At 67.4% G+C, this 111,568-nt stretch carries 112 protein-coding genes and 3 pseudogenes (1 of these 115 cut by a window edge); 56 read left to right on the forward strand and 59 right to left on the reverse strand.

What is annotated here, in order from left to right; all coding sequences use genetic code 11:
• Both DID99_RS37605 and DID99_RS20015 read right to left on the reverse strand, forming a co-directional pair.
• A pseudogene (locus tag DID99_RS37605) lies at positions 1-269 on the reverse strand (hypothetical protein); the annotation flags it as partial.
• A 65-nt stretch (positions 270-334) separates the two neighbouring features.
• A complete protein-coding gene (locus tag DID99_RS20015) occupies positions 335-862 on the reverse strand; it encodes an Lrp/AsnC family transcriptional regulator (RefSeq protein WP_124487053.1) in 528 nt (175 codons plus the stop codon).
• Positions 863-1,027: 165 nt separating this feature from the next.
• On the opposite strand from DID99_RS20015, the gene mdeB reads away from it, so the two are divergent.
• The 3 genes from mdeB to DID99_RS20030 all read left to right on the forward strand — a co-directional run bounded on the left by mdeB (position 1,028) and on the right by DID99_RS20030 (position 4,512).
• Entirely contained in the window at positions 1,028-3,760 is a 2,733-nt protein-coding gene (gene mdeB, locus DID99_RS20020; RefSeq protein ID WP_124487054.1) for an alpha-ketoglutarate dehydrogenase, read from the forward strand.
• Positions 3,761-3,889: 129 nt separating this feature from the next.
• Positions 3,890-4,312 carry a hypothetical protein gene (locus tag DID99_RS20025; RefSeq protein WP_124487055.1) on the forward strand — a complete coding sequence of 141 codons (423 nt, stop codon included), beginning with the start codon at positions 3,890-3,892 and terminating at the stop codon, positions 4,310-4,312.
• Positions 4,309-4,512, forward strand: coding sequence for a hypothetical protein (locus DID99_RS20030; RefSeq protein WP_124487056.1), 204 nt, complete (start codon positions 4,309-4,311; stop codon positions 4,510-4,512). Before DID99_RS20025 ends, DID99_RS20030 begins: the two co-directional genes overlap by 4 nt.
• A 174-nt stretch (positions 4,513-4,686) precedes the next feature.
• Here DID99_RS20030 and DID99_RS20035 read toward each other — a convergent pair whose 3' ends face one another.
• Complete coding sequence (locus DID99_RS20035) at positions 4,687-5,187, reverse strand: Lrp/AsnC family transcriptional regulator (protein ID WP_124487057.1); 501 nt, start codon at positions 5,185-5,187, stop codon at positions 4,687-4,689.
• Between the two features lie 191 nt (positions 5,188-5,378).
• Between DID99_RS20035 and DID99_RS20040 the strand changes: the two genes are divergently transcribed.
• The 4 genes from DID99_RS20040 (at position 5,379) to atsR (ending at position 10,261) form a co-directional block, all read left to right on the forward strand.
• A complete protein-coding gene (locus DID99_RS20040) occupies positions 5,379-6,395 on the forward strand; it encodes a 1-aminocyclopropane-1-carboxylate deaminase (protein WP_124487058.1) in 1,017 nt (338 codons plus the stop codon).
• 613 nt (positions 6,396-7,008) lie between these two features.
• The gene (locus tag DID99_RS20045; RefSeq protein WP_124487059.1) at positions 7,009-7,890 is read left to right on the forward strand and encodes a helix-turn-helix domain-containing protein; all 882 of its coding nucleotides are present in this window, start codon (positions 7,009-7,011) and stop codon (positions 7,888-7,890) included.
• A 49-nt stretch (positions 7,891-7,939) separates the two neighbouring features.
• Positions 7,940-8,440 (forward strand): molybdopterin-dependent oxidoreductase, encoded by a 501-nt coding sequence (locus DID99_RS20050; protein WP_124487060.1) that lies wholly within the window; start codon positions 7,940-7,942, stop codon positions 8,438-8,440.
• A 9-nt stretch (positions 8,441-8,449) separates the two neighbouring features.
• Positions 8,450-10,261, forward strand: a complete 1,812-nt coding sequence (gene atsR / locus DID99_RS20055; RefSeq protein ID WP_124487061.1) for a hybrid sensor histidine kinase/response regulator AtsR — start codon at positions 8,450-8,452, stop codon at positions 10,259-10,261.
• A gap of 58 nt (positions 10,262-10,319) precedes the next feature.
• Here atsR and DID99_RS20060 read toward each other — a convergent pair whose 3' ends face one another.
• Both DID99_RS20060 and DID99_RS20065 read right to left on the reverse strand, forming a co-directional pair.
• The gene (locus DID99_RS20060) at positions 10,320-10,739 is read right to left on the reverse strand and encodes a secondary thiamine-phosphate synthase enzyme YjbQ (protein WP_124487062.1); all 420 of its coding nucleotides are present in this window, start codon (positions 10,737-10,739) and stop codon (positions 10,320-10,322) included.
• Positions 10,740-10,749: 10 nt separating this feature from the next.
• On the reverse strand, positions 10,750-11,076 hold the full coding sequence (locus DID99_RS20065; protein WP_124487063.1) for a thioredoxin family protein: 327 nt from the start codon (positions 11,074-11,076) through the stop codon (positions 10,750-10,752).
• A 283-nt stretch (positions 11,077-11,359) separates the two neighbouring features.
• On the opposite strand from DID99_RS20065, the gene DID99_RS20070 reads away from it, so the two are divergent.
• The 3 genes from DID99_RS20070 to DID99_RS20080 all read left to right on the forward strand — a co-directional run bounded on the left by DID99_RS20070 (position 11,360) and on the right by DID99_RS20080 (position 14,586).
• The gene (locus tag DID99_RS20070; RefSeq protein WP_124487064.1) at positions 11,360-12,070 is read left to right on the forward strand and encodes a flavin reductase family protein; all 711 of its coding nucleotides are present in this window, start codon (positions 11,360-11,362) and stop codon (positions 12,068-12,070) included.
• A 53-nt stretch (positions 12,071-12,123) separates the two neighbouring features.
• Positions 12,124-12,456 (forward strand): DUF2322 family protein, encoded by a 333-nt coding sequence (locus DID99_RS20075; RefSeq protein WP_124487065.1) that lies wholly within the window; start codon positions 12,124-12,126, stop codon positions 12,454-12,456.
• Between the two features lie 744 nt (positions 12,457-13,200).
• Entirely contained in the window at positions 13,201-14,586 is a 1,386-nt protein-coding gene (locus DID99_RS20080) for an exopolysaccharide biosynthesis polyprenyl glycosylphosphotransferase (protein WP_260427291.1), read from the forward strand.
• 101 nt (positions 14,587-14,687) lie between these two features.
• On the opposite strand, the gene DID99_RS20085 is transcribed toward DID99_RS20080, so the two are convergent.
• Positions 14,688-15,146 (reverse strand): Lrp/AsnC family transcriptional regulator, encoded by a 459-nt coding sequence (locus DID99_RS20085; RefSeq protein ID WP_006486309.1) that lies wholly within the window; start codon positions 15,144-15,146, stop codon positions 14,688-14,690.
• 126 nt (positions 15,147-15,272) lie between these two features.
• Between DID99_RS20085 and DID99_RS20090 the strand changes: the two genes are divergently transcribed.
• The 3 genes from DID99_RS20090 (at position 15,273) to surE (ending at position 17,275) form a co-directional block, all read left to right on the forward strand.
• Complete coding sequence (locus tag DID99_RS20090; protein WP_124487066.1) at positions 15,273-16,010, forward strand: AzlC family ABC transporter permease; 738 nt, start codon at positions 15,273-15,275, stop codon at positions 16,008-16,010.
• Positions 16,000-16,302 (forward strand): AzlD family protein, encoded by a 303-nt coding sequence (locus DID99_RS20095; protein WP_162999222.1) that lies wholly within the window; start codon positions 16,000-16,002, stop codon positions 16,300-16,302. The genes DID99_RS20090 and DID99_RS20095 overlap by 11 nt, the downstream gene beginning before the upstream one ends.
• Positions 16,303-16,495: 193 nt before the next feature.
• Positions 16,496-17,275: a 5'/3'-nucleotidase SurE gene (gene surE, locus DID99_RS20100; RefSeq protein ID WP_124487067.1), complete on the forward strand. Its 780-nt coding sequence runs from the start codon at positions 16,496-16,498 to the stop codon at positions 17,273-17,275.
• 19 nt (positions 17,276-17,294) lie between these two features.
• Here the strand turns inward: surE and DID99_RS20105 are convergent, their stop codons facing one another.
• The 5 genes from DID99_RS20105 to DID99_RS20125 all read right to left on the reverse strand — a co-directional run bounded on the left by DID99_RS20105 (position 17,295) and on the right by DID99_RS20125 (position 21,564).
• Positions 17,295-18,116 (reverse strand): SDR family NAD(P)-dependent oxidoreductase, encoded by an 822-nt coding sequence (locus DID99_RS20105; protein ID WP_124487068.1) that lies wholly within the window; start codon positions 18,114-18,116, stop codon positions 17,295-17,297.
• Positions 18,117-18,185: 69 nt separating this feature from the next.
• On the reverse strand, positions 18,186-18,653 hold the full coding sequence (locus DID99_RS20110; RefSeq protein ID WP_044845430.1) for a cupin domain-containing protein: 468 nt from the start codon (positions 18,651-18,653) through the stop codon (positions 18,186-18,188).
• A 163-nt stretch (positions 18,654-18,816) separates the two neighbouring features.
• On the reverse strand, positions 18,817-20,169 hold the full coding sequence (locus tag DID99_RS20115; protein ID WP_124487069.1) for a pyridoxal-dependent decarboxylase: 1,353 nt from the start codon (positions 20,167-20,169) through the stop codon (positions 18,817-18,819).
• A 20-nt stretch (positions 20,170-20,189) separates the two neighbouring features.
• Positions 20,190-20,489, reverse strand: a complete 300-nt coding sequence (locus DID99_RS20120; protein WP_040139054.1) for a helix-turn-helix transcriptional regulator — start codon at positions 20,487-20,489, stop codon at positions 20,190-20,192.
• A 187-nt stretch (positions 20,490-20,676) separates the two neighbouring features.
• Positions 20,677-21,564, reverse strand: coding sequence for a LysR family transcriptional regulator (locus tag DID99_RS20125; protein WP_124487070.1), 888 nt, complete (start codon positions 21,562-21,564; stop codon positions 20,677-20,679).
• A gap of 128 nt (positions 21,565-21,692) precedes the next feature.
• Between DID99_RS20125 and DID99_RS20130 the strand changes: the two genes are divergently transcribed.
• Positions 21,693-22,730: an aldo/keto reductase gene (locus DID99_RS20130; protein WP_124487071.1), complete on the forward strand. Its 1,038-nt coding sequence runs from the start codon at positions 21,693-21,695 to the stop codon at positions 22,728-22,730.
• Between the two features lie 206 nt (positions 22,731-22,936).
• Here the strand turns inward: DID99_RS20130 and DID99_RS20140 are convergent, their stop codons facing one another.
• Complete coding sequence (locus DID99_RS20140) at positions 22,937-24,415, reverse strand: PLP-dependent aminotransferase family protein (RefSeq protein WP_124667379.1); 1,479 nt, start codon at positions 24,413-24,415, stop codon at positions 22,937-22,939.
• A 131-nt stretch (positions 24,416-24,546) separates the two neighbouring features.
• On the opposite strand from DID99_RS20140, the gene DID99_RS20145 reads away from it, so the two are divergent.
• The gene (locus DID99_RS20145; protein WP_124487073.1) at positions 24,547-25,023 is read left to right on the forward strand and encodes a GNAT family N-acetyltransferase; all 477 of its coding nucleotides are present in this window, start codon (positions 24,547-24,549) and stop codon (positions 25,021-25,023) included.
• A gap of 45 nt (positions 25,024-25,068) precedes the next feature.
• On the opposite strand, the gene DID99_RS20150 is transcribed toward DID99_RS20145, so the two are convergent.
• The gene (locus DID99_RS20150) at positions 25,069-25,794 is read right to left on the reverse strand and encodes a class I SAM-dependent methyltransferase (protein ID WP_124667380.1); all 726 of its coding nucleotides are present in this window, start codon (positions 25,792-25,794) and stop codon (positions 25,069-25,071) included.
• 218 nt (positions 25,795-26,012) lie between these two features.
• Between DID99_RS20150 and DID99_RS20155 the strand changes: the two genes are divergently transcribed.
• Both DID99_RS20155 and DID99_RS20160 read left to right on the forward strand, forming a co-directional pair.
• Positions 26,013-27,023, forward strand: a complete 1,011-nt coding sequence (locus tag DID99_RS20155; RefSeq protein ID WP_124667381.1) for a hypothetical protein — start codon at positions 26,013-26,015, stop codon at positions 27,021-27,023.
• Positions 27,024-27,251: 228 nt separating this feature from the next.
• Positions 27,252-28,061 (forward strand): TlpA disulfide reductase family protein, encoded by an 810-nt coding sequence (locus DID99_RS20160; RefSeq protein WP_124667382.1) that lies wholly within the window; start codon positions 27,252-27,254, stop codon positions 28,059-28,061.
• A 115-nt stretch (positions 28,062-28,176) separates the two neighbouring features.
• Here the strand turns inward: DID99_RS20160 and DID99_RS20165 are convergent, their stop codons facing one another.
• A complete protein-coding gene (locus DID99_RS20165) occupies positions 28,177-28,581 on the reverse strand; it encodes a peptide ABC transporter ATPase (protein WP_124667383.1) in 405 nt (134 codons plus the stop codon).
• A 425-nt stretch (positions 28,582-29,006) separates the two neighbouring features.
• Positions 29,007-29,270 (reverse strand): hypothetical protein, encoded by a 264-nt coding sequence (locus DID99_RS20170; protein ID WP_124667384.1) that lies wholly within the window; start codon positions 29,268-29,270, stop codon positions 29,007-29,009.
• Between DID99_RS20170 and DID99_RS20175 the strand changes: the two genes are divergently transcribed.
• From DID99_RS20175 to DID99_RS20185, 3 genes are all read left to right on the forward strand, one after another.
• Positions 29,269-29,658: a fucose-binding lectin II gene (locus DID99_RS20175; protein WP_124529316.1), complete on the forward strand. Its 390-nt coding sequence runs from the start codon at positions 29,269-29,271 to the stop codon at positions 29,656-29,658. The two genes, DID99_RS20170 and DID99_RS20175, sit on opposite strands and share 2 nt — an antisense overlap.
• A gap of 126 nt (positions 29,659-29,784) precedes the next feature.
• On the forward strand, positions 29,785-30,603 hold the full coding sequence (locus tag DID99_RS20180; RefSeq protein ID WP_124667385.1) for a fucose-binding lectin II: 819 nt from the start codon (positions 29,785-29,787) through the stop codon (positions 30,601-30,603).
• 202 nt (positions 30,604-30,805) lie between these two features.
• A complete protein-coding gene (locus tag DID99_RS20185) occupies positions 30,806-31,546 on the forward strand; it encodes a fucose-binding lectin II (protein WP_124520908.1) in 741 nt (246 codons plus the stop codon).
• Between the two features lie 185 nt (positions 31,547-31,731).
• Here DID99_RS20185 and DID99_RS20190 read toward each other — a convergent pair whose 3' ends face one another.
• On the reverse strand, positions 31,732-33,102 hold the full coding sequence (locus DID99_RS20190; RefSeq protein ID WP_124667386.1) for a M23 family metallopeptidase: 1,371 nt from the start codon (positions 33,100-33,102) through the stop codon (positions 31,732-31,734).
• Positions 33,103-33,426: 324 nt separating this feature from the next.
• On the opposite strand from DID99_RS20190, the gene DID99_RS20195 reads away from it, so the two are divergent.
• The gene (locus DID99_RS20195; protein ID WP_124667387.1) at positions 33,427-34,302 is read left to right on the forward strand and encodes a mechanosensitive ion channel family protein; all 876 of its coding nucleotides are present in this window, start codon (positions 33,427-33,429) and stop codon (positions 34,300-34,302) included.
• A gap of 54 nt (positions 34,303-34,356) precedes the next feature.
• On the opposite strand, the gene DID99_RS20200 is transcribed toward DID99_RS20195, so the two are convergent.
• Entirely contained in the window at positions 34,357-35,502 is a 1,146-nt protein-coding gene (locus DID99_RS20200) for a branched-chain amino acid ABC transporter substrate-binding protein (RefSeq protein ID WP_124667388.1), read from the reverse strand.
• Between the two features lie 70 nt (positions 35,503-35,572).
• Positions 35,573-36,610 carry a histone deacetylase family protein gene (locus tag DID99_RS20205; protein ID WP_124667389.1) on the reverse strand — a complete coding sequence of 346 codons (1,038 nt, stop codon included), beginning with the start codon at positions 36,608-36,610 and terminating at the stop codon, positions 35,573-35,575.
• A 125-nt stretch (positions 36,611-36,735) separates the two neighbouring features.
• Between DID99_RS20205 and DID99_RS20210 the strand changes: the two genes are divergently transcribed.
• The 5 genes from DID99_RS20210 to dbpA all read left to right on the forward strand — a co-directional run bounded on the left by DID99_RS20210 (position 36,736) and on the right by dbpA (position 41,819).
• On the forward strand, positions 36,736-37,224 hold the full coding sequence (locus tag DID99_RS20210) for an Lrp/AsnC family transcriptional regulator (protein ID WP_124667390.1): 489 nt from the start codon (positions 36,736-36,738) through the stop codon (positions 37,222-37,224).
• Positions 37,225-37,285: 61 nt separating this feature from the next.
• Positions 37,286-37,615, forward strand: coding sequence for a hypothetical protein (locus DID99_RS20215; RefSeq protein WP_124667391.1), 330 nt, complete (start codon positions 37,286-37,288; stop codon positions 37,613-37,615).
• A 537-nt stretch (positions 37,616-38,152) separates the two neighbouring features.
• Positions 38,153-39,796 (forward strand): malate dehydrogenase (quinone), encoded by a 1,644-nt coding sequence (mqo, locus tag DID99_RS20220; RefSeq protein WP_124667392.1) that lies wholly within the window; start codon positions 38,153-38,155, stop codon positions 39,794-39,796.
• Positions 39,797-40,227: 431 nt separating this feature from the next.
• Complete coding sequence (locus DID99_RS20225; protein ID WP_044845448.1) at positions 40,228-40,425, forward strand: hypothetical protein; 198 nt, start codon at positions 40,228-40,230, stop codon at positions 40,423-40,425.
• Positions 40,422-41,819: an ATP-dependent RNA helicase DbpA gene (gene dbpA / locus DID99_RS20230; protein ID WP_124520914.1), complete on the forward strand. Its 1,398-nt coding sequence runs from the start codon at positions 40,422-40,424 to the stop codon at positions 41,817-41,819. Before DID99_RS20225 ends, dbpA begins: the two co-directional genes overlap by 4 nt.
• Before the next feature lie 29 nt (positions 41,820-41,848).
• Here the strand turns inward: dbpA and DID99_RS20235 are convergent, their stop codons facing one another.
• Together DID99_RS20235 and DID99_RS37890 are read right to left on the reverse strand one after the other, a co-directional pair.
• Positions 41,849-42,460, reverse strand: a complete 612-nt coding sequence (locus DID99_RS20235) for a LysR family substrate-binding domain-containing protein (protein WP_260444620.1) — start codon at positions 42,458-42,460, stop codon at positions 41,849-41,851.
• A complete protein-coding gene (locus DID99_RS37890; RefSeq protein WP_260444621.1) occupies positions 42,400-42,726 on the reverse strand; it encodes a LysR family transcriptional regulator in 327 nt (108 codons plus the stop codon). Before DID99_RS37890 ends, DID99_RS20235 begins: the two co-directional genes overlap by 61 nt.
• A gap of 121 nt (positions 42,727-42,847) precedes the next feature.
• Here DID99_RS37890 and hndA point away from each other — a divergent pair, with 121 nt between their 5' ends.
• Complete coding sequence (hndA, locus tag DID99_RS20240; protein ID WP_124667393.1) at positions 42,848-43,798, forward strand: 2-hydroxy-1-naphthoic acid nonoxidative decarboxylase; 951 nt, start codon at positions 42,848-42,850, stop codon at positions 43,796-43,798.
• A gap of 84 nt (positions 43,799-43,882) precedes the next feature.
• On the opposite strand, the gene DID99_RS20245 is transcribed toward hndA, so the two are convergent.
• From DID99_RS20245 to DID99_RS20325, 17 genes are all read right to left on the reverse strand, one after another.
• Entirely contained in the window at positions 43,883-44,785 is a 903-nt protein-coding gene (locus tag DID99_RS20245; RefSeq protein WP_124667394.1) for a transporter, read from the reverse strand.
• 67 nt (positions 44,786-44,852) lie between these two features.
• Positions 44,853-45,674, reverse strand: a complete 822-nt coding sequence (locus DID99_RS20250) for an alpha/beta fold hydrolase (RefSeq protein WP_124667395.1) — start codon at positions 45,672-45,674, stop codon at positions 44,853-44,855.
• A gap of 37 nt (positions 45,675-45,711) precedes the next feature.
• A complete protein-coding gene (locus tag DID99_RS20255; RefSeq protein ID WP_082088541.1) occupies positions 45,712-45,921 on the reverse strand; it encodes a 2-hydroxymuconate tautomerase in 210 nt (69 codons plus the stop codon).
• 9 nt (positions 45,922-45,930) lie between these two features.
• Entirely contained in the window at positions 45,931-46,719 is a 789-nt protein-coding gene (gene dmpH, locus DID99_RS20260; RefSeq protein WP_124667396.1) for a 2-oxo-3-hexenedioate decarboxylase, read from the reverse strand.
• Positions 46,716-47,762, reverse strand: coding sequence for a 4-hydroxy-2-oxovalerate aldolase (dmpG, locus tag DID99_RS20265; RefSeq protein ID WP_044845455.1), 1,047 nt, complete (start codon positions 47,760-47,762; stop codon positions 46,716-46,718). The genes dmpH and dmpG overlap by 4 nt, the downstream gene beginning before the upstream one ends.
• A gap of 44 nt (positions 47,763-47,806) precedes the next feature.
• The gene (locus DID99_RS20270; RefSeq protein WP_124667397.1) at positions 47,807-48,727 is read right to left on the reverse strand and encodes an acetaldehyde dehydrogenase (acetylating); all 921 of its coding nucleotides are present in this window, start codon (positions 48,725-48,727) and stop codon (positions 47,807-47,809) included.
• A 41-nt stretch (positions 48,728-48,768) separates the two neighbouring features.
• Entirely contained in the window at positions 48,769-49,551 is a 783-nt protein-coding gene (dmpE, locus tag DID99_RS20275; protein WP_124667398.1) for a 2-oxopent-4-enoate hydratase, read from the reverse strand.
• A 28-nt stretch (positions 49,552-49,579) separates the two neighbouring features.
• Entirely contained in the window at positions 49,580-51,091 is a 1,512-nt protein-coding gene (locus DID99_RS20280; RefSeq protein WP_124667399.1) for a 2-hydroxymuconic semialdehyde dehydrogenase, read from the reverse strand.
• Positions 51,092-51,190: 99 nt separating this feature from the next.
• Entirely contained in the window at positions 51,191-51,640 is a 450-nt protein-coding gene (locus DID99_RS20285; RefSeq protein WP_124487095.1) for a heme-binding protein, read from the reverse strand.
• Between the two features lie 21 nt (positions 51,641-51,661).
• On the reverse strand, positions 51,662-52,606 hold the full coding sequence (locus DID99_RS20290; RefSeq protein WP_124520933.1) for a catechol 2,3-dioxygenase: 945 nt from the start codon (positions 52,604-52,606) through the stop codon (positions 51,662-51,664).
• 25 nt (positions 52,607-52,631) lie between these two features.
• On the reverse strand, positions 52,632-52,988 hold the full coding sequence (locus DID99_RS20295) for a 2Fe-2S iron-sulfur cluster-binding protein (protein ID WP_044845461.1): 357 nt from the start codon (positions 52,986-52,988) through the stop codon (positions 52,632-52,634).
• 1 nt (position 52,989) lies between these two features.
• Positions 52,990-54,054: an NADH:ubiquinone reductase (Na(+)-transporting) subunit F gene (locus DID99_RS20300; RefSeq protein WP_124667400.1), complete on the reverse strand. Its 1,065-nt coding sequence runs from the start codon at positions 54,052-54,054 to the stop codon at positions 52,990-52,992.
• Between the two features lie 25 nt (positions 54,055-54,079).
• Positions 54,080-54,436 (reverse strand): phenol hydroxylase subunit P4, encoded by a 357-nt coding sequence (locus DID99_RS20305; protein WP_124529340.1) that lies wholly within the window; start codon positions 54,434-54,436, stop codon positions 54,080-54,082.
• 74 nt (positions 54,437-54,510) lie between these two features.
• On the reverse strand, positions 54,511-56,061 hold the full coding sequence (locus tag DID99_RS20310; RefSeq protein ID WP_124667401.1) for an aromatic/alkene/methane monooxygenase hydroxylase/oxygenase subunit alpha: 1,551 nt from the start codon (positions 56,059-56,061) through the stop codon (positions 54,511-54,513).
• Between the two features lie 37 nt (positions 56,062-56,098).
• The gene (locus tag DID99_RS20315) at positions 56,099-56,368 is read right to left on the reverse strand and encodes an MmoB/DmpM family protein (protein WP_124667402.1); all 270 of its coding nucleotides are present in this window, start codon (positions 56,366-56,368) and stop codon (positions 56,099-56,101) included.
• Positions 56,369-56,405: 37 nt separating this feature from the next.
• Entirely contained in the window at positions 56,406-57,401 is a 996-nt protein-coding gene (locus DID99_RS20320) for a phenol hydroxylase (protein WP_124487101.1), read from the reverse strand.
• A gap of 16 nt (positions 57,402-57,417) precedes the next feature.
• Positions 57,418-57,630, reverse strand: a complete 213-nt coding sequence (locus DID99_RS20325; RefSeq protein WP_311766337.1) for a phenol hydroxylase subunit — start codon at positions 57,628-57,630, stop codon at positions 57,418-57,420.
• Here DID99_RS20325 and DID99_RS37340 point away from each other — a divergent pair.
• From DID99_RS37340 to DID99_RS20335, 3 genes are all read left to right on the forward strand, one after another.
• Positions 57,629-57,853 carry a hypothetical protein gene (locus tag DID99_RS37340; RefSeq protein ID WP_185500417.1) on the forward strand — a complete coding sequence of 75 codons (225 nt, stop codon included), beginning with the start codon at positions 57,629-57,631 and terminating at the stop codon, positions 57,851-57,853. The two genes, DID99_RS20325 and DID99_RS37340, sit on opposite strands and share 2 nt — an antisense overlap.
• A gap of 81 nt (positions 57,854-57,934) precedes the next feature.
• Entirely contained in the window at positions 57,935-59,623 is a 1,689-nt protein-coding gene (locus DID99_RS20330; protein WP_124667403.1) for a sigma-54-dependent Fis family transcriptional regulator, read from the forward strand.
• A 1-nt stretch (position 59,624) separates the two neighbouring features.
• A complete protein-coding gene (locus DID99_RS20335; protein ID WP_124520942.1) occupies positions 59,625-60,374 on the forward strand; it encodes a GntR family transcriptional regulator in 750 nt (249 codons plus the stop codon).
• 24 nt (positions 60,375-60,398) lie between these two features.
• Here DID99_RS20335 and DID99_RS20340 read toward each other — a convergent pair whose 3' ends face one another.
• Positions 60,399-61,223, reverse strand: a complete 825-nt coding sequence (locus DID99_RS20340) for a phosphate/phosphite/phosphonate ABC transporter substrate-binding protein (protein ID WP_044845470.1) — start codon at positions 61,221-61,223, stop codon at positions 60,399-60,401.
• 432 nt (positions 61,224-61,655) lie between these two features.
• Here DID99_RS20340 and DID99_RS20345 point away from each other — a divergent pair, with 432 nt between their 5' ends.
• Both DID99_RS20345 and DID99_RS20350 read left to right on the forward strand, forming a co-directional pair.
• Positions 61,656-62,681, forward strand: coding sequence for a fatty acid desaturase (locus tag DID99_RS20345; protein WP_124667404.1), 1,026 nt, complete (start codon positions 61,656-61,658; stop codon positions 62,679-62,681).
• 219 nt (positions 62,682-62,900) lie between these two features.
• Entirely contained in the window at positions 62,901-64,103 is a 1,203-nt protein-coding gene (locus tag DID99_RS20350; RefSeq protein ID WP_124487105.1) for a benzoate/H(+) symporter BenE family transporter, read from the forward strand.
• A gap of 27 nt (positions 64,104-64,130) precedes the next feature.
• Here the strand turns inward: DID99_RS20350 and DID99_RS20355 are convergent, their stop codons facing one another.
• Both DID99_RS20355 and DID99_RS20360 read right to left on the reverse strand, forming a co-directional pair.
• Positions 64,131-65,018, reverse strand: a complete 888-nt coding sequence (locus tag DID99_RS20355) for an NAD(P)H-binding protein (protein WP_124667432.1) — start codon at positions 65,016-65,018, stop codon at positions 64,131-64,133.
• Between the two features lie 295 nt (positions 65,019-65,313).
• On the reverse strand, positions 65,314-66,219 hold the full coding sequence (locus DID99_RS20360) for an AraC family transcriptional regulator (protein WP_124667405.1): 906 nt from the start codon (positions 66,217-66,219) through the stop codon (positions 65,314-65,316).
• A gap of 192 nt (positions 66,220-66,411) precedes the next feature.
• Here DID99_RS20360 and DID99_RS20365 point away from each other — a divergent pair, with 192 nt between their 5' ends.
• The gene (locus DID99_RS20365; protein ID WP_260444625.1) at positions 66,412-66,633 is read left to right on the forward strand and encodes a hypothetical protein; all 222 of its coding nucleotides are present in this window, start codon (positions 66,412-66,414) and stop codon (positions 66,631-66,633) included.
• 38 nt (positions 66,634-66,671) lie between these two features.
• Here the strand turns inward: DID99_RS20365 and DID99_RS20370 are convergent, their stop codons facing one another.
• Positions 66,672-67,625, reverse strand: coding sequence for a LysR family transcriptional regulator (locus DID99_RS20370; RefSeq protein WP_124487108.1), 954 nt, complete (start codon positions 67,623-67,625; stop codon positions 66,672-66,674).
• A gap of 100 nt (positions 67,626-67,725) precedes the next feature.
• Between DID99_RS20370 and DID99_RS20375 the strand changes: the two genes are divergently transcribed.
• The 3 genes and pseudogenes from DID99_RS20375 to DID99_RS20385 form a co-directional block, all read left to right on the forward strand.
• A complete protein-coding gene (locus DID99_RS20375) occupies positions 67,726-69,084 on the forward strand; it encodes an NAD(P)/FAD-dependent oxidoreductase (RefSeq protein WP_124667406.1) in 1,359 nt (452 codons plus the stop codon).
• Between the two features lie 323 nt (positions 69,085-69,407).
• Positions 69,408-69,842, forward strand: coding sequence for a hypothetical protein (locus DID99_RS20380; protein WP_044845476.1), 435 nt, complete (start codon positions 69,408-69,410; stop codon positions 69,840-69,842).
• Positions 69,843-69,991: 149 nt separating this feature from the next.
• Positions 69,992-70,202 (forward strand): annotated as a pseudogene (locus DID99_RS20385) (hypothetical protein); the annotation flags it as partial.
• On the opposite strand, the gene DID99_RS20390 reads toward DID99_RS20385, so the two are convergent.
• Both DID99_RS20390 and DID99_RS20395 read right to left on the reverse strand, forming a co-directional pair.
• Positions 70,187-70,438, reverse strand: a complete 252-nt coding sequence (locus tag DID99_RS20390) for an energy transducer TonB (RefSeq protein WP_124529356.1) — start codon at positions 70,436-70,438, stop codon at positions 70,187-70,189. The pseudogene DID99_RS20385 and the gene DID99_RS20390 overlap by 16 nt on opposite strands.
• A gap of 53 nt (positions 70,439-70,491) precedes the next feature.
• Entirely contained in the window at positions 70,492-70,770 is a 279-nt protein-coding gene (locus DID99_RS20395) for a transcriptional regulator (RefSeq protein ID WP_124667407.1), read from the reverse strand.
• A 30-nt stretch (positions 70,771-70,800) separates the two neighbouring features.
• On the opposite strand from DID99_RS20395, the gene DID99_RS20400 reads away from it, so the two are divergent.
• Together DID99_RS20400 and DID99_RS20405 are read left to right on the forward strand one after the other, a co-directional pair.
• Positions 70,801-70,998 (forward strand): hypothetical protein, encoded by a 198-nt coding sequence (locus tag DID99_RS20400; RefSeq protein ID WP_124667408.1) that lies wholly within the window; start codon positions 70,801-70,803, stop codon positions 70,996-70,998.
• Positions 70,999-71,166: 168 nt separating this feature from the next.
• The gene (locus DID99_RS20405; protein WP_124487113.1) at positions 71,167-71,466 is read left to right on the forward strand and encodes a hypothetical protein; all 300 of its coding nucleotides are present in this window, start codon (positions 71,167-71,169) and stop codon (positions 71,464-71,466) included.
• Positions 71,467-71,526: 60 nt separating this feature from the next.
• On the opposite strand, the gene DID99_RS20410 is transcribed toward DID99_RS20405, so the two are convergent.
• Positions 71,527-71,910, reverse strand: coding sequence for a hypothetical protein (locus tag DID99_RS20410; protein ID WP_124667409.1), 384 nt, complete (start codon positions 71,908-71,910; stop codon positions 71,527-71,529).
• Between the two features lie 23 nt (positions 71,911-71,933).
• On the opposite strand from DID99_RS20410, the gene DID99_RS20415 reads away from it, so the two are divergent.
• From DID99_RS20415 to DID99_RS20425, 3 genes are all read left to right on the forward strand, one after another.
• Positions 71,934-73,538 (forward strand): EAL domain-containing protein, encoded by a 1,605-nt coding sequence (locus tag DID99_RS20415; RefSeq protein WP_124520958.1) that lies wholly within the window; start codon positions 71,934-71,936, stop codon positions 73,536-73,538.
• A 251-nt stretch (positions 73,539-73,789) separates the two neighbouring features.
• Positions 73,790-76,156, forward strand: coding sequence for a DNA polymerase II (locus DID99_RS20420; RefSeq protein ID WP_124667410.1), 2,367 nt, complete (start codon positions 73,790-73,792; stop codon positions 76,154-76,156).
• 115 nt (positions 76,157-76,271) lie between these two features.
• Positions 76,272-77,399: a molecular chaperone DnaJ gene (locus DID99_RS20425; protein ID WP_124667411.1), complete on the forward strand. Its 1,128-nt coding sequence runs from the start codon at positions 76,272-76,274 to the stop codon at positions 77,397-77,399.
• Between the two features lie 45 nt (positions 77,400-77,444).
• Here the strand turns inward: DID99_RS20425 and DID99_RS20430 are convergent, their stop codons facing one another.
• The 6 genes from DID99_RS20430 to DID99_RS20455 form a co-directional block, all read right to left on the reverse strand.
• The gene (locus DID99_RS20430; RefSeq protein ID WP_124520962.1) at positions 77,445-78,350 is read right to left on the reverse strand and encodes a LysR family transcriptional regulator; all 906 of its coding nucleotides are present in this window, start codon (positions 78,348-78,350) and stop codon (positions 77,445-77,447) included.
• A gap of 79 nt (positions 78,351-78,429) precedes the next feature.
• Entirely contained in the window at positions 78,430-79,674 is a 1,245-nt protein-coding gene (locus DID99_RS20435) for an acyl-CoA dehydrogenase family protein (RefSeq protein WP_044848815.1), read from the reverse strand.
• A gap of 38 nt (positions 79,675-79,712) precedes the next feature.
• Entirely contained in the window at positions 79,713-80,471 is a 759-nt protein-coding gene (locus DID99_RS20440) for an SDR family NAD(P)-dependent oxidoreductase (protein WP_044848814.1), read from the reverse strand.
• Between the two features lie 7 nt (positions 80,472-80,478).
• Entirely contained in the window at positions 80,479-81,243 is a 765-nt protein-coding gene (locus tag DID99_RS20445; protein WP_044848813.1) for an SDR family oxidoreductase, read from the reverse strand.
• A gap of 58 nt (positions 81,244-81,301) precedes the next feature.
• Positions 81,302-82,333 (reverse strand): phosphotransferase, encoded by a 1,032-nt coding sequence (locus DID99_RS20450; RefSeq protein WP_124529371.1) that lies wholly within the window; start codon positions 82,331-82,333, stop codon positions 81,302-81,304.
• A 20-nt stretch (positions 82,334-82,353) separates the two neighbouring features.
• Positions 82,354-83,028 carry a histidine phosphatase family protein gene (locus DID99_RS20455; protein WP_124667412.1) on the reverse strand — a complete coding sequence of 225 codons (675 nt, stop codon included), beginning with the start codon at positions 83,026-83,028 and terminating at the stop codon, positions 82,354-82,356.
• A gap of 211 nt (positions 83,029-83,239) precedes the next feature.
• On the opposite strand from DID99_RS20455, the gene DID99_RS20460 reads away from it, so the two are divergent.
• A complete protein-coding gene (locus DID99_RS20460; protein WP_124520972.1) occupies positions 83,240-83,395 on the forward strand; it encodes a DUF3309 family protein in 156 nt (51 codons plus the stop codon).
• A gap of 110 nt (positions 83,396-83,505) precedes the next feature.
• Here the strand turns inward: DID99_RS20460 and DID99_RS20465 are convergent.
• A pseudogene (locus DID99_RS20465) lies at positions 83,506-83,814 on the reverse strand (hypothetical protein); the annotation flags it as partial.
• Positions 83,815-84,120: 306 nt separating this feature from the next.
• On the opposite strand from DID99_RS20465, the gene DID99_RS20470 reads away from it, so the two are divergent.
• Positions 84,121-85,404, forward strand: coding sequence for an MFS transporter (locus DID99_RS20470; RefSeq protein WP_124667413.1), 1,284 nt, complete (start codon positions 84,121-84,123; stop codon positions 85,402-85,404).
• 146 nt (positions 85,405-85,550) lie between these two features.
• Here the strand turns inward: DID99_RS20470 and DID99_RS20475 are convergent, their stop codons facing one another.
• Entirely contained in the window at positions 85,551-86,495 is a 945-nt protein-coding gene (locus tag DID99_RS20475; protein ID WP_124667414.1) for a LysR family transcriptional regulator, read from the reverse strand.
• Between the two features lie 155 nt (positions 86,496-86,650).
• Here DID99_RS20475 and DID99_RS20480 point away from each other — a divergent pair, with 155 nt between their 5' ends.
• From DID99_RS20480 to DID99_RS20515, 8 genes are all read left to right on the forward strand, one after another.
• Entirely contained in the window at positions 86,651-87,709 is a 1,059-nt protein-coding gene (locus DID99_RS20480; protein ID WP_124667415.1) for a 4-hydroxythreonine-4-phosphate dehydrogenase PdxA, read from the forward strand.
• 61 nt (positions 87,710-87,770) lie between these two features.
• The gene (locus tag DID99_RS20485) at positions 87,771-88,943 is read left to right on the forward strand and encodes an L-rhamnonate dehydratase (RefSeq protein WP_124487123.1); all 1,173 of its coding nucleotides are present in this window, start codon (positions 87,771-87,773) and stop codon (positions 88,941-88,943) included.
• 8 nt (positions 88,944-88,951) lie between these two features.
• Complete coding sequence (locus DID99_RS20490; protein ID WP_124667416.1) at positions 88,952-89,869, forward strand: dihydrodipicolinate synthase family protein; 918 nt, start codon at positions 88,952-88,954, stop codon at positions 89,867-89,869.
• Positions 89,870-89,967: 98 nt separating this feature from the next.
• The gene (locus DID99_RS20495; RefSeq protein WP_124667417.1) at positions 89,968-91,260 is read left to right on the forward strand and encodes an MFS transporter; all 1,293 of its coding nucleotides are present in this window, start codon (positions 89,968-89,970) and stop codon (positions 91,258-91,260) included.
• Between the two features lie 33 nt (positions 91,261-91,293).
• Positions 91,294-92,241 carry a YncE family protein gene (locus DID99_RS20500; RefSeq protein WP_044847506.1) on the forward strand — a complete coding sequence of 316 codons (948 nt, stop codon included), beginning with the start codon at positions 91,294-91,296 and terminating at the stop codon, positions 92,239-92,241.
• Complete coding sequence (locus tag DID99_RS20505) at positions 92,219-93,175, forward strand: amidohydrolase (RefSeq protein ID WP_124667418.1); 957 nt, start codon at positions 92,219-92,221, stop codon at positions 93,173-93,175. The genes DID99_RS20500 and DID99_RS20505 overlap by 23 nt, the downstream gene beginning before the upstream one ends.
• Positions 93,176-93,358: 183 nt before the next feature.
• A complete protein-coding gene (locus tag DID99_RS20510) occupies positions 93,359-94,258 on the forward strand; it encodes a hypothetical protein (protein WP_124667434.1) in 900 nt (299 codons plus the stop codon).
• Positions 94,259-94,325: 67 nt separating this feature from the next.
• Entirely contained in the window at positions 94,326-94,775 is a 450-nt protein-coding gene (locus DID99_RS20515) for an N-acetyltransferase (RefSeq protein WP_124667419.1), read from the forward strand.
• Positions 94,776-94,907: 132 nt separating this feature from the next.
• On the opposite strand, the gene DID99_RS20520 is transcribed toward DID99_RS20515, so the two are convergent.
• From DID99_RS20520 to DID99_RS20540, 4 genes are all read right to left on the reverse strand, one after another.
• The gene (locus tag DID99_RS20520) at positions 94,908-97,793 is read right to left on the reverse strand and encodes a bifunctional YncE family protein/alkaline phosphatase family protein (protein WP_124667420.1); all 2,886 of its coding nucleotides are present in this window, start codon (positions 97,791-97,793) and stop codon (positions 94,908-94,910) included.
• A 267-nt stretch (positions 97,794-98,060) separates the two neighbouring features.
• Positions 98,061-99,995 (reverse strand): SMP-30/gluconolactonase/LRE family protein, encoded by a 1,935-nt coding sequence (locus DID99_RS20525; RefSeq protein WP_124667421.1) that lies wholly within the window; start codon positions 99,993-99,995, stop codon positions 98,061-98,063.
• A gap of 456 nt (positions 99,996-100,451) precedes the next feature.
• Positions 100,452-101,759 carry a dicarboxylate/amino acid:cation symporter gene (locus DID99_RS20530; protein ID WP_124667422.1) on the reverse strand — a complete coding sequence of 436 codons (1,308 nt, stop codon included), beginning with the start codon at positions 101,757-101,759 and terminating at the stop codon, positions 100,452-100,454.
• A 370-nt stretch (positions 101,760-102,129) separates the two neighbouring features.
• Entirely contained in the window at positions 102,130-103,335 is a 1,206-nt protein-coding gene (locus DID99_RS20540) for an MFS transporter (RefSeq protein WP_044847510.1), read from the reverse strand.
• A 621-nt stretch (positions 103,336-103,956) separates the two neighbouring features.
• Here DID99_RS20540 and DID99_RS20545 point away from each other — a divergent pair.
• Positions 103,957-106,104 carry a TonB-dependent siderophore receptor gene (locus DID99_RS20545; protein ID WP_185733795.1) on the forward strand — a complete coding sequence of 716 codons (2,148 nt, stop codon included), beginning with the start codon at positions 103,957-103,959 and terminating at the stop codon, positions 106,102-106,104.
• A 275-nt stretch (positions 106,105-106,379) separates the two neighbouring features.
• Here DID99_RS20545 and DID99_RS20550 read toward each other — a convergent pair whose 3' ends face one another.
• The 3 genes from DID99_RS20550 to DID99_RS20560 are packed head-to-tail and all read right to left on the reverse strand — an operon-like array spanning position 106,380 to position 108,126.
• Positions 106,380-106,556 carry a DUF1289 domain-containing protein gene (locus tag DID99_RS20550; protein WP_185733793.1) on the reverse strand — a complete coding sequence of 59 codons (177 nt, stop codon included), beginning with the start codon at positions 106,554-106,556 and terminating at the stop codon, positions 106,380-106,382.
• Positions 106,557-106,558: 2 nt separating this feature from the next.
• A complete protein-coding gene (dmeF, locus tag DID99_RS20555) occupies positions 106,559-107,842 on the reverse strand; it encodes a CDF family Co(II)/Ni(II) efflux transporter DmeF (RefSeq protein ID WP_124667425.1) in 1,284 nt (427 codons plus the stop codon).
• An 11-nt stretch (positions 107,843-107,853) separates the two neighbouring features.
• Positions 107,854-108,126, reverse strand: coding sequence for a metal/formaldehyde-sensitive transcriptional repressor (locus DID99_RS20560; RefSeq protein ID WP_044847515.1), 273 nt, complete (start codon positions 108,124-108,126; stop codon positions 107,854-107,856).
• Between the two features lie 186 nt (positions 108,127-108,312).
• Here DID99_RS20560 and DID99_RS20565 point away from each other — a divergent pair, with 186 nt between their 5' ends.
• The 4 genes from DID99_RS20565 to DID99_RS20580 all read left to right on the forward strand — a co-directional run.
• Positions 108,313-109,290, forward strand: coding sequence for a chromate resistance protein ChrB domain-containing protein (locus tag DID99_RS20565; protein WP_185733794.1), 978 nt, complete (start codon positions 108,313-108,315; stop codon positions 109,288-109,290).
• Positions 109,287-110,465: a chromate transporter gene (locus DID99_RS20570; protein WP_124667427.1), complete on the forward strand. Its 1,179-nt coding sequence runs from the start codon at positions 109,287-109,289 to the stop codon at positions 110,463-110,465. Before DID99_RS20565 ends, DID99_RS20570 begins: the two co-directional genes overlap by 4 nt.
• A gap of 66 nt (positions 110,466-110,531) precedes the next feature.
• Positions 110,532-110,960 (forward strand): chromate resistance protein ChrB domain-containing protein, encoded by a 429-nt coding sequence (locus DID99_RS20575; RefSeq protein WP_044847518.1) that lies wholly within the window; start codon positions 110,532-110,534, stop codon positions 110,958-110,960.
• Positions 110,947-111,568, forward strand: partial view of an MFS transporter gene (locus DID99_RS20580; RefSeq protein ID WP_124667428.1) — the beginning only. 635 nt of this gene lie beyond the right edge of the window; the window shows 622 of its 1,257 coding nt (coding positions 1-622); its start codon is at positions 110,947-110,949; its stop codon lies beyond the right edge, outside the window. The genes DID99_RS20575 and DID99_RS20580 overlap by 14 nt, the downstream gene beginning before the upstream one ends.

Below are 111,568 nucleotides of genomic sequence, written 5' to 3' on the forward strand. Positions count from 1 at the left end.
GTCACGCCCCAGATGCGCTCGACGCCCGCTGCCGCCAGCGTCTTCGCCAGGTATTCCGCCATCGTCTGTCTAGCCATCATGCCCTCGCTCGTTGATCGGTCGTCACACGATTGAATCGGCTCCGGCAGCCGCCTTCGCCGCTGACCGAACGAGCATACGCGATCGTGCCGCGCGGCGTCGTGAAGACGCGGGCGCCCCGCGCGGCAAGGCGCAGCGACGCGCAGCGACCGGATCTGCGGCAGTCCGCCCCTTTCGACGGCGTCGGGCAATCGTCGGCGCGTTGTCGCCGTTTCGTCTGAAACCTGAAACCGGACGGGGCGCCGGCGCCCCGCGCTCAGCCCCAGTCGGACGCCGACTCGTCGGGATCGACGAGCGTCAGCCCGGCCGCCGGCAGCGGCAGCGCGGTCTTGTAGCGCACCTGCTTCAGCGCGAAGCTCGACCGGATGTTCGACACGCCGGGAATCGTTGTCAGCCGCTCGATGATGAAGCGCTCCAGCGTGCGCATGTCGGGCATCACGACGCGCAGCAGATAGTCGGCGTCGCCCGACATCAGGTAACACTCCATCACCTCGGGCCGCTGCGAGATCGCCTCCTCGAAACGCTGCAGCGCATCCTCGACCTGCTTCTCGAGGCTGACCTGGATGAACACGTTGATCCGCAGCCCGAGCGGCTCGGGATCGAGCAGCGTGACCTGCTGGCGGAACAACCCGAGCTTCTCCAGCGCGCGCACGCGATTGAAGCACGGCGTGGCGGACAGGTTCACCGCGCGCGCGAGCTCCGCGTTCGTGATGCGCGCGTTCTGCTGCAGCTGGTTCAGGATGCCGATGTCGATGCGGTCGAGCCGACGCGGGTTTGCGCTCATGGTCGAAATATTCCGGAAGAGTGGCCACAACCGGAATATTTACACTATCCGTGAGCGAAATCCCAATGAAATCAGACGCATATTTTGCGGATCGGCGGGTAGCATGATCCGACCGATTGCCACTGATTGCGCGCCGCTCCGAACCGGCGCGCGGGGAGACCTGCGATGACGGACCTGTCGAACGGAATCGACGCCACACGGCGCGCGGGCGCGGCTCACGCCGACGCCGACCCGGAAGAAACCGCCGAATGGCTGGAAGCGCTCGACGCCGTCGTCGCGCACGTCGGCAAGGAACGCGCGCAGTACCTGCTCGGCCGGCTCGCCGCGCATGCGCACACCCGCGGGCTCGCGGCGCCGCGCGGCCCCGTCACGCCGTACCTGAACACGATCGCCGCGCACGAACAGCCGCCGTATCCGGGCGACGCCGAGCTCGAGGAACGGCTGTCCGCCGCGCTGCGCTGGAACGCGCTCGCGATGGTCGTGCGCGCGAACCGCGCATACGGCGAACTCGGCGGCCACATCGCGAGCTACGCGTCGGCGTCGGACCTGTTCGAAGTCGGCTTCAACCATTTCTTCCGTGCGGCGCCGGTCGACGCAGGCCATGAAAGCGGCCCGGGCGGCGACCTCGTGTACTTCCAGCCGCATTCGTCGCCGGGCGTGTATGCGCGCGCGTATCTCGAAGGCTTCCTCACTGAAGATCACCTGAAGCACTACCGTCGTGAAATCGCCGGGCCCGGGCTGTGTTCGTATCCGCACCCGTGGCTGATGCCGGATTTCTGGCAGTTCCCGACCGGCTCGATGGGCATCGGTCCGATCAACGCGATCTACCAGGCGCGCTTCATGCGCTACCTGCAGCATCGCGGGCTCGCGAACACCGCCGGCCGCACCGTGTGGGGCTTCTTCGGCGACGGCGAGATGGACGAGCCCGAATCGCTCGGCGCGCTGTCGCTCGCCGCGCGCGAAGGGCTCGACAACCTCGTGTTCGTGATCAACTGCAACCTGCAGCGGCTCGACGGCCCGGTGCGCGGCAACGGCCGCGTGATCGACGAGCTCGAAGCGCTGTTCGCCGGCGCCGGCTGGAACACGATCAAGGTGCTGTGGGGCTCCGACTGGGATCCGCTGTTCGCGCGCGATCACGCGGGCGCCCTCGCGCGCGCGTTCGCCGACACCGTCGACGGCCAGTTCCAGACCTTCTCCGCGAACGACGGCGCGTACAACCGCGCGCGCTTCTTCAGCGGCGACCCGGCGCTCGAAGCGCTGGCCGCCCAGCTCACCGATGCGGAAATCGACCGCCTGCGCCGCGGCGGCCACGATGCGCGCAAGCTGCACGCCGCGTATGCGCGCGCGCTCGCCCATCGCGGCCAGCCGACCGTGATCCTCGCGAAGACGATGAAGGGTTATGGAATGGGCACGGCCGGCCAGGGGCGGATGACCACTCACCAGCAGAAGAAGCTCGACGTCGACGACCTGAAGGCGTTCCGCGACCGTTTCCGGTTGCCGCTGTCGGACGGCGACGTCGAGCAGTTGAAGTTTTACAAACCAGCGGAAGACAGCCCGGAAATGCGTTACCTGCATGCACGCCGGGCTGCCCTGGGAGGCTATCTGCCCAGAAGGCGGATGGCGGCATCGAAGGGGCTGACCGTCCCTTCGATGCCGGCCTGGGGTGCGTTCGCGCTGGAGGCGGCCGGCCGCGAGATGTCGACGACGATGGCGCTCGTGCGCATGCTCGCCGCGTTGATCAAGGATCGCGACATCGGTCCGCGCGTGGTGCCGATCGTGGCCGACGAGGCGCGCACGTTCGGCATGGCGAGCCTGTTCCGGCAGGTCGGCATCTACTCGCCGCTCGGACAGCGCTACGAACCGGAGGATCTCGGCTCGATGCTCTATTACCGCGAGGACACGCGCGGCCAGATTCTCGAGGAAGGGATTTCGGAAGCCGGCGCGGTGTCGTCGTGGATCGCCGCCGCGACCGCGTACAGCGTGCACGACCTGCCAATGCTGCCGTTCTACATCTACTACTCGATGTTCGGTTTCCAGCGCATCGGCGACCTGATCTGGGCCGCTGCCGACCAGCGCTCGCGCGGCTTCCTCGTCGGCGCGACGTCGGGCCGTACGACGCTCGGCGGCGAGGGCCTGCAGCACCAGGACGGCAGCAGCCATCTCACGGCGTCGACGATTCCGAACTGCCGCGCTTACGACCCGGCGTTCGCGTACGAAGTCGCAACGATCATCGATGCCGGCATGCGCGAGATGGTCGAACAGCAGCGTGACGTGTTCTATTACGTGACCGTCATGAACGAGAACTATGCGCAGCCGTCGATGCCCGACGACGATCCGGCCGCACGACGCGAAGGCATCCTGAAGGGCATGCATCGGCTGCCGTCCGCAGTGAACGCGACCGCGCGCGTGCAGTTGTTCGGCGCGGGCGCGATTCTCGGCGAAGTGCTCACCGCGCAGCGGATGCTGAAGGACGACTGGAATATCGATGCAGCCGTGTGGAGCGTCACGAGTTTCAGCGAGTTGCAGCGCGACGGGATGGAAGCCGAACGGCTGTCTCGGCTCGGCGACGGATCGGCATCGTCGTATGTCACGCGGATGCTTGATGGAACGCAGGGCCCGGTAATCGCCGCGACCGATTACGTGCGTGCGGTGCCCGAGCTGATCCGCGCGTACGTGCAGCGCCGCTACGTGACGCTCGGCACCGACGGGTTCGGCCGCAGCGACACGCGCGACGCGCTGCGCGCGTTCTTCGAAGTCGATCGCGCGAGCATCGTGCTCGCCGCGCTGAAGGCGCTGGCTAATGACGGGGAACTCGATGCGGCGGCGCTGGATACTGCGCGCGAACGGCTCGGCAAGACGGTGCGGCAGCAGCCGGGCGCGGCGCCGTGGCAACGCTGAGCGCGCCATGTAGCGCCCATTTTCGAGATGGCGGGCGAAGACGAATAGGTAGAATAAGTCCATTCGTCAGGAGAATTGCCCGTGCCAACACCGAGATGTTCGAGCTTTTCCGAAGCGTTTCAAGCAAACATGACCGCGCTGCATATGCCCGTTCCCACAACGCTGTTTGCGACCCTGCAAACCGCGGTGGCGAGTGTCAGCACGATGATGGGCGCGCTCAAGACACTAGGTCCGGATGCGACGGTCGCGGAATTGTTTGGCGCGACCACGAAACTCGAAGTAGCAACCGTCGTTGGGGTGATCCTCGGCAGCGTCTATCTGGGCGCGGTCATTGGTAGCCTGATGGTCGCGACAGATGCTGCGTCGGCATGCGGCATCGGCAAACGGGGAACCGACCTGTCCTTGGCGGTTGCGCAATGGGGCGCGCGCCATCGCCTTGCGGTTCATCCATTGATCATGGCGCAAATCCTGCGGCATCCTGAAGTTCTCGCGCCCGGCCCGCATAGTTATCTCGGGTTGAAGGCAAACACTGCAATCCGGAGTACACGATGAAGTGGATTGTGGATCATTTGCTCCTCATCGTCACGGCGCTGATTTGCACCGCCGTAGGATGGACCATCATCGCCGCGACCGGCGAATGGTTTCCCACCCTGATGATAGTGATCGCGTTCGCAACGTTGTGGGGCGATAACGCACGACTGCGAAAGCTACTCGAGCAAAACGGCATCGACCCCAGACAGCGCAAGCGATAGGAGTCGATTCGTTACGCCGGCAAGGAAAGCTATGCCTGCCCCTCTGTTTGATCACGTGAAGATTGGCCCTTGGTTATGCGGCGTCACCGGCGAGGTCCGCGTGCCGGTCGTACTCACTTCGCTTCTCCCGCTTGCCGCTAACGCAGCATGCGCGGCCATCCACATCCCGCTGCACTAAACCGGCAGCGCATGCGTCGACAAAATCTCCTTGAGCACCATGAACGAGCGCACCTGCCGCACGCCGGGCAGGTACAGCAGCTGTTCGGCGTGCAAGCGATTGAAGCTCTCGTTGTCGCGCGTGCGGACCAGCATGAAGTAGTCGAATTCGCCGGTCACCACGTGGCACTCGACGCACCCTGACACCTTCTGGGCAGCCTTCTCGAATTCGGCGAACGCCTCCGGCGTCGAACGATCGAGCACGAAGCCGATCACGACCAGCATCCCGGCACCGAGCGGCTTCGGATCGAGCAACGCGACGATGCCGCGGATCAACCCCATCTCCTTCAGCCGCTCGACGCGCCGCAGGCATGCCGGCGCGCTCAGCTTCACCTTCGCGGCGAGGCTCACGTTCGAGATCGACGCGTCCTGCTGCAGCTGCCGCAGGATCGCGCGGTCGATGCGATCGAGCGCCGGCGCGGCATCGGCGGGGGCGGCGCTGCTGCGATCTAATTTCATTGCGTCTCCGATTGATTCTGCGAACCAAAATTATCTGCCTCTGCTTTTCTACATCGATAACGTAGGCGTTCATCATTTATTTCGCAAGCTCATTTCCCGGCGTCCTGCCTATCATCTTTGCATCGGGACACGGCGCACCGGCCGCACGCGACCGATCCGATTTCCTGCCCACCGTCTTTCGGAGACTGTCGATGAACCTGCAACGTTTCCCCCGTTATCCGCTCACGTTCGGCCCGACGCCGATCCAGCCGCTCAAGCGCCTGAGCGCGCATCTCGGCGGCAAGGTCGAGCTGTACGCGAAGCGCGAGGACTGCAACAGCGGCCTCGCGTTCGGCGGCAACAAGACGCGCAAGCTCGAATACCTGATCCCCGACGCGCTTGCGCAAGGCGCCGACACGCTCGTGTCGATCGGCGGTGTGCAGTCGAACCAGACACGCCAGGTCGCGGCCGTCGCCGCGCATCTCGGGATGAAGTGCGTGCTCGTGCAGGAGCACTGGGTCAACTACGAGGATCCGGTGTACGACCGCGTCGGAAACATCCAGCTGTCGCGAATGATGGGCGCCGATGTGCGGCTCGTCGCCGACGGTTTCGACATCGGCATTCGCCGCAGCTGGGAAGAAGCGATGGAGAGCGTGCGGCAGGCGGGCGGCAAGCCGTATCCGATTCCGGCCGGGTGTTCCGAGCATCCGCTCGGCGGACTCGGGTTCGTCGGCTTCGCGGAAGAAGTGCGCGAGCAGGAAGCACAGCTTGGCTTCAAGTTCGATTACATCGTGGTCTGCTCGGTCACGGGCAGCACGCAGGCGGGGATGGTCGTCGGCTTCGCGGCCGACGGGCGCGCGGATCGCGTGATCGGCATCGACGCGTCGGCGAAGCCGGAGCAGACGCGCGAACAGATCACGCGCATCGCGCGGCATACGGCCGAACTGGTCGGCCTGGGGCGCGATATCGAAGAGAAGGACGTCGTGCTAGACACGCGCTATGCCGGGCCGGAATACGGACTGCCGAACGATGGCACGCTGGACGCGATTCGTCTGTGTGCGCGACTGGAAGGCGTGCTGACCGATCCCGTCTATGAAGGGAAATCGATGCACGGAATGATCGACAAGGTGCGGCGCGGGGAATTCGAGCCAGGGTCGAAGGTGCTGTATGCGCACCTTGGCGGGGTACCGGCGTTGAGCGCGTATAGCGGGATTTTTCGGGAAGGCTGATCTGGCGACGCAGCAGACCGGCGAGGCTTGCGTGAGGTCGGCACTGCCTCGCGGGTGGGCCGCCTCCTGTCGATTCCCACTGGAAAGCCGCCTCGATCCGAGCTGAATCGCGACCGACCGGTACGTGAAGGTCGACGACTGCGTCTGGTCCTTCACGTGGATCCACGACATCGTGCTGCCAATGACGGACGGCCCCTGCGCGCACGCGGCCGACAGCAGCAGCCGCGGCGCCGGCAAACGGCGAACCGTTTCCACTTTCCTCATGTTTTATTTGCGCCGCACTGCTTCGCGCTATCCCGCCCGCGCGGGCGCGTACCCGGCTTGCGCGCGGCGAGGCGAATACAATTCACCCACGCCGACGCGCAGTCCAAGGCTCTCTCAGGCTCTCTGTGGCTCTCTTCGAATCGTTCAGTCACGCGCTGGCTGCCGCGTTTCGCCGGGCCGAATGTGTCGACACCGGCCCCCAAACCTGACGCGGCAAACAATAGTGACGCGGTGAGCAATAATAATGGAGAAAAATGGCATGTCAAGGTGATTCGCATTTTCAAAGTTTGCGTATTGCGTCACTTTTGAATATGCTCTTCGTCGCTCAAACCCAGGAGACCCCATCGAGATGCCCAATAGCGAGCAGGCCAACGTCGATCTCATCACCGCCACCAAGGTGCACGATCTGTTGACGCGCAACGGCATTCCGCCGCGCAGTCACAACACCACGATCGCGAACGTGCTCGGCCTCAGTTTCTCGGTCGTCACGCGCAAGATGAAAGGCCTGATCCCGTGGAACCTGTCGCAGTTGCAGGACATCGCGACGCACTTCGGCGTGCCGCCCGCGATCCTGCTCGACGACAAGGGCACGCAACCGGCCGCCGCCGAGATGATCGATGCGACGCTCGTGATCGAGTCGCGCCGCTTTCGCTGCCGTGCGGCGATCTCGGCGAAGGCCAGCAGCCAGATCGACACGGATTTCGTCGCGCTGCAGTGGCAGGGAGAATGGATCGTCACCGAACGCCAGCACGCGCGCGAAGGCCGCCTCTATCCGGTCGACGTGATCGAACTGCGCTCGAGCCAGCCGACCGTCTACGCGGCGCGGATCGCGGTGGTCGACGATTCGCAGGACGTCGCCGAAACCGTATGCGAATACTTCCTCGAAAAAGGCGTGAACGCGATTCCGTACTACGACGGCGCGTCGTTCCGCAAGGCGCTGGAGCTCGAGGATTTCGACGCCTACATCCTCGACTGGATGCTCGGCGACGAGACCGCGGCCGAGCTCGTGCGCGGCATCCGGTCGAGCGAAAACGGCGGCGCGCCGATCTTCCTGCTGACCGGCAAGATCTCCACCGGCGAGGCGAGCGAGGACGAAATCGCGCACATCGTGTCGCACTACAACGCGCGCTGCGAGGAGAAGCCGGTGCGCCTGCCGATCCTGTTCGCCGAAGTCGCCCGCGAACTGAAGCTCACGCAGCCGGCGCCGGCCGCGGTCGCCGCCGCGAATTGAGAGCCCCCCGAAAACCCATCACCACGCGCACACGAACGAAGGGACCGACATGCGAATTTCGACCATCTGGATCAAGAGCCTGCTCACCGCCGGCCTGCTCGGCATCGCCGCCGCGAGCTGGGCCGCGTCGTTCACGTTCACCGTCGACGGCAAGATCGGCCGCAGCAACCAGCCCGGCAAGACGGTGTTCGTCTTTACCGAGCAGGCGCTGATGGCGCTGCCGCAGCACACGATCGTCACGTCGACGAGCTGGACGCCGAAGGCGACCTTCACCGGCCCGCGCCTGTCCGACGTGCTGAAGACCGTCGACGCGCACGGCACGCAGATCGAGTTCCGCTGCATCGACGAATACACGTTCACGATCCCCGTGTCCGATGCCGACAAGTACGGCGTGATCCTCGCGCGCACGATGAACGGCAAGGTGCTCGGCAACGACAACTACGGCCCGCTGTGGATCATGTATCCGCGCGACCAGTACCCCGACGAGCTGAAGACGCCGCTCGGCGAAGCCAAGTTCGCGTGGCAGATCATCGGCCTGACCGTGAAGTAAGCGCGCGGCATGATGCGCGGGCGGTGGAAGAACAGAAAAATCATCCTGGTCCTGGGATCGCTGTGGATCCTGGGATTCGCCGCGTGGGCATTCCTGCTGTGGGACCTGCTCGCGACGTCGGTCAACGAGGGTGTGCTCGAGGGGCCGCGCGAAGGCGTGTTCTGGACCGCCGCGCAATACCGGAACGCGTATGCGCGCTTCGACCGGCAACTGATCCTCTACTCGACGCACGTGGACGACGACTTCGACCACGTTCAAATGCAGCTCGACAGCCTGTCGGTGTCGTTCGGGTTCCTGCAGCGGCCGTCCGAAGTGTCCGAATACTGGCTGCGCATCCCGCGCGCGCGTGCCGAAATCGCGGTGCTCGGCGCATTCATGGCGCGCCTGAAGCACGACGTGCCGCTGCTGCGCGATGCGCGGAACGATGCGCCACACGTGATCGACGACGTCAACGCGTACTGGCCGAAGGTCAACGGCCTCGCGAACTACTTCCGCGCGATCGAGATGGCGCAGCGCGACTTCACGTTCCATCAGCTGAAGGAAAAGCAGCGGGCGATCCTGTCGCTCGGCATCATCCTCGGCGTGATCCTGTGCGCGCTGTTCCTGCTGCTGTTCTATACGATGCGCACGCGCGAAGACCTGCTCGAACGACAGGACGCGGCGCTCGATGCGGAGCGCAAGGCATCCGATCGCGCGTTCGAGATGATCGAGGCGAAGAACGCGTTCCTCGGGATGGTCAGCCATGAACTGCGCACCCCGCTGCAGGCGATCTGCGGATCGATCGAGATCCTGCTCGCGCGGCCGCAATCCGACGCGAACCTGAAGACGATCCGGCGGCTGCAGAATTCCGCGTCGTCGCTCGAAGCGCTGGTCAAGGACCTGACCGACTACATCAAGCTGCGCTCGACCAAGCGCCTCGCGGAAACCGAAACGGTCGACATGGCGTCGCTGCTCGCCGAGGTGCTCGATCCGCTGCGCGAGAAGATCGCGACCAAGCGGATCGCCGTCGCACAGCGCGTCGAGCCTCGCGACCTCGCGATCCGCTCCGATCGCAAGCTGTTGCGTCAGGTGTTGTCGAACCTGATCGAGAATTCGGTGAAATACACCGTCGACGGATCGATCGACGTATCGGTCATGCTCGTCGACGCACCGGCCGGCCGGCAGTTGAAACTCGTCGTGCGGGACACGGGCGCCGGCATCGCGAAGCAGCACCTGTCGAAGATCTTCGAGCCGTTCTACCGCGCGAATGACGCGGTCGGCCTGCATGTGGACGGCATCGGGATGGGGCTCGCCGTCGTGCGCGAGATCGTGACGACGCTGCGCGGCCACGTGGACGTGCGCAGCGTCGTCGGCGAGGGCAGCGAGTTCGTCGTGACGCTGCCTGCCGAGGTGCCGGATGCCGGCGAAACGGCCGGCGACGCGCCGGCGTGGCCGGCCGCCGCCACGCACCGCAACCGCCGCGCGCTCGTGGTCGACGACAACGACAACGCGCGCGAAACGCTCGGCGCGATGCTGTCGGCGCTCGGCCTCGACGCCGATCTGTGCGGCACCGGCCAGGAAGGCGTCGCCCGTTTCGGCGACACGCATTACGACCTCGTCGTGCTCGATCTCGAGTTGCCGGACCTGAGCGGCTTCGAAGTCGCGCACCGCATGCGGATGGTCGCGCAACCGGACGACGACGGAAAGTTTCCGTCCATTGTCGGTGTCAGCGCATATGAATCGGCCGCGCTGCGCGAGAACCAGCGGGTGTTCGACGAATTCCTGCCGAAGCCTGTTCACCTGCGCGAACTTGGCGCGCTCGTCGAGAAGCTGCTCGGCTGAGCGTGGCCGCGACGCGTGACGGGCGGACCCTCTGACCGCCCGTGGCGCGGTTCCGCGCCTACTCGCCGATCAGATGCAGCACGATATCGCGACGATGCGGGGCGCGACGATGCTCGAACAGATAGATGCCCTGCCACGTGCCGAGCACCATGCGTCCGTGCTCGACCGGGATCGACAGCTGCACCTGCGTGAGTGCCGTACGCAAATGGGCGGGCATGTCGTCGGCGCCTTCGGTGTCGTGCTCGTAACGCGTGTCGTCCTCGGGCGCGAGCGTCGCGAAGTAGCGTTCGAGATCGCGCTGCACCGACGGATCCGCGTTCTCCTGGATCAGCAGCGATGCGGACGTATGGCGGCAGAACACGGTGAGCAGGCCGGTGCGAATCGACTGCTGGTCGACGAACGCGCGCACCTGCGGCGTGAATTCGACGAGGCCGCTGCCGCGCGTGTCGATGGCGATGTGCGTGATGGCCTGTTGCATGGCGATGCCTTCAGGCCAGCGCGGCGAAGCCGTCGGCTTCGATCTGCCGTGCATCGGCGGGGCGCACGACGCGTGCGACCTCGACGCCGTCGCGCAGGAACACCAGGGTCGGCCACAGCTTCACGCGGAACGAACGGCCGAGCGGGCGGCCCGGGCCGTCCTCGATCTTCAGGTGGCGCACGGCGGGGTGCGCCGCGAACGACGCCACGATCGCGGGTTGCGCGCCCGCGCAGATCCCGCACCAGTTCGCGCCGAATTCGATGACGGTCGCGCCGGCGAGTGCGTCGACTTCCGCGCGCGTGGGCGCTTCTTCGGAATAGCGTTGCGGGGTGTGCATCGGTGCCCTCATGTGCGATTCTGGAACGTGATCGCGCCGGGTCGGCGGGTGCGATCGGCGATGTCCTACTGTAGCGGAAAAGCCGGCGGGATGCCGGCGCGCGGACGCGCAAACCCGCCGTCGCAATGGCCGACGCCTTCCGTGCGCCGCCTGCGCACGACGCGCAATTCCCGTTCCTCCGTCGCGCCGCCCCTCCGGATGACACGACAAGAATCGGAGCGCCGCGCGGCCGCGACGGGATCAGCATGCGGACTGATCCGTCAACGAAACGAAGACCCCGACCATGAACGCTCCGCATCGCGTCACCGAACCGAACATCCTCTATTTCGGCACGCCCGTCGTGCTGGTCAGCACGCTGAACCTGGACGGCACGGCCAATCTCGCGCCGATCTCGTCTGCATTCTGGCTCGGCTGGCGCGCCGTGATCGGCATCGCCGCCAGCTCGCAGACCACCCGCAACCTGCTGCACACCGGCGAATGCGTGCTGAACCTGCCGTCGCCGGCGCAGGCGCACGCGGTGGACCGGATCGCGCGCACGACAGGCTCCTGTCCGGTGCCCGACGGGAAACGGGCCAAGGGTTATGTTTACGAACCCGACAAGTTCGGCACGGCCGGGCTTACCGAGGCGGCATCGCAAACCGTGTCGCCGCCGCGCGCGCTCGAATGCCCGGTTCACCTGGAAGCGGTCGTCGCGGCCGCGCACGGCCTCGCAGACGAAACACCCGACCTGCGCGGCAAGATCACGCTGTTCGAGCTGCGCATCCAGCGCGTGCACGTGCACCCCGACCTGCTGATGGACGGCCATCCGGACCGCATCGATCCCGACAAATGGTCGCCGCTGATCATGAGCTTCCAGAAGTTCTATGGACTCGCGCCGCATCAGGTACACGCGTCGCGGCTCGCCGAGATTCCCGAGCGCGCGTATCGCAGCCCCGACATCGAGCGCTCGCGCGACGCGGCCGCGCCGGCCGGTACGCCACAGCCGATCGGATAAGATACGGCCGGCCACCCTCATTGGCCCATGACCGAACCGACGGAGTGTTTTCAGTGATTCAAGCTACCCCAGTATTCAAGGACAACCTCGCGCAATTGCCGGCCATCGACGGCATCGCACGCATCGATCTCGTCGGCGCGAACGGCGACGTGGTCGCCACCATCGAGAACCAGCCCGGCAAACAGGGTTCGCTCGCCGTGTACCACTACCTGAAGCAGGCATTCGGCACGCTTGACGCGAAGGCTGCCGAGCATGGCCTGGCCGTGTTCGCCGAGCACACCGCCGATGCGCGCAACCGCCCCGGCGCACACCCGAACGTCGATCGCCTGCTCGCGATCGTCGCCGGCGGCGAAGCGCTGCGCATCGACGTCGTCGCGAAGGGCTGAGCGACGGCCGGGGCAATGATGCCGCGCGTCGATGCGCGGCACGCACATGCATCTCGCCAATGAGCGCGGGTGTATGCAGGATCGCCGTCCCGCCCGCACCGGCCGGGACACCCGTGCCCGCGTTCAACGCGATCGATGACGGCCTCGCCCCCCGTCATTTTCACGATTTGATGTCCTGACTCAAACCCTCCTCCGCGAAAATCGCCGGCCATCTCGACGGCAAATCACGTCGTCCGTCATTCGAAGACGCCGAAGCGCTCGCGACACATCCCACCGCCCGCCAAGCATGTAGGCCCATCGCGGCACCGCATATCGTCCATGCATCGAGCATGCCGGCATGCTCGCGCAAACACGGCGCCGACAACCCGTGCGATCGATGCCCGGTCGTTCGCAATGCACGCATCGCGAAACGCCCTCACATCGCATTAGTACATGTATCAATTGCTGCCGACCGCATTTAATACACGTCCCATTTAAATCGCATCCCAGGTTACCCAAAATTGCCATGGGTTGAGTCGAATCCAACGCATCGCCCTCCCCGGCACGGACCCGTCCGTATCAAGAATCCGGCCAATGCGATGCACGCGATCGACCTCTAAGGCAGGCAGCGTCCCTTCCCCTCGTCAACCACTCCCGTGAAACGGAAGCAACGGCACCGCCCGGATTTATCCCGGCGCGGTACGGCTCGTTGCGTCCTGCGCGAGGCGACGGACGCCGCATCGAATACATCGGTAGCGAAGGTATATGCACACGGCACTCGAACAGCAACGCGCCGCCGCTCCGTCGGCGATCCATGGCTTCCTCACGCGCATCGTCGACATCACGCTGATCGCGCTCGGCGCCGCGGCGGCAGCCTGGTTTTCTCCCGGCGACGGCATCGATCCGTCCGACAACGTGGCGATCGTCGCGAGCACGGCGGTATTCGCGATGATCCTGTTCCCGGCGTTCGGCGTGGCGCGCATACCGCGCGATCGCGCGACCCATCGCATCGTATTCCTTACCGTCGTGGCATGGCTGCTCGCGCTCGCCGGCTCGGCAATCGTCATGTTCGCGATGCGCGGCGCGTTGCCGGTGCCGCCGAGCGGATTCCTGCTCTGGGCGGCGGCAAGCGGCATCGCACTCGTCGCGTTTCGGCTCGCCGTATGCGCGACAGTCGAACGGATCGTCCACGTGGGCGAACGCACCAGGCCAGTCGCGATCGTCGGCGGCGGTGCACATTGCGTCGCCGTGCTCGAACGGATCGCGCAATCGCCGTCGGCGCGCTATCGCGCGGCAGCCGTGCTCGATCCGGACCGCTCCGCACAACCCGGCGCGAACGGCATCGAAGCCTTTTCCACGCTCGACGCGTTCGCCGCGCACGTGCGGGCGCATGCGATCCCGGAAGTCTGGATCGCGCTGCCGATCACTGAAACCAGCGCCATCGTTCGCGTGCTCGATACATTCCGGCACGACCTCGTCGACGTCCGCCTCGTACCCGACGTCAGCCAGCTCGCGATGTTCGACGGCGCGATGGTCGACCTGGTCGGTGCACCGGCGATCAACCTTGTCGCCTCTCCGCTGTCGCCCCGCGCGCTGCTTCAGAAAGCGATTTTCGATCGGTTGTTCGCGGCGGCGGTGCTGGTCGGCACGGCGCCGCTGCTGCTCGCGATCGCGCTGGCCGTCCGGCTGTCTTCGCCCGGCCCCGTGCTGTTCCGCCAGCTGCGCAAGGGCGCGAACGGCAAGGCGTTCGCGATCTACAAGTTCCGCACGATGCACATGCATGTCGACACGGACGGCGGCGTGCGGCAAGCGACGCCCAACGATCCACGCGTGACCCGCATCGGCGCGTTCCTGCGCCGCACGAGCCTCGACGAAATGCCGCAGTTCATCAACGTGCTGCGCGGCGAGATGTCCGTCGTCGGCCCGCGTCCGCACGCGCTCGAACACGACGACCTGTATCACACGCGGCGTCAGCACGCCGAGCACGAGCTTGACGATTTCCAGCGAATTCCACGGATTGTTGAATGGCTGCATGAATGGCTCGACAAGAAAGACGCACCGCCCGGCGGATCGCATCGCGCACGGCGCGCGTGTTCGTCGATTGCCTCGCGGTTGACCGTTAGTTGCTTGCGCATCGAAGCCGCACCGTGATGCAGCCGGTGCGCGGCGATGCGGCTCGTCCCGCCAGTGTATCGGCCGAATGTCACCGACCGGTGACGATTTGCCGAATCGTCGTCATGCAACCGCCCGCGTTACGTCGGCAGCGCCGACGTGAGCTTGACCTTCTGCATCGGAATGTCGGTCTTGACGCTCAGCACGCCCGGGATGCGCGTCAGGTATTCCATCTGGAAGCGCCGGTAGTCGTCGATGTCGGCGGCCACCACGCGCAGCAGGAAATCGCAGTCGCCGGCCATCAGGTGGCATTCGACCACTTCCGGCATCTGCTGGACAGCCTCGGCGAAGCGGTTCACGGATTCCGCGTCCTGCCCTTTCAGCCACACGCGAGTGAAGATCGTCAGCCCCTTGCCGACCTTCGCCGGGTTCAGCACGGCCACGTATTTCTCGATCACGCCCGCTTCCTCGAGCAGCCGCACGCGCCGCAGGCACGGCGACGGCGACAGCCCGACCTCGTGCGCGAGTTCCACGTTCTGCATGCGGCCGTCACGCTGCAGCGCGCTCAGGATCCGCCGGTCGATAGCATCCAGCTTCATTGGCATCAAATTCCAAAAAAATCGCAAATCACTCGTTCAATGCCAAATTCTCAGGAATATTGGTCCGCAACGCAACCCGATTCGAGTCAAAAAAGCAGACAATCCTACTCCCCCGAAGGAGGAGTAATGAGCAGTAGCGTTTCAACGTCGTCCGGGCTTCGCGACAAGCCCGCCTATGTCGCCGAGATGGGCCGCGGATTGCGCGCGGCGCTGCCCGTCATGCTGGGTTTCGTGCCGTTCGCGCTGGTGCTCGGCGCACAGGCCGCGCAAAAAGGGCTGAGCCTGCTCGAGGTCCCGATGATGACGGGCCTGAACTTCGGCGGCGGCTCCGAATTCGCGGCGATCCATCTGTGGACGTCGCCACCGCATATCGCGCTGATCGTCGCGATGTCGTTCCTCGTGAATTCGCGGCACATCCTGATGGGTGCCGCGTTCGCGCCATACATCCGGCGCCTGCCGCGCCGCCGCGCGTTCGCGGCGCTGTTCTTCATGTGCGACGAAAGCTGGGCGATGTCGCTCGCCGACGCGCGCTCGCGCTCGGCCTCGCACATCAGTGTCCCCTATTACGCGGGCATCTGTTCCGGGCTGTACCTGACGTGGATCTCGATGACGACGCTCGGCGCGGCGGTCGGCCCGACGATCGGCAACGTCGAGCAGTACGGCTTCGACATGGCATTTACGGCCGTGTTTCTGGTGCTGCTGCGCGGAATGTGGAAGGGCATGCGAGCGGGCCGCCCGTGGTTCGTGAGCCTTGTCGTCGCAGCCGGCACGCACCTGGCCGTGCCCGGCGCGTGGTACGTCGCGGCCGGGGCGTGCGCGGGGCTGATCGCCGCGCTGCTGTGGGAGCCGCGCGATGCTGCCTGATTTCGCGACGGTCGCGACCATCGTGCTGATGGCGTCGACCACCTACCTGTCGCGCGTGCTCGGCTACGTGCTGCTGCGCAACCGCACGCTGAGCCCGCGAATGGCATCGGTGATGGAAAACGTGCCGGGTTGCGTGCTGATCTCGGTAATCGCGCCGGCCTTCGTGTCGACGCGCCCGGCCGACCTGCTCGCGCTCGCCGTCACGCTGATCGCGGCGACCCGCCTGTCGATCCTGCCGACCGTGATCGTCGGCGTCGTGTCGGCCGGCCTGCTGCGGCATCTGCTCGGGTAATCGGATCACGCGGGCGGCACATCGAACCGGAAGACGGGCGCGCGATGCGCCCGTTTTCGCATCCGCGTGCGGGGTGCGGTGCGCTGAGGTGCGGCATGACACGACACAACATGCGCCGCAACGGGATGCTAGCCTTGCGGGTGTACCCGCGATGCCTTTCCCCTCTCATTGCCTACCTGCGAGGATCGTCCCGATGCAAGAAACCCGCCCGCTGTTCGACCGCGTCCTGCTCACCAACGACGACGGATTCGACGCCCCCGGCCTTGAAGTGCTCGAACAGGTCGCCACGCAACTGGCGCGCGAAGTCTGGATCGTCGCGCCGGCGGAGGACCAGAGCGGCACGTCGCATTCGCTGAGCCTGCACGAACCGCTGCGCGTGCATCGCAAGGGCGAGCGCCGTTTTGCAGTGCGCGGCACGCCGGGCGATTGCGTCGCGATCGCGGTCAGCCACCTGATGAAGGACGCGCGGCCCGACTTCGTGCTGTCCGGCGTCAATCGCGGCGCGAACCTCGGCACCGAAACGGTGTTCTCCGGCACGGTCGGCGCCGCGATGACGAGCATGCTGGTCGGCGTACCGGCGATCGCGCTGAGCCAGGCGTTCGTCGATCGCAACGCGGTGCCGTGGCATACGGCGCTCACGCACGCACCGGACGTGATTCGCCGGCTCGTCGCGGCCGGCTGGGACAGCGACGCCTGCCTCAACGTGAATTTCCCGGCGCGGCCGGCCGACGACGTGCGCGGCCTGAAGGTGACGAACCAGGGCGCCGGCACGCTGCAAGGCGTCGACATCGTGTCGGGGCGCGATCCGCGCGACATCGAATACCACTGGCTGAAACTGGCGCGCGCACCGCGCGACGACGATGCGGATTCGGAAACGGCCGCGCTCGGCGAAGGCTATATCGCGGTCACGCCGCTGAAGTTCGAACGCACGCACGATCAGGCGCTCGCGCGGCTGCGGTCGAACCTCGGCTGACCTGGAGAGCCTTTACCGGTCACGTCAGGTTCATTCCCCCGTCGAGCATCACGATCTCGCCCGTCACATAATCGGACGCGACGAGCATCGCAACCATCTGCGCGACGTCGTCCGGCGTCGCCGCACGGCGCATCGGCGCGCGCTCGCGCCAGAGCTGCTGCGCGTCGGTCCAGTCCGCGGTCAGCGGCGTATCGACGAGCCCCGGCGCCACCGCATTGACGCGAATCGCCGGCGCGAGCGTACGCGCCAGCAAGCGAGTCGTGTGATTCAGCGCGGCCTTCGCCGCCGCATAGGGAATCGACGCCCCCTTCGGCCGCACGCCGGCGTGCGAGCTGACGTTGACGACGCACCCGGCACGCCCGCCCGACGCCGCCTCGAGCAGCGCGGGCTGCGCTTCGGCGACGAGCCGAAACGGCGCGATCACGTTGATCTCGTGCATCTCGCGCCACACGTCGGGCGTCGCGGCGGCGAGATCGTCGTGCGGAATCACGCGGCTGACGCCCGCATTGTTGACCAGCACGTCGAGGCGGCCATGCACCGCCAGCGCGTCGCGAATCAACCGCACGCGCTCCGCATCGTCGGCGAGATCGGCCTGCACGTAGGTCGCGCCGAGTTCGCGCGCCATCGCACGACCGGTGTCGGCGGAACTGCGCGAATGGAGGATCACCGCGTAGCCGTCCGCCGCCAGGCGTCGCGCGATGGCCGCGCCGATTCCCGACGTCGATCCGGTGACGAGCGCGACAGGCCGATGCACGCGCGACGCGCGCGGCTCGGCGACGGTTTCGGTTTCAGGTTCCGTTTCGGAAATCGGGGCGTTGATCGGCGGATGCGGCGCGTCCATGGCGTGGAATCCTGTCAGTGGCGTTCCCGCATCATAAGCATGACGACGGCCGATGCGGATGCGTGCCGTCTACGGCCGTTTCGGCAGGTCGACGAAATCCTCGAGCTCGCCGGCGATATAAAGCCGCTTGCCGATTCTCGGGTATTCGCAGACGTCGTGTTCGAGGCGCTGGCCGAGGATGAACAGTTCCAGCGGCACCTCGCCGGTGTTCTGCAACGTGTGTGCGTCGCCGCCGCGCGGAAAACCGAGGAAATCGCCCGGCCCGATTTCGCACGTGCGTTCGCCGATCGTGACCGAGCCGGTGCCGGACAGCACGTACACGCATTCTTCCTCGTACAGGTGGCGGTGATACTCGGCCGATTCGTGCCCGGGCATCAGGGTGAGCAGGTGCGCGCCGATCTGCGTGAGGCCGGTCAGGTCGCTGAGCTGTCGTTTGAGGCGAACGGCATTGGGATTGAGCGAATGCACCGCGCGCGTCGGTTCCATCTTCGCGATGTCGGCGGCTTTCAGCAGCTCCCGGGGAGGTGTCGTGGACATGGGGATCTCGTCGGCGTGAATGCTGCGGTTGAGCGCGCCGCCCGGGCCGGCACGGCGCGCATGCCGCGTTATTGTCCGACATTTTCACGCAGACGAGCTGCACATCTCCAGATACGGATAGCCGGCGGCGGCGGCACGCGCGCGACGCATTCGCCGCCGCCGCTCAACCCACATGCACGCCGCGCAGCGTCGTCAGCAACGCGACGAGACGGTCGACGTGCTCGTCCTCCGTGCGCCACGACGACACGCTGATCCGGAACGCCGGCCGCCCCTGCCATACGGTCTGCCCGAACCATACGTCGCCCGAATCCTGCGCGGCCTGAAGGATCGCGATCGTCTCGTCGTCGGTGCCGGCGCGCACGAGCACCTGGTTCAGCACGACACGGTTCAGCACGTCGTAGCCGGCCGCGCGCAGGCCGTCCGCGACGCGCTGGGCCTGTGCGCAATGCCGCTCGACCATCGTCGCCACGCCGGCGCGGCCGAGCGCACGCAGCGCGGCCCACACCGGAATGCCGCGCGCACGCCGCGAGAATTCGAGGTTCAGGTTCTTCTGCGCATCCTGCGCGCCGCTCAGGTAGACGGCATCGCTGTTCATCGCGGTCGCGAGCGCGGCCGCGTCGCGGCAGATCACCATCGCGCCGTCGTACGGCGTGTTGAGCCACTTGTGGCCGTCGGTGGTCCAGCTGTCCGCGCCGTCGATGCCGTCGGTCAGCGCGCGCTTCGACGACGCGCGCGCCCACAGCCCGAACGCGCCGTCCACGTGCACCCACGCGCCGGCGGCCTTCGCGCGCGGAATCAGCGCCGCGAACGGATCGAATTCGCCGGTGTTCACTTCGCCGGCCTGCACGCAGAGGATCGTCATGTCGTCGAGCGGCGGCAATTGCGCGGGGTCGATGCGGCCGTGCGCGTCGACCGGCGCGACGATCAGGCGCTTCATCCCGAAGCCGAGCACGCGCAGCGCCTTCTTCACCGTGATATGCGCGAGCTCCGAGAGCACGACCTTCACCTCGGGTGCACCGATCAGGCCGTCCGCGTCGACGTCCCAGCCCTTGCGCGCGAGCAGCGCACGCCGCGCGGCCACCAGCGCGACCAGCGTGCAGGCCGTCGCGCTCGTGCCGAAGCCGACCGCGCTGCCTTCCGGCAGCCCGAGCACGTCGACGACCCAGCGCGCGGCCTGCCGCTCGATCGTCGCGGCCACCGGCGAATTCGCGAACGACGACGCGCACTGGTCCCACGCGAGCATCAGCCGCTCGGCGGCCGCCGCGGCCGGCAGCGTCGCGCCGATCACGAAGCCGAAGTAGTTCGGGCCGTTCGATGCGACGGTCGCGGGCGTGCCCTTGTCGTCGAGCAGGCGCAGCATGTCGTCGGCCGGGCGGCCCGCATCGGGCAGCGGCTCGTCGAAGGCCGCAAGACCCGCGAGCGCCGCGGCGTCGGGATAGGCGCGCCGTTCGTCGGTCGCGGCGAGATACGCTTGCGCGCGCCGGTCGGCATCGGCCAGCAGGGCGAGTTCATCCATGTCGATTGCCTCTGTGAAGATCAGAGTTGCAGGAGGTCGCGGCCCAACCGATGCAGCGCATCGTCGATCCGCTTGTAGTACGTGAACTTGCCGACGCGCGTCGCCCGCACGAGCCCGGCATCCGCGAGGATCCGCATGTGGCGCGTGGTCGTCGCCGGCGCGATGCCGAGCTTCTCGGTGATGTACGTGCAGCACACGCCGAGCTCGTCGAAGTCGCCGTGCGGCTGCGGCGGGAAATGCTTGCGCGGCTGCTTGAGCCAGCGCATCACGGCCAGACGGCTTTCATTGGCCAGTGCGCTGATGCGGGTGACGTCGTCCATGGTTCCGGTCTCGTTTGACGTTTTGAATATTAGCTAAATGACGAAACGTGGACAACCCGCTTCGCGGGCGATCTTGCGTTCGCTGTCGCGGGGGAAGCGGCCCCGTTCCGCTACTACGCCGTATTTGGCGTCATCGCGTCGGACGCTGACGCGCAACCGCGTCCGCCGCGGCGCGATCCGGTTGCGCTCACCCCGCCGCCAACGCCTGCGCCAGTCGTTCGATCAGCGCCCGCACGCGCCGCGGCTGCACCGCACCGCCCGGATAGACGATCTGCAGGTCGACTTCGCCCGGCGAGAATTCGCGAAGGATCTCGACCAGCGCGCCGGACGCCAGATCCTGCTCGACGTCGAGCAGCGACTTCAGCGCAATCCCGTGCCCCGCGACGCACCACGCGCGCACGAGCGCGCCGTCGTTGGCGACGCGCCGGCCACGCACCGTCACGCGCTTCGGTTCGTCGTCGATACGGAACGGCCACTCGGCATACAGCTCCTGGCCGAAGCGCATCACGATGCAGTCGTGCGCGGCAAGCTCGGCCGGATGCCGCGGCGTGCCGTGCGCGGCGAGATACGCAGGCGCGGCGCACACCACGCGGCGCGAGCGGCCGAGCGAGCGGCTGCGCAGCGCGCTGTCCGCGAGCTGGCCGCGACGGATCGCGAAGTCGAGCCCCTGCCCGACGAGATCGACGTAGCCGTCGCCGAGATGCAGGTCGACCGTGACGCCCGGGTGCTCGGCCAGGAACGCGTCGACCACCGGCACGACGCGCGCCTGCCCGAGATCGGCCGGCGCGCTCAGCCGCACGGGCCCCGACAGCGTCTGCGCGCCGAGCCGCACGCGGCTTTCGAGTTCGTCGGCCTCGGCGAGCAGGCGCCGCGCGCCCGCGACCAGCGTGCGGCCCTCGTCGGTCAGGCTGATCGCGCGGGTCGTGCGCGTGAGCAGCGCCGCGCCGTAGTGGCGCTCGAGCGCCGTCAGCCGCTCGGAAACCGTGGCAGGCGACAGGCCGACCTCGCGGCCGGCCGCGGCCAGCCCGCCCTTCTCCACGATGCGCAGGAACAGCGCGAGGTTGTCGAGCAGCATTCTTCGCTTCCTCCGAAGGATATTTTCGAAGTCTGCCCAATTATCCGGATGAACCGCAAGCGCTAGAGTGAACGCTCACCTTGCCGACGCCCGCTCGCGCCGGCCTCGACGACGAAAGGACACCCGCCATGGAATACCGCACGCTCGGCCGCTCCGGCCTCAAGGTTCCCGCGCTGAGCTTCGGCGCAGGCACGTTCGGCGGCACCGGCCCGTTGTTCGGCGCCTGGGGCAACACGGACGTCGACGAAGCGCGCCGCCTGGTCGACATCTGCCTCGAAGCCGGTGTCAACCTGTTCGACACCGCCGACGTGTACTCGGACGGCGCATCCGAGCGCGTGCTCGGCGCCGCGATCCACGGCCGGCGCGACCAGGTGCTGATCTCGACCAAGACGGGCCTGCCGACCGGCGATGGCCCGAACGACGCCGGCACGTCGCGCTCACGGCTGATCCGCGCGGTCGACGACGCGCTGCGCCGCCTCGATACCGACTACATCGATCTGCTGCAGCTCCATGCGTTCGACGCGGCCACGCCGGTCGAGGAAGTGATGTCGACGCTGGACGACCTGGTGCGCGCGGGCAAGCTGCGCTACATCGGCGTGTCGAATTTCGCGGGCTGGCAGATCATGAAATCGCTCGCGCTAGCCGACCGGCACGGCTGGTCGCGCTACGTCGCGAACCAGGTCTACTACTCGCTCGTCGGCCGCGACTACGAGTGGGACCTGATGCCGCTCGGCGCGGACCAGGGCCTCGGCGCGCTGGTGTGGAGCCCGCTCGGCTGGGGCCGGCTCACCGGCAAGATCCGCCGCCACGCGCCGCTGCCCGAACGCAGCCGCCTGCACGATACGGCCGGCTTCGGGCCGCCGGTCGACGACGAACGGCTGTACGACGTGGTCGACGCGCTCGACGCGATCGCCGAGGAAACCGGCAGGACCGTGCCGCAGATCGCGCTGAACTGGCTGCTGCAGCGCCCGACCGTGTCGTCGGTGATCATCGGCGCGCGCAACGAGGAACAGTTGCGCCAGAACCTCGGTGCGCTCGGCTGGTCGCTGACCGATGCGCAAGTCGCGAAGCTCGATGCGGCGAGTGCGATCGAAGCGCCGTATCCGCACTTCCCGTATCGCCGGCAGGACGCGTTCGCGCGGCTCAATCCGCCGATGCGCGGGTAAGCGGAGCAGCGGACCGTCGCGCTCCGATGCAATGATGCAACGACGTGGCGACGTGGCGACGTGGCGACATAGCGACATAGCGACATAGCGGCGTGGCGACATAGCGGCGTAACGGCATAACGGCATAACGGCATAACGGCGTAGCGACGTAGCGGCGTAACGGCATAACGGCGTAGCGACGTAGCGACGACACGGCGCGACGACCGTCACCGCGCGGCCAGCACACAGTCGATCATCTCGCCGATCCGCCGCGCGAGCCCGTCCATCCGCTCGGCCGGCACGCCGCCGTAGCCGAGCACGAGCCCGTTGTAACCCGCCGCGGTGCCCGGCAGGCAGAACGACGACAGCGGCCGCAGGATCAGCCCGTGCGCCTGCGCGACGCGGCTCAGCTCCGTGTCGGCCACCGGCACGTCGAGCCGCGCGGACAGATGCATGCCGCCCGCGCCGCCCGACACCGTCAGCCGCGTATGCAGCCGCCGCGCCAGCGCGTCGTGCAATGCGTCGCGCCGCTCGGCATACACGCGGCGCATGCGCCGCAGATGGCGCGTGAAATGCCCGGCGTCGATGAAATCCGCGAGCGCGCGCTGCTCGACGGCGCGGCCCTGCAGCATCAGTGCGCCCGCCGCGTCGCGCAGCGGCTGCGCAAGCGCGGGCGGCACGACCATGAAGCCGAGCCGCAACGCCGGAAACATCACCTTGCTGAAGGTACCGAGGTAGATCACCGGCGCGTCGTCGGCGAGCCCCTGCACGGCCGCGTGCGGCGTGCCGTGGTGGCGGAACTCGCTGTCGTAGTCGTCCTCGACGATCCATGCGCCGGCCGCGCGCGCCTGCGCGACGAGCGCGAGCCGCCGTTCGAGGCTCATCACCGCGCCGAGCGGATATTGGTGCGACGGCGTGATGTAGACGAGCTTCGGCGGACGATCGCGCCAGTCGTCCGGATGCGGCGCGAGCCCCTGCGCATCGACACCGATCGGCTCGACGCGCAGGTCGGCCGCGAGAAACGCGTTGCGCGCGCCGTGGTAGCCGGGATTCTCGATCCATGCGACATCGCCCGCGTCGGCCAGCGCGCGGGCGCACAGGTCGAGCGCGCCCTGCGTGCCGTCGGTGACGATCACCTGCGCGGCGTCGCAGCGCACACCGCGCGACGCGCGCAGATAGCCGGCGATCGCGTCGCGCAGCACCGCGTCGCCTTCCGCGGACTGATAGCCGAGCTGCGCCGGCCCCGCCGAGCGCCATGCGCGCTCGACGCAGCGCCGCCACTGCGCGAGCGGGAAGGCGTCGACGGCCGGCACGCCCGGCATGAACGGCAGCGATTCGTCGAGGCCGCTCGTCGCGCGCTCGGCCTGCGCGACGCGCCGCGACAGCGCCGCCGTAGCGCCGGCGGACGCCGCGGCGGCGACCTGCGACCCGCGCAACCCCATCCGGGCGACCACCGTGCCCTGCCGCGTGCCGGTCACGAACCCTTCCGATGCGAGCCGCTCGTACGCGTACAGCACCGAATTGCGTGCGATGCCGAGCTCGTCGGCCAGCGTGCGCGATGCGGCAAGCCGCGTGCCCTCGGCGATCCGGCCGCTCAGGATCGCGTCGCGCAGGCACGCGTACAGCCGCTGCTGCTGCGACATCCGCGTGGCCGCGTGCGGCCCCGCTTCGCGCTCGAAGGTCGACAGCAGCAACGCGTAATCCATCGTGGCTCCAGAATGTGTGAATGTCATGGGTCTACACATGGTGCCACGAACTTTCTATCGTAGAGGTCTGCGCGCGTTTCCGGCCGTGCCGGCAACGCTTCATTCCATCCATCCTCGAAAGGTTCGCGACCATGAACGCTACCGACACCGGCCTGACCGTACGCCCAGTCCGCGAAGACGATTTCGACGACTGGCTGCCGCTATGGGACGGCTACAACCGCTTCTACGGCCGCTTCGGCGATACCGCGCTGCCGCGCGAGATCACGCAGCTCACGTGGTCGCGCTTCTTCGACGGCTACGAGCCCGTGCATGCGCGTGTCGCGGAACGCGACGGCCGGCTCGTCGGGCTCGTGCATTTCCTGTATCACCGCAGCACGACGCTGGCCGGGCCGACCTGCTATCTGCAGGATCTCTTCACGCTCGAGCGCGAACGCGGCAAGGGCGTGGGCCGCGCATTGATCGAAGCCGTGTACGACGCCGCGCAGGCGCAGCGCGCCGAACGCGTGTACTGGCAGACGCACGAGACGAATCGCACGGCGATGCGGCTCTACGACACCGTCGCGGAAAAAACCGGATTCGTGATCTACAGGAAGGTCTTGCCGCGCTGATCATGCGGCGTGCCGCAGGCCGCACGCCGCGCGGCCGCGACGGTTTCAATCCAGCGGCCGCGCCTTGATCCACAGGAACAGCGGCACGCGCGACCACTGCTTCAGCGTGTCCGTGTCGGCGCGATCGGGCAGCGGCTCGCGCAGCGACACGATCGCGAAGCCGGCCGCCTCCAGCACATCCATGTAGGCCTGGAGCGGCAGCGACCAGCCCGCGAAGTGCATCGACAGCCCGTCGCGCGTTTCCACGCCCTCGAAATGCTCGCTGCCGAAATACGTGCCTTCGAGCACGAACGGCGCGTCGGGCTGCGGCCCCGCGAAACGGCCGCGATCGCGGAACGGATGCACGAGCGACACGAACAGCAGCCCGCCCGGCTTCAGCACGCGACGTGCCTCGCGCAACGCGGCCGCCATGTCGTCGAGGTCCATCAGCACGTTGTATGCCATCACGATGTCGAAGCTGGCCGGATCGAACGGCAGCGAGGCGGCATCGGCGAGCGCGTAGCGGTGCGCCGATGCCGCGCGACGCGCGGCGTCGAGCATCGCGGGCACCGCGTCGCTCGCGGTCACGTCGTAGCCGAGCGCCTTCAGTTCGCGGCTCACGCGTCCCTCGCCGCAGCCGATCTCCAGTGCGCGACCGGTACCGCGGCCGAGGTAGGCCGCCAGCCCGTCACGATACTTCCAGAACGCATCGTGGCCCGGCCTGCCGGCCCAGTCGATCCATTGGTCGGCGACGTGCGTCCAGTGTTCCGTGATGGCTTTGCTGTCGGTCATGTTGGCTCCCGATCGGTGTTCGTCGTGCTGGTTCAGGATGCGCATGGTAAGCCGAAGCGGCGGTGCGCGTGAGCGCGTCGCGCGGCACGAGGCCGCCGCGGCCGGTTTCCGTTTCCGGCGGCGGCGTTCTACAGTTGTTACGACGGACGACATGCGCCGCCGGACATCGTTCGCGTTCGGCGCGCGTGCCGATACACCCCCGATTCCGAGGAACGTCCATGCCGAGTATCGTCGCCGGCCCCGCCGGTCTGCCGCCGAGCCCCGTCGCCGCCGAAACGCGGATGGTGCACGACGTCGCCACGCTGCAGCCGTCGGACTATCGTTCGGCCGACGCGGCATCGTGGGTCATCGCCACCCTCACGCCGGCCCCGGACAGCGGCGAAAACGTGACCGGCAATACCTACTTCGATACCGCGAAACGGCAAACCGTCGCAGTGCCCGACGCGCGTCGGCGTTACGCGAACCGCGGCACCTGGCAGGTCGTCGCGAGTTCCAGCCCGTCGGTGCCCGCCACCGGCCGCTACGACTGGCTCACGCTCGCATGGCTGCCGATCAACGGGCGGCCGCTGCCGCAAACGCCCGAGCATCTGTATTCGCCGTTCATTCGCGGCGGCACGATCGTCTATCGGTGGAATCCGGCCGCGCAAGGCGGCGAGCAGTTCGGCAACGTGCGGATGATCTTTCCGGCGTGGCAACAGCAGGTCGCGGACGTGCTGCGCGCCGCGCCCGGCGACGTCGCGCAAGCGGCGGCCGCGCCCGCATCGGCGCTCGATCGCGTGCAGCAGGACGGCAATCCGATGGCCGCCGTGCTCGACTTCGCCGCCGCGCTGCATGAGGAACCGGCCGACCGGATCGCTGCGCGCCTGCCGGCATTGCTGCGCGCGAGCGACCTGCACGAAGTGTCGGCGATCGTGTTTCAGTGCATCGCCGCATCGCGAGAAGCGGACCGGCCGCGCTTCGTCGAGGCGATCAACGGGTCCGTCACCTCGATCGACGACGGCGCGCGCCTGCTCGCCATCGCCTACGGCGCCTTCGCGGCCGGCAGGGCGAAGCCGCGTCCGTTCAGTGATGCCGAACAGGCTGCGCGCATCAACGATGTGTTCACGGCCTTGAAGCAGCGGACGTCGGCACTCGGCGTGTCGGCCGGACAGGGTTCGCCGTGGTACGAATTCTTTACCGCGTACCGGCTTGGCGGTGCGCCTTCCGGCTCGAGCGGAAGCAGGCAGTAATTACCTGGCCTGCGCGAACGTCGGCGGCCTGATGCGTCGCAAGACTTCGACGAAAACGACGTCGTCCTGAATGCCGGCGCCCGGCATGCGATTCGCACGCGTCGGGCGGTGCATGGCGCGCGGTCGCCAAGGGAACCCGTGTGCGTCCCGTAGGGTCGAAACGTCACATGACCGTCGACGGCATCGCGTTCGCCGGTCGATCCACGATCCCCGCACCCTCTTCTCCCCATGTTGAGCATCGGTCCCTTATCGATCCGCGTCGTCGCGGTAGCCGCCGCCGCGCTGCTGGCGTGGCTCGTTGCCCGTTTCATCCAGCGCCGCCCACCCGACGGACATCACAAGAGCGCGTCGAGCCTGATCCTCGACGTGCTGCTGCTCGGGCTGGTCGCCGCGCGTATCGGCTATGTCGCGCAATGGTGGCGCGACTACGCGACGACGCCGCGATCCATCGTCGCGCTCGGTGACGGCGGCTTCGACTGGCGCATCGGCGTCGCCGCCGCGCTCGCGTTCGCCGTCTGGCGGCTGCGTCGCCTGCCCGCGCTGCGCAAACCCGTGGCGGCCGGCATCGTCGCGGGCCTCGCCGCGTGGGGCATCGCGCAAGGCACGCTGGCGACACTGCAGCGCACCGCGCCGCCGTTCGCCTCGCTGCAGCTCGAAGCGCTCGATGCGACGCCCGTCCTGCCGCAACGCTTTGCAGGCAAGCCGGTCGTGGTGAACCTGTGGGCGACGTGGTGCGCGCCGTGCCGGCGCGAGATGCCGCTCCTCGAACAGGCGCAACGCGATCATCCGGGCATTACGGTGCTGATGCTCAACCAGGGGGAAAACGCGCAGGCCGTGCGCGCGTTCCTCGAACAGCAGGGGTTGCGCTTCGACAACGTGCTGCTCGATCCGTCGTTGCATGCGATGCATGCGTACGGATCGCGCGGGCTGCCCACGACGCTGTTCTTCGATGCGAAAGGCGAACTCGTCGAATCGCACATGGGCGAGCTCACCGCCGCGCGATTGAAGGATGCGGTAGCGCAGCGTTTCGGTCAGTGATGCCTTCGGCAGCCTGCTCGACGCCACGATCGATCGTCGATGGCAGCGCGCGTTCCCGCAGCCGCGACCGATTCGACCGCCGACACGCCGGCACTTCGAATACCATCGGCGACGCTCACGGCCTCGACAACACCATCACCCGCCCCGACACGCGCTGAAGCTTCAGCCACCCCGTGTCGGCGGTAAACCTGAGCTGCTGCAACGGGAAATCGAATCCCGCCTTCTGCGCGGCGCTGACCACCGCACCGGCGATCCAGCGAATCAGTTCCTTTCCTTCGTCGGTCGTCTGGTGACCGTTCTGGACACCGTAGAAATAGCGGTTCCCTGCGTTGACTTCGTTCTGCAGCTGCATCCAGTGCCCCGGGAGGCCGGGCAGGGTCCTGAACAGGTCGGCCACGCGCTGCGTCGTCAGGCCGCGCGCCCACAACGCGCCGTTCACGGCGGGCCGCGCCAGGTTGTGACGGTCTGCGTCCTGTGCCTGTCCCTTGATCTCGCCTTTCAGACTATCGGGTTTCGTCATCGCACTGTCCTCGTGAGGGCCCGGTAACGGGCCGATTGAATGAATAATGCCGCCGAATAGCGAGCGCACGCGTGTCTTGCACGATACCGCTAATCTCAAAATTGATCGCCTGTCAGGTATATCAGGCCGGCGTCCGGTAATATCGCGCGCAAAAATCATCCTCGTCCGATAGGCGTCGCGACAGCAGGCCGATATGCTTTGTCGGGTGCGGTGCCGGTGAAATGCCCTGTTCAAGTTCGGAGTGAGCCGGTCATCGAGCTTCATCGGCGCCGCACCCCGCTTCGTTGCGATCCGGCTTCGGCGCAGGCGCTCGATGGTGGCCGGTGGGCGCGGCCACGACAGGGAAAGACGATGTTGAAACAACACGCTGCCATATGCGAACGCCGAGCGTCTGCGCCGAAGCCGGATCCCTCCCGCCGTTCCCTTCATTCCCGCCTGCACACCCCGCCATTATTCAAAAAAGCGTGACACGCATCGATATAATTTCCGAGATATATCGAACGGCACTCCATTGAATTTTCATCATTAAATCGGACTGTTTCGGTTTCCGATTTTCTGAACAATCCCCATTCCCGGTCGAATATTTTTTCATTTATTTTTCGCCATGCTGACTGAACCGTGTTTGAAACTGCAAGCGTTAGCGAGACACGGTGAAGTGCCTTATCCATCGACTTCCAGGAGGAAAGCATGGCCGACTCTCAAACGTCCTCGAATCGCGCCGGCGAGTTTTCGATTCCGCCGAACACCGACTTCCGCGCGATTTTCTTCGCGAATGCTGCCGAGCAGCAGCACATCAAGCTCTTCATCGGCGACAGCAAGGAACCGGCCGCTTATCACAAGCTGACCACGCGCGACGGCCCGCGCGAGGCCACGCTGAATTCGGGCAACGGCAAGCTGCGCTTCGAAGTGACGGTAAACGGCAAGACGTCGGCCACCGATGCGCGCCTCGCGCCGATCAGCGGCAAGAAATCGGACGGTTCGCCGTTCACCGTCAACTTCGGGATCGTCGTGTCGGAAGACGGTCACGACAGCGACTACAACGACGGCATCGTCGTGCTGCAGTGGCCGATCGGCTGACCTGACGCACGAGCGGCGGCCGCGCCGTGCCGGCCCGCCGTCGTCTGGCCGGCCAGCGGTTCGCGCTCATCAAGCGGGCCTCACGCAGCCCCCCAATCCAAAACAGCGTTATCACAGGAGACTTCCATGCCGCTTCTTTCGGCTTCGATCAACGGCGCACCCGTCGTCACGTCCGAGACGTACGTCGACATCCCCGGTCTGCATATCGACATCGCCAACGCAGAGATTCGCGACGGGAAACTGCAGGTCATCCTCAACGTGCCGACGCCGTACGCGACCGGCAACAATTTCCCCGGCATCTATTTCGCGATCGCGACCGACCAAGGCGTCGTCGCGGACGGCTGCTTCACCTATTCGTCGAAGGTGCCCGAAAGCACCGGGCGCATGCCGTTCACGCTCGTCGCGACGATCGACGTCGGCAGCGGCGTCACGTTCGTGAAAGGGCAGTGGAAAAGCGTGCGCGGCAGCGCGATGCATATCGATTCGTACGCAAGCATTTCCGCGATCGGTGACACGGCTGCGCAATCGTCGTCGCAAGGCGGCGGGAATCAGGGCACCGAAACCGGCGGCGGTGCCGGCAACATCGGCGGCGGTGGCGAACGCGACGGCACGTTCAACCTGCCGCCGAACATCAAGTTCGGCGTGACCGCACTCACCAACGCAGCGAACGACCAGACGATCGACATCTACATCGACGACAACCCGAAACCGGCCGCCACGTTCAAGGGCGCGGGCGTGCAGGACCAGAACCTCGGCACGAAAGTGCTCGACTCCGGCAAGGGGCGCGTACGCGTGATCGTGACGGCGAACGGCAAGCCGTCGCGCATCGGCTCGCGGCAAATCGATCTCTTCAAGAAGTCGTACTTCGGAATCGTCGGCTCGGAAGACGGCACCGACGACGACTACAACGACGGCATCGTGTTCCTGAACTGGCCGCTGGGCTGAACCCGGCGATGCGCGGCGCGGCAAGGCGTGCGCGCCGCCGTCGAAGCCGCAATGGCGACGGGGCCAACCGCCCCGGCCACCCGTTGTGAAGCGATTCATTCGAGCAGTCATTTGCAGTCCCACGCCGCGCTCCGCGCGCGACGACGGCGAGATCCGCTCACCGGCCGCGCGATGCGAGACATTCCATCAAGACGAGGAAGACATGTCACAACCGTTTACCCATGACGATCTGTACGCCCTGCTGCAACTTGCCGGCAACGATGCAACCGCCGTGCAATCGAATGGCGACCAGGCCGTGCTCGACCGGATGCGTCAGTTCATGACCGCGCAGCTCGTGGAAAAGCTGCCGCAATACGATGTGTTCGTCGACATCGCGACCATCCCGTACAGCTTCGATGTCGGCAGCTGGCAGAACAAGGTGAAGGCCGATGCGGCCGGGCAGGTGATCGCCTGCACGGTGACGTGGGCCGGCGCACCCGGCGTGCTGCCCGGCGCGGCGGCGAAGTTCGGCGTCGGTGCGGTGGTCAATTACTTCTCGAAGGCGACGCCGCAACCGCAACCCACGCAGCCGGACACCACGACGACCGGCGGCGGCGAACGCGACGGCATCTTCAACCTGCCGCCGAACATTGCATTCGGCGTGACGGCGCTCGTCAATTCGTCCGCGCAGCAGACGATCGAAGTCTTCGTCGACGACAACCCGAAACCGGCCGCAACGTTCCAGGGCGCCGGCACGCAGGACGCGAACCTGAACACGCAGGTCGTGAACTCGGGCAAGGGGAAGGTGCGCGTGGTCGTGACGGCGAACGGCAAGCCGTCGAAGATCGGTTCGCGCCAGGTCGACATCTTCAAGAAGACCTATTTCGGGCTGGTCGGCTCTGAAGACGGTACGGACGGCGACTACAACGACGGCATCGCGATCCTGAACTGGCCGCTGGGTTGACGGGCTGACCGTCAAACGGAAGGCAAGCGCCGGGCGCTGACTGGCCCGGCGCTTGCCTTTATTGCTCCCGATGCCCGCCGGGAGCATCGCACACGGGCATGACAAACACCGGATGGATAGCCTGAAACATGACGTGGTCGCGCCTGCACACGGTACGCCGGGCGAGCACGCGCGACGTCGCGACATCAGCCGTCACGCCGGGCGCCACGCTGCGACATCGCGAGCGGCGACGTCAAGCTGGCCGCGGCCAACTGCGTGCGCGCGGCGTAGGCCACGCGGTTGAACGCGACACGCTGCTCACCCTTCAGTTTCGCTGCCTTCGCCGCCTGCACGAGGCCGATCGGATCGACAAGACGGCCGTGTCGGCGGACCTCGAAGTGCAGATGCGGGCCGGTCGCGGTCCCGGTACTGCCGACCGCGCCCACCCGTTGACCTCGGGCGACCCGCGCACCGGTTCGCAGCGTGGGCTCGAACGCCGACAAGTGCGCGTAGTACGACGCATAGCCACCGTCATGACGGATCACCACATACTTGCCGTAACCGCGCGGCTCGGTGCCGATGAACGTCACGACGCCGCGCTCGGAGGCATGGACGGCGCGCCCTGTCGGCGCGGCGAGATCGACGCCCGAATGCACGTGGCGCGCGCCGGTCACCGGATGCACGCGCGCGCCGAAGCGCGAACTGGTGCGAGTCGACCGAACCGGCATCGCGAACCGGGTGCCGTCGAACGGCATGCCGTCGAGATCGTAATAGGCGCCCGGCACCGCCGCTCCGGGGGCGAACCACACGGCCGCGACGCGCCGGCCGCGAAAGCGGATGTCGAGCGCCGTCACGCGCACGCCGTCCGGCAGTGCCGCATCGTCATCGGATTCGAATGCGACACGGAAGGTGTCGCCGGTCGCGCCGTGCAGCTTCGGGTCGATACGACCGGCCAACATGCGCGTCAGCTGCGCCACGACACCGTCGGGCAATTCGGCGCGCGCCAGCGACGCATGCAGGCTGCCGGTGATCGCACCGGCCCGCGCGCCGCTCTCCCGCTCCGCGAGCACGAACGGTTGCGCGGACGCCAGCTCGACCCGACGCGATGCGAATGCCGAAAGCGTGCCGATCGCGGGAAGATGCGATGCAAAACCATAATCGAAACGCCCTGCGTAACCCCGCTCGATCGCACCCCGTGCCGCATCGCAAAGGACAACGTACGGCGCACAGGCGCCGGCACGCACGACGAACATGCCGGGGTAGGCCTCCGCACGCACACGCACCGCCTGCGCATCCGCCACGATGCGCGGAACCACCGTCGACGCAAGCAAGCCGCCCCAGACGGTGCGGGCGGAATTGAAGAAAGGCACGTCGACAAGGTCGGCCGCTTGCGCCGCCACGGGCGCGGACGGCACGGCACCGGAGGATGCCAGCGCCATCGCGCCCTGTGTGCCGGCAAGCCACGCCGCCGCGATGACGCCGCGCAGCAGCGCGCGGCGAACGGGAAAGCGGATGGCGCCGCGTTGCGCGGATCGACCTTGTTCGCGTGCGAGACGTAAACACAGGTCGAACCGCATCGCGTCGTCACTCGCTATCCATGAAAATTTGAAATGAACCGGGTATCGCGGAGGAAAGAGCGTCGCGATCCGGTAGCCTGGAGGCGAGTGTACTGGCGCGACCAACATCGCCGAATAGGACCAATCCGATTTGTTCAGATGTTGTCTTAGTACATGAACGAAAGACAAAAGTCGCCGTAAAAATGCGCGGGATGCGCCCCGTCGGTCGCGTGACACCCCGCATGGCTGTACAGTCGAAGGTTGCCCGCGCACGCGCGCATGCCCGCCGGGCCACGGCGGGTGCGCCGCCCGTCGCGCCTTCTGTCCTCAACCCGGAATCCCGTCATGTTTCTCGATCATCTTCATCCGGAACGCTGGACGTTCCTGTGGAACGCGTTGTCCACGCTGTCGCTCAGGCTCTGCGCCGCCCTCGCGCTGCTCGTCGCGGGCTGGTGGCTGTCGAAACGCATCGGCAACTGGCTGAGCCGGCTGCTCGCGAACAAGGAGCGCGTCGACGACACGCTGCGGCCGATCCTCTGCGACGTCGCCGTGTGGGGCATCCGCATCGTCGCGATCGTCGGCGCGCTGTCGCAGCTGGGCATCGAAACCGCGAGCATCGTCGCGGTGCTCGGCGCGGCCGGCCTCGCGATCGGGCTCGCACTGCAGGGCACGATGCAGAACATCGCGGCCGGCATCATGCTGTTGCTGCTGCGGCCGTTCAAGGTGGGCGACTACATCGACGGCGGCTCGAGCGTCGCGGGGACGGTGGACGAAGTCGGCCTCTTCATGACGCGGCTGACGAAGCCGGACGGCATCTGCGAATACGTGCCGAACAGCGCGCTGTGGGGCAGCGCGATCCGCAATTACACGCGCAATCCGACGCGCCGTCTCGATCTCGAGGTGGAAGTGTCGGTGCACGACGACATCGATCGCGCGCTCGACGCGCTGCGCGCGCTGGCCGAAGCCGATCCCGACGTGCTGACGGACCCGGCACCGGACGTGATGGTGATGCGCTTCGACGACAGCACGGCGATCGCGAACATGCGCGTGTGGACGCACACCGACAAGTTCTGGGCGATGCGCTGGCGCCTCGCGCGCCAGGTGCGCAAGACGCTCGCCGATGCGGACTGCGCGTTGCCGATCCGCACGCGGGAACTGCACATCGTGCATGACGCCGAACAGCAGCGCCGGGCCGACCCGCGCCGCGTACAGGCGTCGTAAGACGTCGGGGCGCACGAGCGCGCACGGCGCGCTGCTTCGTGCGCCCGGCTCGCGTCACATCCTGACGATATCGAGCAGCGCCTTCCTGCCGCTCTTGTAAGTGAATACCGAGATCGCACCGTGCTTCAGGTCGCCCTGCGGCGTGAAGCTCGTTTCGCCGATCACGCCGCGATAGTCGGTCGCCGGCATTGCGGCGAGCACCTTCGCCGGGTCCGTCGAGTTCGCGCGCTTCATCGCGTCGACGATGATGTACACCGCGTCGTACGAGAACGGTGCATACACCTGCATCGGCTGGCGATAGCGCGCCTCGTAACGCTTCACGAACGCCGCGCCGCCCGGCATCTTCTCGAGCGCGATGCCGGCTTCCGAGCACACGACGTTGTCCGATGCCGGGCCCGCGAGCTTCGGCAGGTCGGTCGAGCACACGCCGTCGCCGGCGAGGATCTTCGCGCGCATGCCGAGCTGGCGCGCCTGCTTCGCGAGCGGACCGCCCGTCGCGTCCATCCCGCCGTACATGATCGCGTCGGGGTTCTCGCCCTTGATCTTCGTGAGGATCGCGCGGAAGTCGATCGCCTTGTCGTTGGTCGCATCGCGCGAGACGATCTTCATCCCGGCCGCTTTCGCCGCCTTTTCGAACTCGGTCGCGAGGCCCTGCCCGTACGCGGTCGAATCGTCGACCACGGCGACCGTCCTGATGCTCAGGTGCTTCGCCGCGTACATCGCGAGCGCGGGCCCTTGCTGCGCATCGGTCGCGACGACGCGATAGGTCGTCTTGAAGCCCTGCTGCGTGTAGGTCGGGTTGGTCGCAGCCTGCGAGATCTGCACGACGCCGCCGTCGCGATAGACGCGCGATGCGGGAATCGACGTACCCGAGTTGTGATGGCCGACGACGCCGACCACCTTGTCGTCGACGAGCCGCTGCGCGACCTGCGTCGCGGTGCGCGGGTCGCCCGCGTCGTCCTGCGCGTCGAGCTGCAGCGTGACCTTCCTGCCGCCGATCGCGAGCCCCTTCGCGTTGATTTCCTCGACCGCGAGCCGCGCGCCGTTCTCGCTGTCCTTGCCGAGGTGCGCAATCGCGCCGGTCAGCGGCGCGACGTGCCCGATGCGCACGATCTCGTCCGCGTGCGCGGACAGCGCGAATAGTGCACACGCCAGCGCGACCGCGCATGCCGTCTTGTTCCGATGCCGATTCCGATTCATGTTCGTCTCCTTCCTTGTCGCTGTTGGTTCGTGATTCGTACCATCGTCGATTGCAGGCAAAGCGATGCGCTCACGCGCGCCCTTCGAAGCCGAGCAGCACGTTCACCGCGTTGATACCGATTTCCTCGACCATGTAGCCGCCTTCCATCACGAACAGCGTCGGCAGGTTCAGGCGCGCGAGCGCGGCGCCGATCCGCAGGTAGTCGGGCGAGCGCAGCTTGAAATGGCTGATCGGATCGTGCTCGAACGTGTCGACGCCGAGCGACACGACGAGCAGGTCGGGCGCGTGCTTCGCGATCGCGGCAGTGGCATGGCCGAGCGCCGCCGAGTAGGTATCCCACTGCGTGCCCTTCGGCAGCGGCAGGTTCAGGTTGAAGCCTTCGCCCGCGCCCGCGCCGCGCTCGTCGGCATGGCCCGAGAAGTACGGATACGACACCGCCGGCTCGCCGTGCAGCGACGCGAACAACACGTCCGAACGCTCGTAGAAGATGTCTTGCGTGCCGTTGCCATGATGGAAGTCGACGTCCAGCACCGCGACGCGCGCCGCACCGCTCGCGATGCCGTGCTGCGCGGCGATCGCCGCGTTGTTCAGGTAGCAGTAGCCGCCCATGTACTCGCGGCCCGCATGGTGGCCGGGCGGACGGCACAGCGCAAACGCCGCGCGCGCGCTGCCGTTCGCCAGCAGGTCGGCGCCGGTGAGCGCCGAGTTCGCGCTCGCGCTCACCGCGTCCCACGTGCCGGCGTTGATCGGCGCACCGGCATCCATCGCGAAGAAGCCGAGCTTGCCGTCGATGAAGTCGGGCAGCGTCGCCGCCGACGGCATCGCGCGCACCGGCCACACGAGCGGCAGCGCCTGGCAGGTGCGGCCGGTCGCGGCCCATTCGTCCCATGCGCCGGCGAGAAAGTCGACATAGCGCGCGCTGTGCGCGCCGGCATAGCTCGAGCGGTCGAACGCGCGCGGCGCGATCACGTCGCCGAGGCCGGCCGCGCGGACCTGCGCGAGCACCGTTTCGGCACGAAGGGGGTTCTCGAACGAATCGGTGATCGCGCCGTCCTTCAGTTCGACGCCGCGGTGCAGATGGTGATCGCTGCTGTAGACCGTGAGCATGGTTGACCGTTGCAGTGAAGGCTGTGAGGGGTGGCAACAGTCTATTGAGGCCAGCCGGCAATAACTTTGCTTTTCAACTCTTCGTTTCGTACAATTTTGAGAAAACCGTCTACGGAGACCCTGAAATGAGCAAAAATCGCGCTTCGGTGGAGCTGGACGGTGTCGATCGCGCGATGCTCCGCCTGCTGCAGGAAGACGGCGCGCTGTCCAACGCGACGCTCGGCGAACGGTTGTCGCTGAGCGTCACGCCGTGCTGGCGGCGGCGCAAGCGGCTAGAAGACGAAGGCGTGATCACCGGCTACCAGGCGAACCTCGACCGCCGCGCGCTCGGCATGAACGTGTTCGCGTTCGTGCAGGTCACGTTCAACATGCGTTCGGACCAGGATTCGGATCACTTCGAGGACGTGATGCGGCGTCACGACGAAGTGACGTCGTGCCACAAGATCACCGGCGCGGCCGACTACATCCTGCAGGTCGTCGCCGCCGATCTCGACACGTATGCGGAATTCGTCGAACGCGTGCTGAGAAAGCAGGCCGGCGTGTCGTCGATCCAGTCGAGCCTCGCGCTGCGCGAGGTCAAGTTCTCGTCGCGCGTGCCGGTGCCGGATGCGTGATCGATCAAGCGCCCGTGCACGGGCATCCGCTGTCGACCTTCATCCCATGGAGCGCTACCGCATGAAACATTGCATTCCTTCCGCGCCGCTTGCCGCCGCGATCGCTCTCGCGTTTGCATTGGGCGCGTGCGCGACGCAACCGCCTGCCCCGCTTCCACCCAATGTCGCCGGGCAGGACCCGCAGGGCACGCAGACCGCCCAGGCTGCCGAAGCCGCCCCGCCGATGGTCGGCGGCGATCGCGACGCGCACGGCTGCATCGGCTCGGCCGGTTATGCCTGGTGCGAAACGACCCGACAATGCGAGCGCCCGTGGGAACTTGCGAAGGCGCATGGCTTCGCGAACTCGGCGCAGGGATACGAGCAGTTCTGCCGGAACGGCGCAGCGAAGTGAAGTAATGCGATGTGACCGGGTCGCGATGCAACGTCGCGCCCCGATGAAGTGCGAGCGCGATGCGCGCCATGCCCGTCGCGCGCGTTTCGCCCCGCTGATCCCGCCGTTTTTCCCGTTCCGCGCACCGTCATTCCGGAAACCCGGACACACAAAAAACCCCACGAAAACAGGGATATTCCGCGCGAGCGACACGGCAATCGAGTTCGGTTATATTACGCGCCCCTTGCCATCCCGCCCCGCGGAACGCATTGCGCGCGGCCGCTTTCGACGCGGTCTGAAACGCCTTCCGGCGAGGCCCGCAGCAAGGGCCTGCGCGCCCGTCGCACGACCGTGAAGCAGCCGATTGCACGCGTACATGAAGCCGATCCGAAGGTGTCCTTCGCAACGGCTTCGCGTGCGCAAATGCAACGGTGAACGCGGTCGGTCCGGAATTCCGGATTCGCGATCCGGATCTCCGGATGCGCGATCCGGTTGCGAATCCGCATCGGCCGGGCGGCATGGCAAACCGATGCATCCAAGTTGAAAAAGGGATCTGCTGTGATCAAAACGTTACGGGTAATACTGTCGGCGCTCGCGCTGTGCGTCGCGACGTCGTCCGCGCATGCCGCCGATACGAAGAAGGTCGACGTCCTGCTGGTGGGCGGCGGCATCATGAGCTCGACGCTCGGCGTGTGGCTGCACGAGCTGCAGCCCGACTGGTCGATGACGATGGTCGAGCGCCTCGACGGCGTCGCACTGGAAAGCTCGAACGGCTGGAACAACGCGGGCACCGGCCACTCGGCGCTCGCCGAGCTGAACTACACGCCGGAGAAGGCGGACGGCAAGATCGACATCTCGAAGGCGATCGAGATCAACGAGTCGTTCCAGATCTCGCGCCAGTTCTGGGCCTGGCAGGTGCGCCAGGGCGTGCTGAAGAACCCGCACTCGTTCATCAACTCGACGCCGCACATGAGCTTCGTGTGGGGCGACGACAACGTCCGCTTCCTGAAGAAGCGCTACGAGGCGCTGCAGGCGAGCCCGCTGTTCCGCGGCATGCAGTATTCGGAAGACTACGACCAGATCAAGCAGTGGGTGCCGCTGATGATGGAAGGCCGCGACCGCAACCAGAAGGTCGCGGCAACGTGGACGCCGATCGGCACCGACGTGAACTTCGGCGAGATCACGCGCCAGTTCGTCGGCTACCTGAAGACGCAGCCGAACTTCACGCTGTCGCTGTCGAGCGAAGTGCGCGAGATCTCGCGCAACGCGGACGGCACGTGGCACGTGTCGTGGGTGAAGCTGCATTCGGATGAACCGCCGCAGGCCGTCGACACGAAGTTCGTGTTCATCGGCGCGGGCGGCGGTGCGCTGCACCTGCTGCAGGCGTCGGGCATCCCCGAGGCGAAGGACTACGGCGCGTTTCCCGTGGGCGGCTCGTTCCTCGTGACCGACAACCCCGAGGTCGTGAAGCGCCACCTCGCGAAGGCGTACGGCAAGGCGTCGGTCGGCTCGCCGCCGATGTCGGTGCCGCACCTCGACACGCGCATCATCGACGGCAAGAAGATCATCCTGTTCGGGCCGTTCGCGACGTTCTCGACCAAGTTCCTGAAGAACGGCTCGTACTTTGACCTCGCGAAGAGCACCAACCTGCACAACGTCGCACCGATGATGCGCGTGGGCGTCGACGAATTCCCGCTCGTGCAGTATCTCGCCGGCCAGCTGATGCTGTCCGACGACGACCGCTTCAACGCGCTGAAGGAATACTTCCCGGACGCGAAGAAGGAAGACTGGCGCCTGTGGCAGGCCGGCCAGCGCGTGCAGATCATCAAGCGCGACCCGAAGAAGGGCGGCGTGCTGAAGCTCGGCACCGAGATCGTCAGCTCGCAGGACGGCAGCATCGCGGGCCTGCTCGGCGCATCGCCGGGCGCGTCGACGGCCGCGCCGATCATGCTGAGCCTGTTGCAGAAGGTGTTCAAGGACAAGGTCGCGACGCCCGAATGGCAGCAGAAGCTCCGCCAGATCGTGCCGAGCTACGGCACGAAGCTGAACGACAGCCCGGCGAAGGTCGTCGAGGAATGGACCTATACGAGCGGCGTGCTGCAGCTGTCGCCGCCGCCGAAGATCGACCTGACGGCGCCGTCGCAGGCGACGGGCACGGCTCCGGCGCGCCCCGCGAAGGCGGCGGCCGACATGGCGCTGTAACGCGTCCGGTCCCGTTTCGCCGCATCGCACGGCCGCCCTTCGGGGCGGCCGTTTTTCATCGCGAATGCGGACGGCGCTGCGTGCTGCGTCCTGCGTAGGCTTCACCGGCTGCCATACCGCCCGCCGCACCACGGCCGATCGCCCGCTGCCGGGGCCGTCCGCCACCGGCCCTCCGCCACCGGCCCTCCGCCGCCAGCCGACCCGCTGCCGATGACCCCGCTGCGGGCCGCGCGGGGCCGGTCGCCCCAGCCACCGTCCCGCATCCGCTAGAATTGCGGGCACGCGCGACACCGTCGCCACCGATCCACCATCCGCATCGACGCGGTCCACGCGACCGCCGGTGCGGCCCGCGCCCGAGCCGCGCGAGCGCCGCACTTCGTTGCCGCGCCCGCCCGGGCGCGCCACCAACCGAATTCAGCTGGAGAAAGACCGTGTTTACTTGCCGAAACCAGAGCTGCGGCACGCAGTGGGAAACGTCCGACGTCGTCATCAAGGACGAAGGCCAGGGGCTGCTGTTCCGCTGCCCGCTGTGCGGCGCGCGCAACTATCTCGAGCGCTTCGAGGACGATGAAGGCAACGTCGCCTACGAACAGATGGAAGGCAAGCCTTACCTCGGAGACCTCGAATGACGCAGCCGACCGCCACGCCCTTCAGCGCGCTGCCGCTGACGCCCGCCACGCTCGCGAACCTCGCGCAGCTCGGCTATGTCGACATGACGCCGATCCAGGCCGCGAGCCTGCCGGTCGCGCTGGCCGGCCAGGACCTGATCGCGCAGGCGAAGACGGGCAGCGGCAAGACCGCCGCGTTTTCGCTCGCGCTGCTGGCGCGCCTCGACGCGCGCCGCTTCGACGTGCAGGCGATGATCCTGTGCCCGACCCGCGAACTCGCCGACCAGGTCGCGCAGGAAGTGCGCCGCCTCGCGCGCGCCGAGGAAAACGTGAAGGTGCTGACGCTGTGCGGCGGCACGCCGATGCGCCCGCAGGCGCAGAGCCTCGAGCACGGCGCGCACATCGTCGTCGGCACGCCGGGCCGCATCATGGATCACCTCGACCGCGGCAACCTGAAGCTCGACGCGCTGAACACGCTCGTGCTCGACGAAGCCGACCGGATGCTCGACATGGGCTTCTTCGACGACATCGCGAAAGTCGCGCGCATGTGCCCGACGACGCGCCAGACGCTGCTGTTCTCGGCGACCTACCCGGACGGCATCGCGAAGCTGAGCCAGCAGTTCCTGCGCAATCCGAAGGAAGTGAAGCTCGAGGAGCGCCACGACGACAGCAAGATCCGCCAGCGCTTCTACGAAGTGACGGAAACCGAGCGGCTGCACGCGGTCGGCCAGTTGCTGAACCACTACCGGCCGGTGAGCACGATCGCGTTCTGCAACACCAAGCAGCAATGCCGCGACCTGCTCGACGTGCTGCACGCGCAGGGCTTCCACGCGCTCGCGCTGCACGGCGAGCTCGAACAGCGCGAACGCGACCAAGTGCTGATCCAGTTCGCGAACCGCAGCTGCTCGGTGCTGGTCGCGACCGACGTGGCCGCGCGCGGGCTCGACATCGCGCAGCTCGAGGCCGTGATCAACGTCGACGTGACGCCCGACCCCGAAGTGCACGTGCACCGCATCGGCCGCACCGGCCGCGCGGACCAGGAAGGCTGGGCGCTGAGCCTCGCCAGCATGGACGAGATGGGCCGCGTCGGCGCGATCGAGCAGGCGCAGAAGCGCGACGTCGAATGGCATCCGCTCGCGGAACTGAAGCCGGCCGGCAACGACACGCTGCTGCCGCCGATGGAAACGCTGCAGATCCTCGGCGGACGCAAGGACAAGATCCGCCCGGGCGACGTGCTCGGCGCGCTGACCGGCGACGCGGGGTTCGACGGCAAGCAGATCGGCAAGATCAACGTGACCGAGTTCTCGACCTATGTCGCGGTCGAGCGCGGCGTCGCGCGCGACGCGCTGCGCAAGCTCAATGCGGGGAAGATCAAGGGCAAACGGGTCAAGGTCCGGTTGATGGACGAAGAGTGACGCGGTGATGCCGGCGCGCGCCGCGACGCTCATGCGGCGCGCCCGCCCAGCATCGCCAGATACTGCCGTACCGCGCCCCATTCCCCGCCGCTGCGGCTGAGCGCGACGAGTTCGGACCCCGGCACGCTGCCGGCGAGTTTCCGGTACACGATGTTCGGCGCCGCGATCCGGCTGAGCGGCGCCGGCACCAGCGCCACGCCGAGACCGGCCCCCGTCAGCGCCAGCACCGACAGCGTGCTGCTCACCTTGTGCGCGATGTGCGGCGTCTTGCCGAGCACCCGCCGCAGGATCGCCAGCTGCCCTTCGTCATCGCCATCGGCGGCATAGAAAATGAACGGTTCGTCCGCGAGCGCCGCGACGCTCACCGAGCGCCGCTTCGCGAGCGCATGCCGGTCGCTCATCATCACGTCCCACGCCCAGCTGCCGATCGTGCGCACGGCCAGCTTCGGATCGAACGCCGTGCCGAAGGCCGGGCAATAGCCTATGTCGAGCCGGCCCGCCAGGATCGCGTCCTGCTGCGCGGCCGGCGCCATTTCGTGCAGGTCGAGCGCCACTTCCGGCCACGCCGCGTGAAACGCGCTCAGGTCGTCGGACAGCCGCCCCGTCGCGACCGCATTGCCGACGAAGCCGATCCGCACCACGCCCGTCTCGCCGCGCGCTGCACGACCGTCTTCGCGCGCGCGGCCTGCTCGAGCGTGTGCCGCGCTTCGGCCACGAGCAAGCGGCCCGCGTCGGTCAGCAGCACCTTGCGGGTGCTGCGCTCGAACAGCGTCGCGCCCAGTTCCTCCTCGAGCGCGCGGATCTGCGCGCTCAACGCGGGCTGCACGATATGGAGCCGCTCCGCCGCGCGGCCGAAATGCCCTTCTTCTGCGACCGCGAGAAAGTAGCGCAAATGGCGAAGGTCCATACGGTCGATTGATCACCCGAAACGATTAATCTCGAAATTTAATCTATTGGAATGAAAAATCAAGCGCGCGCATCCTGATGGTGATCCGCTGCGTCGCAGCCCACCTGCAAGGAGCCCCGTCGTGTCCGACCGCAACCGCATCGATGTTCACCAGCATGTCGTCCCGCCGTTCTGGGCCGCAGCCCTCCCGTCGCACGGCGGCGATCCGTCCGGCTGGGGCAGCCCGACCTGGAGCCCGGAAGCCGCGCTTGCGTTCATGGACTCGCTGGAGATCCAGACCGGCGTGCTGTCGCTGACGGCGCCCGGCGTGCAGGGCTGGAACGGCCAGGCCAAGCGCGACATGGCGCGCCAGGTCAACGAATACGTGGCCGGCCTCGTCGCGCAACGGCCGCCCCGCTTCGGCAACTTCGCGACGCTGCCGCTGCCCGACGTCGACGGCACGCTCGCCGAGATCGATCACGCGTTCGACACGCTGAAGGCCGACGGCGTCGTGCTGCTCAGCAACTACGGCGGCACCTATCTCGGCGATGCGGCATTCGACGCCGTGTGGGCCGCGCTGGATCGCCGCCACGCGGTGGTGTTCATTCATCCGGCCAAGCCCGCGATCGACGTGCTGCCCGGCATGCCCGGCCCGCTGCTCGACTACCCGTTCGATACGACGCGCACCGCGCTGCAGCTCGTGCTCAACGGCGTGATCGCGCGCTACCCGAACGTGCGCATCATCCTGTCGCACGCCGGCGGCTTCCTGCCGTACACTGCGTACCGCTTTGCCGAACTCGCGCCGGGCGTGCGCAACGACGTGCCGGATCGCGACGGGCTGCTCGACCTGCTGCGCACGTTCTACTTCGACACCGCGCTGTCGTCGCCGTCCGCGCTGCCGAGCCTCACCGCGTTCGCGCAACCGGATCGCGTGCTGTACGGCAGCGACTTCCCGTATGCGCCGCCGGCCGTCGGCACGTCGTTCACCGCGGCGCAGGACGCGTATGCCGCGCTGGGCGCCGACCGGCACGCCGCGCTCAATCGCGCGAACGCGCTGCCGCTGTTCCCGCGCCTCGCCGCACTCGCGCGATAACGCGCGACGCAGTGCCGCGTGACGCCCCATCGCGGCGGCGTCACGCGCGCAACCGCCCGCGGCCGTCCGCGCCGCGCGGCACCGTCAGAACGGAATGACGGCCTTCGCCCAAACGGCCTCGCCGGCCGGCCGGTTGCGCACGAAGAATTCCTTCACGACGCGCGCTTCCAGGCTGACCTTACCGAACTGGTAACGGACACCGGGGCCGATCGCGAACGTCTGTCCGCGAAAGCCGTCGCCCGCGACCGGCTGGCCGTTCTGCATGTCGTCGGTGGTCTGCTTGACGAAGTAGCCCGACAGCCCGACGCGCGCCTTCGGCGTGACCGCATAGCTCGCCGAGTAATCGATGTGGAACAGGTTGCCCGAGTGGTAATGGGTGTCGTTGTTCGGCGAGTTGAAGCTGTACGTGATCTTCGCGGACACCTCGATCTTGTCGTTCGGCAGCCACGTCACGCCGAACACCGGCCGCGCGGTGTAGTAGTTCTTGCCGGTATTCAGCGCCGCATGCATGTCGTACTGGCCGGTCGGGAACACGAATTCGATCGCCGCGACGGTGCGCAGCGCGCCCGATCCCCACGCGATCAGCGCGGGGCTGACGATCAGGTCGCCGAGATTGGTGCGGTCGAACGACGCGCCGCCCGCATCCAGCGCCAGATGCTCCACCGGCAGCACCGCATACGCACCGTAGCGCCCGCCGAGCACCGACAGGTTCGACATCCACACGACGCGCGGAATCAGCACGTCGGCATCGAGCTTGAAACCGGGCACCGAACCGTTGCCGTGCGAATCGTTGAAGCGCGACGCATGGTAGTGCGTGTAGTACAGCAGCGCGTACAGCCCGGCCGGCGGCAGCGCGCCGGCGAAGAACGCTTCCGCGCCCTCGCCGATCGTATCGCCGCCGCCCTCCGTTGCAAACGCGCCGGTGCTCAGCGCCATGCCCGCGCACGCGGCGAGCGAAACCAGTCCGAATGCAGCCTTTCGTTTCATCGATGTCTCCAATATTCGTTCTACTGAATTGATTTTTTATGGTCGTCCCGCGCGCCGCCCCCGCCGGCTATTCGTTGAAGTGCTCGATCACGAGCCGGTTGAAGCGCGCCGCGTGCTCGATCTGCGTCCAGTGTCCGCAGCGGCCGAACACGTGCAGCTGCGCATTCGGCAGCAGTTCCAGCAGCCGCGTCGAGCTGTCGAGCGGAATCACGCGGTCCTCGCGGCCGTGCACGATCAGCGTCTCGTGCGGCAGCGCGCGCAGTTTCGCCTCGTCGCTCGCGAGCGCATCGACCCAGCGCTGACGCGGCGCGGGAAACATGTTCGCGAAGGCCTCCTGGTAGCTGGGCCGCACACTCGCGGCGTAGCGCAGCTTCGCGAGCTCGTCGTTCACCAGCGTGCGATCGAACGCGAAGATGTCCAGCAGGCCGCGCATGTTCCCGATCGACGGCGTATAGCCCCACACGGCGTCGAGCCCTTCGGTGAGCGTGAAGCGCGTGCCGGCCGCGCCCATCAGCACGAGCCGGCCGACCCGTTCGGGCGCGCGGATCGCCAGCGCAAGCGCGAGCGCGCCGCCGAACGAGTTGCCGATCACGTGCGCGCGCTCGACGTCGAGCGCATCGAGCAGGCCCAGTGCGTGGTCGACCCAGTGGTCCATCGAATACACGTAATCGCGCGGTCGCTCGGTTTCGCCGAAGCCGGCCATGTCCGGCGCGATCACGCGAAACTGCGCGGCAAGCGCGGGCATCGTGAGCCGCCAGTTCGCATAGGCCGTGACGCCCGGCCCCGAGCCGTGGATCAGCAGCACCGGCGGCCCGTCGCCGAGGTCGTGATAGTTGGTGTCGAGACCAGCCGCGACGATCCGGCGGCCCAGTTCGGGATTGCTTGACATGATGCTTCTCCAGTCGGTTTCGATGGCGCGCGGCGCGTCAGCGCCCGCGTTTCTTCGCGCTCTGCCCGCCGATCCCGAAATGCGCCTTCGGCATCTCGGTGATGATCACGCGCACCGATTCGAGCGGTGCGTCGAGCGAGCGATGGATGGCTTCGGTGACTTCGGCGATCAGGCGTTCCTTCTTGTCGTCGTCGCGGCCTTCCAGGATGTACAGATGAGCTACCGGCACGATGGCCTCCCGTTGCATTCGGAACGTTCAGATGAAGCGCAGGCCGACCGAGCCGATGTCCTGTACGCGCAGCGTCACGTTGTCGCCGGCCGCGACGGCCACCGCCTCCGTGATGCCGCCCGACAGGATCAGGCTGCCCGCCGGGATCGATTCGCCGCGCGCGCCGAGATGGTTCGCGAGCATCGCGATCGCCGCGGCCGGATGCCCGAGCACGGCCGCGCCGGCGCCGAATGCGACCGGCAGCCCGTTCTTCTCGAGCACGATGCCGAGCGTGCGCAGGTCGACACCGTCCACCGGCAGCGGGCGGCCGCCCGCGACGAAGCGCGCGGCCGACGTGTTGTCGGCCACCACGCTCTTCAGGCCGAACTTGAAATCGCGGTAGCGGCTATCGATCACCTCGATCCCGGCGACGACGAAATCGGTCGCGGCGAGCACCGCGCCGACGTGGCAGCCGGGCCCCTTCAGTTCCGCCTTCGTCACGAACGCGATTTCCGGCTCGACCTTCGGATGGATCAGTGCGGACGTGTCGCACTCGCCGCCGTCGGGCAGGTCGTAGACGTCGGTGAGGAAACCGAACACGGGCGTGTCGACGCCCATCTGCCGCATCTTCGCGTGCGACGTCAGGCCGGCCTTGTAGCCGACGATCCGCGCGCCGCGTGCGAGCTGCCGGCGGCGGATCGCATCCTGCACCGCGTAGGCGTCGTCCCAGTCCATCTCCGGATGGCGGTCGGTGATCTTCGGCGTGTCGCATGCTTCACGCATGCAGTCGTCGAGATGCGCGGCGAGCGCCTCGATCGTGTCGGTCGACAGGTTCATGCGGCCTCCCGCTTCGCTTGCGCCGCGCGCGCCTTCGCGAGCGTCAGCGCGGTGTCCTCGATCATGTCCTCCTGGCCGCCGACCATCCCGCGCCGGCCAAGCTCGACGAGGATGTCACGCGCCGGAATCCCGTATTTGTCGCCCGCCCGCTTCGCGAACAGCAGGAACGACCCATAGACGCCCGCATAGCCGAGCGTCAGCGCGTCGCGGTCGATCCGGATCGGGAAATCCATCATCGGCACGACGAGATCCTCGGCGACGTCCTGGATCTTCCACACGTCGACGCCGGTTTCGATGCCCATCCGCTCGCACACGGCGACGAACACTTCGAGCGGCGTGTTGCCGGCACCGGCGCCGAGCCCCGCCGCCGCGCCGTCGATCCGGTTCGCGCCGGCCTCGATCGCGGCGATCGAGTTCGCGACGCCCATCGCGAGGTTGTGGTGACCGTGAAAGCCCAGCTCCGTGTCGGGCTGCAGCGCGTCGCGCACCGCGCCGAGGCGCGCCTTCACGTCGTCGGGCAGCATGTAGCCGGCCGAGTCGGTGATGTAGATGCAGTTCGCGCCGTACGACTCCATCAGCTTCGCCTGCTTCACCAGCCCTTCCGGGCTGTTCATGTGGCTCATCATCAGGAAGCCGACGGTATCCATGTCGAGCTTGCGCGCCATCGCGATGTGCTGCTCGGAGACGTCCGCCTCGGTGCAGTGCGTCGCGACGCGGATCGTATGCACGCCGAGCGCGTGCGCTTCCTTCAGGTGATCGACGGTGCCGATGCCCGGCAGCAGCAGCGCCGACACCTTCGCGCGCTTCAGCAGCGGGATGACCGCGCCGAGGTATTCCGCGTCGGTATGCGCGGGAAAGCCGTAGTTCACCGACGAGCCGCCGAGGCCGTCGCCGTGCGTGACTTCGATCAGCGGCACGCCGGCCGCGTCGAGCCCGCTCGCGATCGAGCGCATCTGGTCGAGCGTCATCTGGTGACGCTTCGGGTGCATGCCGTCACGCAGCGTCATGTCGTGGACGGTGATTCGCTTGCCTTTGAGATTCATTTCCGTTCCTTTTCGTCCGGTCGTGGAAGTCGCGTCCGCTGGCATCAGGCCGCCTGCGCGGCCGATGCCAGCGTGAGGCGGCCGGCCAGCAGTTCCTCGGCGAACATTTCAGCGGTGCGCGCGGCGGCGGCCGTCATGATGTCGAGGTTGCCCGCGTATTTCGGCAGGTAGTCGCCGAGGCCTTCGACCTCGAGATAGACCGACACGCGATTGCCGTCGAACACCGGCCCGTTGACGAGCCGGTAGCCGGGCACGTAGCGCTGCACGTCGGCGATCATCGCGTGCACCGATTCGACGATGCGCGCTTCGTCGGGTGCGCTCTCCGTCAGGCAGTGCACGGTGTCGCGCATGATCAGCGGCGGGTCGGCCGGGTTGATCACGATGATCGCCTTGCCCGCCTTCGCGCCGCCGACCTGCGCGACCGCCGCGGCCGTCGTGCGCGTGAATTCGTCGATGTTCTTGCGCGTGCCGGGGCCGACCGAGCGCGACGACACGGTCGCGACGATCTCGCCGTACGCGACCGGCTGCACGCGCGAGATCGCGCGCACCATCGGGATCGTCGCCTGGCCGCCGCAGGTGACCATGTTGACGTTCATCTCGCCGGAGCCGATGTGGTCCTTCAGGTTGACCGGCGGCACGCAGTACGGACCGATCGCCGCCGGCGTCAGGTCGATCATCAGCACGCCGAGCGCATTGAGCTTGCGGCTGTTTTCCGCGTGGACGTACGCGCTCGTCGCATCGAACGCGATCTGCACGCCGTCCGCCTGCACGTGCGGCAGCAGGCCGTCGACGCCGTCCGCGGTGGTCTTGAGGCCGCGTTCGCGCGCGCGTTTCAGGCCGTCCGAATCGGGATCGATGCCGACCATCCACACGGGTTCGAGCACGGGGCTGCGCATCAGCTTGGCGAGCAGGTCGGTGCCGATGTTGCCGGGACCAATCAGCGCGCAACGGATCTTTCGGGTCATGGGGAATGCCTCGTTAGCGTGGAAAGGAGAACGGGCGGCGCTCACGCGAACCGCACCGAACACGCGCCGATCCCGCCGATCGACACGCGGAAGTTGTCGCCGCGCGCGGCCGGCGCCATCGCGGCGAGCGCGCCGGACAGGATCACTTCGCCGGCCTTCAGCGGAATGCCGAGGCGGCCGAGCGTGTTGGCGAGCCACGCGACCGCGTTCACCGGCGAGCCGAGCGCGGCCGCGCCGGCTCCGGTGCCGATCACGTCGCCGTTCTTCTCGAGCACCATCCCGCAGGTCGACAGGTCGACGCCGCGCGTGCTCACGGCCTTGTCGCCAAGCACGAACACGCCGCACGACGCGTTGTCGGCGACCGTGTCGCCGATGCGGATCTTCCAGTCGCGAATGCGCGAATCGACGATCTCGAAGCACGGCATCACGCATTCGGTCGCCGCCAGCACCATCGCGTTCGTCACGCCGGGTCCGAGCAGGTCGCGCTTCAGCACGAACGCGATCTCGCCTTCGGCCTTCGGCTGGATCAGCGTGTCGAGCGCGATGCACTCGCCGTCGCCATATACCATGCCCGACAGCAGGTAGCCGAAGTCGGGCTGGTACACGCCGAGCATGTCCATCACCGCCTTCGACGTGACGCCGATCTTCTTGCCGATCACGGTCTCGCCCGCGTCGAGGCGGCGCTGCACGAAGCGCTGCTGGATGCGGTACGCGTCGTCGACCGACAGGTCCTCGTGCTGCGACGTCAGCGGCGCGATCGGTTCGCGCGACGTCATCGCGTCGTACAGCCGGTCGCCCAGCGTGGTAATCAACGTGGAGTCCATAAGAGTGTTCCGGTCAGTAACGGTTGGGTCAGAGCTTCACGCAGACGTTGCGCAGCTCCGTGTAGAACTCGAGCGAATGCACGCCGCCCTCGCGGCCGATGCCCGATTGCTTCGCGCCGCCGAACGCGGTGCGCAGGTCGCGCAGGAACCACGAATTGACCCACGCGATGCCGACGTCGATCGACGCCGCGACGCGATGCGCGCGCGACAGGCTGGTCGTCCAGATCGCGGTCGACAGCCCGTACGCATTCGCGTTCGCGCGGCCGATCACTTCGGCTTCCGAGTCAAACGGCATCACGAGCGTGCACGGCCCGAAGATCTCGTCGCGCGCGATCGGCGAATCGTCGCCGAGGCCGGTCCAGATCGTCGGCTGCACCCACGCGCCGCCGCGCAGGTCGTCGGGCATGTCGGGCACGCCGCCGCCCGTCACGATCGTCGCGCCGAGTTCGGCCGCCTTGCGGTAATACGACAGCACCTTGTTGCGATGCTCCTGGCTGATCAGCGGGCCGAGGCCGGTCGACGCCGCTTCCGGGCGGCCGGGTTGCAATTGCTCGGCGCCGGCCTTCAGCGCCGCGACGAAGCGCTCGAACAGCGGACGCTCGACATACACGCGCTCGGTGCCGAGGCAGACCTGCCCCGCGTTCGCGAAGCACGAGCGCAACGTGCCTTCGACGGCCGCGTCGAAGTCGCAGTCGGCGAACACGATCGCCGCGTTCTTGCCGCCCATCTCGAGACTGACGGGCCGCGCGCCGTCGGCCGCGGCCTTCATGATGGCCGCGCCGGTGCGCGTCTCGCCGGTGAACGTGATCGCGTTCACGCCCGGATGGGTCGTCAGGAATTCGCCGGCCGAAGCCGGCCCGAAGCCGTGCACGACGTTGTAGACGCCGCGCGGCACGCCCGCCTCGTTCATCACTTCGCCGAGCAGCGCGGCCGTCTGCGGCGTCTCCTCCGACGGCTTCACGACCACCGTGTTGCCGCACGCGAGCGCGGGCCCGACCTTCCACGTCATCAGCAGCAGCGGCAGGTTCCACGGGCAGATCACGCCGACCACGCCGACCGGCCGGCGGATCGCGTAGTTGAGCGCGCCCGCGCCGTCCGGCGTCGCCATCTCGAAGGTTTCGCCGGGCACGTTCTTCACGACGTCGGCGAATACCTTGAAGTTCGCGGCGCCGCGCGGAATGTCGATATGGCTCGCGAGGCTCACCGGCTTGCCGGTGTCGGCCACTTCCGCTTCGAGGAAATCGTCGAAGCGGCGCGTGATGCCGTCGGCCACCGCATACAGCAGCTCGACGCGCTGCGCGACCGTCAGGCTGCCCCACGGGCCGGCCAGCGCCGCGCGGGCGGCCTGCACCGCCGCGTCGACGTCGGCACGGCTCGCTTCGGCCACGCGCGCGATCACCGCGTTGTCGAGCGGCGAGCGCTTGTCGAACCAGCGCTCGCCCGCGCGATAGTCGCCGTCGATGAAGTTGCGGACGCGCCGCGGTTCCGGCTGCCCGCCGGCGGGGCCGCGTTTCGCGGCGTTGGGTTCGGTGTCGTACATGATGGAGTTACCGATAGTCGTGAATCCGTGATCCGTGGGTTCGTGAAGCGTGTTCGCGTGCGATGTCGTGCCGTGTCTTGCCGTGTCGCATGCCGCGCGTCACGACCCGCCAAGGCCGGCCGCATCGAGCCCCGCCTGCGCGCATTGCGCGTCCTGCGCCTCGCTGCCGCCCGACACGCCGATGCCGCCGATCAACGCACCGTCGTCGACGATCGGCAGCCCGCCGCCGAACGCGACGAAGCGTGGTCGCAGCACGAGGCCCTGCCGCACGGCGTCCGAGTGCGACGCCAGGGCGGCGTGCCACGCGCCGGTCGGCAGACCGAAGCTCGCGGCCGTGTACGCCTTGTCGATCGCGATGTCGATCGAATGCAGCGGCGCGCCGGGCATGCGCACGAACGCCGCGAGCAGCCCGGCCGCATCGACGACCGCGACGTTCACGCGCACGCCGAGCCGCCCGGCGGCCTCGGCCGCCGCCTGCGCGGCACGCGCGGCGGCAGGCCAGTCGATCGTGCGCAGCTCGACGCTGCGGGTCGTATCGTTTCGGTTCATTGCGCTGCGCTCCTTCGCGGGTCAGGTATAGACGGTCGTGAACGCTTCGTTCAGCTCGCCGGAGTGGAAGAAGATCCCGCGCCCGAGTTCCTCCTCGGTCCACGTGGTGACAGGGCGATCGGGTTGCGCGAGATAGCCGAGCCCCGCGAACGTCTCGTTGCGGTTGCCGCTCGGATCGAAGAAGTAGATCGTGGTGCCGCGCGTGATCCCGTGCCGCGTCGGCGCGACGTCGATCTTCACCTTGTTCTTCGCCATCACGTCGGCCGACTTCAGCACGTCGGCCCAGTCGTCGAGGAAGAACGCGATGTGATGCAGCCCGTTGCGCGGGCCGCCGACGAACGCGATGTCGTGCGGCGTCGTGCTGCGGAACATCCACGTCGCGGCCTGGATCGTGTTGCCCGGGCCGACCATCACCTGTTCCGCCAGGTGGAAGTCGAGACACTCGGCCATGAAGCGCGTGTTCTCCTCGACGCGGTTCACGCCGGCCTCCGGATTCAGCTCGCACATCAGCAGGCAGTGGTCGAGCCAGTGCACGGCCGAGCCTGGCACGTCGTCGGGCCACGGATCGGGGTTCAGCGAGCCGACCGCGGTGCCCACCAGCTCCTTCTTCGCGAACAGGCGCAGCTCGTGCCCGCTCGGCAGCAGGAACCGCAATTGACGCCCGACCGCCGGCAGCGCGCCTTCGGGCAGCATCTCGGTCGCGATTCCGTATGCTTCGATACGCTGCTGCAGCGCGTCCAGATCCGCGTCGTGCTCGACCTTGTACGCGGCATGCTTGAGCCCCGCCTGATCGGACGGCGACAGGATCAGCGAATACTTGTCCCATTCGTCCCAGCATTTCAGGTAGACGTTGCCCGCCGCGTCGCGCATCGTCTCCTGCATGCCGAGCACGCGCACGTAATGGCGCAGCGCCGCTTCCATGTCCATCACCTTCAGACTGACATGACCAATACGCATCACACCCATGATGTGTCTCCTCCTGGTTTCCTGATTACTTGTCGATCGCCGGCGCGCCTGCACAGGACGCGCCGCAGAAGAACGGCTTTTTCAACCGGCCGGCCACTTCGAGTTCGACGTCGCCGTCCGGCACGACGCGGCACGCCAGCGCATAGCCGTCGCTTTCCTCCTCCGCGCTCACGTGCGCTCGGCTGATCGGCCCGAGCTTGCGCACCGCGCCGCGCAGCACACGCACCTTGCAAACGCCACACCCACCGTTCAGGCAGCCGACCGGAATGCCGCGCCGGCCGAGCTTCGCCATGCCGGCCAGCAGCGACTCGCCGGACACGCACGCATAGCGCTCGTCGGTCTGCGCGATCCGGACCGTCCCGCATACGCGGCCCGCGTCCATGTCACACCCGCCGGAACAGCGGGCTGCGCGTCTGTTGCGCGTCCGCCGCCGAGATGAACGTCTCGTGATAGATGTCGCGCTCGAACAGGCGCCCCTGCATCAGCGTCGTGATGCACGCGTCGATCATCGCGGGCGGTCCGCACAGGTACGCCTGGTGCCCCGAGAAGTCGCCGTCGAAATGCGCCTTCGCAACGTCGTGCACGAACCCTTGCGCGACGTCGCCGCCGGCATCCGGCGCGCCTTCGGACAGCGCCGGCACGTACGTGAAGTTCGGATGGCGTTCGGCGAGCGCGCGGAATTCGTCGTGGTAGTACAGCTCCTTCGCGTTGCGCTGGCCGTAGACCAGCGTGATCGGCGCGGTGACGCCGCTCGCGAGCAGATCGGCGATCATCGAGCGCGGGCTCGACAGCCCCGATCCGCCCGCCATGAAGATCATCGGCCGCGCGGCCGAGCGGCGCACGAAGAAGCGGCCGTACGGACCCGACAGCCGCACGCGGTCACCCGTCGCGAGCTGCTCGTGCAGATAACCGGTGCCGAGCCCGCCCGGCACCTGCCGCACGTTCAGCTCGATCTCGCCGGTGGCCGCGACGTCGGCCGGCGCGTTCGCGATCGAGAACGCACGGCTCTGCCCGAGGCCGGGAATCTCGAGCTGCACGTACTGGCCCGCCTGGAAATGGATCGGCTGCGACAGCTTCAGGCGGATCGACTTGATGGTCGGCGTGAGCTGCTCGATGCGCGTGACGTCGGCCGCGAAGTCCTTGACCGGGATGATCTCCGCGTCGGGCTCCTCGTCGACGTCGGCCTCGATCACGGTGTCGGCCTGCAACGTCGCGCAGCACGCGAGCGCCTTGCCTTCCTCGCGCTCGAAATCCATCAGCGCGAACGGGTTCGCATCGCCGAGATCGGTTTCGCCGTCGAGCACGGCGACCTTGCAGGTGCCGCACAGGCCGTGACAGCACGCGTGCGGAATGTAGATACCCTGGCGCAGCGCGGCGTCGAGCATCGTCTGTCCTTCCTCGACCTCGATCGTCACGCCCAGCGGCTCGATGGTAAGTTGATGGCTCATGATGGTTCGCTCGTCCGCGTGGCGGTCAGAAGCTCGCGCCGCCGAGGCCGTCGAGGCCCGGCGTGCGGAAGCTGATCAGGTCCTTGTGCCCGAGGCCGTTGTCGGCCAGGCTCTTCGCTGCGTCGGGCGTCCACGGCTCGCCGGAGCGAAACCACGCGACGCGATCCCAGTCGATCTTCGCGAAGTCGGGGTGATAGCCATAGATGGGCGGCAGCACCTTGTCGGCCAACGCGCCGAACGGCAGGTCGGGCGGCAGCGGCAGGCAGAACGGCGCCGGGAACATCAGGTGGTCTTCCCAGCACACGTAGAGCAGCGGCGCCGGAAACTTCCCGACGGCATCCTTGATCGGGAAGTCGTAGGGTTTGAGCGCGATGACGGCCATGTTTGTCTCCTGTCGGCCCGCGTTCGCGCCGTGGCGCGCGCGGGTCCTGTTCAAGGTTGCGTATCGATTGCGGGTCAGTTGCGGGTGGCCTGGCCACGCCAGGCCGCGAAGTTCTTCTGGTCTTCCGAGCCGTCGAAATCGAGGTTGTCGCGGCCCATCTGCACTTCGTAGTAGTCGAGCACCGCGGCGAGCGGATCGAAGCCTTCCGCGCTCGGGTCGGCATCGGGCGGGAAGCAGTTGCCCTGATAGATCTGGTGCACCGGCAGCCACGCCTGCACGTATTTCTGCGGCTCGTGGTCGAAGATTTCCTTGCAGTGATCGCTGCAGAAATGGAACTTGTTGCCGAGATAGTTCGACTCGCGCGCGCCGATCTTCTTCGGGTTGCCGGGCTCGGTGAACAGCATCGGGATCTGGCAGGTCTGGCACAGCATCGGCAGCGTCTTCATGTAGAAGCGGTTGCCGGCTTTCGCCTGCTCGCCCCAGTAGTCGAAACGCGGGCGGTAGTAACGGTCGAACGAATCGGGATACTTCGCGGACAGCCACGCCATCTCGTCTTCGGTCGGCACCCAGGTGTGGAACGCGGAGGCCGCGTTGAAGCCGTAGAACGTCGACCACGCCTGGTGGCTGATGTGGTCCTTGCCTTCGCACGCGTCCTGCCAGCCCTTCGGCTCGCGAATCCCGTAGCGCGCGAGATCCTTGAACAGCGCGCCGCCGTTCTGCTCCGCGTACATCTCCCACGATTCGCGCCAGCTCATCACGCGCTTCGGCTGCATGTAGTCCATCATCATCGCGACCAGCGTGAGCAGCCGGTAGCCGCGCCAGAACCACTTGTCGATCCAGCGCTGCACGATCGGCACGTTGTCCGGGTCCTGTTCGAGCAGGAACTTGATGCACTCGATGCCGAGCGTCATGTGACGCGATTCGTCCGACTGCGCGGAGAAGCCGAACGTGACGGTCGACATGTCGCCGTTGTACGCGGCGCCCGACATGAACGGCACGAACAGCAGGTTCGTCAGCACGTACTCGAACGAGAAGCTGACCGCGGTCAGGAACTCGAACGGGCCCGACGAATACGCATCCTCGAAGAACGACTTCGGCACCGACAGATACCAGACGCGATCGAACCAGTGGTTCGAGTGATGGAATCCGTTGAAGAACTTGTTGTACGTCGACATCGCGTGCGTTTCGGTCTGGTAGTGCCGCAGCTCGTCGATCGACTGCATCTGGCATGCGATGCGCGCGCCCTCGCCGGTGAAGTGCCGGCCGACGTGCGCGAAGCCGCGGTGCGCGAGATATTCGAGCGGCGTCACACCCTGGATGAACAGCTTCAGCGCGTTGATGTAGCGGGCGTCGGTCACGCCGAGGAACGCGTTGTTCTGCGTGAACGCGTCGATCACCGCGTACAGCTTCTTCTCCTTCTCGCCCTGGTATTTCCAGTACGCATCCATCGTCAGGCGGAACGGGTCGACCCACTTGTCCCAGTCGTGGATCTTGATGCCTTCATAGCGGTCGTACGGGAAGACCTTCTCCATCGGCTGGTAGGTCGTCTCCCAGCCGAGGCCGCGCGTCATTGCCGCGTAGCGGTCCTTCAGGCCGAGCTTTTTCTTGAGCGTTGGCGTGTCCATGCGTGTCTCCGTGTTGTCGGTGCGCGTAGCGCGGCGTTCAGTGCGACCAGCTCAGCGTGAACTGGTCGTCGTCCTCGTCGATGTGGCCGGACAGCGTGATCAGGTTCACCTGCAGCTGCTGCAGGTCGAAGCGCGTGCCGGTCAGCTCCTCGATCGTGTCGCGGCGGATCGTCAGCCGGTCCGGCGCGTCGATCTTGACCATGCCGGGCGACTCGACCACCACCGCGCACGGGTTGTCGGCGACGATCGCGTCGACGATCGGTCTGGAGTCCTCATTGGCCTGAAAGGCGATGAATACGTTGGACATGCTGGTTATCCTTGGGATGTGAGGTGAATGCCCGTCGTCAGAGCGCGATGCCGAGCTTCGCGACGCGCGCCTGAAACTGCTCGCGCACTTCGTCGAGCGCGGCCTGGCCGGCGTCCTGCAGCGCGCGTGCGGCGACCGGCGCGAGCGCCGCGTCGGCCCGGGCCGACCAGTCGCGGGTCCAGCGGGCGAGCAGCGCACGGTTGTCGTCGGATTCGGCGGCCATCGTCTTCACGACCGCGTCGATCCAGCGGTTCGATTCGGCGTGCCATTCGGGCATGAACGCAGTCAGCATCGCGACCGCCGAGCCGCCCGCGAGCGCGATCCGTTCATCGACGAAACGGTCGTAGACGAGCGGATACAGCAGGCCGTCGAGCGCGAGGTTCTGCGCGACGAACAGCTCGACCGGGTCGGCCACGACCAGCGTGTCCTCGACGTAGCGGCGCAGCGGCTGCCAGGCGGCGTCGTTCGTCCAGGCCGCCTTGGCCGCGTCGAGCACGTCGGGCTCGGCCATCGCGAGCGCGAGGCGCGTCAGGTACTGCGCGACGCCGAGGTTGTCCATCGCATGGAACATCGCGGGCGCCGTGAACGCGGTGCCGTAGCCGAGCGCGCAGATCTGCGCGTTGTTCATGTTCGCGCCCCACGCGACGTGGCGCAGCGGCACCAGCACGTCGAGCGCGTGCGCGGCGACGTCGTCGCGCATCAGGCCGATCATCCGGCGCGACTCGACGAACTCGAAGTTCGACTCCATCGCGTCCTGCTGGCGCGCCCGCGTGGTCGCCCACGACGCGTAGTAGAACTGGCGCGGATCCTTCAGCGCGTACCAGCTCGCCATCCGGATCGCCGAACGCGACGGATCGAAGATCTCGTGGTCCGGATCCCAGGTCGGCCGGTAATGGAAGTTCGCCTGGGGCTGCGCGCCCATCATGCCTTCCTGGTAACGCGTCGCCGTCTTGTCGCCGCCGATGTGCTGCGCGACGTGCGCGAAGGTGTGCCGGAGCGGCTTGATGTCGACTGTCTTCAGCTCGATGGTCACTTCTTGCTCCTCAATGTCATGGGTTCGCTTCGACGTCGAGCCGCGTGACCTGCTGTTCGCGGCAGAACGCATCGAAGGCGGCAGGAGGCAACGTCAGCTCGACGCACAGCTCCGGCGCACCGCCGATCGACAGCTCGAATTCGACGAAGCCGCGCACGTTCGTGCCCGTCACGCGGACGCACTTGCGGCCGGGATCGAGCGGGGAAAGATCGGTCGGATGCTGATTCATGATCGGTGTCGCCTCCATGCCGGACTTCAATGCAGCATCCGTGCCACGTTCGGATCGACCTTCAAAAAATCTCGATAATTCAGGGAAAGCCCTGACGCAAAGTTCGAATTCGCGATCCACAATGGCGGTTAACCAGAACGGCAAACGCACGCCGGCGACCCTGCCGGAACCTATATCCGGCGGCCTTTTTCATCATTTGAGCAACTCGGTCGAGCGCATTTGATGAAATGATCAAATCGATCCGCTCACCGCGGCGCTGCTGGCGAAAACTTTGAAAATCACGAGAAATCTCGACGGAGGAGACATGACGCGGCCCAGCCTGCCCCCTTTGCCGCCGGACACCGACCTGCGCAAGCTGATCCATTTTTCGGCGAGCGACGGTCGCATCTGGCTGGCCGGACAGCGGATGGTGCTGCTGCATGCCGGCGCGCTGGCGACGCTGCGCCAGGAACTGATGGAAAGCGTCGGCCCCGCGCAGACGCGGCGTTTCTTCACGCGGGTCGGCTTCGCGGCCGGCGAACGCGACGCCGCGCTCGCGCGCGAGATCCGCAGCGGCGCATCGCTGTTCGACATGTTCCACGTCGGCCCGCAACTGCACATGCTCGAAGGCGCGGTGCAGGTCACGCCGTTGCGTTTCGAGGCCGATCCCGCGACCGGCGCGTTCTACTGCGAATACCGCTGGGAACATTCATGGGAAGCCGACGTGCACCGCCGCACGTTCGGGCCGCAGCCCGAACCGGTGTGCTGGATGTTGATCGGTTATGCGACCGGCTATACCAGCGCGTTCATCGGCCGCACGATCCTGTTCAAGGAAACGAGCTGCGTCGGCATGAACGACCCGCACTGCACGATCGTCGGCAAGCCGGCCGACGAATGGCCCGACGCGGAGGAAATCACGTCGTGGTTCAAGGCCGACTCGCTGATCAACACGATCCGCGACCTGCAGACCGAAGTCGAATCGCTGCGCCTCGAGATGACGCCCGACGACGGCCGCACGCGGCTCGTCGGGCGCTCCGACGCATTTCGCGCGGCCTACGCGCTGCTGGAGACGGCCGCGCCGACCAAGGTCGCCGTGCTGCTCACCGGCGAGACGGGCGTCGGCAAGGAACGCTTCGCGCGTGCGCTGCACGGCCTCAGCCCGCGCGCGGCGAAGCCGTTTGTCGCGATCAACTGCGCGGCGATTCCGCATGCGCTGATCGAGTCGGAACTGTTCGGTGCGGAGAAAGGCGCATTTACGGGCTCGCAAACCGCGCGCGCCGGGCGCTTCGAGCGCGCGGACGGCGGCACGTTGTTTCTCGACGAGATCGGCGAGCTGCCGCTCGACGTGCAGGCGAAGCTGCTGCGCGTGCTCCAGGAGGGCGAGGTCGAGCGGCTCGGCGCGACCGACGGCCGGAAGGTGGACGTGCGCGTCGTCGCGGCGACCAACCGCGATCTCGAACAGGCCGTGCGCGACGGCACTTTTCGCGCGGATCTCTACTACCGGATCAACGTTTATCCGGTGCTGATCCCGCCGCTGCGCGACCGGCAGGACGACATCGCACCGCTCGCCGACGCGATGCTCGACCGCTTCGCGGCGCTGCACGGCAAGCCGACGCCCACGCTGACCGATTACGCGTACGACGCGCTGCGCGGCTATCGCTGGCCCGGCAACGTGCGCGAGCTCGAGAACCTGATCGAGCGCGCGGTGATCCTGTCGCGGCCGAACCGTCCGGTCGACGCGAAGGACCTGTTCCCCGGCGTCGGCTCGCCCGGCGGCGCGACGGTCGACCGGGCGGGGCAGATCCGGCCGGCGGCCGCGATATCGATCGACTGCGGGTCGATCCTCGACCAGCTGCAAGGCGGCGGCGGGCTCGACGGCCTCGAGCGGGCGCTGCTGCATGAAGCCGTCGACCGCGCGAACGGCAACCTGTCGGCCGCCGCACGCCTGCTCGGCCTGACCCGCGCGCAGCTCAGCTATCGGCTCAACCGCAAACAGGACCAGGAGGACGCGTGACATGAACAGCATCCTGCCCGCCGATCCGTTCGACGATCCGCCGCCGGCGCTCGAACCGGCCGCCGCCGACGCCGCCGACGCCGCCGAACCGCACGCCCGCACGCTCAGCGAGCACGCGTATCACCAGCTCCGGCAACACATCATCGAAGGGCATTACCCGCCCGGCGCGAAGCTGCGCGTCGAGCATCTGAAAGACGTGTACGGCGTCGGCGCGGGCACGCTGCGCGAGGCGCTCACGCGGCTCGTCAGCGATGCGCTGGTCGTCGCCGAAGGGCAGCGCGGGTTTCGCGTGACGCCGATGTCGGTCGACGATCTGGAAGCGATCACGCGCCTGCGCATTCATATCGAGGTCGATGCGCTGCGCGACTCCGTGCGGCATGGCGACGATGCCTGGGCGCAGCGTGTTCGGCAGAGCTTCGAGCAGTTGTCGGCGTGGGAGCAGCCGGTATCGATCGAGCACCGCGCCGCGTGGGAAGCGTGCAACCGGCGCTTTCACGAAGCGCTGATCTCGGCGGCCGCGACGCCGTGGACTTATCTGATCCTGCGCATGCTGTCGCAGCAAAGCGAGCGCTACCGGCGCGTGTGCATCGGACTCGGCGATTCGAAGCGCGACGTGCATGCGGAACACACGTGCCTGTTCGAGGCCGCGATGCGCCGCGCCGATGCGCGCGCCGCGCTCGCGCTCGAAGACCATATCGGCACGACACTCGCGGTGGTGCGCAACGCGCCGCCCGGCACGTTGCCGTTCTAGCGTTCCGCCGCGCGGACGACGCGATCACGCCAGCTCGGGATACCCGTGCGCGGCCGCGTCCCGCGCGAACCCGGCAATCGTGTCGTACGCGCCCGGCGGCAGGCGCTCGAATCCCTTCAGCCGCAGTGCGCTCGCCCGCGCCGGATCGAGCGCGACCGCGTGATCGAGCGCATCCTGCAACGCCTCCACGAGCCGCCCTTCCAGCGCCTTCGACGCGATCAACGGCAACCCCGGCGCCGACGCCGTCATGCCAATGATCCGGATCTCTTTCAACAACTCGGGCAGCGCGTCACGCACGTACGCGAAGGTCACGCAATCGATCGCCGCGCAATCGGCAACACCTGCCGCCAGCGCGCGCAGCACGTTCAGGTGCGAGCCGAACGGCACGACCGAACCGAAGAAACGTCCGTCATGCGCATGCGGCGCGACCGCGTGCCGGAATGCGTTCATCCCGCTGTGGGAATCCGCGCCGTTGAAGGCGGCTCGCAATCCGCGACACGCGGCCAGCGTCGTCGCGCCGCCCGCATGCACGCGCGCCGACGCGACCAGCACGCTGCTGTAGCGCGCGCCGTCGCAGCCGGGGGCATCGAAGGCCGGTGTCGCAATCAGGTGCGCGGTATCGCGCAATCCGAGCATCCGGTACGGATATCCGCACGTCTGCGACAACAGCAGGTCGTTGCGGCGCCACAGCGCGTGCAGATCTCCGAACGGCTCGTCAAGCAACGCGACGCCGGCCGGCCCGCCGGCGCGCGCGAACGCATCGAGCGCGTCACGCAGCAGCGCGCGCCACAGCGCGGCGTGGCGCGGCGTCACGTTGTACATCGGCAGTCCGGCGATCCATTGGCTCATGCGCGCATTCTACGCATTGGCGGCGCCCTGGAGAAAGCCCGTCCGCCCGGGCGTCGCCGGGGTCCGGCACGCGGCACGCGGCACGCGGCCGGGGTCGAGGCCGGGGTCGAGGCCGGGGCCGGGGCCGGGGCCGGGGCCGGGGCCGGGGCAGGGGCAGGGGCAGGGGCAGGGGCAGGGGCAGGGGCAGGGGCAGGCAATGCTTATCGGCCGCGCAGCGATAAGCAAATCCGAATTGCTTGGTTGGCCTGACTACGCGGCCCGGTTAGCGTTCCAGTGTCGCGACGCCGCCGCATGCCGCTTCAGCGGCTGAGCGCGAGCCGCGCCGCCTGTCGGCCAACCGCATCGCAGCCCGCACCGGCGCGATCGTCCGCTACCGGTTATCCGAATATCGCCCGCTTTACCGGCTTCACCCGCATCATCCGCCCCAGCACCATGGCCGAATACTTCGACGTCGACCACGCGCGCGCGATCGCCGCGCTCGACGCCCGCTTCACTGCCCGTACCGAGTGGCCGACCTGGCTGCTGGTCGTCGCGATCTACGGCGGCTGGCTCGCCGTGCTGCTGCTCGTGCGTGCCGAGCGCCTGTCGCTCGCGGCCGCGACGCCGCCGCTGATCCTGCTCGGCGCGTGGCACATGTCGCTGCAGCACGAGCTGCTGCACGGCCATCCGACGCGTTCCGCGCTCGTGAACCGGCTGCTCGGCTATCCGCCGCTGACGATCTGGTACCCGTACACGCTCTATCGCGACACGCACCTCGACCATCACCGCGACGAGGACCTGACCGTGCCGGGCGTCGACCCGGAAACGAACTACGTGTCGCGCGAGCAGTGGGCGCGGCTGCCGCGCTGGCGTCGCGCACTGACAGTTGCGCGCACCACCTTCGTCGGGCGTCTCGTGTTCGGGCCGCCGACGAGCATCGCCGCGATGTTCGTCGACGCGTTCGCCGCGTTCCGGCGCGGCGACTTCCGCTATCTGCCGATGTGGGCGACGCACGCCGCCTGCGTGGTCGCGCTGCTCGCCTGGCTGCAGTGGGCGATCGGCGTGCCGTGGTGGTACTACCTGCTGGCGGTGACGTGGCCCGCGCTGTCGCTCGCGATGATCCGTTCGCTGTTCGAGCACCGCGCCGCACGGCATCCGAAGGCGCGCATCGCGATCAACGAGGCCGGTTTCGCGATGCGGCTGCTGTACCTGAACAACAACTACCACCTCGTGCATCACGACCTGCCGAGGCTGCCGTGGTACGACCTGCCGCGCGCGTACCGGATGCGGCGCGACGCCTATGCGGAGAAATGCGGCGGCTTCGTGATCCGCGGAGGGTATCGCGAACTGCTGGCGCGCCATGCGTGGACGCCCACCGACACGCCCGTGCACCCGTTCGACCAGGGCACGGCGTCGCTGTCGACGGGCGGCGGTGCGAAGGTCGCCGCCGTCGACGGATATCTTCAGATCAGTACGTAACGCGCGAGCGGGGCCGCGCTCCGCCGTGAAGCCGCCCGATCCGACGACGCGCGCCGGGCCGCCCCGGCGCGCATTCATTACAAAAAGCCGACAACGCCGAGCTTCATCGGCGAATTGCCAATTCCACCGGCAATGTCCAGAATGACGGCTCGTCCGGGGTTCCAACAATCATTCGCCCTGGCTCAGCCCCCCGGCCGCGCGCCGCACTCCCCTACAACGATGCAACCGAACACCTCGCCGGGCGCGATCCGCTCGATCGGCAACGACTGGTCCGTCTCCGCGGTCACGGCGGGCTTTCTCGCGGTGCTGATTTCCTACGCAGGCCCGCTCGCGATCTTCTTCCAGGCGTCGCAGGCCGCGCATGCGTCCAACGAGATGGTGGCTTCGTGGGTCTGGGCGATCTCGATCGGCGCGGGCCTGTCGGGGCTGTTCGCGAGCTGGAAACTGAAGGTGCCGGTCGTGACCGCATGGTCGGCGCCCGGCACCGCGCTGCTCGTCGGCCTCTTTCCGCAACTGACGCTGAACCAGGCCGTCGGCGCGTACATCACGGCCGCGCTGATCATCCTCGTGATCGGCATCACCGGCTATTTCGACCGGCTCGTGCGCCATATTCCGCGCGGCATCGCGTGCGGGATGATGGCCGGCATCCTGCTGCCGTTCGGCATGCACGCGTTCTCCGCCGCGACCGCGCAGCCGGTGCTCGGGTTCGGGATGATCGCCGCGTACGTGATCTTCAAGCGCCTGCTGCCGCGCTACAGCATCGTGCTCGTGCTGCTGACGGGCGCCGCGCTCGCGACGCTGCTCGGGATGGCGCATCTCGGCAACGTGTCGCCGAGCATCGCGCGGCCGGTCTTCATCGCCCCCGAATGGACGCTCGGCACGACGCTCAGCCTCGCGCTGCCGCTCGTCGTCGTCAGTCTCACCGGCCAGTTCCTGCCGGGGATGACGATCCTGCGCGTGTCGGGCTACCACACGAGCGCGCGGCCGATCATCACGGCAACCAGCGTGATGTCGCTCGCGGTCGCGTGCTTCGGCGGGATCACGATCGTGGTCGCGGCGATCACCGCGGCGCTATGCACCGGCAAGGACGCGCACGAGGATCCGGACCGGCGTTATATCGCGGGCATCGCGAACGGCGTGATCTACCTGATCGGCGGGCTCTTTGCCGGCACCATCGTCACGCTGTTCTTCGCGCTGCCGAAGGCGTTCGTCGCGATCCTCGCGGGGCTCGCGCTGATCGGTGCGATCGGCGCGAACGTGCACGGGATCTTCGAGGACGAGGCCCATCGCGAAGCGTCGGTGATCACGTTCCTCGCGACCGCTTCGGGGATGACGTGGCTCGGGCTCGGATCCGCGTTCTGGGGGATCGTGATCGGGTCGGTCGCGTATGCGGTGTCCGGCAGGGCGCGGCGGCAGGCGTAACGCGCATCCTTTCTGCCGCCACCCCGCTCACCGCGCGTGCGCGCGCGCCAGGGTCGCGAGCGCGTCCGCCAGTGTCGTCGTGCCGTACACCCGCTCCGACACGCCGGCCTCGACATCGATCTGCCCCGCGTTGTGCACGTCGTACAGATCGACGATCAGTTGCGCATGCCGTTCGCTGAGCCCCGCGCGCAACAGCGTCGCGGTCCATGCATCGCGCGGCAGTTCGCGCGCGACGATCTCGTGGTCAGCCGCCGCGCCGAGCGTATCCGCGATGTCCCGCACGCTCACACGCTGCGGCCCCTCGATGCTGACGATACACGGCCCGTTGCCGGATTCGACGGAATCGAGCAGCAACCGCGCCGCCGCGACACCCACATCGGGCGCCCACACCGTCGGAAACACCTTGTCGACCGGATGGTGAAAGCTCGGCAGCACACCGGTTGCGAGCGCGACGGGCAACACGCGCGTCCAGTTCTGCAGATGCTCGGCCGAGCGCAGCAGCGTGAGTTGCGTCGGGACCGTCTTCAGCGCTTCTTCCAGACGATGAAAGAGCCGCGTGATGCCCGTGTTGCCATCACGCTCCGCGCCGTAGTCCGACAGCGCGAGCAGCGCCGGCGGCGGATTCGCGGCAAGTGCGCCGGTCACGATGTCGATCGTCCGCTCCATCGTCGCGGCCGGATCGTTGTCGGCGACGGGCACCGGACACAGCATCTGCACGGCTTGCGCGCCGTCGATCGCCATGGCGATCGCACGTGCGTCCGTCAGGTCGGCGATCGCCACTTCGCAGCCGAGTTGCGCGAAGCGTTCGCGATGGCGTGCGTCGCGCAGCACCGCGCGCACGGGATGGCCTGCGTGGCGCAGGGTCGTCACGGTCGACAATCCGACGTTGCCTGATGCTCCGAAAATCACGAACACGATCCGCTCCTGGGGGATGAAGGTGATGTGATTGTCGGTGCGCATCGCCAACGTGACGCGCACGGACGGATGACGCGAGCAGGAAAGGATGACGGATCAGGCGCGTGCCGGGTTTGTCCGTTGCATGGCAGGAACCGGACGTTGTACGGCTCGGTGTCGAACGCCAGCGGTCGCGGCTCGCATGGTGCCGCCAGCCACGCTCATGCAGTCGAAACGAAGCAGCGTCCGCGCGTGACGAACCGGGCACTCGCCGATCGTCGTCGCGCACGCGCGGACATTGAGCCACCGCGCTCGATCAACGGTCGTCGCCGTCATAAGCGAGCCTCAGCCCACCCCGCGCCCCTGACCGCGCGATCTCCGTCGGCGTCGCGCCCAGCACGCGATTCATCCAGTTCGCCATGTGGCTCTGATGCGCAAACCCGGCTTCGAGCGCGATCTGGCTGATGCTGAGCCGGCCTTCGAGCAGCAACGCCTTCGCACGCTCGACCCGGCGCCGCACCACGTACTGATGCACCGGCATCCCGAGCGTCTCGCGAAACAGCACCTTGAAATGCGGCACGCTGATCGACACGAGCGCCGCGAGTTCGGCGAGCGTCATGCGTCGCTCGAGGTTCGCCTCGACATAGTCGATCACGCGGGCCGCCGCCTTCGGCGCAAGCGTACGCCGGCGCTCGCGGAACGCCGGCTGGCTGTCGACCAGCCGCGCGACGAGCGCCGTGCACAGACTCTCCGCATAGAGCGGGTCCGACGCGTCTTCCGCCTCGAGTTCGGCGGCCATCGCCCACGCGATGTGCTGCAGGCGCGGATCGCGCACCTGCAGCCGCCGGCGGATCTGCGCCTGCGATGGCTTCAGCTCGAGTTGCTCGAACGTGCGCCGCACGAACGTGTCGCTGAGCGCGATGTGCAGGATCCGGCAGTCGGCGCTGTCGGTCCACCGGCCCGGCAGGCCGGCGGGAATCACGTCGACGTCGCCGTGCGCCTGGATGCGCGACACGCGTTCGCCGTCGCACACGCAATCCGCGCGCACGGGTGAACCGATATGCACGCCGATGCGGTGATGCTCGGCGGCCGGAATCCGGTACGTGCCCGCGCGAATCTCCAGCAGCGACGCGCCGAAGCCGCGCCAGCCAAGCCCGCGGCTGGAGCGCAGGCTGACCGGCACGCCGTTGTCGGTCGGTGCGGCAAGAATCGGATCGCTCATGGTTCCCCTCCACCAGATCGGGTGTCGAACGCGCATTGTGACGCTTTTCCGCGGTGCTTGCCGGGCCTGAACGCCCGTTCCCGCAGCGCGCGGAAAAAGATCATCCGTTTCTGCTCAAGCCGATCCGCGCCTGCGCGCCGGCAAGCGCCGACACGCCTACGATCGCCTCATCCGACACCTACGGAGCCCGTCATGCCCGATTGCCGCCCGTTTCGCGCGACGTTCGCCGCGCCGCCGCCGTCCGGGGCCACCCGCGTTGCGTCCCGCCGCGCTTCCCGCCCTGTTTCCCGTCCTCGTTCCGGCAGTATCCGCGCGACACTCGCCGCACGCTGCCTGCGCATGATCGGCTGGTACCGGCTCGAGCGGCTGCTCGCGTCGATTCCCGACAGCAACGACGACTTCGGGATCGTTTAACCGCCGCGACACAGGGCACACGCGCCGCCCGCTTCGGCCTACTTGCGCCGCCGCTCGTGCGGCGCGACGGTCGCGCCGTCGATCACCGGCGCGCCCTGCTTGATCAGGAAATCGCGAAACAGCCCCGTCACCTGCGAGATCCGCCGGTCGGCGAGCGTGACCACATACCATTCGCGCTCGATCGGGTTGCCCGGAAACGGCAACTGCCCGAGCAGCCCGGTGCGCAACTCGAGTGCACACGCGTGCAACGACAGGAACGCGACGCCGAGCCCCGCTTCGGCCATCTGCTTGATCGCCTCGTTGCTCGACAGCTCGGAGCCCACGTGGAAGCGGTAGCCGGCCGTCTTGAACAGGCTCTCGACCGTGGAACGCGTGCCCGCGCCGCGTTCGCGCACGAGCAGGTGCGCGGATTCGAGATCCTTCAGCGCGACACGCTTGCGCTGCATCAGCGGATGGCCGGGCGCGGCGACAAACACCATCGGATGCTTCGCGAACTCGACCGCGTGCGTGCGCAGCTCCTTCGGCGCGCTGCCCATCACCGCGAGATCGATTTCATGCGTCGCGAGCATGCGGATGATGTCGTCGCGATTGCCGACCTTGAAATAGGTCTTCACGTGCGGCCGCGTCGCGGTGAATTTCACGAGCAGCGGCGGGATCAGGTACTCGGCCGTCGTGATCGCGCCGATCCGCAGCGTGCCGCCGAGATCGCCCGTCAGCGCGGCCACTTCGTCGCCGGCCTCGCTCCACAGATGCAGGATCTCGCGCGCATAGCGCGACACGATTTCACCGGCGGCGGTCAGCTGCACGCCGCGCCCCACCCGCTGCAGCAGCGCGGCGCCCACCGCCTCCTCGAGCAGGCGCACCTGCAGCGACACGGCCGGCTGCGTCAGGTTCAACTCCTCGGCCGCGCGCGACACGCTGCCGAGGCGCGCGATCATGTCCAGCGCCTTCAGCTGCCGGAACGTCGCGGTCTTTCCTATAAGTGAATACATATGAGTCGCTTATAAACATTAAATTGTTCGCGTAGGTTCAAAACTATATCGTCGGTTCTTGAGCAATGTCATCCGAATCGTCATCAGCGGGAGCCACAACATGGACACCATCACGCCTACCCTTGCAACGGATCGCGCACCGCGCCTGCCGCGCATCGTGATCGTCGGCGGCGGCGCCGGCGGCCTGCAGCTCGCCACGCGCCTCGGCGACACGGTCGGCCGCCGCGGGCAAGCCGACGTCGTGCTCGTCGACCGCTATCCGACGCACTTCTGGAAGCCGCTGCTGCACGAAGCCGCGTCCGGCCATCGCGATCCGGCCTCGCACACGATCGAATACGCGGCGCAGGCGAAGCGCCACGGCTTCCGCTTCGTGCAGGGCGCGCTGCAGCGGGTCGACCGCGCGGCACGCACGGCGACGATCGCCGCGGTGCAGGACGCGGACGGCACGGAGATCCTGCCGCAGCGCGAGCTCGGCTACGACGACCTGGTGCTGGCCGTCGGCAGCGTGACGAATTTCTTCAACGTGCCGGGCGCCGCGCGCCACGCGTTGCCGCTCGAAAACCTCGACCAGGCCGAGGACTTCCGCCGCAAGTTCCTCGCCGCGTGCACGAAGGCGAACCACCTGGCCGAGCAGCAGCCGGCGCGGCGCGCCGCGCCGATCTGCATCAACGTGATCGGCGCGGGCGCGACGGGCGTCGAACTGGCCGCCGCGCTGCGCCATGCGATCCAGCAGTTGACCACGTATCGCTTCAAGGCGCTGGTGTCCGCACGCGACGTGCACATCCGGCTGATCGAAGGCGGCCCGCGCATCCTGCCTGCGCTCGACGCAAGGCTGTCGGCCAAGATGCACGCGCAACTGCGCACGCTGAACGTCGACGTGCTGACGGACACGCGCGTCGCGGAAGTCGGCGCGGACGCGGTCACGACCGCGGCCGGCGAGCGGCTCGCGAGCGACATCACGATCTGGGCGGCCGGCGTCGCGGGCCCCGCGATCCTGCGGGAACTCGGCGACATCGCGCTCAACCGGTCGAACCAGGTGATCGTGACCGAGACGCTGCAGACGCCCGACGATCCGCACGTGTACGCGTTCGGCGACTGCGCCGCGTGCCCGTCGGCCGACGCGGGCGGCTTCCTGCCGCCGCGCGCGCAGGTCGCGCACCAGCAGGCCGTGTACCTGGGCGAAGCGCTCGCGCGGCGCCTCGCCGGCAAGCCGGTGGCCGGCTTCACGTTCCGCGACGCAGGCACCGTCGTGTCGCTCGGCCAGGCCGGTGCCGTCTATCAGGCCGACCTCGGCATGCGTTCGCGCTCGCTGATCGTCGACGGGCTCGCCGCGATCGGGCTGTACAAGTTCCTGTACCGCAAGCACCTGTTCAGCGTGCACGGACTGAAGCGCGCGCTGTTCCAGTCGCTGAGCCACTGGCTGCAAAGCCGCAACCAGCCGTCGATCAAGCTGCACTGAGCGTCGACGGCCACGCGGCATCGCAAGACGGCGTATCGGGCGCACCTCGCCCGATACGCCGTTTTTTCATGTGCACACATCCGGTGCATTCATATCGCGCATGCGTCGGGTGCGTCACATCGAACGCCATCGATACGATGCCATTCGTCCCGAACGCATGGATCGCGTGCATCCCGCGCCGGTACTGGCTCGCCGCCCGATTCATCAGTCAAACCCTATGAGTCGGCTATAAATATTAATTGGTTGCAATTTCAGGATCGACGCTAAGGTGTCGGGCATTCCCGTCCGCGAACGGACCGTCACGTCTCAGGAGAGGAATCACCGTGGTCATCGAAGCCATCGTCACCCGTCTCGACGCCGCATTCGCGCAGATCGAAGCGACACCGGATTCGCACGAATCGCGCAACCAGCGCGATGCGATCATCCAGTGGCTCGACAGCGCGTCGGAGCAAGGATATCGACTCGGTCTCGTCACGACGCTGCCGGCCGCCCGCCTCAGCGACATGTTCGAAGGCCAGTTCGGCCGCGCGAACCTCGACCGCTTCTCGGTCGTCGTGACCGACGCCAATCAGCAGGACTCCGTAGCAAATCAGCATCCGTTCGACGTCGCGCTGCAAGCGCTGGGCGTGCCGCCCGAGCGCGCGGTGGCCGTCGCGAGCAGCGAACCGGAACGCCGCGAAGCCGAGACGTTCGGCCTGTCGCGTTGCGTGCGCATCACCGACACGATGCGCTCGATCGCATCGGCAGGCGTGCACTGAGCCGAGCACCGCATACGGGCCGGCTCGCGCCGGCCGGTCGCGATCCGGCGCGATGCCGACGATTGCCCGACCGAATTCCGACATTCCGCCGTCAAGGCGGCCTGCAACACTTCCAGGCTCGACCGATCCTGCCCGGCGACCGGATGTCGGCGATGGCCGCGAACATGCGATGGGACGTGTATCGCAATGGCTCGCGGCTCATCGTGAAGATGATGCTTGTACAACGAGCGCGAGATGGAATTCCAGGCGGCGTGCGACGGCGCGAAGATCGCCGCGGGCAGTCACTTCTACGACTACGCGGTACGCGGGATTGAAGCGCCGTTACGGGTGTCCGTGACGCGCCGTCAGTCCACCGGGTAATCGAGATCGTGCCAGCGCTTCGCCGATTTCCCGCCGGAGCCGAGGTGACCGCCGGGGAAGCGCATCACCGCAATTGCGTGCAGCGCTTTCGCGTCGAGCGCGGCGTCGCCGCAACTGCGCCTGACCTTGAGATCGCGGACGCGCCCCTGCTCGTCGAGCCAGACCCGCACGATCACGCGCCTTCTCGACGCGGGAGTCTGCACACCGCGTGACAACAGGCGATCCATCAGCGACATGAAGTTCTCCCCGATCGTCGAATGCTACGGTTATCGCCGGTGTGCGCGCCGCGTCAATGCCGGGCGGCTGTGCTCATGTGTGCCGGCGCAGCCTTCGGCTTCGCGGCGACGTGCGCCTTCGGCTCGGTGCCGGCCGCATGTCGAACCTTGCCGGTCTTCGCGGGGGCCGCGTGTGCGTTCGGCGCAGGTTTCGCGCCGGCATGCGCCGCGACCGGCGCCTTCGACTGCGAACGAACGGTTTGTCGACCCGGCTTCACGGCCGCCGCACTGCTCGCCGCCACGGGCGGATGCTTGACCTGCTGCGCGTACGCGTTGACGTCGTGATCGCTCATCCACGATTCCGTGTAGGCCGCCGACGCGGGATGAGCCAGGTTGAGATACGCGACCGATGCGACGAGAAAGGCACGAACATGCGTGCGACGATTGAATGCGGTAATGACGAATGCTCCTTTGCGAACTGGCTCGACGCCCTGTATCGGCGCCGTCGTGGCGGCACGATAAATGAGCGCATTCCGCACCGCAAGCGTCTGCCGGAGATCCAAACGATTCTTGACGTTTGAACGATCGATCCGGTGCGGGCGAGGCGCGAACCAGCGCGGCAGCCGCGCGGTCGCTTCGGTATGCACATGTCGTCGCCCACGGGGCCGGAACGCTGAAAGCCAATCGCCCCCGACGAGGCCGAACTCGAATTCGCCGACGGTGTCGAACGTGCATCGCCGGAGAGTCACATGAAACGCGCCACCCCGTTCGCCCTCCTGATCCTGCTCGCCGCCACCAGCTTGCCGGCACTCGCCGGCAGTGCCGCGTCGCCGGTCCCGCAGCAAGCGAAAAACTGCGTACCGTCCTCCACGTCCGCCGGCACGGCGCCCGGCTCCCGCGCTGCATCAAAAGCGCCGCCGATTCGCGTGTGCGTCGGCGATCCCGACACGCAGCTGAACCTGCCGTGGTTCCTGACCGACGTCCTCACCGCCGTGGACACGCATCAATCTCCCCGCGACCTGCTCCACAAGATGCGCGACGATTTCTGAAGCGCTGCTGTCGCCGATGCACGCGCTGGAACAACCCGCAGCAAGCGGGTTGGGCCTCGTTCAAGGCGCGCCGATGGCTGGATCGCCGGAAGTGACGCGCGATGCAAATATTTCTCCACAAGCATCAATTAAGAAATAACGCGATTTTTGAATATCAATATTTCGTAATCGAGGGCTGCACGCCTTATACTTGCCGCGCACCATCCTCGTGCCAAGAGACGGTGTCTTCTGTCCCGGCCGCTCACCGATGCGGCCGGTTTTTTTCGTGTGCGATACCGATATACATGCGTGGTCGGGGTATGTTACGGAGAAGCGCCTCGAATCCAGCGCCCCGCCGCGATGCCGCTTCGTGCGTTTCGCGAGCGTAGAATCGCTTTGCGTCCCGATATCGGCGCGAGCCGCGGTGCCCCGGCCAAGCACGGCGAACGCATCGCGTCTATCCATCGACCGGTTCGATCTGCATTCTCATGCGCACAACAACAAGTACGACCCGAGGACCTGCCGCGCCCGCACTGCCCCCGAAGCCCGCATTCCAGCGCAGCGGCGCGTGGCCGCACGTCGTTTTCCCGCTTGCCCTGATCGTCTGCATCCTCGTGTTCGTGGTCGCGCTCGTCGTTGCCGGGCGCCTGGCGCGCGACGCGATCGCGCAGCACGAACGCGTCGTCGCGAACGACATCGTGATATCGGTCGACCGCATTCTCGACGGGATTCGCTCGCGGCACCCGGCCGAGCTGGACGCGCTGGTCGGGCGACCCTGCATGACGATCTTCAGGACGCTCGCCGAAGTAGGCACTCACCTGCGTTATCTTCGGGCCGTCGGGCTGGCGAACGACGGTCGCGTCACATGCTCGTCGGCACTGGGCGCGATCGACGTCCCGCTCGCCGCATACATTCACGCGCCCGAGCCGGGGATGACGGCCATCACGCTGCTTCGGCAAACGCCGTTTCAGCATCGCGTTCCGGTGCTGGCGGCGTTTCGTGCGACCGCGCCCGAATCCGGCGTCCTCTATGTGGTCGAAGGCGACTATCTGGCGGACATGCTCGCGCACGGCACCCGCTTCGGGGCGGAAACGGCCACGCTGTCGATCGAAGGCGCCGGAAGCATCGATCAGCATGGCGCGTTCGTGCCGCCGTTCGGCGCGGCGCCGCCCACCGGCAGCACGATCGCGTCGGGCGCCTGGCCGTTCACGGTCTCCGTCACCTCGTCGGAACCCTACGTTTCGCAGGTGCAGCGGCGCTACGGACTGATCTGCGTGACGATCGCGCTGCTGGTCAACGGCCTCGTCGCGGCCGCGTACCTGCTCGCGATGGCGCCGCGCCGGCTGTTGCTGAAGGCCGTTCGCAATGCGCTGAAGCGCAACGAGTTTCATGTCGTCTATCAGACTATCGTCGATGTCGAAACGCGCAGGACCGTCGGCGTCGAGGCACTGCTGCGCTGGCAGCATCCGAAATGGGGGCCCATCAGTCCGGCGGTGTTCGTCCCGCAGGTGGAATCGAGCACGATCCTGCCGAAGGTGACCGAATTCGTGCTGCGCACGGCCATCTCGGAACTGTCCGCGCTCGCGCCGTCGATGCCGCTGCATGTCGCGATCAACGTCGCGCCGAAGGATCTCGAACGCGCGCGCTTCGTGTCCGTCGTCGAAGACGCGATCCGCCGGCTTCCGCCGGGCTGCACGCTGGTGCTCGAAGTCACCGAGCGCATCCTGCTCGAGAAGAATCCGCGCACCACCGAGATGTTCGCCACGCTGCGCGCGAAAGGCGCGAAGTTCGCGATCGACGACTTCGGCACGCACCACAGCAACCTCGACATGCTGTCGCGCTTTCCGTTCGACTACGTGAAGATCGATCGACAGTTCATCTCCCGGCTGACGACGGGCAACGCGAAACTGATCGAAGGGATCGCCGCCGTCGCGCACCACTACGGCCTGAAGATCATTGCGGAGGGCGTGGAGACGGAAGAGCAGCATCGCGCGCTGCATGCGGTCGGGATTCAGTATGCGCAGGGCTATCTGTACCAGCGACCGCAGCGACCGGAAGACCTGAAACGGGAATTCGCGCCGATGCCGGCCTAGGGCCTGCGCTGCGGCAACGCTGCCGCAGCTGCCGGCCGACGCGCTCGCGCACTCGACAGACGAATGCGTGCCGCCCGAACGTCATCCGGCCTGCGCGCGACGCCGACTGCTTCACGCGGTCGATGCAACGCGCACCACGTGGCGGATCCGGCGCCGCGTCCTGCCACCCGATGCCAGCGGCGCCGCTTCGGCGGGAACCGCGCGAGAAGCGCTAAAATCCGCCGCCTGGGCATCCACGACGAGCAAGTGTTTTGACTGCGTTCGAGCAGGGTTTCATCCTCACCCGCCACTGGCGGGACACCGCGTCCGGCATCGAGATCGAGTTCTGGCTGGCAACCGAACACGGTCCGCGCCGCGTGCGGCTGCGCCCGCAGGAAGCCGTCGCGTTCGTGCCGGCCGAGCAGCGGGCGCTCGCCGAACGCACGCTGGCCGGCGAGCGCGATGCCGAACTGCGCCCGCTCGCGCTGCGCGACTTCCGCCAGCGCGCGGTGGCCGGCCTCTACTGCCGCCGCTACCGCCATTTGTCCGGACTCCAGAAACGCCTCGCCGCGGCCGGCGTCGACGTCTACGAAGCCGACGTGCAGCCGCCCGACCGCTATACGATGGAGCGCTTCATCACGGCGCCCGTGCAGTTTCGCGGCACGGCCGGCCGCGACGGCACGCTGACCGACGGCGAACTGAAGCCCGCGACCGGCTATCGTCCCGCGCTGCGCTGCGTATCGCTCGACATCGAGACGAGCGTCCACGGCGAGCTGTATTCGATCGCGCTCGAAGGCTGCGGGCAGCGGCAGGTCTACATGCTCGGCCCGCCGAACGGCGACGCGCGCGCCGCGGACTTCAAGCTCGACTACTGCGACAGCCGGCCCGACATGCTCGCGCGGCTCAACGACTGGTTCGACGAACACGATCCCGATGCGGTGATCGGCTGGAACCTCGTGCAGTTCGACCTGCGCATCCTGCATGCGCACGCGGAGCAATACGGCGTGCCGCTGAAGCTCGGGCGCGGCGGCAGCGTGCTCGAGTGGCGCGCGCACGGGCAGCAGCCCGACCATTTCTTCGCGGGCGCGGCCGGCCGCCTGATCCTCGACGGCATCGACATGCTGAAATCGGTGACGTGGACGTTCCCGTCGTTCAGCCTCGAATACGTGTCGCAGTCGCTGCTCGGCGAAGGCAAGTCGATCGACAATCCGTATCAGCGGATGGACGAGATCCAGCGCCGCTTCGACCACGACAAGCCCGCGCTCGCGCACTACAACCTGAAGGACTGCGAACTCGTCACGCGCATCTTCGACAAGGCCGACCTGCTGTCCTTCGCGCTCGAACGCGCGACCGTCACCGGCCTCGCGGCCGATCGCACCGGCGGCTCGGTCGCCGCGTTCACGCACCTGTACCTGCCGCGCATGCACCGGCTCGGCTACGTCGCGCCGAACCTCGGCGACGTGACCGGCCAGAACAGCCCCGGCGGCTTCGTGATGGATTCGCGACCCGGCCTGTACGACTCGGTGCTCGTGTTCGACTACAAGAGCCTTTATCCGTCGATCATCCGCACGTTCCTGATCGATCCGGCCGGGCTGATCGAAGGGCTCGCGCATCCGGGCGACGACACGTCGGTGCCCGGCTTTCTCGGCGCGCGCTTCTCGCGCACCGCGCATTGCCTGCCCGACATCGTGCGGCGCGTGTCGGAAGGCCGCGACGAAGCGAAACGCCAGCGCAACGCGCCGTTGTCGCAGGCGCTGAAGATCATCATGAATTCGTTCTACGGCGTGCTCGGCTCGACGGGCTGCCGGTTCTTCGATCCGCGCCTCGCGTCGTCGATCACGATGCGCGGCCACGAGATCATGCACCGCACGCGCGAGCTGATCGAGGCGCAGGGTTACGAAGTCATCTACGGCGATACCGATTCGACCTTCGTGTGGCTCGGACGCGAACACGACGACGACGCGGCCGGCGCGAAGGGCCGCGCGCTCGTCGAGCACGTGAACCGCTGGTGGCAGGCGCACCTGCGCGATCGCTTCGGGCTCGAAAGCGCGCTCGAACTGCAGTACGAGCGGCATTACCGGCGCTTCCTGATGCCGACCGTGCGCGGCGCGGAAGAAGGCAGCAAGAAGCGCTATGCGGGCCTCGCGCGCGCGGCGGACGGCGGCGAGGACCTCGTGTTCAAGGGGCTCGAAACGGTGCGCACCGACTGGACGCCGCTCGCGCAGGCATTCCAGCGCGAACTCTACCGGCGGGTGTTCAAGCGCGAGCCGTACCAGGATTTCATTCGCGACTACGTGCGGCGCACGCTCGCCGGCGAATACGATGCGCAACTGATCTATCGCAAGCGCGTGCGCCGGCCGTTGAGCGAATATCAGCGCAACGTGCCGCCGCACGTGCGCGCCGCGCGGATCGCCGACGAATTCAACCAGGCGCGCGGCCGGCCGCTGCAGTACCAGCGCGGCGGCTGGATCAGCTACGTGATGACGACGGCCGGCCCGGAACCGCTCGAAACGATGCGCTCGCCGATCGACTACGCGTTCTACGTGAGCCGCCAGCTGCAGCCGGTCGCCGATGCGATCCTGCCGTTCCTGCGCGACGATTTCGAACGCGTGATTTCCGGGCAGGGGCAATTGTTCTGAGCGCGATGCGCGGCGAGCACGGCTGCCCGAGCCGAGCGTCTCGCCACCGGAGCCGGCGATGCCGGCTAAAATACCGGCCTGCCGCGCCTCCCGCCGCGGCCGGAGGACCTTCATCATGACCGCACGTCGCGGTGCCGCGGTCGCCATCGCGCCCGGTCACGAGACAGCCAGCCTGTCCAAAGCCCAGCAAACCTTCAATACGCTCGTCAAGCACATCGAAAAGCGGCGCGAGCGTCTGGGCGCATGGGAAGCCGTCACGCCGGCCTTCCAGAAGAAATTCGTCGACGGGCTGCTGCCGCTCGAACAGGAAGCGACCGCGCTGCGGATCAGGCTGATCCATCTGCTCGACGATGCGTTCCTGCAGAAGGGCCTGAGCAAGGCCGAGCAGCGCATGCTGTCCGACCTGATCGCCGACATGGCGCGCGACTTGCTGAACGTCAGCGACGACGCGGCGCTGAAGGTCATTTACAACCGCCATCGCGCATCCGACGACGCCGGCAGCGCCGTGGCCGATCCCGAGCCGATGAAGCGGGAGCCGCAGCCGATGCCCGCCACGGAGCCGGCCGACGATCTCGACACGCTGTCACCCGACGAGCTCGCCGAGCGGATGCAGGCCGAACTCGACGCCCAGTTCGAGCGCGACATGGCCGCTCACGCGGCCCGCGAGGCCCAGCGCGCGAAGCGCAAGAAGGCGCCGAAGCAGTCGGCCGCGCAGGCGAAGCGCGAGGCCGAGCAGGCCGAATCGAGCAAGTCGATCCGTGAGATCTATCGCAAGCTGGCCAGCGCGCTGCATCCCGATCGCGAAACCGATCCGCAGGAACAGCAGCGCAAGACCGTGCTGATGCAGCGGGTCAACCACGCGTATGCGAAGGGCAATCTGCTGCAACTGCTGGAACTGCAGCTGGAGATCGAACAGATCGACCGACGCGCGATCGACGGCCTGAGCGAAGCACGGCTCACGCGCTACAACGGCATCCTCGAGGAACAGCTGCGCGAGCTCGATCAGGAGATCCGGCACGTCGAGAACGATTTCCGGCGCACTTACGGCATCGCGTCGTCCGTCAAGATCGCGCCTGATACCGTGATCCGCATGCTCGCGCGCGACATCGCCGGCATGCAGCGCGGCAACCAGGACCTGACCATCGCGCTGCGCGAGTTCGAGGATCCGGACTACGTCAGGGACTGGTTGAAGGACATGAAACGCCGGCCGGTATCGTCGCGCTTCGTCGACGATTCGTTTTGAGCGAAGCCGGCGTGGGCCGGCGCGCGGCGCGCACGCGCCGTCACATCACGGCGACTCGCCGATCCCGCCCATCAGCGTCATCAGCTGCTCTCGCAGCCACTGGCTGCCCTGATCCTGATCGGCGCTGCGATGCCAGTAGCAGAAATATTCGAGCCCCGGCATCTCGAACGGCAGTTCGAGAATCCGCGCGGGGTAGCGCTGCAGCAGCCGCAGCGGCGCTGTCAGCGCCAGGTCGCCGCGCATCGCGATCAGCGGCGCGACCATGTAGTGCTGCACGCGCATCTGGATGTTGCGGCGCAGCCCGAGCCGCGTCAGTTCGGCATCGACGTGCCCGCTGCCCTTGCGGCGGCTCGACACGTGGATGTGCCCCATCGACAGGTAGTCGTCCAGGGTCAGCGTGTCGCCCTTGAACGGGTGGTCGTCGCGGATCATGCACGCGTAGCGGTCGCGCACGAGCAGCGCCTGGTGCAGGTGCGGGTCGCCGATCAGCGGCGCGTCGATCGCGATGTCGACGGAGCCGTTCGCGAGCGCGGTCGCCACTTCGCGGCGGTCCATCGTGTAGCTGCGCACGTGCATGCCGGGCGCATGCGTCTGCAGCAGTTCGCCGAGGGCCGGCAGCAGCAGCGCTTCGGTCAGGTCGCTCATGCTCAACCGGAACACGCGCGCGGACGAAGCGGGGTCGAACACGTCGCCTTCGTGCGCGCTCGAATCGAGCAGCTGCAGCGCTTCGCGCACGCGGCCGACGATGTTCTCGGCCATCGGCGTCGGCATCATCCCGGCCGGCGTGCTGACGAACAGCGGATCGTTCAGCGTCTTGCGCAGCCGCGCCAGCGCGTTGCTGACGGCCGGCTGCGTGAGGTTCAGCACCTCGGCCGCGCGCGTCAGGTTGCGCTTGTTGTAGATCGCCTCGAATACGACGAACAGGTTCAGATCAATCTTCGAAAGGCGCATCGCCGGATCTCCTTGCCGGCATCTTAATACGGCGTGCGTCTCCCGTTCGCCCACGTCGCCGGCTCGCGCGGTGCGCCGCTCAGCCGCGCGGCGGCCGCGTCAGGTACGGTTCGGTCGAGCCGCGCACGGCGTCCTTGATCTCCATGCGCGCGATCGCCTGCAGGTGCACCTCGTCCGGACCGTCGGCGAAGCGCAGCGCGCGGCCCCAGGTCCACAGGTCGGCGAGCGGCGTGTCGGGGCTCAGGCCCGCCGCGCCGAACACCTGCATCGCGCGGTCGCACACGTTCGTGTAGACGGTCGGCACGAGCGCCTTGATCATCGAGATTTCCTTGCGCGCCGCCTTCGCGCCGACCTTGTCGATCATCCACGCGGCCTTCAGCACCAGGAGGCGCGCCTGGTCGATCTCGATGCGCGAACGCGCGATCCATTCGCCGATCGTGCCGTGCCGGTTCAGCGGCTTGCCGAACGCCTCGCGCGACTGCGCGCGGTCGATCATCAGTTCCAGCGCGAGCTCGGCCGCGCCGATCGAACGCATGCAGTGGTGGATGCGGCCCGGCCCGAGGCGCGCCTGCGCGAGCGCGAAGCCGCTGCCTTCCTCGCCGAGCAGGTTGCGCGCCGGCACGCGCACGTTGTCGAACGTGATCTCGCAGTGCCCTTCGGGTGCGTAGTGATTGACCACCGTGATGTTGCGCACGATCGTCACGCCCGGCGTGTCGCGCGGCACGAGGATCATGCTCTGCTGCTGGTGCGATTCCGCTTCCGGATCGGTCTTGCCCATCACGATGAAGATCTTGCAGTTCGGGTGCGCGGCGTTCGTGATGAACCACTTGCGGCCGTTGATCACGTACTCGTCGCCCACGCGCTCGATGCGTGTCGTGATGTTGGTCGCGTCCGACGATGCGACGTCGGGCTCCGTCATCGCGAACGCCGAACGGATCTCGCCGCGCAAGAGCGGCAGCAGCCATTGTTCGCGCTGCTCGGGCGTCGCGAACATGTGCAGCAATTCCATGTTGCCGGTGTCCGGCGCGTTGCAGTTGAACACCTCCGACGCCCAGCTCACGCGCCCCATGATCTCGGCGAGCGGCGCGTATTCGAGGTTCGTCAGGGCCGTGCCCGGCTCGTCGGCCTTCAGGTGCGGCAGGAACAGGTTCCACAGGCCTTCGGCCTTCGCGCGCTCCTTCAGCGCCTCCATGAACGACACGGGATACTGCCCCGCATGCACTTCTTCGTTCCACTGACGAATGCGCGGCACGATGTGCGCGTCCATGAACGCGCGCACGCGTTCGCGCAGTTCTTCCACTTTCGGGGTGTAGCCAAAGTCCATGATCGACTCCTCGAGATTCCGGTTTCCGTTCGTTCGGTTCAGAAGGCCGAGACACCGCCGTCGACGGCGACGGCCTGCCCGGTCAGATAGGTGTTTTCCTTCGCGCACAGCGTGAGCATCGTCGCGACGATTTCCTCGGGCCGGCCGAGCCGCTTCATCGGCGAGCCCTGCGCGAGAAAGTCCTGGCGCGCGCCGAGGTCGCTGTCGGTGACCATCGGCGTCGCGCTGTAGAACGGGCACACCGCGTTCACGCGAATGCCGTGGCGCGCGTATTCGAGCGCGGCCGTCTTCGTGAGCCCGACCACCGCGTGTTTGGACGCCGCATAGGCGGCCAGCTTCGGCGCGCCGCCGAGCCCGGCCATCGACGCGACGTTCAGGATCACGCCTTCGCGCTGCGCGAGCATCTGGCGAATCTGGTGCTTCATCGCGAAGAACACGCCCTTCGCGTTCACCGCGAAGCTCAGGTCGAGATCGGCTTCGTCGGTATCGATCAGCGCCTTCATCGGCGGGGCGATGCCGGCATTGTTGATGCCGACGTCGAGCCGTTCGAAGCCCGCGACCGCCGCCTGGACCAGCAACGCGACGTCGGCTTCGACGCGCACGTCGCAGCGCTGCGCGATCACGTCGGCGCCGGCTGCGCGCAGCCCCGCGGCCACGCGCTCGAGCGCCGCTTCGTTCAGGTCGCCGAGCGCGAGCCGCGCGCCCATCGCGGCCAGTTCGCTCGCGAGCAGCGCACCGAAGCCGCTCGCGGCGCCGGTGATCATCACGGCCTGCCCGGCATAGCTGTCGATTTTCATCGCGCGCTCAGATCGTCAGGCCGCCGTCGACGACGATGCATTCGCCGTTCGTGTAGCTCGCCGCATCGGACACGAGATACAGCACGGTGCCGGCCATCTCGCGCGGCTCCGCGTGGCGGCGCAGCGGGATCTTCGTCATCCAGGTTTCGTAGATGTCCTTGTCGGCGAACAGCGCGCCCGCGAACTTCGTCTTGGTGAGGCCCGGCAGCAGCGCGTTCACGCGGATGCCGAACGGCCCGCACTCCTTCGCGAACGCCTTCGTCATGTTGACGACCGCGGCCTTCGTGATCGAGTAGATGCCTTGCCGGTCGCCCGGCTGCAGCGCATTCACCGAAGCGGTGTTGACGATCGCGCCGCCGCCCTGCGCCTTCATCAGCTTGCCGGCCTCGACCGACATGAAGAAGTAGCCGCGGATGTTCACGTCGACGGTCTTTTCGTACGCGGCGAGATCGGTGTCGAGGATGTGCCCGAAATACGGATTCGCGGCCGCGTTGTTCACGAGGATGTCGAGCCGGCCGTGCTTGCCGCGGATCGTCTCGAACGTCGCGGCGATGTCCTCCAGCCGCCCGACGTGGCACGCCAGCGCTTCCGCGCGGCCGCCCGCCGCGACGATTTCGTCCGCAACCGCCTGGCAGTCGTCGAGCTTGCGGCTCGACACGATCACGTGCGCGCCCTGCTGCGCGAGCAGCTTCGCGATTTCCTCGCCGATGCCGCGGCTCGCGCCCGTCACCAGCGCGATCTTGCCCGTCAGGTCGAACAGATTCGTTGCCATGTTGCTGTGCTCCTCCATTGATGTGTTGTCGTGCCGCCGCGCGGCGCTTCCGTCGCGGTCAGCGCTGCGCGTCGATCACGTCGACGGCCATCTCGGCCAGCCGGCCGGCCATCGCGCCGACGCGCAGCGCCTGCTCGCTCGACGCGTTGCCCTGCAGCGCGCGCGCCTTCACGCCCTGCGCGATCGCCGCGAGCCGGAAGAAACTGAACGCGAGATAGAAATGCCAGTCGCGGATCGGCTCGATGCCGCGCAGCTCGCAATAGCGCGCGACGATCGCCGCTTCGTCAGGAATGCCGAGTTCCGCGCGATCCTGGCCCGCGAGCCCGCGCACCTGGCCGCCCGACGGCAGGCGCAGGCACATGCAGAAATACGCGAGATCGGCGAGCGGGTTGCCGAGCGTCGACAGTTCCCAGTCGAGCACGGCCTGCACGCGATAGCCGTCGCGCGCGAACATCAGGTTGTCGATCCGGAAATCGCCGTGCACCAGCGCGGGCCGGCCGGTGTCCGCCGGGCACGCCTTCGGCAGCCAGTCGATCAGCGTCTCCATCGCGTCGAGGCGCTCGGTTTCCGCCGCGCGATACTGTTTCGTCCAGACGCCGATCTGGCGCTCGAAGTAGTTGCCGGGGCGGCCGTAGTCGGCGAGGCCCACCGCGTCGACGTCCACGTCGTGCAGCGCGGCCATCGTGCGCAGCAGCGCGTCGTAGCAGGTCGCGCGCTCGGCCTTCGGCAGCTCCGGCAGCGCCGGATCCCAGAAGATCCGGCCGTCCTCGAAGCTCATCACGTAGAACAGGCTGCCGATCACGTCGCGGTCTTCGCAGAGGTGATACGGATGCGCGACCGGCACCGCGGTGCCCGACAGCGCACTCAGCACGCGGAATTCGCGGTCGACCGCATGCGCGGATTTCAGCAGCTCGCCGGGCGGCTGGCGGCGCAGCACGTAACGGCCGCTCTTCGCGTGCAGCAGGAAGGTCGGGTTCGACTGGCCGCCGGCAAACTTCTCCATGTCGAGCGGGCCTTCGAAACCCGGCACGTGCGCTTCCAGATAGCGCGTGAGGCGGGCTACGTCGAGGGGCTGGGAAGGATTCGTCATCGTCGCGATCGTTCGTGGGGTCAGCCGTAGGTGCGCCACGTGTGCCGTTCGGGATCCTCGAGATGCGGGATGCCGTTGAACGACGCGAGGTGGAACGCTTCGGCGTTGAAGAAAAACTGCGAAAGACTGCTGTTGCGGATCTGCAGGTTCAGCGCGATCGCGCTCGACGGCGGTGCGGCGAGCACCTGCTGCACGGTCACCGCGATCGGGCCGCCGGAGCTCACCGCGAGCACGCGCTGGCTGCCGCCGCCGCGGATCGCAGCGCGCGCGTCGGCGACGCGCTGCTGGAAATGCGCCCAGGTTTCGGGGGCGGTGTCGCCGAGCCTGTCGTCGGCCCACAGGTGCAGCACCTGCCGCAGCGCGCGAAAGTGCTCCTTCATCGAGCCGGCTGCGAGCCGCGCGATCTCCGGATAGTCGTTCGCCGCCGCCGCGAACAGCCCGTGGAAGTCGTATTCGTTCAGGCCGGGATGGCGGTCGACCGCCACGCCGTCGCGGCCCATTCCGCGCAGGATCGCGGCGACCGTCTGCGCATGCCGGTTCATCGTGCCGCAGATCACGCGATCGAACGTCAGGCCCTGCCGCGCGAAGTATTCGCCGAGCCAGACGCCCTGCTGCTCGCCCGCGGCGGACAGCCGGTCGTAGTCGTCCGTGCCGAACGACGCCTGTCCGTGCCGTACCAGAAAGAGTTCAGCCATTGCCTGTTCCGCCTGAATGAAACCGAAGGATCAGCATAGCGACCGGGTCTGCATTTTTGAAATTTATTTTCTGAATCGGACGCTATTCACCCCATGAATTCCCGGTATCCAAACAGTGCGCTTTCGCCGGCTTGCGCCGATGGCCCTGAACCGCGGCACGGGAATTGCGCCAGCAGGCACGGTCATGTCGAACAAATTCAGGAGGGGTGCGATGCTCGGTACAATCCTTATCATCGTTCTGATTCTGCTGCTGATCGGGGCATTTCCAGCGTGGCCGCACAGCCGAAGCTGGGGCTACTGGCCATCGGGCTCTCTCGGGCTGATCGTCGTCGTCGTCGTGATACTCGTGCTGCTGGGCCACATCTGAGTGTGACGACGCGTGCCAGTTCAACAGGCACGCGTCGTTCGGTCCGCGCGCCGTGGCTTCTTTACAAACGCCCGCGGTGAACGCCAAGCCGGCAATGGCGAGCCGATAGATCGCTCGGCCGCCTGCTTGGTACGCGCCTTCACGAGCGCGCGCGCCGGCGCGGACGGCACCAGCCATTCGCGCTTCGCGCCGTAATACCCGGCGATCCCGAGGAACAGCGTCATCGCACCGCTCACGATGAGCGCGCTGAACAGCGCGTCGAGCATCACGCACACGAACTCGAGCACGAACACGCCAACCAGCGGAATCAGCAGCAGCCGGAACGAATAGCCGTCGCGGCCGTGCCCCTGGATCCACCATTTCACCGGCTGGAGTTGCCAGAAGCGGTTGTCACGGTGGCGTGAAAGCCGTTGTTCCATGTCCGTCCATTCCCGACTGTGCGATTGCGCTGCGTCACTGCATCATGACCGCACCGGCGTCGAAACACGTTCGACCCATGCCGTGCGTCGTGTCCGTGCGCGGCCGTCCCGCATCATGCCGCAACCGTTCGTGGAAAACCCGCACGGCGCCCCGAGCCGGCACCCGAATGCGGCGAAACCGAACACCGCAGGTTATCAATTGATCCAAAAGATTCAATAGACGATGCCTCCTCCGGCGCGCGATGCTGGCCCGGCCAGTGAACGCGGCGTCATTGCAACGACGCGCACAAGAATGGAGTGAGACACATGCCGACCGATCACCGTCAACGACGCCACACGCTGTGGCTGCTGTGCGCGCTTTCGTTCATCCTCTACGTCGACCGCGTGAACCTCGCGACCGCGGCCGGCGCGATCAAGGCCGAACTCGGGCTGTCGAACACCGAACTCGGCATCGCGTTCTCCGCGTTCGCGTATTCGTACGCGTTCTGCCAGATCTTCGGCGGCTGGATCGCCGACCGCTTCGGCGCCCGCATCACGCTGATCGGCTGCGGGCTGATCTGGGTCGCGTCGACCTTCATGACCGGGCTCGTGCACAGCCTCGCGCTGCTGTTCGCCGCGCGCCTGCTGCTCGGGATCGGCGAAGGCGCGACGCTGCCCGCGCAGGCCCGCGCGATCACGCACTGGTTCACGCGCGAACGGCGCGGCGTCGTGCAGGGCTTCACGCATTCGTTCTCGCGGCTCGGCAACGCGGTCACGCCGCCGATCGTCGCCGCGCTGATGACGTGGCTGTCGTGGCGCGCGGCGTTCTTCGTGATCGGCGCGGTGACGCTGGTATGGCTCGTCTGGTGGATCGCCGGCTTTCGCGAGTACCCGCTCGGCGACGGCGGCGACAACCGTACGCGCACCGCTGCCGCCGCCCGGCCGGCACCGGCGCCGGGCCCGACGCCGTGGGGCCCGCTGTTCCGCCGGATGGCGCCGACGATCTTCGTGTACTTCTGCTACGGCTGGACCGCCTGGCTGTTCTTCACATGGCTGCCGACGTTCTTCCTGAACGGCAAGGGCCTCGACCTGAAGTCCACCGCGCTGTTCGCGTCCGGCGTGTTCTTCGCGGGCGTCGTCGGCGACACGCTCGGCGGCTGGCTGTGCGACCGCATCTATCGCAAGACCGGCAACCTCGCGCTGTCGCGCCAGAGCGTGATCGTCGCGAGTTTCACCGGCGCGCTCGCCTGCATGCTGCCGCTCGCGTTCGTGCATTCGACGGCCGGCATCGCGCTGTGCCTGTCCGGGTCGTTCCTGTGCCTCGAACTGACGATCGGGCCGATCTGGGCCGTGCCGAGCGATATCGCGCCGACGCACGCGGGCATCGCGAGCGGGATGATGAATGCGGGTTCCGCGATCGCGGGGATCCTGTCGCCGATCCTGTTCGGCTATCTCGTCGACCACACCGGAAGCTGGACGGTGCCGTTCGTCGGGTCGGTCGCGATGCTGCTGATCGGCATCGTCGCCGCGCTGCGGATCCGGCCGGATCGCACGCTGTCGGCATCGACGCCGTCGCTCGCCGAAGCGCCGGCCGCGCCGTCGGCACGCTGACGCGGGGTGGCGGCGGTTCGCCGCGCGGTATCGGGCTTGGTCCTGCTCGGCGTGGATTGTCCCGACCTGCCCTGATCGCCGTCATCACGCACCGCGAGCGAAGCTCGCCGGTGCGTGACGCCGCAACGTAGCCGCCCCGCCTTCCATCAATCGCCCACGCCCTGCCCGCCTTCCCGATGGAACAGCGCCAGAAACTGCTGCGCCGGAATGCTCAGCGGCCGATCCCGCCGCACGAGGCTGCCATACGACGGCAGCTTCTGGTCGAGTTCGTAATCGATGATCGCAACCAGCCCGTGCGCCGCGTTGCGCTGCGCGACGGTCAACGGAATCACGCCGAGCATCCGCGAACGGTCGACGAGGTTCATCGTCGTCAGGATCGACCCCGTTTCGACGAGCCCGCGCGGCATCGGCTGGTGACGCGCGCGGAACTCGCGCTCGACCACCTCGCGCGCCGGGCTGCCGGCCGGCTGCAGGATCCACGTGTAATCGAGCAGCGCGTCGAATTCGACCGGCCCCGCGCCCGCGAGCGGATGGTCGCGGCCCGCGATGATCGCGAGCGCCTCGTCGTCCACCACGCGGAAGTCGCAATCGGTGCCGACGTTGCGGCCGATCACCACCTCGAGCACGCCCTCGCGCAACTGCGGCATCAGCCGGTCGCTGGTATCGACCGCGATGTCGATCGCCAGCAGCGGATAGCGCGCCTTCAGCTGCACCAGCGCCTCGGTGAGCCGCCCCGGCGACGCCGCCATGATGCTGCCGATCGCGAGCCGCCCCGCGCTGCCGAGCTGCAGCTCGCCGAGCTCGCGATTGAGCGCCTCCATGCTGCCGCGAATCCCGCGGAAATAGCCGAGCACGCGCTCGCCGGCCGGGTTCAGCACGAGCCCGCGCCCGACACGATCGAAGAGGCGCTGGCCGAGCGCGCTTTCCAGTTCGGCCAGCATCTTCGTCGCGGCCGGTTGCGTGAGGCCGAGCTGCCCGGCGGCCGCGCGCAGCGTCGAGCATTCATCCACCGCGAGCAGCAGCGCGATCTGCCGCATCCGCAGCCGGTTCAGCAATTGGGGAGTCGAGTCTCGTCGATCGATCGAGCCCATTTCGATTACTCCAGGTTATCGATTCATCAAGAGTTTTCAATTTACCGACTCATTCCGTCTACCTAGCATGAACCCCATACACCAACGGCCACACGCCGCCACCGGAGACACCGCATGAACATGCAACCGCCCGCCGCCCGCCACGGAGACGCCGCATGACGACCGCCGCCGTGCCCGCCGCTTCACTGCCCGTCGTCGCGCTGACCCTCGGCGACCCCGCCGGCATCGGCGCCGAACTGATCGCGAAACTGCTCGCGCGGCCCGACGCGACGTCCCGCGCGAACCTCGTGCTGATCGGCGACCGCTGGCTGTGGGAAGCCGGCCAGCGCGTCGCCGGCGTGACGGTCGACGTCGAACCCGTCGCGTCGCTCGCCGCCGTGCGCGGCCGGCCGTCCACCGCGCGCGCCGCGTTCGTCGCGCTCGACACGATCGATCGCGCGCAGGTCACCGTCGGCCAGCCCGGCGCGGCCGGCGGCCGCTCGACGTTGACCGTGCTCGACCGGTGCCTCGACGCCGCGCTCGCCGGCGACATCGACGCGATCTGCTTCGCGCCGCTGAACAAGTACGCGATGAAGCTCGGCGGGCTCCGGCACGACGACGAGCTGCACCACTTCGCCGCCGCGCTCGGCGTGACCGGCTACTTCTGCGAATTCAACACGCTCGGCGAGCTGTGGACCGCGCGCATCTCGTCGCATATTCCGCTGAAGGATGCGGCGGCCCAGCTGAGCGTCGCGCGAATCGAACAGGCATCCGAACTGATCTACCGGTCGCTGCTCGCGAACGGCGTCGCGGCGCCGAAGATCGCGATCGCCGCGTTCAACCCGCACGGCGGCGACGGCGGCAGCTGCGGCCGCGAGGAAGTCGACATCATCGAGCCGGCCGTGCGCAAGCTGCAGTCGCGCGACTGGCCGACCGACGCGCCGTTCCACGGCCCGTTCCCCGCCGACACGATCTTCCTGAAGGCGCAGGCCGGCGACTACCAGGCGATCGTCACGATGTACCACGACCAGGGGCAGATCGCGATCAAGCTGCTCGGCTTCTCGCGCGGCGTGACCGTGCAGGGCGGGCTGCCCGTGCCGATCACGACGCCCGCGCACGGCACCGCGTACGACATCGCGGGCCGCGGCACGGCCGACGTCGGCGCGACCTGGCAGGCGCTGCAGATCGCCTGCCGCATGGGCGCCGCGCGCCGCACCTCCACCGTTTCGGCGTGACGCTCACACGCCAGCCACACACGACACACACACGACAACATCGATTCCAGGAGACACCAACATGAAGATCCGCTCCGTGCGCGCCCGCGTATTCCAGTGGAAAGGCAAGACCGTTCCGCCGCAGGGCAACTTCTGCTCGAACGCGATGGACCTGCTGTACGCGCCGCAGGAAACCATGAGCACGTTCCGCTTCCATGCGTGGACGGTCGTGGAAGTCGAGACCGACGACGGCATCGTCGGCCTCGGCAACGTCGCGCTCGCGCCGCACGTCGCGAAGGCGATCATCGACCAGTACCTCGCGCCGCTCGTGATCGGCCAGGACCCGTGGGACTACGAGTACCTGAACCAGCGGATGTACCGCGCGACCCACGCATGGGGCCGCAAGGGCATCGGCATGGCGGCGATCTCGGCGGTCGACATCGCGATCTGGGACATCCTCGGCAAGAGCGTCGGCAAGCCGGTGTTCAAGCTGCTCGGCGGCCGCACCAAGGAGAAGATCCCCTGCTACTACTCGAAGCTCTACCGCACCGACCTGAAGGCGATGCAGGAGGAAGCGCAGCAATACCTGAAGGAAGGCTTCCGCGCGTTCAAGATGCGCTTCGGCTACGGTCCCGCGCACGGCCAGCAGGGCGTGGTGGAGAACCTGAAGTCGGTCGCGGCGATCCGCGAGGTGATCGGCTACGACAACGACCTGATGCTCGAGTGCTACATGGGCTGGAACCTCGAGTATGCGAAGCGCATCCTGCCGAAGCTCGAGAAGTACCAGCCGCGCTGGCTCGAGGAGCCGGTGATCGCCGACGACATCGACGGCTACGCGGAGCTGAACCGGCTGACGAGCATTCCAATCTCGGGCGGCGAGCACGAGTTTTCGCTGTACGGCTTCAAGCAGCTGCTCGACCGCAAGGCCGTGTCGGTCGTGCAGTACGACACGAACCGCGTCGGCGGGATCACGATGGCGCACAAGATCAACGCGCTGTGCGAGGCGTACAGCGTGCCGGTGATTCCGCATGCGGGCCAGATGCACAACTATCACCTGACGATGAGCACGCTCGCATCGCCGATGAGCGAGTACTTCCCGATGTTCGACGTGGAAGTCGGCAACGAGCTGTTCTATTACATCTTCGACGGCGAGCCGGTGGCCGAGAACGGCTTCCTGCAGCTGCGCGACGACGTCCCGGGCCTCGGTCTCACGCTGAAGACCGAGTTCCTCGACCAGTTCGACATCGTCGAGTGAGGCCGGCCATGCACGCACGCTACCAGGGCGTCTTTCCGGTCGCGCCGACGATCTTCGACGCGCACGGCGCGCTCGACCTCGACGGCCAGCGCCGTTGCCTCGACTTCATGATCGATGCCGGCTCGCAAGGCATCTGCATCCACGCGAACTACTCGGAGCAGTTCGCGCTCGGCGACGACGAACGCGACCTCATCACGCGCACGACGCTCGAGCACGTCGCCGGCCGCGTGCCGGTGATCGTCACGACGTCGCACTTCAGCGCGCGGATCTGCGCGGAACGCAACCGTCGGGCGCAGGCACTCGGTGCCGCGATGGTGATGGTGATGCCGCCGTACCACGGCGCGACGTTCCGCGTGCCCGACGCATCGATCCGCGCGTTCTTCCGCGAAGTCGCCGACGGCCTCGACATTCCGCTGATGATCCAGGACGCGCCCGCGAGCGGCGTCGCGCTGCCGGCGTCGCTGCTCGCGACGCTCGCGCGCGAGATCGACGCCGTGTCGTACTTCAAGATCGAGACGCCCGGCGCGGCGTCGAAGCTGCGCGAGCTGATCGCGCTCGGCGGCGATGCGATCGAAGGGCCGTGGGACGGCGAGGAAGGCATCACGCTGCTCGCCGACCTCGATGCCGGCGCGACCGGCGCGATGACGGGCGGCGGTTATCCGGACGGCATCCGCCGCATCACCGATGCGTATTTCTCCGGACGCCGCGACGAAGCGTGCGAGCAATACGCGCGCTGGCTGCCGCTGATCAACTACGAGAACCGCCAGTCGGGCTTCCTGACCGCGAAGGCGCTGCTGAAGGAAGGCGGCGTGATCGCGTGCGACCGGCCGCGCGCCCCCTGGCCCGAACTGCATCCGCAGGTGCGTGCAGGCCTGCTCGACGCGGCACGGCGGCTCGATCCGCTCGTGCTGCGCTGGGGCCGCTAGACATCGTTTCGTACCCGCAACGCGCGTTGCGTTGCGCATCGGCGTGACGGCGGCCCGACAGAAGGCCGCCGCCGCTCATCACATGGATCGGAGACACCATGACTCTGCTGAACCCCGCCACCCCGGCCTATGAAGCCGGCGATGCCATCCCGCGCCGCCGCTGGCTGCGCGTGATTCCGCCGCTGCTGCTCGCGTGCATCGTTTCGTACATGGACCGCGTGAACATCGCGTTCGCGATGCCGGGCGGGATGAACGCCGAACTCGGCATGAACGCGACGATGGCCGGCCTCGCCGGCGGCATCTTCTTCTTCGGCTACCTGTTCCTGCAGATTCCGGGCGGCCGGCGCGCCGCGCTCGGCAGCGGCAAGAAGTTCATCGCGTGGTCGCTCGTGAGCTGGGCCGTGCTGTCGGTGCTGACCGGGCTCGTCACCCATACGTGGCAACTTTTGACGCTGCGCTTCCTGCTCGGCGTGGCGGAAGGCGGGATGCTGCCGGTCGTGCTGACGATGGTCAGCCACTGGTTTCCCGACCGCGAACGCGGCCGCGCGAACGCGATGGTCATCATGTTCGTGCCGCTCGCCGGCATGATCACCGCGCCGCTGTCCGGCTTCATCCTCGCTGCATACGACTGGCGTCACCTGTTCTACAGCGCCGGCGCGCTGTCGCTGCTTTGCCTGTTCGCATGGCTGATGTTCGCCGACGACAGCCCGGAAACCGCGCGCTGGGTGTCGCCGCGCGAGAAGGCGTACATCCTCGACGCGCTGCGCGACGAACAGGCGCGCAAGCAGGCCGCCGGCACGCCGGCCGCCGCGTCGTTCGGCGCGATACTGCGCAACCCGACGATCTGGCTGCTGATCGCGATCAACTTCTGCTATCAGGTCGGCATCTACGGCTATACGATGTGGTTGCCGACGCTGCTGAAAAACCTCACGCACGGCGGGATGGGCAAGGTCGGCCTGCTCGCGATGCTGCCGTATGTCGCGATGGTGATCGGGATGTTCGCCACGTCGTATTTGTCGGACCGGACCGGCAAGCGGCGCCTGTTCGTGCTGCTGCCGCTCGTCGGCTTTGCCGCGTGCCTCGCGCTGTCGGTGCTCACGCATGCGTCGATGGTCGTGTCGTTCGCGTTCCTGATCGGCTGCGGCTTCTTCCTGCAGGCGGCGGCCGGCGTGTTCTGGGCGATTCCGCCGAAGCTGTGCAGCGTCGAGACGGCCGGCAGCGCGCGCGGCCTGATCAACGCGCTCGGCAACCTCGGCGGCTTCTGCGGCCCGTATGCAGTCGGCGTGCTGACCCAGCACGTGAGCGCGGCCGCCGGCGTGTACAGCCTCGCCGTCACGCTCGCGGTGGCCGGCCTGCTCGCGCTGACGCTGCCCAGGCGCTGCGAAGACTGACCGGACACGCGAACGAATCAACGGAGACACACCATGAACGACATCCTGTTGCTGGTGCAGAAATGCGCCCACACCTTCAGCTTCTACGACCTCGAGACGAAAGCCGCGCTCAAGCACATCGTGCTGCCGAACTTCCCGCACGAGTTCACCGTCGACGTGAACGACCGCTTCGCGTACGTCGGCATCTTCGGGATCGAGACCGCGTGGTCGCGCGGCCATGAAGGCGATCACCGGATCGCCGAGATCGACCTCGTCGAGCGCACGCACACGCGCATGCTCGACCTGTGGCCGTACTACCGGCCTCACGGGATGGCGGCCGATCGCGACGGCCGGCTGTACGCGATGAGCGAGGCGCACGACATGCTGCTCGTGTTCGACGCGCCGACCCGGCAGGCCGTGCCGAACATGGCCGTACCGTCCGGCGGCGTGAAGACGCACCTCGTGACGCTCACGCGCGATGCGAGCCGCGCGTACGGCGTGCACCTGCTGTCGAACACGGTCACGCAATTCCATCCGCGCGACGCGACCGTCGCGCCGCGTGCGGTGATGCCCGGCCCGCGTCCCGAAGGCAATGCGCTGTCGAGCGACGAGCGCACGCTGTTCGTCGCGAATCGCGGCGACGACACGCTCGTCGAGATCGACACCGACACGATGACCTGCGGCCGCCGCGTGAAGACCCGCAGCGATCCCAACCGCATCTACCGCACCACCGCGCCGGACGGCCGCGACCTGCTGCTGCTGACCAATTCCGGCGAGCGGTCGATCTCGGTGTTCGATGCACGGCAACTTGAGGAAATCGAACGCGTCGCGCTGCCCGCGAACCCGACCGCGCTGTCGTTCCATCCGTCGCGGCGCGTCGCGTACGTGTCGTTCCAGGACGACTACGTACGCGAGCTCGATCTCGATGCGTGGCGGTTCGTCGGTGCATTGCCGACGCTGCGCGAACCGGATGCGTCGTATGTGCTCGCCGGCACGCGCTGAGCGGCGCGACGACGCACCGCCGCCCGACGCAATGCCGGCGGCGCTCGTCGACGCGCATCACCACCTTTGGCAGCTCGGCGCGGGCGCGCACTACCCGTGGCTGCAGGACCGGTACGATCCGGCGCACTTCATGTTCGGCGACTACGCGGCGCTGTGCCGCGATTTCGGCGTGGACGACTACCGGCACGCCGCGCAACGCGCGCCGCTCGTCGCGAGCGTGCACGTCGAGGCCGAACGGGCGCGCGACGAGGCGCTCGCGGAGACACGCTGGCTGCACGAGGTCGCGGCCGCGCACGGGCTGCCGTCGGCCGTCGTCGCGTGGGTCGACCTGCTGGCCGACGACGCGCACGAGCGGCTCGCCGAACAGGCCGCGTGGCCGCGCGTGCGCGGCGTGCGGTTCAAGCCGCGCACCGCTGCGTCGCCGGACGCGGCCGTCGACGGGCCCGGCACGCTGCGCGACCCGCGCTGGCCGGCCGCGCTGGAACGCCTGGCTGCGCATGGCCTGAGCTGGGACCTGCGCGTGCCGTTCTGGCATCTCGGCGACGCGGCCGCGCTGCTGGCCGATGCGCCCGGCGTCGACGTCGTGCTCGAACATGCCGGGCTGCCGTGGGACCGCTCGCGCGCGGGGCTCGCGCGCTGGCGCAGTGGCATGGAGGCGCTCGCCGCCTCGCCGCGCGTGACCGTCAAGATCTCCGAACTCGGCTTGCGCGATGCGGCGTGGAACGACGCGGACAACGCGCGGATCATCCGCGACACGATCGCGATATTCGGCTGGCAGCGCTGCCTGTTCGCAAGCAATTTTCCGGTGGCGGGGTTGCGGGTGTCGTATCCGGCGCTGCTGCGCACGTTCGCCCGCGCGATGGCGGACCTCGACGACGCGGCGCGCTGCGCGATCTGGCATGACAACGCGATGCGTGTGTACCGGATCGCGTGAGCGGGCTTGACGCATCGGCCGGACGGCCGGAATCGTACGTATCCGGTTGACCGCAGGATGATTCGAAAGGTATACGAAAGCATTGCGCTTCGCGCGTCAATGGCCTTTCGAGTCAACCCATCCGGCGTGATCAACCGCAACGGAAACACGGCCGGCTTCGCCGCGGCCGGTACACTTGGCGACATGAGCCACTTTCGCATTACCTATGACGGGCCGGCACTCGAATCGTCCGAAATGGACTTGCGGGAACTCGCGCCCGCCCTTCTCGCCGTCGGCGACTTGCTCGAGGCCTCGGCCAAGGCGCTCTGCGGAGACCAGGTTCGGCCACAGGTGAACGTCCGGGGCAGCTTCAAGACCGGCAGCTTCGGCATCGACTTCACGCTCGCGACCTCGCTCCTCGGCAGAATGCGCGACATGCTGAGCGGCAGCGAAGGCGCGGCACTCGCCAATGCCGTCACGATTCTGACCGCGCTCGGCATTGCCGGTCCGAAAGTCGGAAAGGGCCTGTTCGCGGTACTCAAGTGGTTGCGCGGCCGCCCGATCCAGCGCGTCCGGATGAACGAACGCACCGCCGTGCTGCACGTCGATGGCGAAACGCTCGAGATCGAACTGTCCGTCCTCACCCTGCTGCGGGACGTGAGTGTCCGGGAGGCGACCACCCGTGCGCTCATGCCGCTTTCGCGCGACGGCGTGACGATTTTCTCGGCCGGCACCGACACGGACGTGTTCGAGACCGTCACCCGGGACGAGGTCGACTGGTTCCGCGTACCCGAGCAAGCCGACGTACCGATCCTCGACGAGCATCGCAAGATGGCGTTTTCGATCGTGTCGCTCGCGTTCAAGGACGACAACAAATGGCGTCTCTACGACGGTGCCGCCACGATCCACGCCGCGATCACCGATGCGAATTTCCTGAATCGCGTGGACAACAACCAGATCAGCTTCAGCAAGGGCGACGTACTCGTCTGCAGCGTGCGCGTACAGCAGTGGCAGACCGCCGACGGAGCCAAGACCGAATACGAGGTCACGAACGTCCTCGAGCATCGTCCGGCCGCGCGGCAAATCCAGTTGCCCGGCCTTTGACCGGCATGCCGCGCTCGTGAATCATGCGCTGCATGCCATCGAACCCGCTCTCGAACGCGCTCCGACCATGCCCCCTGCGATCCGCCTGCGCCCGGCGTCTGCCGCCGACCTGCCGTTCCTGCTGAGGCTGCGCCAGCTCACGATGACCGAGCATCTGCAACGCGTCGGCGCACCCACCGACGACGCAGCGCACCACCAGCGCATCGCGACGCATTTCGACGATGCGATGATCGTCTGCGAAGGCAGCAACGCCGATGCCGACTCGATCGGCTTGCTGAAGGTGACGCGCGCCGCCGGCGAATGGCACGTCCACCAGATCCAGATCCTCCCGTCGCGACAGGGCCGAGGCATCGGCGAAGCCGTGCTGCGCGAACTGCTGAGCGAAGCCGCGCGCGAGCCCGTGCCCGTATCGCTCAGCGTGCTGCACGGCAACCCGGCGCGGCGCCTCTACGAACGGCTCGGGTTCCGGCTCCTTTCCGAAACGGACAGCAGCGCGAACCTGATATGGCACGCATGACGCCGCGCGGCCCGGCCGGCCGCACACGTGGCGCACCGAATGCCGCCGACGCGGCCCCCCGCCGCACACCTCGCAAAAAAACACGGGCCCTCCCGCCGGGAGGGCCCGCTTGCAGACCGTCCAGCCGGACGATCAGTCGTCGTCGCGGCTCGCGACCTTCTGCGTCACGCCCCTGAGCTTCGGATACGGCTGCGATCCCATCATGCCCTTCCACAACACGCGGTTGAACTGATCCGCCGGCACCTCGTCGGCATCGTCGAAGTCGAACTTCGCCGTCACCTTCGCCCAGTACGCCGCGTCATGCTTCGGCGTGACGTCCGGCCCGGCCGCGTAGTGCAGCAGGTTCTCGCCCGCCCCGTCGGCCAGGCGCAGCCCGGTGCCCTTCAGCGCCGTCGACGCGACGGCCGTGTAGGTCCACGACGCCGGGCCGTGCACGTCGAACACGTCGGTCATCGGCCGCTGGTACGCGGTATTCAGGTTCATGTGCTGCGTGCCGAGCACGTCCTCGATGGTGCGCAGCGCATTGACCTGGCTGTAGCGCGTCCGGATCACCGCGCCCTGCTTCACGTACGGCCCGACGATGTACGCGGGCCCGCGATGCGAATCCACGTGGTCGGGGCCGTCCTGCACGTCGTCCTCGGTCACGACGATCAGCGTGTCGTTCGCATACGGGCTCTTCGCGACGGCTTCGACCAGCCGGCCGACCGCCAGGTCGTTGTCCGCCTGCTGCGTCTCCGGCGTGTTCACGCCGGCGAGCGCCGTGCCGAACGCCCCCATGTGATCGTGCGACAGGCGCACCAGCGACAGCGTCGGCAGGTTGCCGCCCACGACGTACTGGTCGAACTCGCGTTTCCACTCGTCGAGGCGCCACTGGTCCGGATAGTTCTGGTCGAACCCGCGGAAATACACGTCCGTCATCGACGCGAGCCGCGGGTCGAGCGCCGCGGCCTGGACGACGCCGGCCGCGTGCGGATCGACGATCGGGTTCGAGGCCGTGCCGATGCTGCCGACGTTGTTCACGAGGAAACCGTAGTTGCGTACCGTGCCGCCGCCGGCCAGCACCGCGTCGAAGATGTAGCCACGCTGGCGGCCGAACGGCGCGTCGGACGACGCATGGTTGCCGGTGCCCGGCAGCAGGTTCGCCGCGCCGCCCGGCAGGGCGGCGGCCGCGTTGCTGTAGTTCGTGGTGCCGGCAGGGCCGGCCGCCGCATCGCGCTGCTGCACCGTCTCCCAGTTCACCGGCACGTTGCGGTTCGTACCCTCGCTCTCGTACGACAGGCCGCGATTGACCGCCGCGTAGTTGATCTGCTGGGTGATCGTCTCGGTGTTGGTGACGCGCCCCTGCAGCGCCCACGACCAGCCGTCCATGCTGCCGTCGCCCGGGTTCATGAAGTTGTCGAGCGTCACGAACTGGCTCGCCAGGCGATGGAAGTTCGGCGTGATGTTCCGGCCGAACTGGGCGAGTTTCGGATCGCCGTTGGCGCCGTTGCCGATGTCGCCGAGCACCTGGTCGAACGTGCGGTTTTCCTTCACGACGTAGATCACGTGCTTGATGTGGCGGCGCAGGAAGCCCATCACTTCGTTGTCCCTGTCGTTGTCTTCCGGGCGATAGAAGTTGTTGCGCGCGGCCTGCTGCGTCAGCGTCGGCAATTCGTGGGCCGCCGGCACCGGCGCGCTCACGAGCGACGCGCGCTCGAGCTGGAACTGGTATTCGTTCGACGCGCGCGACGCGGCGGCCTGCGCCGGCGTCGCGCCGAACAGGTGGTCCGGGTTCGGGCCGGTGGTGCTCTTGCCGTTCACCACGTACATCCACGTGCCGTCGGCGCTGAACGTCACGTCGTGCGGCTCGAACGCGGTCGGAATCAGGCCGGTGACGCGATACGCGCGCTCGCCGACGAGCGGGATCACGGCAATTTCGTTCGCGCCGGCATTGGTCGCATACAGCGTGCGGCCATCGCGCGACAGCGTGACCGCGTACGTCGCCGCGCCCGTGTGCGCCTGGCCGTGCGCCAGCACGCCGGCCGGCGCGCGCGCGTCGATCCGGGTCACGACCGCGTTGGTGTTCGTGTCGATCACCGCGACCTGGTCGGCGTTGTCCTGCGCGACGAACAGCCTCGACTGCGACGCGTCGAGCGTCATGCCGAGCGCATTGCCGTCCAGCTTGATGCGCTTGAGCAGGCGGCCGCGGGACGGCGACGACACGTCGATCGCGACGATCTCGCGATCGCGATCCGACGACACGTACGCGATGCCGTTGCCCTTCATCGCGACCGCGAACGGGAACGTGCCGCCGGCATCGCCGCTGCGGCCTTCGTTGCCGGAGAAGAACGGCCGCAGGTCGTGCTCGTAACGCACGTTGCGGGTCGCGGTATCGATCACGCTGATCGAGTCGTTGTAGTTGTTCGCGACGACGAGCGTCTTGCCGTCGGCCGACAGCGCGAGCCCGGCCGCGTTCGGCTGCACGCGAATGCCGACGCCCTTGCCGGCGTGGCCGAGCGCGATCGTCGTCGACAGCGCCCACGCGCCGCCCTGCTGCGCGTAGACGTAGACCGCATCGTCGCTGCCGCCGGTCGCATAGAGCGTGCTCCCGTCATGCGAAAACGCCAGGCCGACGAACGCGTTGGTCTGCTGAAGCACCTGCCTGAGCACCGGGCGCGTCTTGTTCGCACCCGCGACGTCGTACAGGAAGATGAATTGCGTCGAGGCCGCGGTGTCGACCGAACCGTCCGGCTTGTACAGCGAGTTCTGGCCGGCGGTGATGATCGCCAGCGTCTTGCCGTCCGGGCTCAGTTGCGAGCGCACGGCTTCTCCCGCGACGAAATGCGGATAGGCCGGCAGTCCGGGATTCAGGAATTGCTGGACTGCGCCGCGCACGGCGAGCGGCGTGACGAACTGACCGCTCGGCACGCGGGCGGCATCGGCGGCGTCGAAACCGTCCGCATGCGCGTGCGACGCAAGCAACACGGCCGACATGACGGCTCCGAGTCGGAGCGCGCGCTTGACCTGGCTATTTTTCATAGGAATCCTCTGTACTGATGGGGCGATTACCGTCTGACGTGTCCGGCATGATCCTGGCGTTGTCTGCCCATGTCGCACGGCGGCGAGGGCCCTTGCCAGTCGATCGAGTGCATTGCGTCGACGATCGCCGACGTGCCGGCATTACATCGCCGCCCAATGTCAAGCGGATGACCGGCTCCGTTGCGGGCCGGCTTCTTACACATCGTTACAGCGAAGGCATTTCGATGACAGCCATCGCGGTGTCATCGTGGCCGTGAGAGCTCGCTCTCAAGGCGTCCACCGGTAAACGGTGATGCTGTTTCCCTTCACGTTGTTCTTCGTCACCACGTACTCGCCGTTCGCACGACGGTATGCACGCACGCTGTACATCGCATCGATCGCGCTGCTGGTATCCACGGTCGCCGGGCTCGCGTTGACGAGCGTTGTGTCGAGATTGCCGGTGTCGAGATTGAATGCGTCGATGTTCGGCCACAGCGGCCCGCTGCTGCTGAACCAGTAGCCGACGAACAGGTGGTTGCCCGCCGCATCGATCGACTTCGCGCCGCTGTGCGGCAGCGTGATCACCGGGTTCGGCTTCGTCGTGTTGCCCGCGCGCCAGCCGTGATACACCTCGATGCGCGTGCCGATCGACGTCCAGTCGGTACTGCCGGCGACGCCCTGCGCGAGCACCATCGTGTCGCTGTCGGCGAGATAGACGATGCGCGTGAGCGGCTGGATGCTGGCCGGCACCGGCGTCGGCACGCCCGGCCCCCACGACGGCTTGCCGCTCGCATCGAAACGGGTCAGCGGATAGTGATAAATGGCGCCGGTCTTGTCGAGGCCGGCCCATACGCCGCCGTTGCTGTCGAGGCTGAAGCCGGCCGACACGCGCCGGGTCGTGTTGAACGCGGGCCCGGGGATCGATCCGTCCGGAATCGCGACGTAGCCGTTGGCCGCGTTGAAGTGGAAGAAATAATAGACCGGCGGATTCTGCCCCGCCGCGACGAGGATCCGGTTCGCCCCGACCGACGTCAGCAGCCCGAAGTGCTCGTCGCGCTGCGTGTCGCCCATATTGATGCGCGGGTCCGACGGATACGTGAACGGATCGACGGTGTTCGCGACGAAGGTACCGCCCGCGGTGCCGCTGTACACGTGCGTGCCGCTGTAGAACAGCGCGCCGTCGGTGACCGGGTCCGGCGCGGCGATGCCTTCGAAGTTGAGCGACTGCAGCGTCCACCGCAGGCTGCCGGTGCTGCCGTACGCGTGAATGTCGGTCGCGCCGTTGCGGCCGAGATCCCAGCTGCCGCCCCACGGGTTGTTGAGCACGTACAGGTTGCCGGCCGTGTCCTTGCCGATGCCGGCCACGCGGGTGAAGCGCTGCGCGCCGACTTGCCCCTTGGTGCCCGTCGTCGTGTCGAGATAGCCGCCGCGCACGCCGAACGTGCCGGCCAGCGCGGGCCGGCCCGCGACGGTATAGCGCTTGATGTTCATGTCGGGGCCTTCGTCGCCGACCATCAGCTGCCCCGTCGCCGCATCGAAACAGAGCGCAGACGGCTGCGACCCGGCGGCCAGCCGGATCGTGTTCAGCAGCGCACCGGCCGGGCTGAATTCGACGACCGCGCCCGCGCTCTTCTGCGCGACCCAGACGTTGCCCGCACCGTCGACGGCGAGCGCGCCCGGCGCCGATACGCCGATGTCGCGCTGCCACACGCCGTCGGTCGTGAACACCCGCACGCGATTGCCGTAGAAGTCGCTCGCATAGAGCAGCGAGCCGGCCGTGGCGAGCCCGGTGACGACGTCGATGCGCGGCTGGTCGGTCGCCGCCGTGACCTGAATCAGCTTGTCGCGGAACCGCGTCGCGCGGCTGTAGCGCCCGACCGCGCCGCTGCCGTATCCGTTGCCGGGCTGCAGCGCGACGAACAGCGACGTCGCGTTGCCCGTGATCGCGCTGCCCTGGAATTCCGAGTGCGTGCCGATCGAGCCGGCGCTCTTGCCGTTCTGGTAGATCGCGACGCCGCCCTCGTCCTCGTCCCACATCGACGCGGTGTAGATCACGCCTTCGGGCGCGACCCACATCGAACGCGCGACGTTGCCGACGTGCGCGGCGAGCGTGCCGTAGGTGTTCGCCAGCCAGTCGGTGGTGTTGCCCGCGTATCCGGCCGGCGCAATCGTGGCGATCGCGGCGGCGAGCAGCACGGCCTGAATCGGTTTTCCGGCGACCATGGCTGATGCTCTCCTGAATGGTGGAGTCATTCACATGAGGGGGGCGGCCGGATGGTTTGAAATCGGCAGTGCGTAAATACTGCCGCTTAAATCATCCGGTGCAGTCGGTATTACATCGCGCGCGCATTCGATAATCGGCTGCAGCGAGAATAGCGTTATATAAATCGAAAAAAATTGCGGACCGCTGGCGCAGACGGCGCGCGCGATTGCGCGAGAGTGAATGACCACTTACGCGCGTACCTTGATATCGAGGAAATCCGGCGTTCGCCGACGGGAATATCACCGCGGGTCGGAATGCGGCGTATCGGGAATGGGGAGGTTTTTCGGCGGATCGGGAAAATCGCCGGAGGCAGGTAAAGGAACAACTGCCGGCGGGTATTGCCGGCAGATGTTGCACCGGCCTGTATCCAGGTCGAATCTAGGCCGGTGCAGATCATTTCATTTGAAACGGGGAAATCACGCGGACGTTGCCGTCTCCCGCACTTCCGCCTGAGTGATCTCGCCGCCGCCGTCCGGATCCGTGTCGTCGCGCGAATCGCCGAGCTGGCCTTCCCACTTCGCGACCACCGCAGCCGCGATCGAGTTGCCGACCGCGTTGGTGGCCGAGCGCCCCATGTCGAGGAACATGTCGACGCCCATGATCAGCAGCAGTCCGGCTTCCGGCAGATGGAACTGGCCGAGCGTCGCCGCGATCACGACCAGCGATGCGCGCGGCACGCCCGCCATCCCCTTCGACGTCACCATCAGCATCAACAGCATCGTGATCTGCGTGCCGAGCGGCAGGTCGATCCCGTACACCTGCGAGATGAACAGCACCGCGAACGTGCAGTACATCATCGAGCCGTCGAGGTTGAACGAGTACCCGATCGGCAGCACGAAGCTCGAGATCCTGCGATTCACGCCGAACCGGTCGAGCGCGTCGAGCAGCTTCGGATACGCGGCCTCGGAGCTCGCCGTCGCGAACGACAGCAGGAACGGCTCGCGGATCAGGCGGATCAGCGTGAACGCGCGCTTGCCGAGGAACGCCACGCCGGCGAGCGTCAGCACGCCCCACAGCAGCGCCAGCGCCAGGTAGAAGCTCGCCATGAACTTCGCGAACGTGAGCAGGATGCCGAGCCCTTCCGTCGTGATCGTCGACGCCAGCGCCGCGAACACCGCGACCGGCGCGAACCACATCACCGCGCCCGTCACCTTGAGCATGACCTGCGCGAGATCGTCGATCACGCCGGTCAGGCGCTTGCCGGCGTCGCCGAGCGCGGACAGCGCGGTGCCGAAGAAGATCGAGAACACGACGATCTGCAGGATCTCGTTGTTCGCCATCGCCTCGGCGATCGATTTCGGCACCAGGTGGACGACGAAATCCTTCAGCGTGAATGCGCCCGTCTTCAGGTTGAGCGCCGCATCGGCGGCCGGCAGCGGCAGGCTCAGGTGGCTGCCCGGCTTCAGGATCGTCGCGGTGATCAGGCCGAGCAGCAGCGACGTGAACGACGCGATGAAGAACCAGCCGAACGCCTTCACGCCGACGCGGCCGACCGACCCGCTGTCGCCCATCTGCGCGATGCCGACGGTCAGCGTCGCGAACACCAGCGGCGCGATGATCATCTTGATCAGGCGCAGGAACACGTCGGACAGCAGCGACACGTAGCCGGCGACTTCCCTGGCCATTTTCGGGTCGGGAAACGCGCTATGACAGGCGTAGCCCACGGCAATGCCAAGCACCATCGCGATGACGATGTACTTGGTGATGTTGTGCTTCTTCTTCATTAGCAATCCAAATTACAGAACGGGTGTTTCCAACGGCAGGTCGATCGCCGGCATTGAAACGGGGATGGAATTCCGCGAGCGCGGTGCGCGCCGTTTTCGAATGCCGGAGCCCGTCCGTGGGCATGGCCACGGCGAACAGGGGAGGCATTCTATCGCAAACGCCGGACAATCTTTCAAATCTGAAAGCTAAGGGCGGAATGCGACGCGCGGAACTAGGCGGAGTGGGCCTTCGCCGGTCTGGGGCTTCGGGCTTCGGGCTTCGGGCTTCGGGCTTCGGGCTTCAGGCTTCGGGCCTCGGGCGTCAGGCTTCGGGCACCTGCGCGCCCGTTCGGCCTTGAGCGGGGCGTCGGCGAGCCCCCGGCGTGACGCATCACGCCGGCGACGTGCCGGGTCGCGGCATGAACCGGCACAGGCACAGCGGCACCACGACCAGCGCCGCACCGGCGAGAAACGTGGCCGACGCGCCGAACCGCGCCCACAGCGCGCCGGCGATGCTGCTCGCGAGCAGCATGCAGATGCCGCTCACCAGGTTGAACACGCCGAACGCGGTCCCGCGCAGCGTGGCCGGCGAGGTTTCCGACACCATCGCGGCGAGGATGCCCTGCGTGAAGCCCATGTGCAGCCCCCACACGGCCACGCCGGCGAACATCGAGAGCGTCGACGTGCCGATGCCGAGCAGCAGGTCGGCCGCGATCAACAGCACCATGCCGGCCGCGAGCAGTACGCGGCGATCGAGCCGGTCCGACAAAATGCCGACCGGCCAGGCGGACGCCGAATAAGCGACGCTCATCGCGACCATCACGCCCGGAATCCACGCCGCATCGAGCCCCGTCTGCTGCGCACGCAGCACCAGGAATGCCTCGCTGAAGCGCGCGAGCGTAAACGTCGCGCCGGCCGCGACGACGAACCAGTAACCGCGGGGAAACTCGCGCAGCGCGTTCCAGCGCAACGGCGAGCGAAAGCGCCGGTCCGGTTTCGACTGCTCCGGCTCACGTACGCCGAAGACGATCAATGCAATCGCGACGAACGCCGGCACCACGGCGAACCACAGCACGGTCCGGATGCGGTCCTCGAACCAGAGCATCAGCACGATCGCGAGCATCGGCCCGAGAAACGCGCCCACGGTATCCATCGACTGACGCAGGCCGAAGCAGGCGCCGCGGATTTCGGGCGGCGCGACGTCGGCCACCAGCGCGTCGCGCGGCGCGCCGCGAATTCCCTTGCCGACGCGGTCGAGCAGACGGGCCGTCACGACCACGGCCGGCGTGGACGCCAGCGGAAACAACGGCTTGGTCAGCGCCGCAAGGCCATAGCCGATCAGCAGCAGCCCCTTGCGACGCCCGAGCCAGTCGCTGATCGCGCCGGAGAACACCTTGACGATCATCGCCGTCGCTTCGGCCGCCCCTTCGAGCACGCCGAGCGCGGCGACGCTCATGCCCATCGTCGACACCAGATAGATCGGCAACAGCGCATGGATCAGCTCGGACGACAGGTCCATGAAGAGGCTCACGAGGCCCAGGGCCCACACGGTCCGCGGAATCGCAGGCTTGCCGGCAATCGGGGTTGGAGCGCTCATGATCGACCTGCATCGAGGTTGCGGGCGGTGCGACTTGCCACGGGGTTCCCTGTCCCGACAGGACAGGCGCGCCGCGGCGCGGGAACACGTTAGCGCCGGTAATCGGCACACCGCGCGGCAGGACTCGCGTGACTGTGCCGATTGCCCGGCCGTCCGCCACCTCGACACGCGCCGCGGCCGCTGCCCGTTCCGTCAGGCCGCGCACGCCGGCAGTATCCGACCGCTTCGTGACACCGACCGTGACGAGATGCCACGCCCGCCGCCGGAAGATTTCAGGATACAGCGCGCCATGCCAGACCGGCACGCGCGCCGCCCCGGTGGTCACCACCTCGTAGTCGGATCGACAGACTCGCAACACCGAACGGTTCGATGACCGTGCCGGATCAATCCCGACGAACCTCCCCGCGCGACGCGCCCCGCTGGCGCTTCACTCGCCGTCATTGCCTGGCCGCACGCCCTGCTCGTCCGGATCCGGCACGAACGCATCCTTCGGCGTCAGCAAACGTCAGACAAAAACAAGAATCCCGGTTATCGCGCAACACTTGTTGACCCTTACTTCCTTTCAAATGATAATGCGTCGCGTTTCGAGATTACGAATCATTACACATGGCAGGTTGGGAAATGAAACACGTGTTGCACCCGGCGCGACAGGCCATTCTGGCCGCCATCGCATGCCAGCCGATCATGGTCGGCGCGGCCTTCGCACAGGAAAACGCAAGTGCGCCGACCGGCACGGCCACCGACGTGTTGCCGGCCGTATCGGTGAGCGCCAGCGCGCTCCGCGATCCGGGGGAAGGCTACAACCCGACGAACGCGGTCAGCGCCACCAGGATCGACGCGCCGCTGCGCGATATCCCGCAGACGGTGAACGTGGTCACGGCCGAAGTGATGCGCGACCAGCATGCGAACTCGCTGCAGGACGTGCTGAAGAACGTCGCGGGCGTCGGGTTCTCGACCGGCGACGGCCAGCGCGACCAGGTCACCATTCGCGGCTTCTCCGCGATTGCCGACCAGTTCGTCGACGGCATTCGCGACGATGCCCTGTATTTCCGGGATCTCTCGAACGTCGACCGGGTGGAAGTGGTCAAGGGCCCGGCTGCCGTTCTTTACGGCCGCGGATCGTCAGGTGGACTGATCAATCGCGTGACGAAAAAACCCGGGATCGACGTGACCAACTTCGGGATCAGCTACGGTTCGTGGGCCGATCGCCGAGTTGAAGCCGACGTCGGGCGCGTCCTCGCGAACGGCGCGGCCGCCTTCCGGATCACCGGGGCACACGAGGAAGCGAAGAGCTATCGCTCGCAACAGTTCCTGAATCGCACGGCGGTCGCGCCGTCGTTCGAGTTTCGCATCGCGCCGAAGACGACGGTCCTGCTGCAGGCGGACTACCTCGAAGATCGTCGCGTGACGGACTTCGGCATTCCGGCCTATCACGGACGACCGGTCGACGTGCCGGCATCCGCGTATTACGGCGCGGCGAACGCCGGCGACGTGGACTATACGCGATCGCGGGTCTATTCGAGTACCGCGACGATCAAGCACGAGTTCAACGACCAATGGTCGATCCGGAACGCCACCCGCTACTATCACTACTCGCTCGACCGGAACAACACGCTGGTCGGCAGCGTCAACGAGGCGGCCCGGACGTTCACGCTGAATCACGGCAACGTCTATCGCGAGGAACACGGCTGGTTCAACCAGACCGATCTCACGCAGAAGGCCACGCTGTTCGGCATGAAGCACGAGTTGCTGTACGGGATGGAATTCGGCCAGCAGAACAAGGATCTCGTCAGCTACTCGGCGCCCGTCACCGGCGCGAACGGCAAGCCGATGAATTTCGACCTGTTCGCGCCCGCCCTTCCGACGCTGCCGCTGCACACGTCGACCACGCCGACGGCCAACAACCTCGGCATCTTCAAGACCCTCGGGTTCTACACGCAGGACCTGATCAGCTTCAACGAGCAGTGGAAGGCGCTGCTCGGCATCCGCTACGATCGCTTCGAGCAGGAGACGCTCGACCGCCGTCCGAAGCAGCCGGGCCTGTCGCGCACCGATACGGCGTGGAGCCCGCGCGTGGGTCTCGTCTGGCAGCCCACCCGAACGCAGTCGTACTACGTGTCGTGGAGCCGCTCGTTCCAGCCTTCCGGCGAAGCGTTCTCGCTGGCGGCCAACAATGCCGAACTCGCTCCGGAAACCACGACCAACACCGAGATCGGCGCGAAGTACGACTGGCTCGGCGGCAAGGCCACCACGACGATCTCGGTGTTCCGGCTGGACCGCAGCAATATCAAGGTCGCCAATGCAAGCAACACGGCGCTGATTCCGATCGGCGAGCAGCGGACCGACGGCGTGGAACTCAGCGGGGCTGCGGAACTCGGCCACGGCTGGCGCGTGCTCGCGGGCTATGCCTACCTCGATGCCACCGTCACCCAGTCGACGGCCGCGTTGCAGGGCAAGCGCGCCACCCTGACCCCGCGCCACTCCGGCAACCTGTGGCTCACCAAGAATCTCGGCAGCGGCTTCGGCGTTGGCGGCGGCCTGAACCTCGTCGGCGCGCGCATGGCCGATCCGCAGAACACGGTGACGCTGCCGGGTTACGTGACGGCCGACATGATGGCCTGGTATGCGCACGGGCCGATGTCGCTCCAGTTGAACCTCTACAACCTGTTCAACAAGGGCTACATCGTGTCGGCCCACGGCTCGAACCCGAACCTCAACATGCCGGGGGCGCCGCGCAGCGTCATGGCGACGTTGCGATACGAGATGTAGAAGCGGCGCAGTCCCGACGAGGCGTGCCGGGCGGATCGACGACCGTCACCGACCGCCGCCTCGGCAATACCGGATCACGAGCGTCCTGATCCGCGTGACGGCGCGCGGACGGCGTACATCGTCCGGCAAACGCGTTCGTCGGGCATGCACCGGTGTGGCGGGACCGGTTGATGCAAGCGACGCGGTCGGCACGCGCATCGCCCCGATCCTTCGTCCCGTCCGCCGCGCGTTCAATCTGCTGCAGCCGTACGCGCGACTTCGCGCATACCTCGACTTCAAGACCGCGTCAGCTTCGCATGCCGCCGCGCGCGGTCGTTCACGATCTGATGGCGCCGGTGATCCGTCATCTTCTTCCAGTCGCGCGCTTCGTCGCGCGTTCGCAGGCATGCCACGCAATAGCCGGTCCGGCCGTCGAACGAACACACGTCGACGCAAGGGGACTTGACCGCCATGCTCATCGCCCTCGCGTCGCGGGCACGACTTCGACGGTCACGTGCGACAGGTTCCTGAACCGCTGCAGCACGCCGTGATAGAAGCGCGCATCGCGCTTCGGATCGTTTGTCACCACCGACACGACCGCGCTCATGTGTCCCGGCCCGAGCCGCCACACATGCAGGTCGCCGACCCGGTCGCCCGTGCCTTCGATCGCACCGCGCACGTTGTCCGTCAGGCGGCGATCCGAATTCATGTCGAGCAGGATCCCGCCCGTATCGCGCATCAGGCCGTACGACCAGTTCGCGATCACCAGCGCGCCGATGATGCCGGCCAGCGGATCCATCCAGACCCAGCCGAACGCCCGCGCGAGCAGCAGCCCGACGATCGTCAGGACGGACACGGCCGCGTCGGCGATCACGTGGATGTACGCGGAGCGGATGTTGTGATCGCGCGCCGCCGCCGCGGACGTGCCGTGGTCGTGCTCCTCGAACGCCAGTTCGTGCTCGCGGCCGTTCAGCCGGACGATCGCGTTGAATTCATGCGGTTCGGGAATGGCTTCGGTCGACTCCAGGTAGCCGCCGCGACTTTGCATCGCGAACGCCTGACGGCTGCCGTCCGGGCGGATCGTCGTCACCGACACCGCGCTCGCATCGACGAGCTTCGTCTCGTGCGTCGCGGGCGCGACGCGGAACACCGGCGGGACGCCTTCCTCGAACACCGACACGACGAATACGCCCTGCTGATCGAAGATCTGGTGCGCTTCCTGTTCGTGGTCGTGCGCGTGACCGTCGTGATCGTCATGACCATGCCCGTGATGATGACCATGACCGTGGCCATGATGGTCGCCGCTCAGCAGCCACACGCTCGCGATGTTGGCGAGCAAGCCTGCCACCGCGATCGGAATCGCCTCGCCGAAATGAATCGGGACCGGCGCGAGCAGGCGCGCGACCGCTTCGTACCCGATCAGCAGCGAGATCATCGCGAGCACGATCGCGCTCGTGAAACCCGCGAGATCGCCGAGCTTGCCCGTGCCGAACACGAAGCGCGGGTCGCGCGCATGCTTGCGCGCGTAGGTATAGGCGAGCGCGGCGATCAGCATCGCGCCCGCGTGCGTCGACATGTGCAGGCCGTCCGCGATCAGTGCCAGCGAACCGAACAGTGACCCGCCGACGATCTCCGCCACCATCATCGCCGCGCACAGCGCGATGACCATCCAGGTCCGGCGTTCGTTCTGCTCGTGCGCGGCGCCGAGAAAGATGTGGTCATGCCCTGCGCCGAAGGCGTCGTTGCTGAAGCTGTTCATTCCGCCTCCGGTTACTTGAAGTAGCTGTGCACGACTTCGATCAGCTGTTCGGTCGCGCTGCCTTCGTCGTCGTGACCTTCGGCGTCGACCAGATGGCTGCGGATGTGATCCTCGAGCACGACCGCGAGCAGGCCGTTCATTGCGCCGCGACCGCTCGTGATGAGGCGGAGGATTTCGTTGCAACCGCGCTCGTCCTCGAGCGCGCGTTCGATCGCTTCGACCTGCCCTTTGATCCGGCGGACACGGTTCAGCAGCTTCTGCTTTTCCTGGATGGTGTGGCTCATGGTGGTCCCTTCATATACCGGGGGGGACTATATATCAAATCGCGTTTCCATATAGGGGGAGGGGGTATTTTCCGGAAAAAAACCAGACGAATGACGCGCGCCTCGCAAGCCGCCCGGCCGCCAGTCACCGCAGCCGCCGCCAAAGTTAACTTGTAGAACTCGTAACGCATGAGTAGCATTTGCTACATGAATCCACTTACGACATGGTCGCTCCTCGTGCTGACCCTTCCCACGCAGAACGCGACGGCTCGCATGCGGTTCTGGCGCGCGCTCAAGGCAAAAGGCTGCGCGGTGCTGCGCGACGGCGTCTACCTGCTGCCCCAGTCGGAAGCGCATGAACGGATGCTGCGCGAGCTCGCGGACGCGATTGCCGACAGCGGCGGCAGCGCTCACCTGTTGCGCGCGCCGAGTCTCGATGCGTCGCAGGAGCGGGAATTCCGCGCGCTCTTCGATCGCGGGGAAGACGACGCCGCCTTTATCCAGGCCCTTGCGGACGCCCGCAAGACCCTCGCCGGACAGTCGGCCTCGGAACTGACGCGCTTGCTGCGCCGCATGCGCAAGGATTTCGACGCCATCCGTGCGATCGACTATTTCCCGGGCGACTCGGCCACCCGCGCCGAAGTCGCGCTGCAGGATTTCGTCGCGCTGGTCGACACCGTGCTGTCGCCGGGCGAACCGCACGCCGCGGACCGCGCGATCCGGCCGCTGGCGATCGGCGAATTTCAGGGCCGCACCTGGGCGACGCGGCAGCGGATGTGGATCGATCGCGTCGCCAGTGCCTGGCTGATCCGCCGCTTCATCGACGCACGCGCCCGCTTCGTCTGGCTCGCGTCGCCGGCGGATTGCCCGGCCGACGCGCTGGGCTTCGATTTCGACGGCGCGACGTTTACGCATGTCGGCGAGCGCGTGACGTTCGAGGTGCTGCTGGCGAGTTTCGGGCTCGACAACGACCCCGCGCTGATGCGCCTCGGCGAAATCGTGCATGCGCTCGACGTGGGCGGCCCCGCGGCGCCCGAAGCGATCGGCTTCGAGGCCGTGATGGCCGGCACGCGCCAGCAGGCAGAGAACGACGACCGGTTGCTCGAGCAGATGGGCGCCGTGCTCGACGCCCTGTACGCACACTTCACGTCGAACGGCAAAAACCAAACCGCGGCCAGATCATGACCACCTCCATCGCCACCACCGAACCGACCTACTCACTTGGCCAGCTGGTCGCCTACATGCTGCGTCTCGGCACGCTCGGCTTCGGCGGGCCGGTCGCGCTCGCAGGCTACATGCGTCGCGACCTGGTCGAACGTCGCGGCTGGATCACGGAAGCCGACTACAAGGAAGGGCTCACGCTGGCGCAGCTCGCACCGGGGCCGATGGCGGCCCAGCTCGCGATCTATCTGGGCTTCGTGCACTACCGCCTGCTCGGTGCGACGCTCGTCGGCTTCGCGTTCGTGCTGCCGTCGTTCCTGATGGTGGTTGCGCTCGGCTTCGCGTACTCACATTTCGGCGGGCTGTCCTGGATGCAGGCCGTCTTCTACGGCGTCGGCGCCGCGGTGGTCGGCATCATCGCGATGAGCGCCTACAAGCTCACGACGAAAACCGTCGGCCACGACAAGCTGCTCTGGGCGATCTTCGTCACGCTTGCCGCCGTGACCTTCATCACGGAATCGGAAATCGCGTGGCTGTTCGTGGTCGCGGGCCTGGTCGGCTGGCTGTGGCGTGCGCCGCCCAAGTGGCTGCAGCGCGGCGGGCTGAACGCGGTTGCCGCCGCCAACCTGCCGGCAGCCAGCGGCATATTGAGCGGCATCGACCTGCCGCAGCTCGTTCAGATCGGCGCGTTCTTCATGAAGGCCGGCGCGTTCGTGTTCGGCTCCGGGCTGGCGATCGTGCCGTTCCTTTATGGCGGCGTCGTCACCGAACATCACTGGCTGAACGACAAGCAGTTCGTGGATGCCGTGGCGGTCGCGATGATCACACCCGGCCCGGTCGTGATCACGGTCGGCTTCATCGGGTATCTCGTGGCGGGCTTCCCGGGCGCACTCGTCGCCGCACTCGGCACGTTCCTGCCTTGCTATCTGTTCACGGTCATCCCCGCACCTTACGTGAAGAAGTACGGGCACCGTCCGGGCGTCAAGGCGTTCGTCGACGGCATCACCGCCGCGGCCGTCGGAGCGATCACCGGCTCCGTCCTTGTCATCGCGAAACGCTCGATCGTCGACCTGCCGACCGCGCTGCTCGCGGTCGCGACCGTGCTGCTGCTGTGGCGTTTCAAGAAGTTGCAGGAGCCGGTCGTCGTCACGGCTGCCGCGCTCGTCGGGCTTGTGGCCTACCCGCTGCTCCATCATTGAGCCGCATTGCCGGGAGGCGGCCGTGACGCATCGGACGACGTTCGTCCGCCATACAGGAGGCGTGCCGTGAAATGGATTACGCGCGAACGGCCGAAGGTCGACCGCATCGCATGTCCGTGGCTGATTGCGCGGTTCATCGACGATGCGCCGGAATTTCTCTACGTCCCGGGTCCGGACGTCCTGCGACTGGCGGACGAAACGGGCGCGGTGCCCTACGACGTGCCGGGCGTCGAGCTTGGCCACCATGGTGAACGCTGCAGCTTCGATGCGTTTCTCGACCGCTACCGGCTCGACGCCCCGGCGCTGCTCAAGCTCGCCGCGATCGTGCGCGGCGCCGATACCGGACGGCTCGATCTCGCGCCGGAATCGGCCGGGCTGTACGCGATCTCGATCGGCCTGTCCGGACACTTCGCCGACGATCACGAGCAACTGCGGCACGGCATGGTGATGTACGACGCGCTCTACGCGTGGTGCCGGCGTGATGCACGTCCCTAGCAGCCGCCGCGCGTCGACGCTCGCCAGCCGGATGCTGCCGGCGGGCGCGGACAAGGCCGCATGGCTCATCCTCGCCAGCCGCGGCATGCGCGGTTTCTGCGATGGATTCATTGCCGTGCTGCTGCCCGCGTATCTGCTGTCGCTCGGGCTGTCGAAACTGGATGTCGGCCTGATCGGCACCACGACGTTGACGGGTTCCGCCATCGCGACGATCGCGGTCGGCATGCTCGCGAGCCGCTTCACGCAGCGCCGCATGCTGACGCTCGCGGCGGCACTGATGGCGGCGACGGGCATCGGCTTCGCGAGCGTCTCCACGTGGTGGCCGCTGTTCGTCATCGCCTTCGCCGGCACGCTCAATCCGAGTTCCGGCGACGTCAGCCTGTTTCTGCCGCTCGAACAGTCGCGCCTGGCGCAAGCCGCCGACGGCGACGCTCGCACGGCGCTGTTCGCCCGCTACAGCCTCGTCGGCGCCGTATCGGCAGCGCTCGGATCCCTCGCGGCCGGCCTGCCGATCGCGGTTGCGTCACATACCGGAATCTCGACGCTGGGCGCGATGCGCGGCATGTTTCTGGTCTATGCGGCCACGGGTGTCGTCGTCTGCATGCTGT

Origin of the sequence: Burkholderia sp. Bp8986, from assembly GCF_003854225.1 — a bacterium.
Classification (GTDB): Bacteria; Pseudomonadota; Gammaproteobacteria; order Burkholderiales; family Burkholderiaceae; genus Burkholderia.

Excerpts from the sequence above, each read along its gene's own strand:
- DID99_RS20015 (WP_124487053.1), bottom strand. The coding sequence starts at position 862 with ATGAGCGCAAACCCGCGTCGGCTCGACCGCATCGACATCGGCATCCTG.
- mdeB (WP_124487054.1), top strand. The coding sequence starts at position 1,028 with ATGACGGACCTGTCGAACGGAATCGACGCCACACGGCGCGCGGGCGCG.
- DID99_RS20025 (WP_124487055.1), top strand. The coding sequence starts at position 3,890 with ATGACCGCGCTGCATATGCCCGTTCCCACAACGCTGTTTGCGACCCTG.
- DID99_RS20030 (WP_124487056.1), top strand. The coding sequence starts at position 4,309 with ATGAAGTGGATTGTGGATCATTTGCTCCTCATCGTCACGGCGCTGATT.
- DID99_RS20035 (WP_124487057.1), bottom strand. The coding sequence starts at position 5,187 with ATGAAATTAGATCGCAGCAGCGCCGCCCCCGCCGATGCCGCGCCGGCG.
- DID99_RS20040 (WP_124487058.1), top strand. The coding sequence starts at position 5,379 with ATGAACCTGCAACGTTTCCCCCGTTATCCGCTCACGTTCGGCCCGACG.
- DID99_RS20045 (WP_124487059.1), top strand. The coding sequence starts at position 7,009 with ATGCCCAATAGCGAGCAGGCCAACGTCGATCTCATCACCGCCACCAAG.
- DID99_RS20050 (WP_124487060.1), top strand. The coding sequence starts at position 7,940 with ATGCGAATTTCGACCATCTGGATCAAGAGCCTGCTCACCGCCGGCCTG.
- atsR (WP_124487061.1), top strand. The coding sequence starts at position 8,450 with ATGATGCGCGGGCGGTGGAAGAACAGAAAAATCATCCTGGTCCTGGGA.
- DID99_RS20060 (WP_124487062.1), bottom strand. The coding sequence starts at position 10,739 with ATGCAACAGGCCATCACGCACATCGCCATCGACACGCGCGGCAGCGGC.
- DID99_RS20065 (WP_124487063.1), bottom strand. The coding sequence starts at position 11,076 with ATGCACACCCCGCAACGCTATTCCGAAGAAGCGCCCACGCGCGCGGAA.
- DID99_RS20070 (WP_124487064.1), top strand. The coding sequence starts at position 11,360 with ATGAACGCTCCGCATCGCGTCACCGAACCGAACATCCTCTATTTCGGC.
- DID99_RS20080 (WP_260427291.1), top strand. The coding sequence starts at position 13,201 with ATGCACACGGCACTCGAACAGCAACGCGCCGCCGCTCCGTCGGCGATC.
- DID99_RS20085 (WP_006486309.1), bottom strand. The coding sequence starts at position 15,146 with ATGAAGCTGGATGCTATCGACCGGCGGATCCTGAGCGCGCTGCAGCGT.
- DID99_RS20090 (WP_124487066.1), top strand. The coding sequence starts at position 15,273 with ATGAGCAGTAGCGTTTCAACGTCGTCCGGGCTTCGCGACAAGCCCGCC.
- DID99_RS20095 (WP_162999222.1), top strand. The coding sequence starts at position 16,000 with ATGCTGCCTGATTTCGCGACGGTCGCGACCATCGTGCTGATGGCGTCG.
- surE (WP_124487067.1), top strand. The coding sequence starts at position 16,496 with ATGCAAGAAACCCGCCCGCTGTTCGACCGCGTCCTGCTCACCAACGAC.
- DID99_RS20105 (WP_124487068.1), bottom strand. The coding sequence starts at position 18,116 with ATGGACGCGCCGCATCCGCCGATCAACGCCCCGATTTCCGAAACGGAA.
- DID99_RS20110 (WP_044845430.1), bottom strand. The coding sequence starts at position 18,653 with ATGTCCACGACACCTCCCCGGGAGCTGCTGAAAGCCGCCGACATCGCG.
- DID99_RS20115 (WP_124487069.1), bottom strand. The coding sequence starts at position 20,169 with ATGGATGAACTCGCCCTGCTGGCCGATGCCGACCGGCGCGCGCAAGCG.
- DID99_RS20120 (WP_040139054.1), bottom strand. The coding sequence starts at position 20,489 with ATGGACGACGTCACCCGCATCAGCGCACTGGCCAATGAAAGCCGTCTG.
- DID99_RS20125 (WP_124487070.1), bottom strand. The coding sequence starts at position 21,564 with ATGCTGCTCGACAACCTCGCGCTGTTCCTGCGCATCGTGGAGAAGGGC.
- DID99_RS20130 (WP_124487071.1), top strand. The coding sequence starts at position 21,693 with ATGGAATACCGCACGCTCGGCCGCTCCGGCCTCAAGGTTCCCGCGCTG.
- DID99_RS20140 (WP_124667379.1), bottom strand. The coding sequence starts at position 24,415 with ATGGATTACGCGTTGCTGCTGTCGACCTTCGAGCGCGAAGCGGGGCCG.
- DID99_RS20145 (WP_124487073.1), top strand. The coding sequence starts at position 24,547 with ATGAACGCTACCGACACCGGCCTGACCGTACGCCCAGTCCGCGAAGAC.
- DID99_RS20150 (WP_124667380.1), bottom strand. The coding sequence starts at position 25,794 with ATGACCGACAGCAAAGCCATCACGGAACACTGGACGCACGTCGCCGAC.
- DID99_RS20155 (WP_124667381.1), top strand. The coding sequence starts at position 26,013 with ATGCCGAGTATCGTCGCCGGCCCCGCCGGTCTGCCGCCGAGCCCCGTC.
- DID99_RS20160 (WP_124667382.1), top strand. The coding sequence starts at position 27,252 with ATGTTGAGCATCGGTCCCTTATCGATCCGCGTCGTCGCGGTAGCCGCC.
- DID99_RS20165 (WP_124667383.1), bottom strand. The coding sequence starts at position 28,581 with ATGACGAAACCCGATAGTCTGAAAGGCGAGATCAAGGGACAGGCACAG.
- DID99_RS20175 (WP_124529316.1), top strand. The coding sequence starts at position 29,269 with ATGGCCGACTCTCAAACGTCCTCGAATCGCGCCGGCGAGTTTTCGATT.
- DID99_RS20170 (WP_124667384.1), bottom strand. The coding sequence starts at position 29,270 with ATGCTTTCCTCCTGGAAGTCGATGGATAAGGCACTTCACCGTGTCTCG.
- DID99_RS20180 (WP_124667385.1), top strand. The coding sequence starts at position 29,785 with ATGCCGCTTCTTTCGGCTTCGATCAACGGCGCACCCGTCGTCACGTCC.
- DID99_RS20185 (WP_124520908.1), top strand. The coding sequence starts at position 30,806 with ATGTCACAACCGTTTACCCATGACGATCTGTACGCCCTGCTGCAACTT.
- DID99_RS20190 (WP_124667386.1), bottom strand. The coding sequence starts at position 33,102 with ATGCGGTTCGACCTGTGTTTACGTCTCGCACGCGAACAAGGTCGATCC.
- DID99_RS20195 (WP_124667387.1), top strand. The coding sequence starts at position 33,427 with ATGTTTCTCGATCATCTTCATCCGGAACGCTGGACGTTCCTGTGGAAC.
- DID99_RS20200 (WP_124667388.1), bottom strand. The coding sequence starts at position 35,502 with ATGAATCGGAATCGGCATCGGAACAAGACGGCATGCGCGGTCGCGCTG.
- DID99_RS20205 (WP_124667389.1), bottom strand. The coding sequence starts at position 36,610 with ATGCTCACGGTCTACAGCAGCGATCACCATCTGCACCGCGGCGTCGAA.
- DID99_RS20210 (WP_124667390.1), top strand. The coding sequence starts at position 36,736 with ATGAGCAAAAATCGCGCTTCGGTGGAGCTGGACGGTGTCGATCGCGCG.
- DID99_RS20215 (WP_124667391.1), top strand. The coding sequence starts at position 37,286 with ATGAAACATTGCATTCCTTCCGCGCCGCTTGCCGCCGCGATCGCTCTC.
- dbpA (WP_124520914.1), top strand. The coding sequence starts at position 40,422 with ATGACGCAGCCGACCGCCACGCCCTTCAGCGCGCTGCCGCTGACGCCC.
- DID99_RS37890 (WP_260444621.1), bottom strand. The coding sequence starts at position 42,726 with ATGGACCTTCGCCATTTGCGCTACTTTCTCGCGGTCGCAGAAGAAGGG.
- DID99_RS20245 (WP_124667394.1), bottom strand. The coding sequence starts at position 44,785 with ATGAAACGAAAGGCTGCATTCGGACTGGTTTCGCTCGCCGCGTGCGCG.
- DID99_RS20250 (WP_124667395.1), bottom strand. The coding sequence starts at position 45,674 with ATGTCAAGCAATCCCGAACTGGGCCGCCGGATCGTCGCGGCTGGTCTC.
- DID99_RS20255 (WP_082088541.1), bottom strand. The coding sequence starts at position 45,921 with ATGCAACGGGAGGCCATCGTGCCGGTAGCTCATCTGTACATCCTGGAA.
- dmpH (WP_124667396.1), bottom strand. The coding sequence starts at position 46,719 with ATGAACCTGTCGACCGACACGATCGAGGCGCTCGCCGCGCATCTCGAC.
- dmpG (WP_044845455.1), bottom strand. The coding sequence starts at position 47,762 with ATGAATCTCAAAGGCAAGCGAATCACCGTCCACGACATGACGCTGCGT.
- DID99_RS20270 (WP_124667397.1), bottom strand. The coding sequence starts at position 48,727 with ATGACCCGAAAGATCCGTTGCGCGCTGATTGGTCCCGGCAACATCGGC.
- dmpE (WP_124667398.1), bottom strand. The coding sequence starts at position 49,551 with ATGGACTCCACGTTGATTACCACGCTGGGCGACCGGCTGTACGACGCG.
- DID99_RS20280 (WP_124667399.1), bottom strand. The coding sequence starts at position 51,091 with ATGTACGACACCGAACCCAACGCCGCGAAACGCGGCCCCGCCGGCGGG.
- DID99_RS20285 (WP_124487095.1), bottom strand. The coding sequence starts at position 51,640 with ATGAACCGAAACGATACGACCCGCAGCGTCGAGCTGCGCACGATCGAC.
- DID99_RS20290 (WP_124520933.1), bottom strand. The coding sequence starts at position 52,606 with ATGGGTGTGATGCGTATTGGTCATGTCAGTCTGAAGGTGATGGACATG.
- DID99_RS20295 (WP_044845461.1), bottom strand. The coding sequence starts at position 52,988 with ATGGACGCGGGCCGCGTATGCGGGACGGTCCGGATCGCGCAGACCGAC.
- DID99_RS20300 (WP_124667400.1), bottom strand. The coding sequence starts at position 54,054 with ATGAGCCATCAACTTACCATCGAGCCGCTGGGCGTGACGATCGAGGTC.
- DID99_RS20305 (WP_124529340.1), bottom strand. The coding sequence starts at position 54,436 with ATGGCCGTCATCGCGCTCAAACCCTACGACTTCCCGATCAAGGATGCC.
- DID99_RS20310 (WP_124667401.1), bottom strand. The coding sequence starts at position 56,061 with ATGGACACGCCAACGCTCAAGAAAAAGCTCGGCCTGAAGGACCGCTAC.
- DID99_RS20315 (WP_124667402.1), bottom strand. The coding sequence starts at position 56,368 with ATGTCCAACGTATTCATCGCCTTTCAGGCCAATGAGGACTCCAGACCG.
- DID99_RS37340 (WP_185500417.1), top strand. The coding sequence starts at position 57,629 with ATGATCGGTGTCGCCTCCATGCCGGACTTCAATGCAGCATCCGTGCCA.
- DID99_RS20325 (WP_311766337.1), bottom strand. The coding sequence starts at position 57,630 with ATGAATCAGCATCCGACCGATCTTTCCCCGCTCGATCCCGGCCGCAAG.
- DID99_RS20330 (WP_124667403.1), top strand. The coding sequence starts at position 57,935 with ATGACGCGGCCCAGCCTGCCCCCTTTGCCGCCGGACACCGACCTGCGC.
- DID99_RS20335 (WP_124520942.1), top strand. The coding sequence starts at position 59,625 with ATGAACAGCATCCTGCCCGCCGATCCGTTCGACGATCCGCCGCCGGCG.
- DID99_RS20340 (WP_044845470.1), bottom strand. The coding sequence starts at position 61,223 with ATGAGCCAATGGATCGCCGGACTGCCGATGTACAACGTGACGCCGCGC.
- DID99_RS20345 (WP_124667404.1), top strand. The coding sequence starts at position 61,656 with ATGGCCGAATACTTCGACGTCGACCACGCGCGCGCGATCGCCGCGCTC.
- DID99_RS20350 (WP_124487105.1), top strand. The coding sequence starts at position 62,901 with ATGCAACCGAACACCTCGCCGGGCGCGATCCGCTCGATCGGCAACGAC.
- DID99_RS20360 (WP_124667405.1), bottom strand. The coding sequence starts at position 66,219 with ATGAGCGATCCGATTCTTGCCGCACCGACCGACAACGGCGTGCCGGTC.
- DID99_RS20365 (WP_260444625.1), top strand. The coding sequence starts at position 66,412 with ATGCCCGATTGCCGCCCGTTTCGCGCGACGTTCGCCGCGCCGCCGCCG.
- DID99_RS20370 (WP_124487108.1), bottom strand. The coding sequence starts at position 67,625 with ATGTATTCACTTATAGGAAAGACCGCGACGTTCCGGCAGCTGAAGGCG.
- DID99_RS20375 (WP_124667406.1), top strand. The coding sequence starts at position 67,726 with ATGGACACCATCACGCCTACCCTTGCAACGGATCGCGCACCGCGCCTG.
- DID99_RS20390 (WP_124529356.1), bottom strand. The coding sequence starts at position 70,438 with ATGTCGCTGATGGATCGCCTGTTGTCACGCGGTGTGCAGACTCCCGCG.
- DID99_RS20395 (WP_124667407.1), bottom strand. The coding sequence starts at position 70,770 with ATGAGCGATCACGACGTCAACGCGTACGCGCAGCAGGTCAAGCATCCG.
- DID99_RS20400 (WP_124667408.1), top strand. The coding sequence starts at position 70,801 with ATGAGCCAGGTTGAGATACGCGACCGATGCGACGAGAAAGGCACGAAC.
- DID99_RS20405 (WP_124487113.1), top strand. The coding sequence starts at position 71,167 with ATGAAACGCGCCACCCCGTTCGCCCTCCTGATCCTGCTCGCCGCCACC.
- DID99_RS20410 (WP_124667409.1), bottom strand. The coding sequence starts at position 71,910 with ATGGATAGACGCGATGCGTTCGCCGTGCTTGGCCGGGGCACCGCGGCT.
- DID99_RS20415 (WP_124520958.1), top strand. The coding sequence starts at position 71,934 with ATGCGCACAACAACAAGTACGACCCGAGGACCTGCCGCGCCCGCACTG.
- DID99_RS20425 (WP_124667411.1), top strand. The coding sequence starts at position 76,272 with ATGACCGCACGTCGCGGTGCCGCGGTCGCCATCGCGCCCGGTCACGAG.
- DID99_RS20430 (WP_124520962.1), bottom strand. The coding sequence starts at position 78,350 with ATGCGCCTTTCGAAGATTGATCTGAACCTGTTCGTCGTATTCGAGGCG.
- DID99_RS20435 (WP_044848815.1), bottom strand. The coding sequence starts at position 79,674 with ATGGACTTTGGCTACACCCCGAAAGTGGAAGAACTGCGCGAACGCGTG.
- DID99_RS20440 (WP_044848814.1), bottom strand. The coding sequence starts at position 80,471 with ATGAAAATCGACAGCTATGCCGGGCAGGCCGTGATGATCACCGGCGCC.
- DID99_RS20445 (WP_044848813.1), bottom strand. The coding sequence starts at position 81,243 with ATGGCAACGAATCTGTTCGACCTGACGGGCAAGATCGCGCTGGTGACG.
- DID99_RS20450 (WP_124529371.1), bottom strand. The coding sequence starts at position 82,333 with ATGACGAATCCTTCCCAGCCCCTCGACGTAGCCCGCCTCACGCGCTAT.
- DID99_RS20455 (WP_124667412.1), bottom strand. The coding sequence starts at position 83,028 with ATGGCTGAACTCTTTCTGGTACGGCACGGACAGGCGTCGTTCGGCACG.
- DID99_RS20460 (WP_124520972.1), top strand. The coding sequence starts at position 83,240 with ATGCTCGGTACAATCCTTATCATCGTTCTGATTCTGCTGCTGATCGGG.
- DID99_RS20470 (WP_124667413.1), top strand. The coding sequence starts at position 84,121 with ATGCCGACCGATCACCGTCAACGACGCCACACGCTGTGGCTGCTGTGC.
- DID99_RS20475 (WP_124667414.1), bottom strand. The coding sequence starts at position 86,495 with ATGGGCTCGATCGATCGACGAGACTCGACTCCCCAATTGCTGAACCGG.
- DID99_RS20480 (WP_124667415.1), top strand. The coding sequence starts at position 86,651 with ATGACGACCGCCGCCGTGCCCGCCGCTTCACTGCCCGTCGTCGCGCTG.
- DID99_RS20485 (WP_124487123.1), top strand. The coding sequence starts at position 87,771 with ATGAAGATCCGCTCCGTGCGCGCCCGCGTATTCCAGTGGAAAGGCAAG.
- DID99_RS20490 (WP_124667416.1), top strand. The coding sequence starts at position 88,952 with ATGCACGCACGCTACCAGGGCGTCTTTCCGGTCGCGCCGACGATCTTC.
- DID99_RS20495 (WP_124667417.1), top strand. The coding sequence starts at position 89,968 with ATGACTCTGCTGAACCCCGCCACCCCGGCCTATGAAGCCGGCGATGCC.
- DID99_RS20500 (WP_044847506.1), top strand. The coding sequence starts at position 91,294 with ATGAACGACATCCTGTTGCTGGTGCAGAAATGCGCCCACACCTTCAGC.
- DID99_RS20505 (WP_124667418.1), top strand. The coding sequence starts at position 92,219 with ATGTGCTCGCCGGCACGCGCTGAGCGGCGCGACGACGCACCGCCGCCC.
- DID99_RS20510 (WP_124667434.1), top strand. The coding sequence starts at position 93,359 with ATGAGCCACTTTCGCATTACCTATGACGGGCCGGCACTCGAATCGTCC.
- DID99_RS20515 (WP_124667419.1), top strand. The coding sequence starts at position 94,326 with ATGCCCCCTGCGATCCGCCTGCGCCCGGCGTCTGCCGCCGACCTGCCG.
- DID99_RS20520 (WP_124667420.1), bottom strand. The coding sequence starts at position 97,793 with ATGAAAAATAGCCAGGTCAAGCGCGCGCTCCGACTCGGAGCCGTCATG.
- DID99_RS20525 (WP_124667421.1), bottom strand. The coding sequence starts at position 99,995 with ATGGTCGCCGGAAAACCGATTCAGGCCGTGCTGCTCGCCGCCGCGATC.
- DID99_RS20530 (WP_124667422.1), bottom strand. The coding sequence starts at position 101,759 with ATGAAGAAGAAGCACAACATCACCAAGTACATCGTCATCGCGATGGTG.
- DID99_RS20540 (WP_044847510.1), bottom strand. The coding sequence starts at position 103,335 with ATGAGCGCTCCAACCCCGATTGCCGGCAAGCCTGCGATTCCGCGGACC.
- DID99_RS20545 (WP_185733795.1), top strand. The coding sequence starts at position 103,957 with ATGAAACACGTGTTGCACCCGGCGCGACAGGCCATTCTGGCCGCCATC.
- DID99_RS20550 (WP_185733793.1), bottom strand. The coding sequence starts at position 106,556 with ATGGCGGTCAAGTCCCCTTGCGTCGACGTGTGTTCGTTCGACGGCCGG.
- dmeF (WP_124667425.1), bottom strand. The coding sequence starts at position 107,842 with ATGAACAGCTTCAGCAACGACGCCTTCGGCGCAGGGCATGACCACATC.
- DID99_RS20560 (WP_044847515.1), bottom strand. The coding sequence starts at position 108,126 with ATGAGCCACACCATCCAGGAAAAGCAGAAGCTGCTGAACCGTGTCCGC.
- DID99_RS20565 (WP_185733794.1), top strand. The coding sequence starts at position 108,313 with ATGAATCCACTTACGACATGGTCGCTCCTCGTGCTGACCCTTCCCACG.
- DID99_RS20570 (WP_124667427.1), top strand. The coding sequence starts at position 109,287 with ATGACCACCTCCATCGCCACCACCGAACCGACCTACTCACTTGGCCAG.